Source organism: Paraburkholderia sp. BCC1886 (assembly GCF_900996245.1).
GTDB lineage: Bacteria > Pseudomonadota > Gammaproteobacteria > Burkholderiales > Burkholderiaceae > Paraburkholderia.
In genome coordinates this window covers 57,672-170,292 of record NZ_CAAJGK010000040.1, presented here as the reverse complement: position 1 = coordinate 170,292, position 112,621 = coordinate 57,672, and the positions used below count along the sequence as shown (strand labels likewise).

Genomic DNA, 112,621 nt, shown 5'->3' with positions numbered 1-112,621 from the left:
TATGCGAACACAGCGACAACCGGTCCGGGCGCTCGACAAGCTCGATCACAAGATCCTGCGGCTACTTCAGGAGGACGGCCGGATGGCGATGAAGGACCTCGCCGAGCAGGTCGGGTTATCGGTGACGCCCTGCATCGAGCGGGTCAAACGGATGGAGCGCGACGGTGTCATCACCGGCTATCACGCGCGGGTCAATCCGGCCGAGCTGGGTGCGGCGCTGCTGGTGTTCGTGGAGATCACGCTCGATCACAAGAACGGCAATATGTTCGACCAGTTTCGCCGGGAGGTGCAGAAGATTCCCGAGGTCCTGGAATGCCATCTCGTGTCAGGCGACTTCGACTATTTGATCAAGGCGCGCATCGGCGAGATGGCCGACTATCGCAAGCTGCTCGGCGACATCCTGCTGCAATTGCCCGGCGCGGTGCAGTCGAAGAGCTATGTGGTGATGGAGGAGATCAAGGAGACGCTGACTATCGCGGTCGGCGAGCCGTAACGGTCTCGACAAACGGCGTAAACACTGTATATTTGTACAGGTTTTTACGCCGTTTTGTATGCCACCTCCGTGACCGACTCCGACCTCTCTTCCGCTCAGGAATTTCCGATTGCTCCGCCCGCGCCTCGCAAGGGGCGCGGCGCGGTCACCAACTTGCAAGGTCGTTACGAGGTCGATCAGCGGGAAGTCGTCGACGACGGCTGGCAATCCTCGTCGGATGCGCCGGGCGACGAACCTCCCGCGCTACGAACGCAGATTTTCGAGGAGCGCGCAAAGAGCATCCTGACACGCAACGCGTCGCCGGATATTCCGTTCAGCGTGTCGCTCAATCCCTATCGCGGCTGCGAACACGGTTGTATCTACTGCTTCGCTCGCCCCACGCATAGTTATCTCGGTCTGTCGCCGGGGCTGGATTTCGAAAGCCGTATCTACGCAAAGATCAACGCGCCTGAATTGCTCGAGCGGGAACTGGCGAAGAAATCCTACGAGCCCGAACCCATCGCGCTGGGCGTCAACACCGACGCGTGGCAGCCCGCGGAGCGGGAATTGCGACTGACACGACGGGTCGTGGAGGTGCTGAGCGAGCATCACCATCCGTTCGCAGCCATCACCAAGTCCTCGCTGATCGAGCGGGATATCGACCTGCTCGCGCCCATGGCGGCGCGCGGTCAGTTCATGGCGGCCATCACCATCACCACGCTGGACGCCGACATCGCCCGCACGCTCGAACCGCGCGCGGCCACGCCGTCGCGTCGGTTGCGCACCATTCGCACGTTGAGCGAAGCCGGCATTCCGGTCGGCGTCAGCATCGCGCCGGTCATCCCATTCGTCACCGAGCAGGATCTGGAGCGCGTGCTCGAGGCCTGCGCCGAGGCGGGCGCGACCAACGCCAGCTATATCGTGCTGAGATTGCCGTGGGAAGTCGCGCCGCTCTTCAAAGGCTGGCTCGCGGCGCATTTTCCCGATCGTGCCGATCGGGTCATGGCGCGTGTGCGCGATATGCGGGGCGGCAAGGACTACGACGCCAACTTCTCCAGCCGGATGAAGGGCGAGGGCTTGTGGGCGGATTTGCTCAAGCAGCGCTTCTACAATGCCGTACGCCGTCTGGGAATGAACCGGCGCGATCGCGGCATTCTGGATATGTCGCACTTTCGCCGGGTAGAACTGGGGCCGGTGCAGGTCGGGCGCACGGGGCGGGACGATCCGCAACTGGATCTTTTCTAGCGCCTGCGACCTGCAGGCCTCGCCATCGGGTTTATTGCGACAACGCTTTGGCCGCTTCGACCTGACTTTCGAAGTAAGTCTGGAATGAGATCGCGAGGCCCGTCATCAGCAGGAAAGCGCCGATCAGCAGCGAAAAGATCACGATGAAGATCACCGTCCAGCCCGAGCGGCTTTTGCGCGGGGTGTCACGGTTGAATTGCGCGTCCCATTTTTCATCCGGACGCAGCCCGTAGACGATTGCGGCGAGAAAGGCGGCCAGGAGCGAAATGCCCCCAGCGAACGCCAGCGCCCAGCCGGGCATCGACGCGCGTTCGGTCGCCACCACCAGCAAGACGCCCGGAATGCCGATCAGCGTGGCGAGCAGATGCGCCCAGCCATAAATGTCGCGCTTGCCATACAGATAGAAACGATGCGCGCCGAGGCTACCGAAGAAAAAAGCGAGCGCTGCGGTCAGGGTCTTCGACCGGAAACGTCCGGAGTGTGAGGAGTCCGGGGAATGCGGCAGATTCGGAACGGAAGTGGACATGTAGACGGTGCGGGTAGCCGGCGGTCGAAAGGAGCGGTGCGCCAATCGGCGCGGAACGACGCGCATTCTACGCCCGGCCGGGACGACGTGACCACGGCATGTGGCCGGGGGCAGGGCGCTCATGCGGGCGGCATGCGGCTACGACGCGTTATGGCGCCTTGTAGGTGACACGGTAGATGGCGCCGGCGTAGTCGTCGCTGATCAGCAGCGAACCGTCGGGCAGCGGCAGCACGTCGGCGGGGCGGCCCCAGACCTTGTCGCCGGGTTGGAGCCAGCCTTCGGCAAAGACTTCCTGATGGGCGTTGCTGTCGTTCGGCGCGGTTGTCACCCGTACTACGCGATAGCCGACTTTCTTGCTGCGATTCCACGAGCCGTGTTCGGCGATAAAAATGCTGTCGCGATACGCCGACGGGAACATGTCGCCGCGATAAAAGCGCATGCCGAGCGCGGCGACGTGCGCGCCGAGTTGCACCACCGGCGGCGTGAAGGCACTGCACGGGTGACCTTTGCCGAATTCCGGGTCGGGCGTGTCCCCGCCGTGGCAGTAGGGGAAGCCGAAATCCATGCCGGCGCGCGGCGCGTGGTTGAGCTTGTCGCTCGGCACGTCGTCGCCCAACAGATCCCGACCGTTGTCGGTGAACCACAGCTCGTGCGTACCCGGCTGCCACGCGAAGCCGACCGAATTGCGCACACCGCGCGCGACGACTTCGTAGTGGCTGCCGTCCGGGTCCATCCGTCCGATCAGTCCGTACCGATCACGGTCTTTCAGGCAGATGTTGCACGGCGCGCCTTGCGGCACGTACAGCTTGCCGTCCGGTCCTAATGCGATGAATTTCCAGCCGTGGGCGTCTTCGGTGGGTAACGTGTCGATCACCACGGCCGGCCGGGGTGGATCGTTCAGATGGGTATCGATCGCGTCGAAGCGCACGATTTTCGACACGGCCGAGACGTACAGCGCGCCGTCATGCCAGGCCACGCCTGCCGGCGTTTCGAGGCCCGCGGCGATCACGTGCCGGGCGCTCACGCGGCCATCGCGCAATTCGAGCGCATAGATGTGGCCGTCGAGACTGCCTATATAGAGCACGCCTTTCGGCGAAATCGACATGGCGCGTGCGCTCGGTACGTCGTCCGAAAGCACTTCGATGTGAAAGCCGGGCGGTAATTTGATGCGCTCCACCGGCAGTGCGGCAAAAATTGGCAGGCTGGAGCTTGTCAGCGTCAGCATGACTATCGCTTGAAGAAGCCGATTGCGACGCCCCCGGATCGAGTCGTGCAAGGTTGCGAGGCCAGCGCGGATGGACAACGCCAGGGCAGGCAGCAGCGGGACTTTCATGTGCGCTCCGTCAGGAGATCCGGGCGTCCGGACACGGCCGGAAGGCCGCGCCTGGACGGTCAGTGGGGACCGGATGCTGAGTTTATCCCGGTAAGTGTTTGTTATGGCGTTGCTTTCCCGCTATAATCGCGTGTTTCAGTCGTTCCGAACCCCGGTTTTCAAGGATTCTAGTATGGTCATCATCCGCTTGGCTCGTGGCGGCTCCAAGAAGCGCCCGTTCTACAACATCGTCGCAACCGATTCGCGTAACCGTCGTGACGGCCGCTTTATCGAACGCGTTGGCTTTTACAACCCGGTCGCTACCAAAGGTGAAGCACTGCGTATCGCTGCAGACCGCCTGACGTACTGGCAAGGCGTTGGCGCACAATTGTCGCCGACCGTTGCACGTCTCGTGAAAGAAGCGCAGAAGGCTCAACCGGCTGCTTAACCAGGCAACCGCGATAGGCAACCGCGACGCAGCCGCAAGGCAATTGCGAACCAAGCGCGTGCAGCCAATCGTCGAAGTTGGCAGTGAGGGTTTTTCATGTCTGAACGTGATTCCGGCAATTCAGGTCGCGTGAAGGCAGCCGCCCCACGCACGAAGTCGTCTGTCCAGGCGCCGTTCGGAGCATTCGTCCGCAAGCCGGTCGAACGTGCCGAACCCAAGGTGAAAGTCGAAGTGGCTGGCCAATCCCGATCCGGTCTGGACGCCGCAGAAATGCGTGCGGAGACGGCGGAAAGCTGGCCATCCGACGCGGTAGAAGTCGGTGCGGTCGTCGACGCTTACGGCCTCAAAGGCTGGGTCAAGGTGGCGGCGCATGCCGACGCCGGACACGGCGGCGACGCACTGCTGAGCGCTAAGCGCTGGTGGTTGCTCAAAGGCCACGAGCGCAAGTCGGCGCCGTCATTGCAGGCAAAAACGCATAGCGACAGTGTGGTCGCCCAACTGGGCGGCGTCACCGACCGCGACGTTGCGCTGGCACTGCGCGGTACCCGCATCTATATCAGCCGCAGCGAATTCCCGGCTCTCGAGGCCGACGAGTTCTACTGGGTCGACCTGCTCGGCCTGGACGTGGTGAACCTTGCCGGAGTCAACCTCGGCAAGGTGGCGGACATGATCGACAACGGTGCGCACTCGGTGTTGCGTATCGAATATCCGGATACCGACCAAAACGGTAAGCCGGTCACCGGCGAGCGTTTGATCCCGTTCGTCGGCGTCTTCGTCAAAACGGTGGACCAGGCGGGCAAGCAGATTACCGTCGACTGGGAAGCCGACTATTAAAATTTTTCGCTGACTGGAGAGAGCGATGCAGTTCGATGTCGTCACGCTCTTTCCGGACATGTTTCGCGCGCTGACCGACTGGGGTATCACCAGCCGGGCGGCGAAGCAGGCGCGTTATGGTTTGCGTACGTGGAATCCGCGCGATTTCACGACCGACAGCTACCGTACGATCGACGATCGCCCCTACGGCGGCGGCCCCGGCATGGTCATGCTGGCCAAACCGCTGGAAGAAGCGATCGGCGCGGCGAAGGCAGCGCAGGTGGAGCAGGGTATTGGCGCACCGCGCGTCGTCATGATGTCGCCGCAAGGCGCCACGCTGAATCACGAGCGGGTCATGCAGTTCGCGGCGCAGCCCGGTCTCATCCTGCTGTGCGGTCGCTACGAAGCGATCGACCAACGTCTGCTCGACCGGGTCGTCGACGAAGAAGTGAGTCTCGGCGACTTCGTGTTGTCCGGCGGCGAGTTACCGGCCATGGCGTTGATGGATGCCGTCGTGCGTCAGTTGCCAGGCGTGCTGAACGATTCGCAGTCGGCGGTGCAGGACAGCTTCGTCGACGTGCTGCTCGATTGCCCGCACTACACGCGGCCGGAAGAATACGACGGCGTGCGCGTACCCGATGTCCTGCTCGGCGGTCATCATGCGGAAATCGAAGCCTGGCGTCGGCGTGAAGCGCTGCGCAACACGTGGAACAAACGGCCCGATCTGATCGTGAAGGCCAGAAAGAACAAGATGTTGAGCCGTGCCGACGAGGCATGGCTTGCAAGTCTCGCGAAGGAAGAGTCGAAGGCGTAAAGCCGGGGTCTTTCCAGCGGACACCAGGCGGCGTCGCCCATGCGTGGACGGCGCCAGATGTGAACCCATCCTCTATCGGGGCCGTAGCCGAGTGTTTTCACGAGGCAGGTACGAACGCCGACAAGATGGATTTAGGAGTCAGTCATGAATCTGATTGCAAAACTCGAGCAGGAAGAAATCGCGCGCGCCCTCGGCGAGAAGACTATCCCCGAATTCGCCCCCGGCGACACGGTGATCGTCAGCGTGAATGTGGTTGAAGGTACGCGTAAGCGTGTTCAGGCTTACGAAGGCGTGGTCATCGCCAAGCGTAATCGTGGTCTGAATTCGTCGTTCATCGTCCGCAAGATTTCGTCGGGCGAAGGCGTCGAGCGTACGTTCCAGACGTACTCGCCGCTGTTGGCAAGCATCGTCGTGAAGCGTCGTGGCGATGTGCGTCGTGCAAAGCTGTACTACCTGCGCGACCGTTCGGGCAAGTCGGCCCGGATCAAGGAAAAGCTGGTCGCGAAGAAAGATCGCGCCGCTGTCGAAGCGTAAATGCTGTAAGAAAAAGCACCCCTCGCGGGTGCTTTTTTGTTTGCCAGGTCAAAATAGCGGCTTATCCCTATCCGCCTATTCGAGAGACCCGTTGATCCGCCTCGCATTTGAGCCTGAATCTTTGCCTGTCGAAGCGACAGGTGCCGATCTGCCGCCGGTGGCCGAAGGGCGTCTTACGCCCGAGGGTCTGCGTGCACGCTTCGAGCAACATCTGGACTGGACGCTCGAGCCGATTATCGAAACACCCTGGCGCGACACGCATGCCGACCCGCGCGTGGCCGCGGTACTGGTGCCGCTGGTCGTCCGCGACAACGGCCTCGCCGTACTGCTGACGCAGCGCGCCGATCATCTGAACGATCATGCCGGCCAGGTGAGTTTCCCGGGCGGCCGTCACGAACCCTTCGACACCGACGCCACCGCGACGGCGCTGCGCGAAGCGCAGGAAGAGGTAGGCCTCGACCCGACCCGCGTCGAAATTCTCGGCGCATTACCCGACTACCTGACAGGCACCGGCTTCCGTGTCACGCCGGTGGTCGGCCTCGTGCATCCGCCGTTCACGTTGAAAGCGGATGCTTTCGAAGTGGCCGAAGTCTTCGAGGTTCCGCTCGCGTTTCTGATGAACCCCGCGCATCACGAAGAGCGTGTGTTCCGTCATGAAGGCGGCGAGCGTCGTTTTTTCGCGATGCCGTATCCGCGGGACGGTCACCCGGGCAGCGCCGGCGAGCCCGGCGGTCACTACTTCATCTGGGGCGCGACGGCCGCCATGCTGCGCAACTTCTATCGTTTCCTGCGGGCATGAGCGCCGTTGGCCGTTGCAATCGTAGGGTGTTTGTCAGCGGCGCTGCTCAGTCGCATCCGACCCTGTGCTATCGTTCTGACTCACACGTAAAAACTCAAAAAGCACGGCGCATCGCATGACCTTTTTCTCCGTATTGCTGGCTCTGATCATCGAACAGGTACGCGCGCTCGCGCTGAATAATCCTGTTGCAGCGTTGCTTCAATACCATGCGGAGTCCGCAGCGCACGGCTTCGACGCCGGCAAGTCGAGGCATGGCGTGCTCGCCTGGCTCGTCGTAGTCCTGCCGTGGACGCTAGCCGTCGCACTCGTTTATTACGTGCTGTATCACATTCACTTTGCGCTGGCGTTTCTCTGGAACGTCGCGGTCCTGTACTTCACGCTGGGCTTCCGCCAGTTCAGCCATTACTTCACCGACATCCACCTCGCGTTGAACAACGACGACGTGCCGCGCGCCCGCGAAATTCTCAACGAGTGGACCGGGCTCGATACCGTCGACATGCCCGTCAGCGAGATCGTGCGGCACACGCTCATTCACGCCGTGGTGGCATCGCATCGCCATGTGTTCGGCGTGTTCTTCTGGTTCCTGATTCCGGTCGGTCCGGCCGGCGCCGTGTTGTATCGCATCGCCGAATATCTGGCGCGCGCGTGGGTGCGCCCGGCGGACGATCGCACGGTGGCGTTTTCGAATTTCGCGCAGCAGGCTTTCTTCGTGATCGACTGGATTCCGGCGCGGCTCACGTCGCTCGGCTTCGCCATCGTCGGTAACTTCGAGGACGCGATTTATTCATGGCGCAATCATGCGCGTCAGTGGCCGGATACCAACGACGGCGTGTTGCTCGCTGCAGGCAGCGGTGCGTTGGGCGCGCGGCTGAGCGGCCCGCTCGCGGAGCCGTCGAGTCTCGACGCGCTCGCCACCGGTGACGGCGGTCCGATGCAGGTGGGCGACGACTGCACGCCGCGCACGTTGCAATCGGCTGTGGGCCTCGTGTGGCGCGCCGTGGTGTTGTGGATGATCCTGCTGTTGATGCTGACCATCGCGGTGTGGCTCGCTTAAAGCCACTCGAGGTTAGCGGGATAAAAAACCGGGTGAGCCAACCCGGTTTTTTTTATGCCTCAAGCGAACGGATCGCGCGCCGTCCCACACTGCCAGCACACGGTGAATTGCGCCTCCAGCGTCTCGCTGCAAGACTGGCAGTGCCACGAAGGCGAGCCCGCTGCCGGCCCTTGCGCGGCGGCATCGAGTAGACGACGCGCGAGCGCCTCGTCGCGATCGTCGACGAGCCACAACTCCGGTGCGCATTGGTCGGCCGGAATATCGCCGAGCGCGCCGTTCAGATACCGGTTGTGCAACTCGCAGGCGATCCCTGCCGTGGCCAGCAGATTGATCCAGTGCTGTCCGATGATCAGATTCGGCGCGCGCATCAGTTTCATCGTGATCCCGGCGCGTCAGCGCACGATCTGGCTGGCTTCGTGGACGAGTTGCGCATACAGCGCGTGCCGTTCGCGCCGGATGCGGCCATCGGCGACCGCTTCCAGAATCGCGCAGCCCGGCTCGTGCAGATGATGGCAGTTATAGAACCGGCAGTTCGCCAGCAGTGGCCGGAATTCAGGGAACGCGCGTTCCAGCCGTCCTTCGGTCAGATGATGCAGACCGAACTCCTGAAAGCCCGGCGAATCGATCAGTGCGCCGTCGATGCCGCCGCTGCCTTCGGCCCCGTCACGCAGTGGGTAAAGCCGCGTGAAGGTGGTGGTGTGCCGCCCGCTGTTCAGCGCCGTCGAGATTTCGCGCGTGGCGACTTCGGCATCGGGAATCAGCAGATTTACCAAAGTCGATTTGCCCATCCCGGACTGGCCGAGCAGCAAGGTCGAATGACCGCGCAGATGGTCGATCAACGTTGCACGCGCGATGTCCGGCTGGGTCTTGATCGACACTTCCACGACCGTATAGCCGAGCGCGCGATAACGCTCGAGCCGCGCCCGCGCGCCCGCCAGTTCCGCGACCACGTCGGTCTTGTTCAGCACGACCAGCGGCTTGAGTTCGTTCGCTTCGGCGGCGACCAGCGCGCGACCGAGCAGGTCTTCGCTGAAATGCGGTTCGGTGGCGAGCACGATCAGCAACTGGTCGAGATTCGCCGCGAAGAGTTTCGACTTGTACTGATCCGATCGATACAGCAGGTTGCGCCGCTCGCCGATCTCGACGATCACGCCCTGATCGGCGGAGGTCGGTTCGTAGAGCACGCGATCGCCCACCGCCACCTCGCTGCGCTTGCCGCGCGGGAAACACTGCAGCATCGGGCTGCCGTCTTCCGGCGCGACCAGGTAGTGACGGCCATGGGCGGCGATGACGAGGCCACCGACGCGGGTGGTCGACGGCGCGCGCGGCGCTTTCGGGGAGCGGCCGCTCATGCGTGCCGCAGCAGACGGTCGATCCGCTGCGACGCCGGCGGATGCGAGTAGTAGAACGCGGTGTAGAGCGGGTCGGGCGTCAGGGTCGACGCATTGTCTTCGTACAGTTTGACCAGCGCGTTGACGAGATCCTGCGCATCGGTTTGCGTCGCGGCGAAGGCGTCGGCCTCGAACTCGTGCTTGCGCGAGCTCAGGCTGCCGAGCGGCGTGACGAAGAACATGAACACCGGGACGGCGAGGAAGAACAGCACCAACGCGAGACCGCTATTGCCGCCGATCAGCGACGGCCGCACGCCCAGTCCTTCGTAGAACCAGACGCACTGCGTGAGCCAGCCGAGTAGCCCGAGCATGACGAGGCTGATTGCGAACGTGACCAGCATCCGCTTGATGACGTGACGCCGCTTGAAGTGACCGAGTTCGTGCGCGAGCACGGCTTCGATTTCGTTGCCCGACAGGCGCGCGAGCAGCGTGTCGAAGAACACGATGCGCTTGGCCGCGCCGAAGCCGGTGAAGTACGCATTGCCATGCGCCGAACGGCGGCTGCCGTCCATCACGAAGAGGCCTTTGGCGGCGAAACCGCAGCGTTGCATCAAGGCTTCGATGCGGCTTTTGAGCGCCTCGTCCTTGAGCGGCTCGAACTTGTTGAAAAGCGGCGCGATGAACGACGGATACAGCACCAGCACCAGCATCTGGAACGCGACCCACACGACCCACGTCCACAGCCACCACAGGCTGCCGGCCTGATTCATCAGCCATAGCACGACGAACAGCAGCGGCAGCCCGAATGCCGCGCCGAGCAGCGTGCCCTTGAGACGGTCCAGGAAGAAAATGCCTTTGCTCATGCGGTTGAAGCCGAAGCGCTGTTCGACCACGAACTGACGGTAGTAGTCGAACGGCAGATCGATTACGCCGTTGATCGCCAGCACGGCGGCAACCAGCACGATCTGGCCGACGTAGCCGCGACCGAGCCAGTCGGAGATAGACAGATCCAGCCACTGCACGCCGCCGAGCAACGTGAGCCCGATCAGCACGGCTGCGCCGACGACGATTTCGATCATGGTGAGACGGGTGCGCTCGACGGTGTAGTCGGCGGCGCGCTGGTGCGCGGTGAGCGCGATGGTGTTGGAGAATTGACTCGGCACCTGCTCGCGATGGCGGGCCACGAAGCGGATTTGCCGCGACGCGAGCCAGAGTTTGGTGCCGACCATCGCCACGACGGCGACGATGAACAGAACGGTGAAGGTCAGGGTAGGCATCCGGGGATTCCGTGGTAACTATGCGAGAATTATATGTTTCTTCCCGCTTTGCAGCGGGGCGTGCTTAATCAGCGCCAACTCATACTCGACCAATCTTCATGACTGATATCCTCGCCTCCACCGACTCGTCGCCGCTCGTGCGCAGCGACATGAATCTCGTCTGGCTCGACATGGAAATGACCGGGCTCGAACCGGACACCGACCGCATCATCGAAATCGCGGTGGTGGTGACCAATTCGACGCTCGACCGGCTGGTCGAGGGACCGGTGCTCGCGATTCATCAGAGCGACGAGACGCTCGCCAAAATGGATCAGTGGAATCAGAACACGCATGGCCGTTCGGGGTTGATCGATCGGGTGAAGGCGTCGACGGTGAGCGAGGCCGACGCCACCGAACAGATTCATGAGTTTCTCGCGCAATACGTGCCGCCGGGCAAGTCGCCGATGTGCGGCAATTCGATCTGCCAGGACCGCCGCTTCATGGCGCGCTGGATGCCGGACCTGGAGCGCTTCTTCCATTACCGCAACCTCGACGTCAGCACGCTGAAGGAATTGTGCCGCCGCTGGCAGCCGGCCATCTATAAGGGTTTCCAGAAGCGCGCGATGCACACGGCGCTCGCCGACATTCACGAGTCGATCGACGAACTCAAGTACTACCGTGAGCACTTCCTGATCCCGGGCGTGCCGGACGCGCCGGACGAAGCTGCCGCGCAATAAAGCCCACGAAGCAGCCGCGCCGGTTCAATCCGGCCGGGGCGCGCGTACGGCGTTCTTCGGCCGGAACGCCTTCACGACCTCGGCGTTCGTCTCCATATAAGGGCCGCCGATCAGGTCGATGCAGTACGGCACCGCGGCGAAAATACCCGGCACTTTCACGGCGCCGCTTTCGCTATCACGCAAACCTTCCAGCGTTTCGCGAATCGACTTGGGCTGACCCGGCAAATTGACGATCAGCGCCGCATGCTGCGCAGTTTCCCGGATCACCGCGACCTGGCGCGACAGAATCGCGGTCGGTACGAAATTCAGGCTGATCTGCCGCATCTGTTCGCCGAAACCGGGCATCTCTCTGGTCGCCGCCGCGAGGGTCGCTTCGGGCGTGACGTCGCGGCGCGACGGGCCGGTGCCGCCGGTTGTCAGCACCAGGTCGCAGCCGATGTCGTCCACCAGTTCGATCAGCGTTGCCGAGATGGTCGGCGCGTCGTCCTGAATCAGGCGCGTGACCGTCTGGAACGGCGAGGTCAGCGCACTGCCCAGCCACTCCTGCAACGCCGGGATGCCCTTGTCTTCGTACACGCCGGTCGACGCGCGGTCGCTAATGGACACGATACCGATGACGATTTCGTCTGCATGACGACGCTCGGGCTTTGGCATGGGCCTAGTCGTCGCGCTCGTCATCGTCGTCGAGCGCCGGGTCGGCGTCGGTTTCGCTATCGGCGGACGGACCGTCCGCGTTCTTGATCCACTGGAACAGTTCGCGGAAGTAGCGCGGCGGCTTGCTCTGCTGCGCTTCCTTGCGTGCATTGCGGATGAGTGTGCGTCCTTGCTGCGGGTCGGCATTCGGATGCTGACGGATGAATTCGGTCAGCGCGACGTCGTCGGCGAGCAGCTTTTCGCGGGTGCGCTCGATCCAGTGCAGCTTGGCCGTTTCCGCCTTGTTGACGCCGTTATACGTGTCGAGCGCGGTGCGCAGTGCGGCGGTTTCCTCGTCGAGCAGCGAGCGCATGACGCGGCCCACGTATTGCACCTGGCGGCGCTTGCCTTCGTGGTCGGTGATGCGGCGCGCTTCGCGCACGGCGTCGTCGAGCTTCTCGGGCATCGGCATGCGCTTGAGCGCGTCCTTGGGCAGCGCGATCAGCGCCGATCCCAGTTCCTGCAACTCGTGCATGTCGCGTTTGAGTTGGGACTTGCTGGGACGGTCGTAACCGTTCTCGTCGACTTCCGGCTCGGCGGTTTCGATGGGTTGAATGCGGGTTTTGCGTGTCATGGCGATATTGTAACGTGCCGCGCCGGCACAGCCCCGTGCGCGCCCGCCGTGCAGGTGAATGCCAGGTACGGCTGCGCTTACCTTGTTATGATCGCGGGATGCTTAACGACGCCCATGCAAGCGTAACGACGTGACATGGGCGAACACACAGGGCCGCTCGGCCCCGAACAGGACGGCAACCACAATGGCAGCAGACATGGACGTCAAGCAGCGCTTTTTTCCGCATACCCAGGATGAGCTGAAGGAAATCGCCTCCGACATCCTTCGTCACGCAAAGTCGCTCGGCGGCACCGATGCGGCCACCGAGATTTCCGAAGGCGACGGCCTGTCGGTCTCCGTGCGGCGCGGCGAAGTCGAAACGATCGAACACAACCGCGACAAGATGGTCGGCGTGACGGTGTTCATCGGCAATAAACGCGGCAATGCGAGCACCTCGGACTTTTCATCGCAGGCGCTCAAGGATACGGTGGCCGCCGCCTACAACATCGCGCGCTTCACGGCCGAAGACGACTGTGCGGGACTCGCCGAAGCCGAGTTGCTCGAGACCGCGCCGCGCGATCTCGACCTTTATCACCCGTGGAATCTGTCCGCGGACGAAGCCGTCGAAATCGCCCGTCGTGCGGAAGATGCTGCATTCGCGACGGATCCGCAGATCAAGAATTCGGAAGGCGCCAGCGTCTCGGCGCAACACTCGCAATTCGTGCTGGCCACCTCACGCGGTTTCCTCGGCGGCTATCCGTTCTCGCGGCACTACGTGGCCTGCGCGCCGATTGCCGGCAGCGGCCGCAACATGCAGCGCGACGACTGGTACACCTCCACCCGCAACGCCGCCGATCTTGCCGATCCCGAAGCCGTCGGCCGTTATGCCGCGCAGCGCGCGCTGTCGCGCATCGGTGCGCGCGGTCTCGATACGCGCAAGGTGCCGGTGCTGTTCGAAGCGCCGCTCGCCGCGGGTATCCTCGGTGCGTTCGTGCAGGCGACGAGCGGCGGCGCGCTGTATCGCAAGACGTCGTTTCTGGTCGACAGCCTGGGCAAGCCGGTGTTCGCGCCGCACATTCAGGTGGTCGAAGACCCGCACGTCGCGCGTGCAATGGGCAGCGCACCGTTCGACGAAGAGGGCGTGCGCACGCAGAAGCGGTCGGTGGTCAAGGACGGTGTCGTGGAAGGCTATTTCCTGTCGACCTATTCGGCGCGCAAGCTTGGCATGAAGACGACGGGCAATGCGGGCGGCTCGCACAACCTGTCGTTCCGCAGCTCACTGACGCGGCCGGAAGACGACTTCGAAGCAATGCTCAAGAAGCTCGGCACGGGCCTGTTGCTGACCGAGCTGATGGGGCAGGGCGTGAACTACGTGACGGGCGATTATTCGCGTGGCGCGTCCGGTTTCTGGGTCGAGAACGGCAAGATCCAGTACCCCGTCGAGGAAATCACGGTGGCGAGCACGCTGCAGGAAATGTTCCGGCATATCGTCGCGGTCGGCGCGGATACGCTCACGCGCGGAACGAGGGAAACCGGCTCGGTGTTGATCGAACGAATGACGATCGCCGGGCAGTAGGACTGAACGCCGAACGTGAATCCGGCGGCAAAGAAAACGCCACGCATGTTAATGCGTGGCGTTTTTCATTTGAGCTGGCGAGAACGGTGGGTTCAGGCGAGCTCACGTGCCCTTGCGCCGGTACGTCACGAACGCGTAGTCGAAGTCGTTCGGTGCATCCGCACGGTGCGTTTCATGCGCGATCTCTTCCCATTCCTGTTCGTCGAGTTCGGGGAAGGTGGCGTCGCCGGCGAAGTCCGCCGAAATTTCGGTGACGATCAGCTTGTCCGCTTGCCGCAAGCCTTCCGCATACAGCTGCGCACCGCCGATCAGAAACGCTTCGGGCGCCTGGTCCTGCGCCGCGAGTTCGAGGGCATCCGCGAGATTGGTGGCCGCGTCGCAACCCTGAAAGCGGCGCGTGGCGTCCCGTGTCACGACGATGTTGCGGCGCCCCGGCAGCGGCCGGCCGATCGATTCATGCGTCTTGCGCCCCATGATGATGGGCGCGCCCATGGTCGTGCGTTTGAAAAACGCGAGGTCTTCGGGAAGTCGCCAGGGCAACTGGTTGTCGCGGCCGATCACGCCGTTGTTGGCGCGAGCGACGATCAGGGTAAGCGTCGTCATCGAATGGAAGGGAGTACGTAACCTGAAGGATTCTACCTGAGGCGCCTCGCCGTCCCGGCGCACGGAATCCGCTCGCAGGGAGCGGGCGCGAGGCGTCACGCAGGCCGCCTAGTGCAATCGGGTCGGCTTCGCTGCGTGGCTCGCTAGATGACCTTGCGCCGCCCGCGTGTTGTCGACCGGAACCGGCCGCGGCGCGGGTGGCGCGATTTCGTCCCACAGAGTGACGTGCGAATCGCCTTCGGCGCTCGTGCTGGAACTTGTCTTCATGGCCATTCCGGAGGGGGCGGCACGCGTCGGCGACGCCGTGCGGTCCTCCGTCAAAATAGGATTCAGAAATGCACCATCGTTCGGAATGCCGTGTCTGCCGGTCGTCAAAGGTGTGATCGAAACTGGCCCCGGGAAGTCTCCGGTTGCTGAAACCGGCTGCGCGCGAACTTCGCCCGCCAGCAGGTGCAGCAGCACTGCGCCACCCAGCGCGGCGCGCCGCGCGAGTGTTTTTAAATCGGTTCTTAAACCTTGTCGCATATTTTGTCTCCGTTTGGTGAGACATATAGCGAAACACGTGCCATTGCTTGCAATCCATTGCTGAGCCGCAATGCGACGCGTAAATGCCGCGGGTTACTCGCGTAATTCGGACAAAAGTGTTTCAACGTTGAAACGATTGGCAGGAAATACCTGTAAATTGTTAATTCGAACGGTATGAAGTACCTTTTTCCTGCTTAATCCAATAGACTTCGTACGTTAAATCATTGGTCGGCTGAATAACCCCGGTTCCAGCAGCGGAGGTCCGCCCAACGGGCACTTGCGGATTAAATTCGCATAATTGTTTTCCGCGCGGCGCGTGTATAGTAAGCTCTCGAAAAAGAAGTTCATCTTAAAAAAGTCCGATAACGGGCTGTCTTAAACACACACGCCGCTTTCTTGGGGATCAGCTGTCCGCACGGAATGGAATGGCCGTTCGGTTTTTGCTTTTGCGAATCCCGGACGAGTCAGCGTGTCTGAACGTGGTTCAGGTACGTGCATCATCCTTAACGTTCGTTGACGAGAGGATCTGAAGAATGGAACCCGCAACGCGGCAACTGATTTACGTTTCGCGCGACCCTAGCGCGGAATTGAACACCCGTTTCAACCAGCGCGGCTGGCAGGTCGAAGTCGTTGGATCGGCGCGCGATGTGCGCCGGGCCGTTCGCGCCGGTGCGGCAGCGGGCGGACTGCTCGATCTGTCCAGCAATTTCCAGCCGCACGAAATTGCGGCTTTCGAGTCCTGCCTGACCTTGCCGAACGTCGGCTGGGTCGCGGCGACGATGCCCGGCCAGTTGCAGGACGTGGCCTTGCGCCGGCTCGTGCGCGACTACTGCTTCGACTACGTCACGGTGCCCTACTCAGGCGACCGTATCGTCGATTCCGTCGGTCACGCTTACGGCATGGTGTCTCTCGGCGAACCGGCTTCGAACGACGCATCGCAAGGTGCAGAAGGCGAGATGGTCGGCTCGTGCGATGCGATGCTTGCGCTGTTCCGCTCCATCCGCAAAGTGGCCATGACTGACGCGCCGGTGTTTATCTCCGGCGAATCGGGCACTGGCAAGGAATTGACCGCGGTGGCGATTCACGAACGCTCGGCGCGCCGCAATGCGCCGTTCGTGCCGATCAACTGCGGTGCGATTCCGCCGCATCTGTTGCAATCCGAACTGTTCGGCTACGAGCGCGGCGCGTTTACCGGCGCCAATCAGCGCAAGATCGGCCGCGTGGAAGCCGCCAATGGCGGCACGCTGTTCCTCGACGAAATCGGCGATCTGCCGCTCGAAAGCCAGGCAAGCCTGCTGCGCTTCCTGCAGGAACGCAAAGTCGAACGGCTGGGCGGTCACGGTGCGATCGACGTCGACGTGCGCATCATCTCCGCCACGCACGTGGATATGACGGCGGCGATGATCGAAGGGCGGTTTCGCTCGGACCTGTATCACCGTTTGTGCGTGCTGCAGATCGACGAACCTCCGCTGCGCGCGCGCGGCAAGGACATCGAACTGCTCGCGCGGCACATGCTGGAGCGCTTCAAGAAAGACGCGAGTCGCCGGCTGCGGGGTTTCGCGCCGGACGCGATCGCCGCGCTGCACAACTACGGCTGGCCGGGCAATGTGCGCGAACTGATCAACCGGGTGCGGCGCGCCATCGTAATGTCGGAAGGGCGGGCCATCACGGCGCGCGACCTGGAACTCGGCGAGTATGTCGAGATCGTGCCGGTGTCGCTTGCGCAGGCGCGTGAAGCCGCCGAGCGGCAGGCCATCGAACTGGCTCTGCTGCGCCATCGCGGACGGCTCGGCGATGCGGCCCAGGAACTCGGCATCTCGCGGGTCACCCTGTATCGCCTGCTGTGTTCGCACGGTATGCGTCACATGGAAACCGAACCACTGAGCAACGCGTCGCACGGCGGCGAATTGCCGGCTTCAGTGCCGCATCTTTGAGAGGAGCCGAAGGACCGTTGCAGATGAACCGTAGTTAAACGTTTGACGTGCCTCGCGGGTCTCGCGGGCCGTTATAACGCTTCTGTTTTCTCGCCTTGCAATCATCCCTATCGCTGCTTTAACGACTACGCGCGCTCGGCTCGTAGTGGTTCGGTCTGTCGCGTCGATTTTTCAACGCTGCGCGGCTCGATCGGACGGCAGCGGGCCGCGCTTGCTAAAATCGGGTTTTTCGCCAATTTCCGTGGCGCACGCCCGAGTCCGGCAAGCGTCCCGTCGAAGGAACCCGCATGAAACAATACCTCGACCTCGTCCGCACGATTCTCGACACCGGTACGTGGCAGGAGAACCGCACGGGCATCCGTACCATCAGCTTGCCCGGCGCGATGTTGCGCTTCGACCTCCAGCAGGGCTTTCCGGCGGTCACCACGAAAAAGCTGGCGTTCAAGTCGGCGGTCGGCGAACTGGTGGGTTTTCTGCGCGCGTCGCGCAGTGCCGCGGATTTTCGCGATCTCGGCTGCAAGGTGTGGGACGCGAACGCCAATCAGAATCCGCAATGGCTGGCTAATCCGTACCGCGAAGGCCCCGACGATCTCGGCGATGTGTACGGCGTGCAGTGGCGTCAGTGGCCGGCCTACAAGGTGCTGGATGCAAGCGCCGCTGCGCAGTTGACCGACGCACAGGAGCGCGGCTTCCAGGTCGTGACCGAGTTCGACGAGCAGGGCAGCCGCAAGGTGCTGCTTTACAAGGCGATCGACCAGTTGCGTCAGTGTCTGGACACGATCATGCAGAACCCGGCCGACCGGCGGATTCTGTTTCATGCGTGGAACCCGGCGGTGCTGGATCAGATCGCGTTGCCGGCGTGTCATCTGCTGTATCAGTTCCTGCCGAATGTTGCGCGCAAGGAAATTTCGCTGTGTCTTTATATCCGCAGCAACGACGTGGGTCTCGGCACGCCGTTCAATCTGACGGAAGGCGCGGCGCTGCTGCATCTGGTGGGCCGGCTGACCGGTTACACGCCGCGCTGGTTCACCTATTTCATCGGTGACGCGCATATCTACGAAAATCAGCTCGACATGCTGCAGCAGCAGTTGACGCGCGAACCGTACGAGAGCCCCGCATTCGCTATCTCGGACCGCGTGCCGGACTATGCGAAGACCGGCGTGTACGAGCCCGAATGGCTCGAGAAAATCGAGCCGTCGGATTTCTCGCTGGTCGGCTACCGGCATCATGAGCCGTTGACGGCGCCAATGGCGGTGTGAAACCCTTTGCCGGCTGCAGATTCGAAAAAAGCCCCTGCGATGTAAATCGCGGGGGCTTTTTCCATCTGCGCCAGTGAGGCTGGTAGCGGTCGGTAACCCGGTGTCAGCTTCTGTGGTGATCGTCGTGATTCCCACCGCCGCCACCACCGCCGCCGGGATGTTGCTCGGCGCGCTGCGGTTGCTGTTGCTGTTGCTGCGGATGCGGTTGCTGCTGCGCCTGCTGCGGATGAAATTCCTGCCGAGGCTGCTGCTGCGCCTGCTGCGGATGAAATTCCTGCCGAGGCTGTTGCTGACGGACAGGCTCCTGACGCGGCTCCTGCCGCGTTTCCTGCCGCGGCTGCTGAATCTGCTGCGGATGAAACTCCTGACGCGTCTGCTCCTGCGCCTGACCTTGTGCAAAACGCGGTGCCTGCGCACCTGCCGGACGCTCGCCTTGCGGACGAAACTCCGCTTGCCGCGCCTGTTGCACCGTCGCCGGATTCTCCGCCGGATGCGGGGCGGCCTGCTGAGGTCTGCCGCCGTTGGCTTGAGGTTCCGGGCGAGCCGTCTCACCCGCTCTTGTCTGTTCCCGCAGGTTCTGCTGGGCTTGCGCACCCTGCTGCGCCATCGGCGTATGCGGCTGGCCCCAAACCGGCTCGCGACGAGCTTCCGCGCCGGCTTGCTGTGGCATCCCACGTTGCTGCTGCGCGAAACCATTCTGTCCGCCGACGTTGGCCTGCGGAGGACGCGGCACGCCATTACCTGAGCGCTGCGCCTCAGCTGGCTGCGCCCGCACGTTAGCCATCTGCGGCGGCATGCCCGGACGCGCCGCCGGCGCACCGCCCATCCCTTCACCCGGCCGCTGCCCCGCCTGCATTCCGCCGGGCGCGCCTTGCCCACCCGGCGCCCCCGGCGCCGCCCCAGGCATCCGTCCCGCCTGATGCGACTGCACGACACGTACGTTCTGCATCGACGGAACGCCCATGCCAGCCGTCATATGCGCCGGCACGGAAGTGCGCACGATCGGCTGACCCGCGCCGGGCACGCGCCCGCCGCTTTGTGCAAAACGCTGCGCGAGACTGTCGTGATAAGCGGCCGGCAGCGTGGGACTACGCGTCGCCATCACCGGACGCGCCATTGCGCCCGCGCCAGGCCGGAAATTGGCATTGCGCAGTCCCGGCCCGAAGCTCTCCCGCACCGGCGCAATGCCCGGCGCTCCAGGATTGATGCGCGCGTTGCGCCATTGCTGCGGATCGACCCGCTGCGCGAAGCGGCCGACCGGCTGACCGTGCACGAAAGCCGTCGCCGGCACGGCCGTCAAGCCGCCCGGCGCGCGATAGTTGATGTAGGTGTTGTGGATATTCGTGACATTCACGTTCGTCACGTTGCGGTTGTACTCGTTGACGCGCTGGTAATAGCGCGGGCTCCAGTGATCGCGATCGCCCCAATGCGGATGCCACGCTTCGCCCGGACCGAGCGGGAACCACGCCACGCCCGCCGCGATCGCGCCGCCTATCGCCAGATTCACCCCCCAGTCCGCGCCGCCGCCGTCGTTGCCGACGAAGGCGACCAGCGCCGGCGCATACACCGGCGGCGCGTCCTCGACGACCGGCCCCGGCACCCAGGCCCAGGCGTCGTCGACATAGGCCCAGCGTCCGTAGTGGTAAGGGGCGAAGCCCCACGGCGCGTCGTCGACCCAGGTCCAGCCCCATGGCGCCTGCCAGACCCAGTGGCCGTCGTGATAAGGCGCCCAGCCCGCCGGCGTCGCACGCGGCACCCACACCTCGCCGTACTGCGGACTGCTGCGCCACGTGCCGTTAGCGTCCAGATCCTGATAGCCGGGAATATCGCGCGACACATAGCGCGCCGACACCGAGCGGTCCTCCGCGGCATCGCGGCTCATCGCCCACTGGTCGAACGCGTCGAGGCCGGGCGCGCCGTTGTTCGCGCTCTGCTGCAAATTCGTGCCCGCAAAGCGGATCTGCTGACCCGCCGCCACCGGCACCTGACCGTTCTCGCCGTACACCGTCGCGCTGCCGCTGCGCACGGTGACGGTGGTGCTGCTGCCGTCCGGCGCGACGTCGACCCGGTAGTCGCCGGGACCGTTCAGGCCGAGCGCGAGATTCGGCGTATCGATTTCGTACGACGTGCCCGGCGGCAGTTCCCGCACGCGTGCCGACAGGCTGCCCTGCACGACCTTCAGTTGCGCGCTGTCGTCGTCGAGCGCCAGCAGGTCGAGGCTGGTCGATTCGCCCAGACGCACGGCGGTCGAGCCGATGTGCAGTTCCGAGCGCGCATTGCGGTCGTTCCACAACTGATCGCCGGTCGTGAGCGGACGGTTGATCTGCGCATAGGACCAGTCGGTCGCGCCGGCCGGTTCGGTGGTCACCGTGCCCGCCGTGTAGTTCAGCCGCGCGACGCGGCCCGGCGGATCGGTGTCCGGATTCTGGGCAGACGCTGCCTGCTGCGCCGGATCGACGGTCTGCGCGGTGGTCTGGGCAAATGCGGCTTGAGCGGCTAACAGAAAAGTCGCTGCGGCGATCAGCGTGTAACGCAGCGTGCGATGAGCGGAATAGGGGATGGTGGCCAGTGGTCTCATGATCGTTCTCCAGCGGAGACGGCACCTGCCGTATCCGTGGATCACTGTACCTGCGGCGTTTGTTTCAAGGCCCGCACTTTTGTAAGGCCCTGGCATCAGCGTGTAACAAAAGGTCTCGATGACGCGGCGGTCGGCGGCGGACCGCGCGAATCCAAAGGTCAGCCTGCGAGAAACGCGTCGAAGTGACGATGCCCAGCCGGCGTGATGCGTAGAATCCGCGGCCGCGCGGTGCGTTCGACCCAGCCCTGTGCGGACCACGACGACAGCAGCGCCGCGCCGAGTGCGCCGCCCAGATGCGGGCGGCGTTCGCTCCAGTCGGGACAGGTGCAGGCGAAGCGGCGCCGGCGGCTTTTCTCGGCCGACAACTCGATGCCCCAGTCGGCGAGGCGTGCCGCCCCAGCGGGCGTCGCCTCCAGCGACGTGCCGTGCAGCGTCAGCAGGCCGCTCCCGACCAGCCGTTCGAACACACGCACCGACAGTTCGCCGGCCATATGGTCGTAACAGGTACGCGCGTAACGCATGTCCGACGGCACCGTGCGCACGGGCCGCGGCGTCGGCCGCTGCGGCGCGGTGGCTTGCGCGACGTTGGCGAGCGCTTCGATCGACGCTGCGATTTCCGGCGAGGCAATGCGGAAATAGCGATGCCGTCCGCGCACCTCGGCCGCCAGCAGGCCGCCGTCGGTCAGGCGCGCGAGATGGGCGCTGGCCGCCGAGGGCGAGAGTCCCGCGATCATCGTGAGTTCGCCGGCGGGTCGCGCGCTGCCGTCCATCAGCGACCAGAGCATCGCGGCGCGCCCCGGGTCGGCGAGCAGGGCGCCGATGCGGCTCAAACCGGGGAAGTGCTGCGGTTCGTCTGTCGGGTGGGTGGTCATGGAGGTCTCCGGTGAGCGGGGGCGGTGTTGGCGGCGGCGCGCTGTCGTATCGACTTTAAACGCTCGCGGCACGCGACGTTTCAGTCTGGCGTGAACAATCGAATCCCCGCGCATCGCTCCCGCTGCCCCGGTCGCCACCTTGCGCTCCAGCGTAGCGCAAGGTGGCCAGGCTAGAATCCAGGTCTGTCTTCGTGGGAAATCGCAGTCATGAAAACGTTTCTGGCCGTCGCGGCGGCGGTTTTGCTGTTCAGTGCGTGCGCGCAAGGCGGCGCGGGTTCGTCGGGCGGGGCGGGGACGGGCAGCATCTCGATGTACGGCACCCTCGACGAAGGCATTACCTTCCATAAATAAGCGTCATAAGCAAACGCCGGACAGAGCGCGACTTGGCCATATTGCACTCGTATAATCGCCACCTTTGCCCCACATGCGATTGACCGGAGTCAACATGAGCACCCAACCCGTTGCGCCGCTGGACCGTTCGGAAACCACTTTCCGCTTTCTCGCCGAGCCGATTTCCGTCAATTTCGGCGGCAAGGTGCACGGCGGCGCCCTGATGAAATGGATCGACGAAACGGCCTACGCGTGCGCGGCCGTGTGGTCGGGGCGCTATTGCGTGACGGTCAGCGTGGGCAATATCCGCTTTCGCCGGCCGATTCTGGTCGGCAATCTGGTCGAATTGCGCGCCCGCGTGGTGGCGACCGGCCGGACCAGCATGCATATTCACGTGTCCGTGCAGGCGGGCGATCCGAAGGGCGGCGAGTTGCTGCAAACCACCGACTGCCTGGTCGTGATGGTCGCGGTCAACGAGAACGGTCGTCCCGTGCCGGTGCCGGCGTTCGTGCCCGAGACGGACGAGCAGAGGCGGCTGGCCAAATACGCGCTGGACGTGAAAGAAGCGCTCGACGCGATCGTCGAGCTGAAACCGGAAGAAGTGGCGCAGGGCAAAGTCTGATTGCCCGAAGAGCGGCGCCTTCGCGCCGCTCTTCAAAACCGTCGGTCAGGCCGCTGAATTCCCCACCATATCTTTCGGCTTGACCCACTCGTCGAACTGCTGCTCGGTGACGAAGCCGAGCTTCAACGCCGACGCCTTCAGCGTGGTGCCTTCCTTGTGCGCCTGTTTCGCGATCTTGGCGGCCTTGTCGTAGCCGATATGCGGATTGAGCGCCGTCACCAGCATCAGCGATTCGTTGAGCAGCGTTTCGATCCGGTCGTGATTCGGTTCGATACCGACCGCGCAGTTGTCGTTGAAACTGGTCGCGCCGTCGGCCAGCAGACGGATGGATTGCAGCACGTTGTGCGCGATCATCGGCCGGAACACGTTCAATTCGAAGTTGCCGCTCGCGCCGCCGATATTCACGGCGACGTCGTTGCCGAACACCTGCGCGCACAGCATGGTCAGTGCTTCGGATTGAGTCGGATTGACCTTGCCAGGCATGATCGAGCTACCCGGTTCGTTCTCCGGAATCGACAGTTCGCCGAGGCCGCAGCGCGGGCCGCTGGCGAGCCAGCGAACGTCGTTGGCAATCTTGTTCAGGCTTGCCGCGACCGTCTTCAACGCGCCGTGCGCGAACACCAGCGCATCGGCTGCGGCCATCACTTCGAATTTGTTCGGCGCCGACACGAACGGCACGCCCGTCAGTTTGGCGATGGCTGCCGCGACCTGATCCGCGAACTTCGGATGCGCGTTCAGACCCGTGCCGACCGCGGTGCCGCCCTGCGCCAGTTCGTACAGATGAGGTAGCGCGGATTCGACGTGGCGCAGCCCATGATCCAGTTGCGCGACATAACCCGAGAACTCCTGGCCGAGCGTGAGCGGCGTCGCATCCTGCAGATGCGTCCGGCCGATCTTGACGATGCCCGCAAACGCTTTGGCTTTCGCGTCGAGCGTCGCGCGCAGCGTCTTCAGCGCCGGCAGCAGATGCTTGACGATCGCGTCGGCGGCGGCCACGTGCATCGCGGTCGGGAACACGTCGTTGGACGACTGGCCGCGATTCACGTCGTCGTTCGGATGCACCTTGCGCGCTTCGCCGCGCTCGCCGCCGAGCAGCTCGCTCGCGCGATTGGCGATCACCTCGTTGAGGTTCATGTTGGTCTGCGTGCCGGAGCCGGTCTGCCAGACCGCGAGCGGAAACTCGTCGGGATGGTGGCCGGCGATGATTTCGTCGGCCGCTGCGATGATTGCCTTCGCCTTGCTCTCGTCGAGCACGCCGAGGCCGTGATTCACTTCGGCGGCGGCGCGCTTGATGATGGCCAGTGCGTTGATCAGTTCCGGCGACTGCTTCTCGCTGGAGATGCGGAAATTCTGCAGCGAGCGCTGCGTCTGCGCGCCCCACAGGCGGGCGTTCGGCACTTCGATTTCACCGAAGGTATCGCGTTCCAACCGTACGTCGTCAGCCATGTTCCACTCCACTCAAAGTTGTGCGTTGACAGGTAGCAAGGAGAATAGACCCGTCAGCGCGTTGCGGTAAAAACCCGCTTGCGGATCGAAGATATAGGTGCGGCGCCGGCCGTTCTCGACATCGCTCCAGACGAGCGGCGAGAGCGGCGCGCCGACCGAGCGCAAATAGGCGATCTGACGGTCGTCCGCCAGCGTGACCTGGTAGCTGACCTCGGGCGTGACGCCACGATCGAACATCTGCGCGACCTGACCGGCGAGTACCGGACTGTGAATGACCAGCGCCAGTTCGGTGTTCAGATTGGCCGAGCGTGGGTCGAGGTTCATCGAGCCGATCACCAGAATGCTGCGGTCGATCACATAGGTTTTCGCATGCAGGCTGGAGCGCGACTGCGAGCCGGCGATGCCCGCGCGCGGCGTTTCCTGAGTCGGCTTGAACTCGTAGAGCTCGACGCCTTGTCGTAGCAGCGGCACGCGAAACGGACTGTAGCCTGCCTGCACCGCGACGGCGTCGGTTGCGGCGAGCGAGTTGGTGAGAATCGCGACGCGCACGCCGCGCTTCGTCAGCACGCCGACGGCCTGCACACCTGCTTCGTGCGGCACGAAGTAGGGCGACACGACGAGGAAATCCTTCTGCGCATCGCGCATCAGTTCGCCGAGCCGATGCATCGGCGGACTCACGTAGTCGGGCGACGGGGCCGCGATTTTTTCCGGCAGGTCCGCGTGAAACTCCGCGCTGGCCCACGTCAGGCCAAGCTGATCGCTCGTGATCTGCGCGGCGAGCGGCGTCGCGTTCAGTGGTTTGGCGTTGTACGGATCGGCGTTGGTGCGCCAGTGCTGACGCAAGTCGTCGCGGGTCTGGTCGAGCACCTTCGCGTCGAACTTCTGCTTGTTCAGCACGCTCAGCGGATACGACATGCTGCTGTTCCAGTAGTCGTCGAAACTCGCGGACACGTCGGCGGTAATCGGGCCCGCGGCCAGCACGTCGAGGTCGCGGAACTGCAGCGTTTCGCTCGCGCTGAAATACTCGTCGCCGAGATTGCGGCCGCCGACGATCGCCAGCTGGTTGTCCGCGATCATCGCCTTGTTATGCATGCGGCGCGTGAAGTGGCCGATCTGCGTGAAGACATTCGTCGTGCGCTCGAACACGCCTTCCTGTGCGCTGCCGAACGGATTGAACACGCGAATCTCGATGTTCTCGTGCGAGTTCAGGCCCGCCATGATCTGATCGATGTCCTTGAAGTTCAGATCGTCGACCAGCATGCGTACGTGCACGCCATGGTCGGCCGCATACAGCGCGGCGCCGAGCAGCAGCTTGCCGGTCGTGTCCTCGTTGGCGATGTAGTACTGCATGTCGAGCGTTTTCGTCGCGGCGCGCGCGAGCGCAATGCGCATCTGCAACGCGTCGGTGCCGCTCGAAAGCACGCGGAAACCGGACTGATCGGGATGGGCCCCTTCGAGCGGCGCGAGTGCGGTATGGAGTGGACTAGATGCGGTCGCCGGCAACGCGTGCGTGATGTGGCGATCGAATGCGGTGGCAGGCGGTTTGCTCGCGCAGGCGGTCAAACATGCCGCCGCGCAGCACAACAGGAAAAAAAACCTCGTTGTGCTGAACGCGCCCGGACTTCGCCGGGCGCCTTGATTCTGATATCGATACCCCGGCACGCCTGTTCTCCCCTTTATGCAGCTTTCGTGGCAGCGGCGCGGCCAGTTTGCCCGGCTCGCACGGCTGAGAAACGCATTCTAAGGGGATTTGGACGGCAGGGTTTTCCTGTTTTACATGGCTGGTCAGCGGTAGGCGAGCCGCTGGCCGTGGCCTAGCCGCGTCGCTTCGCGGCGAGCGACGGCTCGCTCTCCGCATGCGTCGAGCCCTTCGCCGGACGTCCGGCCCAGTAGCCGGCCAGCAGCGATCCGGAGAGGTTGTGCCACACCGAGAACAGCGCGCCGGGCAATGCCGCGATCGGCGTGAAATACAGCTTGCCGAGCGTGGCCGCGAGGCCGGAGTTCTGCATGCCCACTTCGATGGCGAGCGTGCGGCATACGGCTTCGTCGAAGCCGAGCAGACGTCCGCCCCAGTAGCCGCCCAGCAGACCGATACCGTTGTGCAGCACCACGCCCAGCATCACCACGAGGCCGACCGACGCAATGCTCTTCTGCGTGCCGCCCACCACTGCGCCGATGATCAGCAGGATCGCGACCATCGAGATGAGCGGCAGAATCCATTCGATCTTCCGCACGAACCTGCCGAACAGATGGTTGATGACCAGCCCGACCACGATGGGCAGCGCGACGATCTGCAGGATGCTCATCAGCATGCCGTGCACGTCGACGGCAATCGACGCATCCACGTAAAGACGCGTGAGCAGCGGCGTCGCGAAGACGCCGACCAGCGTCGAGAGCGCGCTGATGGTCACCGACAACGCGACGTCGCCGCGCGCCAGATAGATCATCACGTTCGACGCCGTGCCGCTCGCGACGCTGCCGACCAGCACCATGCCGGCGGTCAGATCCGGCGGCATGCGCAGCGCCTTCGCGATGACCCACGCGGCGAGCGGCATCACCAGGTAATGCAGCACGATGCCGGCGACCACCGGCGCGGGCCGCGTGAAGACGCGCTGGAAATCCGCCACGGAAAGCGTGACGCCCATCGACAGCATGATGATGGTCAGCAACGTGGTGACGTGCGGCGAAACGCCGGCGAACGTAGCAGGCGAGAAATAAGCCGCGATCGAAACGAGCACGGCCCAAAGCGGAAACAGACGGGTGACGCGGGCAAGCATGACGGTTGGTCCTTGATTATGTTTATAGCGAGTAGCGACGGGCAACAAGCAAGGCCGGCGCGCAAAGGTAGCTGCCGGGTCCGGCCTGCGAATCAGGGCAGGTGCCGCGCGGAAACGGAAAACCCGGCGAACCGGGCGAACCCGGCAGCTGATCAGCGCTCGGGCGGCGCGGGCCTTCGTGAGGCGCGCGCACGATGTCTGCCAGGCCACGCGGATGAGCGCGGCCCGGACAAAGCGCGCATTTTACCCGCTGCGGCGATGTCAGCTGGCGGGCGTGCCGCCCGCCGCGTCGCTCGCGGCGAGGCCCGGCCGCAGGCTCAGTTTGTGAAAGCGCAGCGTCATCAGCACGGCGACGCTGGTGAGACCCGCCGCGAGTCCCCACCACAAACCGCGCGCGCCGAGCCCGAAGTGAAACGCGAGCAGGTAGCCGGTCGGAAAACCGATGACCCAGTAGCCGAAGGTGGCGACGATCATCGGCACGCGCGTGTCTTTCAGGCCGCGCAGACAGCCGGAGCCGACCGTCTGCATCCCGTCGACGATCTGGAAAATCGCCGCCACGCCGAGCAGCGAACTCGCCAGCGCGACGGTCGCCGCATTGGCCGGATCGTCGAGATGCAGATACAGGCCGACGATCCACTGCGGCGCGGCAACCAGCACGATGCCCGATAGCGCCATGAAGCCGACGCCCAGCGCCAGCGCAACGAAGCCCGCATGACGCGCGGCGAGCGGCTGGCCGGCGCCCGCCCAGAAGCTCACGCGGACATTGCCCGCCTGGCCGATGGCGAGCGGCACCATGAACGACACCGACGCGACGTTCAGCGCGATCTGGTGCGCCGCCAGTTGCGATTCGCCGAGCAGCCCGACCATCAGGCCGGTCGCGAGAAAGAGCGTCGATTCGACGCCGTAGGTGATCATCACCGGCCAGCCGATGCTGAACAGCTCGCTCATCAGCGGCACGTTCGGCCGGGTGGCGACTACGAAATGGCGGAAGCGCGGCCGCAGGTGCAGCAGGGCCATCAGCACGAGCGTGCCGAGCCAGACGGTGATCGACGTCGCGGCGGCCGAACCGAGAAAGCCGAGCCGCGGCAGTCCGTGAGCCCCGTGAATCAGCCCGTAGTTGAGAAAGCCGTTCACCACCACGCTGATCAGCGACACCCATAACAGGCGCTTCGCCGCGCCGATCGCAGGCAGGAACGCGCGCAGCAGACCGACGCCGATCATGCTGCCCGGCGCGCCCCAGCGCAGCACGGCTGCGTAATCGCCGACGTTGTGCGCGAGCAGCGCCGGTTCGCCCACGGCCAGCAGGATGGGCGTCGCAAACGAGAGCAGGCAGAACGCCGGCACCGACAGCAGCACGGCGAGCAGCAAACCGGTCCAGTAGATGTGCGGCACGAGCCCGTCGTTGCGGGCGCCGCGCGCGTGCGACACGCTCACGCTGACGGAAGTCAGCACGCCTTGCAGCAGCGTGACCACGACGAAGAACAGATTCGCGCCGAGGCCGCCCGCAGCCAGCGCGTCCGGCCCGAGCGAGCCGAGCAGGATGGTGTCGGTGACGCCCATGGCCATCTGCGAGAGTTGCGCGATGGCGAGCGGGGTCGCAAGCCTGGCCGTGTCGGCGGCGTGGCGGCCGAAGGTGGGCGGTGGAACGACGGCACGCGTGAAGCGGGATTGAGTCATCGAGCGAAGTTCGGCGGATGCCGGATGGCCGAAGCAGGTTGGAAGCGGCGCTCAAACCCAGCGGCGGTAAGGGCCGCGGCGTAAGAAGCAATACACGGCGGCGGCAAGTTCAAGCCTCGTGGACCGCGATGCGCGTATCGCCCAGCAGCACCACTTGTCCCGCGCGGATTTTGCAGGTTTTACGCGTTTCGACCAAGCCGTCGACGGTCACGGCGCCGTCGGCAACCATCGTTTTGGCTTGCCCACCGCTGTCCGCGAGGCCCGTTATCTTCAGGAGATTGTGCAGTTCGACATAGTCGCCGGTCAGTGTGAAATCGAGATTGGGCATGGCGTTTGCACCTTCAGACAAAGGGTTCGCATCATAAGCCAGAAGCTTGCCCCGAGATGGAAATCGCGTGAACCCCTGACCCGAAGCGACTTCTGCAAGCAGGTGTTATGCAGTTGTCAGAAAGTGAAACGTTGCGTAACACTGGTCGTCGTATCGCAACTTCACTCGTAAAGTTCGGGTCAGTAGCAAAACATGCTGATTTTAGCTTGAAGACCGGGCGAGGCGCGCCGACCTACGATGCACCGCGCCGGAGATGACGCCCGTGTCACGACAACTTTAGGAGGATTCGTCATGACCCAGATTCGTACGCTGTTGATCGGTACCGCCCTGACCGCCTTTGCCGCGACCGCTGCCGTCGCGCAAACCGCCCAGCCGCAGGCTCAGGACACGACGTCTGTTGCGCCCGCCGCGCAGGGCGTCCAGCCCGTCACGCCGCCGCCGATGCGCCTGACGGCATCGGGTTCGACCGATCCGCTGGTGCAGAAGCGCGACGCCAACGCGCAGGCCAATGCCGATTACAAGGCATCGAAGAAGGCATCGCAAGCCGCGCTGAAGGATCAGCAGAAGGCCGCCAAGGCGCAATACAAGGAGCAGGTGCGCGACGCCAAGATCAACAAGAAGGCGGACAAGCAGACCGCCAACAACGAAATGAAGATGAACATGCAGGGTCAGACGTCCGACATGCAGCCGGGCGTGGATACCAAGCAATAAGGAGGCGCGATGAATCTCGACAAACCGATGAAACCGCGGCTTTACGCGGCATTGATCGCCGCGTGTCTGTCGACTGGCGCGTTCGCGCAGGCTAGCGACCCCGCAGCGGCTGCGCCTGCTCCGGCGACACATGCGGACAAGAAGGCGGCCAAAGCGCAGACCAAGGCCGATAAAAAGGCTTCGGTCGCGCAGGCCAAGGCCGACAAGAAGAAGACCGACGCGCAAGCCGACGCCGACAAGGCTGGCGCCGACGCCAATCTGAAGAACGCGAAGGATCAGTAGGACGGCAGGGCGGTTCGATGCCCAGACAGCCCGGAGCGCCTCGTGCGCGCCGGGCTGTTTTTTTAACTGTTGGTTTGCTCCCTCGTTCGTTGGAAATAAGGGTCGCTTGTCTCGCGCGGTTGTATGGATATACAGTATGCGTCGCCGTCCCGATCCCCTTTTTGACGCAGACCCACTGTGACTTCCGTCGCCGAATCTCCGCCGCCGTTCGATACCGCAGCCTGGCTGGCCAAACTCAACGAGGCGCAACGCGAAGCCGTCGAACACGGCGCCGATACGCCCGACGCTCCGCCCGGCGCGCTGCTGGTCATCGCGGGCGCCGGCTCCGGCAAGACCAACACGCTGGCGCATCGCGTAGCGAACCTGCTGTTGAAGGGTGCCGATCCGCGCCGCATCCTGCTGCTGACTTTCTCCCGGCGCGCCGCGCTCGAAATGACGCGACGCGTGACGCGCATCGCGAGCCACGCGCTCGGCACCAAAGCGGCGCTCGCGCAAGGACTCACCTGGTCCGGCACTTTCCACAGCGTCGGCGCGCGGCTGCTACGCGAATATGCCGACGCCATCGACCTCGCGCCGGCCTTCACGATCAACGACCGCGAAGATTCCGCGGATCTGATGAATCTGGTGCGTCACGAACTCGGTCTGTCGGCGAAGGAGCGGCGCTTCCCGACCAAAAACACGTGCTTCGCCATTTACTCGCGCGTCGTGAACACCAGCGGCTCGCTCGCTCACGTGCTCGAACACGCGTTCCCGTGGTGCGCCGAATGGGAGCCGGACTTGCGCCGGCTGTTCGCCGCGTACGTCGAGGCCAAGCAGAAGCAGAGCGTGCTCGACTACGACGACCTGCTGCTCTACTGGTCGCACATGGCCGCCGAGCCGTCCATCGCGGCCGATCTGTCGGCGCGCTTCGATCACGTGCTGGTCGACGAGTATCAGGACACCAACCGCTTGCAGGCGTCTATCCTGCTCGCGCTGAAACCCGACGGGCGCGGCCTGACCGTGGTCGGCGACGACGCGCAGTCCATCTATTCGTTTCGCGGCGCCACGGTGCGCAATATTCTCGACTTTCCCGCCCACTTCGACCCGCCAGCGCGGCAGATCACGCTCGAGCGCAATTACCGTTCGACTGCGCCGATACTGGCGGCGTCGAACGCGGTCATCGAACTGGCCAGCGAGCGCTACACGAAGAACCTGTGGACCGATACGGCGTCGGCGCAGCGGCCGCGGCTGGTCAGCGTGGCCGACGAAGCCGACCAGGCGCGCTATATCGTCGAGCAGGTGCTGGAGGCGCGCGAGCAGGGCATGACGTTGAAGTCCCAAGCCGTGCTGTTTCGCGCCGCGCATCACAGCGCCGCGCTCGAGATCGAACTCACGCGTCGCAATATCCCGTTCGTGAAGTTCGGCGGACTGAAGTTTCTCGACTCCGTGCACGTGAAAGACCTGCTGGCCGTGCTGCGCTGGGCGGAGAATCCGCGCGATCGCGTGGCCGGGTTTCGCGTCGTGCAACTGCTGCCGGGCGTCGGGCCGGCCACCGCGGCGAAGCTGCTGGACGACATCGTCGCGCGGGCCGGTGGGGGCAATCCGGCCGATACCGCCGGCGGCGCGCTGGCCGCGTTCGCACCGCCCGCGCGCGCACGGGAAGACTGGCATCCGTTCGTCGAGCTGATGTCGAGCGTGTACGGACGGCAAACGCCGTGGCCCGCCGAGTTCGAACAGGTGCGGCGCTGGTACGAGCCGCATCTGGAGCGCAATCACGAAGACGCGGCTATCCGCCATGGCGACGTGATGCAGATGGAGAGCATCGCGGCCACTTATGCGTCGCGCGAGCGCTTCCTGACCGAACTCACGCTCGATCCGCCCGACGCGACCAGCGACGAATCCGGCGTGCCGCTCATGGACGAGGACTATCTGATTCTCTCGACCATCCATTCGGCGAAAGGGCAGGAGTGGCGCAACGTGTTCGTGCTGAACGGCGTGGACGGCTGCATTCCGTCCGATCTCGGTACCGGCAGCGAAGCGGAGATCGACGAAGAGCGGCGGCTGCTTTACGTCGCTATGACGCGGGCGAAGGAGGATCTGCATATCGTCGTGCCGCAGCGCTTCTACGTGCACAACCAGACGCATATGGGCGACCGTCACGTGTGGGCGTCGCGCACGCGCTTCATCCCCGCGCACCTGCTGCCGTTGTTCGATGCCTATGCGTGGCCGCGAGTGCCGGTGCCAAGCGCGCCTACCGCGGCGGGACTGGCCGCGGCGGCGCGCGCGAAAGTCGAGATCGGCGCGAAACTCAGGAAGATGTGGGATTGACGGGCGGCGGATGTGCCCGTGCGCGCCCGCGTGTCCTCAACGCGACTGCCGCTGCTGCGGTTGGGTCGGCCGTGGCGGCACGAAGAAATTGCGCAGCCAGCCGGCCAGACGCGAGAACACGTCGTACGGCTCTTCGACGAAAATCTCCGGCTTGAGCAGGCGCAGATACTCCATGATCTGCTGCGCTTCCTGCTTCTGGAACGAGCCGTGTGAAATGCCCAGCCGCAACAACCCGCGCAACTCGCCGAGCTTCTCGCGCGCGGTGCTGCCTACGCTCGTTTCGCACGCGACCTTGGCTTCGTACACGCGTTGGCGCAGCGATTCCACGAGACGCCACGCCGGCGTCTGCATGATTTCCTCCAGCGCCTGAATGTCCTGCGCCGCACTTTTGATCTGCGCCGCCAGCGGGTCGACCAGCGCCGCGTCGCCCTCGGCTTCCTTGACGATGGCCGCCGCCCAGTCCTGACAATGCTTGGCTAGCTCTTCCGGGGTCCATTCCGAGCGCGCCGCAAAGCCGAAGCCGAATTCGCCCGCCTGCCGCATCAGGATCGCGACCACGTCGGGAAACTCCTTGTCCAGCGTGCGTTTGGCCCATGCATACTGGCCTCCCTGCAACATCCGCTGAACCGCGTGTTCGGTCAGCGGGACCATGTTGTCGAGCAGCTTGGCGCGCAAAAAATCCTCGAAAGACGGCGTCGCGAACTGTGGGTCGAGCTTCAGCGAGACCCGCAGAAAAGCGTCGAAATCCTTGCGCAGCGTCGTGATGGTCTCGTCTTTGAGCGTGAGGGTGATCTGACCCATTGTGTTATCCCGTTTGTTCCTGCTTGTTCCTGCTTGTTCCTGCCTGGTCCCGCTGCGCCGCCGGCTGACGTGGTCCGCGGGCATCCGTCCCGGCCGGATGCGATGTGGTCATCGGCGCGCTCGATGCTTGCCCGTGGCCGCGCGCACGGGACGAATCCCGATGAGCGGACCTCGACTGCATATCGGCGGATTGTCAGGAAACTTTAAGGGTGCGACGCGAGGGCGCGCTCTACCGGCGCCCCGGTCGTCATCGGGGCATCACGCCTTGCCAGACGAAAAACACGCTGAGTCCGACCGCGATGGTCAGCAGCGGGCGGCGCGTCAGCGCACTCACCGCGATCGCCGCGAGCGCGCCGACCAGTTGCGGATTGCGCCACGTCAGTTCGGCCTCGACACCGTGCGGCGACACCGCCATCGGCACGATGATCGCCGTCAGCACGGTGACGGGCACGAAGCCGAGCGCGGTTCGCACGAGCGGCGGGAAGGCGAGCCGGTCGCCGAGCACGAACACGGCAGCACGGATCACCCAGGTGATGAGCGCCATCCCGAGAATCAGAACGACGTAATTCATCGCGAGGCCCTCGGCAGGTCATGGCGGTCTGGGCGGCCAACGGCTCGGGTTTCGCCCGGCTCGCGCCGGTTTTTACGCGGACCCAGCCGCGAGGTGGACAGCAGCACACCAACGGCGACACCGGCGAACACGGCGCCCAGGAGGCCGAGTTTGTACGGCCACGCCTGCCAGAAAAACGCCAGCGTGCCGGCCGTGGCCGCGGCGGCGATATAGCGCAGCGCGACCAGTTGCGGGACGACGATCGCGATGAAGGTCGCGACCATCGCAAAGTCGAGCCCGAGCGATTGCAGTCCGGGGAAGGCCGCGCCGAACAGCAGACCGGCGACGGTCCAGAGCTGCCAGTTCAGGTACATCGCGAGGCCTGCGCCGAAGAAGTAATGCGGGCCGACCGTGCCCGGCTCGCGGTGCCGGTAATGCTCCCAGGCGACGGCGAAGACTTCGTCGGTGAGCAGCGCGCCGAGCGCCCAGCGCCAGCGGGCCGACAGATGGGCGACATGCGGCGCGAGCGTCGCGCTGTACAGCACGTGACGCAGATTCACGACCAGCGTGGTGGCCCAGACCACGGCATAGCCGGCGTGTCCGGCGATCAGGCCGATCGCGATGAACTGCGCGGAGCCCGCGAACACGACGAGCGACATCAACTGGCCATGCCATGCGTGCAACGGGCCGGACGCGACGAGCGTGCCGAAGATGACGCCGAAAGGCGCGGCGCCGACCATCATCGGGATGATGTCGCGCGCGCCGGCGGCGAGTTCCTGCAGGTGGCCCACGCGTGACGGCGGGCTCGGGTTGGGATGGGTCAATCTTGCCTCCTGGATTGGGCAAGCTTAGCGACCGGCCGCCTGGGTGGCTTGTACGTTCTTGCTCTGCGCTTGGTGCATCACTGCTCGATGCGCCGTTTTTCGCCTGAAGTGAAGAGCGGTTATTTCAGGTGCGTTGCCATTGTCCCGGCGGCACGCCGAACATGCGCCGGAAATGCCGCGTGAAATGGCTTTGATCCGTGAAGCCACTGGCCGCCGCTACTTCCGTCACCGACACGCCGGCACGCAGCGGCGCAAGGGCGCGCTGCAAACGCATCTGATTGCGCCACGCGTGCGGCGGCAGTCCGGTCGACTGGGCGAACAGGCGCGCCGCGTGAAACGGCGAGAGCGCCGCCGCGCCGGCCATTTCGGCGAGCGTGACGGGGGCGGCGAGGTCATCCGCGAGACGTGACTTCATGCGTGCGACGCGGGTGTCGTCGGCGCCGTGGCCGGTGGCCCGTGGCTGGCTTTGCGCATGGCGGACCAGCAGCGTGGACAGCGCGTCGAGCATCGCGGCTTCGGCGGCGAGCGGGTCGTCGCCCGATTCCAGCCGGCGGTGCGCGATCGCGAGGCGCGTCGCGAGGTCCGCGTCGCGAATCACACCGGGTGCGAACCATGGCAGCGTTTGCGGCTTTCCGGCGATCTCGTCGGCGAGCGCATGGAGGAACGGCACCGGCGCATACATCACGCGATACCGCCAGCCGCCTTCGACGGCTTTCGATCCCGTATGCAGTTCGCCGGGATTGATGACGGGCACGCTGCCGGCTTCCGCGACATGATCCTCGCCGCGATAGCGATAGGACTCGGCGCCCGCGACGATCACCGGAATGGTGTACGCGTCGTGCCAGTGCGGCGTGAACGCGTGGTTCCGGTACTCGGCCGTGAGCAGGTCGCCACCGGGCAAGAGCGGCGTGCGCCAGTAGCGGGCGGAATCCCGGAAGCGTTGCTCGGGCGCGGTCATTTCACGGGGATCGTCGTACCGGCCGGCACCGGTACGGCGCTGACGCTGTTTTTCGCGCTGCCGCTGACCACCCGGTCGCTATAGCTCATGTACACGAGCGTGTTGCGTTTGGCGTCGACCACTCGAACCACGTGCAGCGATTTGAAGATCAGCGACATGCTGACGGAGAAGACGTCGGATTGCTGCTTGACCGGCCCGCTGAAGTGGAGTGCGCCGACCTGACGGCAGGCGATGGACGCCTCGGTGGGATCTTCGGCGATGCCGAGCGTCCCCTTGACGCCGCCGGTGCGCGCCCGCGATACGTAGCAGGTCACGCCTTGAACCAGCGGATCGTCGTAAGCCTCGACGACCACGCGATCCGATCCGGTGAGGTGAAAGTTGGTATTGACGCTACCGACTTCTTCGCTGTGAGCGAGCGGCGTCAGCAGGGCGGTAGTGGCGATCAGCGCTGCCAGACGCAACGGGACGGGCAATGAAATGAGTGTCATGGGCGAGGCCGAAAAAATGAACGCTGCGTACGGCACGCGAGGTGCCGGGAAGTCGTCATGGTATATCGGCGTGCCTGCCTGAATGCGGGTACGTGCTGACGCAATGACAAACATCGGCAACTCTTCGCAACGATTGCCGCTGGATACACCCAAATACGCCCAAAAACAAAAAGGCCCGCACGAATGCGGGCCTTTCAAATTTTTGGCTCCTCGACCTGGGCTCGAACCAGGGACCTACGGATTAACAGTCCGGCGCTCTACCGACTGAGCTATCGAGGAACAGCAGTACAACTTGATCTACATAAAAAAGCCCGTCTTGGTTAACGGGCTTTTGCAATTCTTGGCTCCTCGACCTGGGCTCGAACCAGGGACCTACGGATTAACAGTCCGGCGCTCTACCGACTGAGCTATCGAGGAACAGAACAACAAACAGCAGAGAAGCGAAATTGTAGGAGCAGCTTTACCGCCTGTCAATACCTTGCGCTCATCTCGATGAAATCGCCGATGCAGCACGCGATGAGGGGAGCAACAGGTTGGTCAGTTCAACGGGCGAGCAGGTCGAGCTTTTCCTTCACGTCCTTGAACTCGTCGGCTTCGGGCAGCGGAGCTTTGGTCTTGGTGATGCTCGGCCAGCTCTTCGCGAGATCGGCATTCAGCTCGATGAAGTTCTGCTGGTCGCCCGGCACGTCTTCTTCGGCATAGATGGCGTTCACCGGGCATTCCGCCACGCACACGGCGCAGTCGATGCACTCATCGGGGTCGATCGCGAGGAAGTTGGGACCTTCGCGAAAGCAGTCCACCGGGCACACATCGACACAGTCGGTATAGCGGCACTTGATGCAGCTTTCGGTCACAACGTGAGTCATTCAGGCAGCTCCTGCATGCGGTATCTGGGGGGCGCAAAACGCCAAAAGCGCTATTGTAGCGTAACGTCAAGAGGCAGATGTAGCGCGGGGACACGCTGTTTATACGTTTTCGTGATTAGTTTATGGGGGCCTGCGGGAAGCATGGCGGACACTTCCCGACGCCCGGCGCTGCCCACCCGCGCGTTAAATGCGGACGCATTCGGGTAACATGCGTGAGGCCGGCATGCACTGGGCCTGCCGCGCGCGCATGGGTGAGTCGGGCCTCGTCGAGGCCTTCCGTTTTTCCTGCAGTCCAGTTCGCGCCATCATGATTATTACTTCGCTGCTCGACACCGATCTGTACAAGTTCACGATGATGCAAGTGGTGTTGCATCACTTCCCCGCGGCCAACGTGGAGTACCGTTTTCGCTGCCGCACGCCGAATGTCGATCTCGTGCCGTATATCGCGGAGATTCGCGAAGAGGTCCGCAAGCTCTGCGAGTTGCGTTTCACCGACGACGAACTCGACTACCTGCGGCGCATGCGCTTCATCAAGGGCGACTTCATCGAGTTTCTCGCGCTGTTCCATCTGAGCGAAAAATACATTTCGATCGAGCCTTCGCCGAAGGGGAATGGCGAAATCGACATCGAGATCAAGGGTCCGTGGCTGCACACGATCCTGTTCGAAATCCCGATGCTCGCGATCGTCAACGAGGTCTACTTCCGCAATACCCAGCAGCAGCCCGACTACAGCGAAGGGCGTGGCCGTCTGGTCGAGAAAATCCAGTTGCTGGGCGCGCGTCCCGAATTCGCCGACTGCAAGATTGCCGACTACGGCACCCGCCGCCGCTTCTCCAAGCAATGGCACGAGGAAGTGATCCTCACGCTCAAGGAAGGTCTGGGCGAACAGTTCGCCGGCACCAGCAATGTGTTCTACGCGATGAAGCACGCGCTCACGCCGCTCGGCACGATGGCGCATGAATACCTGCAGGCTTGCCAGGCGCTCGGTCCGCGACTGCGCGACTCGCAGATTTTCGGCTTCGAAATGTGGGCGAAGGAATACCGCGGCGATCTGGGTATTGCGCTCTCCGACGTGTACGGCATGGAAGCGTTCTTGCGCGACTTCGACATGTACTTCTGCAAGCTGTTCGACGGGGCGCGCCACGACTCGGGCGATCCGTTCGACTGGGGCGAGCGTCTGCTCAAACACTACGAAGCGAACCGCTGCGACCCGCGCACGAAGATTCTCGTGTTCTCCGACGCGCTCGACATTCCCAAGGTGCTGCAACTGTACGAACGCTTCCGCGGGCGCTGCAAGCTGGCCTTCGGCGTGGGCACCAATCTGACCAACGACCTCGGTTATAACCCGCTGCAGATCGTTATCAAGATGGTTCGCTGCAATGGTCAGCCGGTCGCGAAACTGTCGGACTCGCCGGGCAAGAACATGTGCGAGGACAAGGCCTACCTCGCGTATTTGCGACAGGTGTTCGGCATTGCGCAGCCCGAGGAAGAAGTCGCGAAGTAGCTATTGTCGGCCGTGCCGGATGCGCGTGCCATTAGCCGTTCGGCCAGCTATTTTGCGAGTGGGGCCGCCGGTATAATTCACGCCCTGGTGCCAGTGAATGCAGCAGGTTGCATACGCGGTGCGCCCGTATTCGCACACGCTCCCACGGCCGTCGACAAGAGGACTTCGCTCATGGATACATCGCTTGCCCGCCGCAACATCCTCGCGCGCATTCGCGCGGCGCAGGGCCGCGAGCCCGAGCCGTCCAATGCCGAACGCGAAGCCGCTGCCGACTATCTGGCGCGTCATCCGCAAGGTCCGCGTCCCGATATGCCGGCCGATCTGATCACACGCTTCATCGAAGAAGCACAGAAGATGGCCACCACGGTCGAGTCGGTGCAGACACTCGACGAGGTGCCCGCGGCCGCTCAGCGTTATCTCACCGCGCACGCGTTGCCGCTTGCCGCCATCGCGTGGCAAACGCTGCAGGACCTGCCATGGAAACAAGCCGGACTCAGCGTCGAATTCCGCAAGCCGCAGGAGGGCGACGTAGTCGGTCTCACCGGCTGCTTCTGCGCGACTGCGGAGACCGGCTCGCTGGTGTTGTTGTCCGGTCCGCAAACCTATGCGTCGGCCGGTTTGCTGCCGGAAACGCACATCGCAATCGTGCCCGCCTCGCGCATCGTCAGCGGACATGAAGAAGCGTTCGCGCTGATCCGCAGCGAGCGCGGCGAGCTTCCGCGCGCGGTCAATTTCGTCTCCGGGCCGTCGCGCACCGGCGATATCGAGCAAACCATCGTGCTGGGCGCACATGGGCCTTACCGGGTGCATGTGATCGTCGTACATGGTGCTTGAGCGGAGCGGGTGCATGCGGGCCGGACTTCGTGGTAACTATCGCGAAGGCACGGTCGCGCGGCGGGCCGCACAAACCCAACACACCAGGCCGGCGACCGTCATGCCCGCCATCGTCGTCGCGTTGTTGCTGCTGGGCTGGTCTTGCGGAGCCTCTGCGGCGACGCTCGACGGTGCGGCATTGTCCGCCCTCTGGGGTTTGCCGTTTGCCGGCATGCTGCTGTCCATCGCGATCGGTCCGCTCGTCGCCCCAACGTTCTGGCATCACCATTTCGGCAAGATCGCGGGGGGCTGGGCGCTGGTCTTTCTGCTGCCGTTCGCGCTGACCTTCGGCGCCGGCATCGCCTTCGGCTCGCTCATGCACGCGGTCTTCGAAGAGTACATCCCGTTCATCGTATTGCTGGCCGCGCTCTATACCGTCGCCGGCGGCATTTGTGTGCGCGGCAATCTGCATGGCACGCCCCGTCTGAATACCGCGATACTCGCGCTCGGCACCGTGCTGGCCAGCATCATGGGCACGACGGGCGCGGCCATGCTGCTAATCCGGCCATTGCTGCGCGCCAACGACAACCGCAAGCACGTCGTGCACATCGTCGTGTTCTTCATCTTTCTCGTGGCGAATGCGGGCGGCTCGCTGTCGCCGCTCGGCGATCCGCCGCTCTTCCTCGGCTTCCTGCAGGGCGTCGATTTCTTCTGGACGACCCGTCATCTTGCGTTGCCGATGCTGTTCGTCTGCGTCGTGCTGCTGCTCGGTTTTTACGCGCTCGATACCTACTATTTTCAACGGCGCGAAGAATCACGTCCTCGCGAAGCGGATCCGACACCCGACTCGTCTTCGTTCGGTATCGACGGCAAGCGCAACTTCGTGCTGCTCGCCGCGATCATTGCATTAGTGCTGATGAGCGGTTTGTGGAAACCGGGCGTGAGCTTCGACGTGTTCGGCACCCACGTGGCCTTGCAAAATGCCGTGCGCGACGTCGCGCTACTCGCAGTCACGCTCATCTCGCTCGCCATCACACCGCGCGCTGCGCGCGCGGGCAACGACTTCAACTGGGCGCCGATCGAAGAAGTCGCGAAACTGTTCGCCGGCATTTTCATCACCATCGCGCCGGTCATCACCATTTTGCGTGCGGGCGAGGCGGGCGCGTTCGCAGGGCTCGTCCATCTGGTCAATCAACCGTCGGGGCAACCGCACGACGCGATGTACTTCTGGGCCACGGGTCTGCTCTCTTCGGTTCTCGACAACGCGCCGACCTACCTGGTGTTTTTCAATCTGGCCGGCGGCGATGCCAACACGCTCATGACCACCGGCGCGACTACGCTCGCGGCCATCTCGGCCGGCGCGGTCTTCATGGGCGCGAACAGCTATATCGGTAATGCGCCGAACTTCATGGTGAAAGCGATCGCGGAATCGCGCGGCGTTCGCATGCCAGGTTTCTTTGCGTATCTGGGCTGGTCCGGTGCGGTGTTGTTACCGCTGTTTCTCGTTACCGGCTGGCTCTTCTTTTAATGCACAGGCGCCGCCGGGGACGCTCAGGAACCTCGCGCGCCATCCGGAGAATTGCAATGCAGAAGATCCTCGTCGCCCGTCCGATCTTTCCCGATGTGATCGAACGGCTCCAGCAGTATTTCGACGTCGAGTGGCATCAGGGCGATGTGTTGTCCGCCGACGAACTCACGCGCCGGCTCGCCGATAAAGACGGCGCGCTGACCGCCGGCGACCCGGTCGGCGCGGCTACTCTTGCCGCGGCACCGCGACTGCGCGCGGTCGCGAACATGGCGGTGGGCTACAACAATTTCGACATGGCCGCGTTCAATGCGGCCAACGTGCTCGGCACCAACACTCCCGACGTGCTGAACGAGACGACCGCCGACTTCGGCTGGGCGCTGATGATGGCGGCGGCCCGCCGGATCGCCGAATCGGAACACTGGCTGCGCGCGGGCAAGTGGCAGAAGTGGAGCTTCGACGGTTTTCTCGGCGGTGACCTCTATGGCTCGACGCTCGGCGTGATTGGCATGGGGCGGATCGGTCAGGCACTGGCCCGCCGCGCGAAAGGCTTCAACATGCACGTCGTTTATCACAACCGTTCGCAGGTTGCGGCCGACATCGAAGCGGAATTGAACGCCGAATACGTGTCCAAGCAGGACCTGCTGCGCCGCGCCGATCACGTGGTGCTCGTGCTGCCGTACACGAAGGAAAATCATCACACGATCGGCGCGGCCGAACTCGCGCTGATGAAACCTACCGCGACGCTCACCAACATCGCGCGCGGCGGCATCGTCGACGACGCTGCGCTGGTCGAGGCGTTGCGCGCCGGACAGATCGCCGCGGCCGGTCTCGACGTGTTCGAAGGCGAGCCGGACCTGAATCCTGCGTTGCTGACGGTGCCCAATGTCGTGCTGACGCCGCATATTGCCAGCGCGACCGAAGCCACGCGGCGCGCAATGGCGAATCTCGCCGCCGACAATCTGATCGCCGCGCTCGGCGAGGGTCCGCGCGCCGGCCGGCCGCCGAATCCGATCAACCCGGAAGTCATCGGCCGGGCGCGTTCATGACGCTGATTCTGGTCGCGGCCGTGGCGGTGCTCGCGGTCGCGCTGGTCATCGCTCTGGCCTTGCTCATGCGCAGCCACGGTCGCGCCGACCAAGGCGCGCAGTTCGACCTGCTCGGCGAGCGCATGGACGCCGCGAGCGACGCGCAGTCGCACGCGTACGAGCGGCTCGAACGGCAGTTGCGCAACGACATCGGCGAAACGGCGCGCGTGTCGCGGGTCGAGCAGAGCAGCGGCTTTGCGCACTTCCAGCAGACGCTGGCGGCGCAATTCGGCAGCATGGCGACGGTGCAGGGCGGCAAGATCGACGGCTTTGCGCAGCAACTCGACTCGGTGCGGCACAGCCTGCAGCAGCAGGCGCAACAGGCGCGCGACGAACAGGGCCGCACGCTCAAGCAGTTCGGCGACACGCTCAGCCTGCAACTGGGCCATCTCACCGAGGCTAACGACCGCCGCTTCGCCGAGGTGCGCGCGACCATCGAGCAGCGTCTGAAAGATATCGAGGCGAACAACTCGATGCGTCTCGAAGAAATGCGCCGCACGGTCGACGAAAAGCTGCACGCTACGCTCGAGCAGCGGCTCGGTGAATCGTTCAAGCTGGTGTCCGACCGGCTGGAGCAGGTCCATCGCGGTCTGGGCGAAATGCAGACGCTGGCGGCGGGCGTCGGCGATTTGAAGAAAGTGCTGACCAACGTCAAGACGCGCGGCACGTGGGGCGAGGTTCAGCTCGAAGCGTTGCTGGAGCAATTGCTGACGGCCGACCAGTACGCGAAGAACGTAGCGACCGTGCCGAAGAGCGGCGAGCGGGTCGAGTTCGCGATCAAACTGCCCGGGCGCGCGGAGCCGGGCAGCGCCGGGACGCCGGTGTGGTTGCCGATCGACGCCAAGTTTCCGCGTGAGGATTACGAGCGTCTGATCGAGGCCCAGGAGCGAGCCGATCCGGTGGCGGTCGAGGAGGCATCGCGTGCGCTGGAAGCGCGAATTCGCGCGGAGGCGCGCAGCATCGCCGAGAAGTACGTGGCGCCGCCGCACACTACCGACTTCGCGCTGCTGTTCCTGCCGACCGAAGGCCTGTACGCCGAGGTGCTGCGTCGGCCGGGCCTGACCGATATGCTGCAGCGCGACTACCGCGTGACCATTGCCGGGCCGACCACGTTGACCGCGTTGCTCAACAGTTTGCAGATGGGGTTCCGTACGCTCGCCATCGAAAGACGGTCGAGCGAAGTGTGGCAGGTGCTCGGCGCGGTGAAGACGGAGTTCGGCAAATTCGGCGATGTGCTGGCGCGGACCAAAGCCCAGCTGGAAACCGTCACGCGGTCGATCGAAGCGGCGGAAACGCGCACCCGTGTGATGAACCGAAAGCTGCGCGACGTCGAAGCGTTGCCGGGCGACGCGGCTAGCGGGTTGCTGGGCGACGGGCTATCCGGCGACGGGCTATCCGTCGATCCGGACGAGTCTTAACGCGCCGCCGCTGCGGGTTTTTATCGGCCGACGGCGGTCTGAACGCCGGCCGCCAGTTCTTCGAGTGCCGGGCCCGTCAGCCGTACTACGCGCCAGTCCGGCAACACGGTCGCGCCGAGTTTCTCGTAGAAGTCGATGGCCGGCTGGTTCCAGTCCAGCACGGTCCACTCGAAGCGTCCGCACTGACGCTCCACCGCGAGGGCCGCGAGATGGCGCAGCAACGCCCGGCCGAGTCCGCCGCCGCGCTGGCCTGGTTGCACGTAGACGTCTTCCAGATACAGGCCGCGCTTGCCGAGGAAGCTCGAATAGTTGTGGAAGAACAGCGCATAGCCGACCACGCGCGTGTTGTCTTCGGCCACCAGGGCTTCGATAGAAGGGCGCGCGCCAAATAGCGCGTCCTTCAGACCGTCTTCGGTGGCGACGAACAGATGCGTTAGTTTCTCGAATTCCGCCAGTTCGTACATGAGCGCGAAGATGGCGCCGGCGTCCGCCGGCGTGGCTGCCCGAATGGTCGCTGTGGTCTCGCTCATCAGGCTTCTTCCGGCGCGTCGGTCAATTGAATCTCGATGCCGCCGAAGCGCGACGCGACCCAGTTATAAGCGTGGCAGGCAATCCACAGCAGGATGAAACCGAGAATCGCGTTCAGCAGCAACGCGCTGAACACCGTGCTGAGTTCGACCGAGCCGTAGCGGATGAACGCGACCAGTACGCCCAGCAGCACGATCGGCACCGAAAACGTCAGGTACACGAGGATCAGTGCTTTGGCTGTCTGTCCGGGTGCAATGAACGAAATCTGTTTTTTCATGTAAGTCAAACCCGTGTGTCGTAGTGGTAATGGGTACAGCAACTCGCAAGGTGTCGACCCGGAGCGGCGGGCTGCAGGCCGGCTCCCTCAGATCAGATGAGACCGTTGAACAGCATGACCGACACGCAGTCTCCTTCGGCAATCTCGCCTTCGTCGTGCCCGAGCACGATAAAGCAATTGGCTTCGCTCATCGAACTGAGCACACCGGAACTCTGCGATCCGGTCGGCGTGACGTGCCATTGTCCGCGTGCATCCTGCTGGGCGACGCCGCGCTGGAATTCCGTGCGGCCAACGCGCTTGCGGATGACCTGACGGCTGACGGCATGCAGCAACGGCGGCGGCGGCACGTCGGCGCCGGACATGAGGAGCAGCGCCTCGCGCACGATCTGGTAGAACGTCACCATCACCGCCACGGGATTGCCAGGCAAGCCGAAGAATAGCGCGGGCAGCCCGAGACCCGGCCGTTCGCCGGACCAGATACGGCCGAACGCGAGCGGCCGGCCGGGACGCATGGCCAGACTCCAGAACGCGACGTCGCCGAAGGTCTGCAGCAACTGGCGGGTCAGGTCTGCTTCGCCGACCGACACGCCGCCGGAAGTCAACACCACGTCGGCGCTGGCCGCAGCGCCTCGCAAGGCGGCTTCGAGCGCGGCCGGTTCGTCGCGCACCACACCGAGGTCGAGCGTATCGATGTTCAGGCGCCGCAGCATCGCGAACAGCGTGTAGCGGTTGCTGTCGTACACACAGCCTGGATCGAGCGCATCGCCGAGCGAGCGCAGTTCGTCGCCGGTCGAGAAGAATGCGACGCGCAGACGCCGCCGCACATTGATTTCGCCAATACCGAGGGAGGCCAGCAAGCCCAGGTCGGATGCCCGCATGATCCGGCCGGCGCGCAACGCGGCCTGGCCGCGCGCGAGGTCTTCGCCGGCGCGGCGCCGGTTCGCGCCGGGCTCTACGGCGTCCGCCGCGAAGCGGATGGAAAGCGTGTCGCCGCCTTGTTCGACCCGTTCCTGAGGGACGACCGTATCGCATTCATGCGGCATCGAGGCGCCGGTCATCACGCGCACGCATTGCGTGGCATCGACGTGGCCGGCGAACGGATGCCCGGCGAGCGCCCGGCCGGCGATGCGCAATTCCAGTGTGCCGGCGGCTGCGGCGAGCGCCGCGCTGCTGAACGCGTAGCCGTCCATGGCGGAGTTGTCGTGCGAGGGGACGTCGATGGGCGAGACGATGTCCGTTGCCAGCACGCGATCGAGCGCGTCGCGCAATGGCACCCGCTCGACGGCCGTGACCGGCGTCGCCCATTGACGGACGATCGCCTGGGCGGCCGGGACAGGCAGCGCGTGAGGATCGTACTGTGCGACGCAGCGGGAAAATTCGTTGAGCGTGGTCATGAGGGCTGGACGTCGCGGCCGGCGGCGGGAGCGGCAGTTGCCGTGCGGCCGGAGCGGATTTCAACCGGGGCCTCGGTCATGCTCGAGGTCGGCGAGTTCTTGTAGCGAGTTGGCATTGTAAAACGCGCGCTCGTCGGTAAAGACGACTTCCACGGTCGTGTGGCGCGCGTACCACGCGCGAACTCTGCGCTCACCCGCGTCCAGAAAGGCCGACAGGTCGTCGGCGAGACCAATGCGCACGAGCGCGAAGACAGGGTGCAGGGAACGTTGGCCGTGTGCATCGACGGTGACCGCCGTGGCGATGTCCGCGTTGCTTGCCTGCAGCGCTTCGGCGAGGCGGCTCGCAAGGTCGGCGGGCAGGCCCGGTGTGTCACAGGGGGCGCTTAGCAGATATGGGGTGGCGGCGGCGCGCAGGCCGGTCAGCAAGCCGGCCAGTGGACCGGGGTAGTCGGGCAGCGTGTCGGCCACCACGTTCGCGCCGAACGGGGCGCCGAGTTCGGCGTAAATGTCGGCATGGCGATTCGCGCTGATCAGCAGGGCGCCGACTTGCGGCGCAAGACGCTTGAGCACGTGGCCGGCAAGCGGCTCGCCGTGCAGGGTTTGCAGACCTTTGTCGACGCCGCCCATCCGCGTGCCGCGCCCGCCCGCAAGTAACAGGCCGGTGATGTGTTCGCGGGCAGGAGAAACGAGGTTCAAAACGAGGTTCATGACGCGGCAGCGATGAGGACGGCCGCTCAGCCGCCGATGTAGGACATTTCCACACGCCGGCCGTCCAGCGTGCGCGATTCGGCAGTGGCGCTGCCACGCAACTGCGAATAGCGGTCGCTGCGCCCTTGCCAGATTTCGGCGACGGCGGTGCCGAGTTCGGCGTCGCTCGCGCCGCCACGCACGAGCGCGCGCAGGTCATGGCCCCCGGACGCAAACAGGCAAAGATACAGCTTGCCTTCGGTCGACAGACGCGCCCGCGTACAACTCGCGCAAAACGCGCGCGTGACGCTGGATATCACGCCTATTTCACCGCTGCCATCCACGTAACCCCAGCGCTGCGCGGTTTCGGCCGCACTGTGCGGGTCGAGCGGCACCAGCGGAAACTGCTCGGCAATCCGCGTGACGACGTCGGCCGACGGCAGCACTTCGGCCATGTTCCAGCCGTTCGACGTGCCGACATCCATGTATTCGATGAAGCGCAGCACCGCGCCCGAGCCTTTGAAGTGGCGCGCCATCGGCAGGATTTCGCCGTCGTTCGTGCCGTGTTTGACCACCATGTTGACTTTGACCGGCGCCAGTCCGGCCGCTTGTGCCGCGGCAATGCCGTCGAGCACGTCGGCAACGGCGAAATCCGCGTCGTTCATGCGGCGAAACAGCGGTTCGTTCAGTGCGTCGAGGCTGACGGTGACGCGGGTGAGGCCGGCGTCCTTGAGGCTGCGGGCCTTGCGTGCGAGCAGCGAACCGTTGGTGGTGAGGGTGAGGTCGAGCGGCTGGCCCGCCGGGGTCGTGAGGCGCGCGAGGCGCTCGATCAGGACTTCCAGATTCTTGCGCAGCAACGGCTCGCCGCCGGTCAGCCGGATTTTTTCCACGCCATGCGCGACGAAGAGTCGCGCCAGCCTTTCGATTTCCTCGAAGCTCAGCAACGCGCTGTGCGGCAGGAACGCGTAGTCCTTGTCGAACACGGCGCGCGGCATGCAGTAGACGCAGCGGAAGTTGCAACGATCCGTCACCGAGATGCGCAAGTCGCGCAGCGGACGCGCCAGCGTGTCGTGCAGCACGCCGCTGGGCATCTGCGCGGGGCCGGAGATGACCGGTATCGCGCTGAAATCGGTAACGGGAATGACGCGTCGGGACATGAAAGGCTTGGTTGAGGGACGGCGGGGAAAAACCACGGTTCATTCTATCGGAAATGCGTTGCCGGACTGATAGGCGGCCGGCTAGCTTCGGCATAGCGCGCTCGTGCGGTTGCTGACTCGACACGCAAGAAGCAGGCAAGAAGCAGCAAAAAGCAGGCAAAAAGCGCGCAAGAAAAAAGCCCGCCGGTTAGGGCGGGCTTTTTTCAGATGACCGGGCGGCCTGTTTCGCCAGGTTGCCCGGCTGTTTCTCAGCTCGTTTTCTGGCTTATTTGCCGGTTTCGACCTGCTGCATCGGTGCGCTGTCCTGCGGCGGCAAGGGCTTGCGCTCGCGCACGACACGGGCCGGTTTGGCGGCTTGCGCAGCGCTTTCCTGAGCGGCGCGCAACTTGTCGGCGTCGGTGTTCACCCAGACGAGACCGGCTTGTTCCAGCACCGGTTTCAGGGTTTCCGCCGACACGGCGGGCGTACGCGTCGCCTGCGGTGCTGCGACGACGGGCGCCGGTTGCACGGCTGCGGGTGCAGCTTCCGGCGCGGCCACGGGGGCCACCGTAGGCGCGACGGACGTCACGACCGGTTGCGGTTCGACGATGTCAGCCTGCGGTGCCGTCTCGACAGCGGGCGCTTCTGCCACGATGGCGGGCGCTGCTGTTTCGACCGGCGCCGGAGCAGCCTCAGCTTCGACGACCGGTGCATGGAACGGCTCGGCCGGAGCCGGAGCCTGAGCCTGAGTTGCCGGTGCAGTTTCGGCAGCCGGTTCGACCAGCGAAACCGTTTCGCTGGCGGACGGTGCGGCTTGCGCGGCTTCCACCGGTTGAGCGGCGGCTTGCACGACCGGTTCGGCCACGCTTGCTGGCTGCTCGACTTCGACCACCGGTTCCAGCGCTTCCGATTTCGCCGCCTTTTCGACAGCCAGGGCCGGCGTTTCAGTGGCAGCGTGCAGTTCGGTGACGACTGCCGTGGGCGTCGCGACCGCTGCAACGACCACTTCCACCGGCTTCACATGCTGCTCTTCGGCGACGGCGACGGCCGGCTCGACCGGCTGATGCGTACGCACCGGCGCTTCGTCTGCCGCGTTGCTGCTGTCGTTGCTACCGTCGTTATTACCTTCGCCTTCCGCGACATCCGCTGCCAGGTTGCCGTTAACGTCCTCTTCACGCTCACGACGGCCGCCACGACGACCGCGACGACGACGGCGGCGCTCTTCGCCTTCGCGCGCCACGGCTTCCTGATCGAGCGGCACGCCGTTTTCATCCAGCGTGGGCTGGTTGATCGCCAGTTCTTCGGCGGTTTGCGCGTCGGCTTGCAGCAGGGCATCGGTTGCTTCGGCTTGCGGCTTGCGGCGCTCGCCGCCGCGCTCGCCGCCGCGCTCGCCACGGTCGGTACGTTCGCCACGCTCACGGCGTTCGCCGCGTTCCTGACGATCGCCACGCGCAGCGCCATCGACCGCATCCGTGCGCTCGTTGCCACGATTTTCGCGTGCTTCTCGCGGCTCACGGCCTTCACGCGGTTCGCGGACTTCACGGGCCTCGCGCGGTTCACGCGGTTCCCGATTGCCACGCGGCTCGCGTGCTTCACGTCCCTCACGCGGTTCGCGCGGTTCGCGTGCCTCGCGACCTTCGCGACCCTCACGGGCTTCGCGCGGTTCACGACCCTCACGCGGTTCGCGTTCCTCGCGACGCTGCGACGGCTGCTGGGCTTGACCCTGACCTTGGCCTTGACCCTGACGGCCGCCGTTCGCGCCTTCGCCGCGTCCTGCTGCATCGCGGCCACCTGCGCCGCTACCGTTACGGCGGTTGCGATTACGGTCGCCGCCGCGCTCGCCAGTGCGTTCGCCGGTGCGCTCACCGCGCTCCGTGCGCTCGCCGCGTTGCGGACGGGCCTGCTTGTCGGCGGGAGCCGGTGCGACCGGAGCCGGTGCAGCCGGCTGCACGCCGAACAGATTCTTCAACCAGCCGATAAAGCCGCCGGCCGCCGGCGTGACCGGGGTCGGAGCGGGCGTTGCGACCGGACGAACCGGCGCGCTCGGCGCTGGCTTCTCGGGCGTGATGCCCTTGACCGCGGCTTCCTGCTTCGGCTTCACTTCTTCGGTGCGCTTGCTGTAGCCGGTTTCGGATTCCAGTTCGCGAGCGGCTTCTTCGGCCATCTTCCACGAAGCACGCGGGTCGTCGAGACGCGCGTCGTCGTGACGCAGACGTTCGAGCTTGTAATGCGGCGTGTCGAGGTGCTTGTTCGGGATCAGAACGACATTGACCTTGAAACGCGACTCGATCTTGTTGATTTCGGCGCGCTTTTCGTTCAACAGGAAGGCGGTCACTTCGACCGGCACCTGGCAATGGATGGCCGCGGTGTTTTCCTTCATCGCTTCTTCCTGAATGATCCGCAGCACTTGCAGCGCGGACGATTCGGTATCGCGAATATGGCCCGTGCCGTTACAGCGCGGGCAGGTCACGTGGCTGCCTTCCGACAGGGCCGGACGCAGACGCTGACGCGACAGTTCCATCAGGCCGAAGCGCGAAATCTTGCCCATCTGGACGCGCGCGCGGTCGTGCTTGAGCGCGTCTTTCAGGCGCTGCTCGACTTCGCGCTGGCTCTTGGCCGATTCCATGTCGATGAAGTCGATCACGATCAGGCCGCCCAGGTCGCGCAGGCGCAACTGGCGGGCGACTTCGTCGGCGGCTTCGAGGTTGGTGCGGGCCGCCGTTTCCTCGATGTCCGCGCCCTTGGTGGCACGCGCCGAGTTCACGTCGATCGCGACCAGCGCTTCCGTGTGGTCGATCACGATGGCGCCGCCCGAAGGCAGCGGCACGGTGCGCGAGTACGCGGTTTCGATCTGATGCTCGATCTGGAAGCGCGAGAACAGCGGCACGTCGTCGTGATACCGCTTCACCTTGCTGACATTGTCCGGCATCACGATATCCATGAAGGCGCGCGCCTGGTCATGGATTTCGTTGGTGTCGATCAGAATTTCGCCGATATCCGGCTGGAAATAATCGCGGATTGCGCGAATGACGAGGCTCGATTCCAGATAGATCAGCATCGGCTGACCACTCGAACCGCTTTGCGACGCAGCCTCGATGGCGCGCCACAGTTGCATCAGATAGTTCAGGTCCCACTGCAGCTCTTCGGCGGAACGGCCAATGCCGGCCGTGCGCGCGATGATGCTCATGCCTTCCGGCAATTGCAGTTGCGCCATGGTTTCGCGCAGTTCCTGACGGTCGTCGCCTTCGATCCGGCGCGACACGCCGCCGCCGCGCGGGTTGTTCGGCATCAGCACCAGATAGCGGCCGGCCAGCGAGATGAACGTGGTCAGGGCCGCGCCCTTGTTGCCGCGCTCTTCTTTTTCGACCTGGACGATCAGTTCCTGACCTTCGCGCAGGGCGTCCTGGATGCGCGCGGAGCGCATGTCGACGCCGTCGCGGAAGTACTGGCGGGCGACTTCCTTGAATGGAAGGAAGCCGTGGCGGTCTTCGCCGTAATTGACGAAACACGCTTCGAGCGACGGCTCGATGCGCGTGATGATGCCTTTGTAAATATTGCCTTTGCGCTGTTCGCGACCGGCGGTTTCGATGTCGATATCGATGAGTTTTTGCCCATCGACGATGGCGACGCGCAGTTCTTCCTGCTGCGTCGCATTAAACAACATGCGTTTCATTGAACGGCTCCAGAGCGGCTTAGCCTGACCTCAGCTGCGCGGTTGTCAGTCGCGAGAGCGAAGAGGGCAGCGGCATGCCGCGCCTTATTGTGTTTTCACAAGTACGCTGGAGCGGGAAACATTGGCGGGAGAATTGCCTGGGAGGGCCCGGCCCCGTCGAAAAAGGGCGCGGTGCCGCAGGGCACATGCGAACACGGCTTCAAATAACGACCCGACACGCCGCGGGTTCTGCCAGCAGACCTGAAACAGCCTCTCTTCCACTCGCGCCGGTGCGCCGACTGGGCGCGTGACCGGAGGGGTCGGAGGCTGCGGTCGTGCCGCAACGGGAAGTTCGCGCAGGCGGCGCGTCTTTTCTCGCTGGGGGTGTCTCGCCTCATTTTGACGTCGCCATGTCTTGTACTTTCTACAAGACGCCTCGGGCGCACGCCGTATTTTCGCCACCTGCAGCTTCGAACCAATAAGGCATCAGAACGCCCACACCGAAGCTGAAAGTTAAATTCTTTTTGACCAAAATTCCGTTACCGTCGAAGCCGACCCTGACCGAACGCGCCTATGGGCGCCGCCCCTGCCGGGCACTGACCTCGTGCGTACAACTTGTTGCATCTCATTTTAAGGGTGAGCAACCAGACCCCGGCGCAAGTAAAATAACGGTTTATCGCTTGCACCTGCGCAATCTGCCCGAAAATCGGTACTTCGCCGGTCACTGCGCCGGCCGCCGCAGACTGCTGGGCAAATTATATTCAGAATGAAAGAGTTAGGCAAAATATCCCAGAAATCGGTCGCAAGCGACCAGGTCTCGATGATCGAGATCGACGACAGTGCGGCCGGCCAGCGCATTGATAACTTCCTGTTGCGCGTCTGTAAAGGCGTCCCCAAAAGTCATATTTATCGCATCCTGCGCAGCGGCGAAGTGCGCGTCAACAAGGGCCGGATCGACGCGCAGTACCGGCTGGAGCTCGGCGACGTGGTCCGGGTGCCGCCCATCCGCGTCGCTCAGCCGGACGAATCCGTGGCGCACGTCCCCGTGCCGGGCGCCGAATTCAGAATCATTTTCGAAGACGAGCACATGCTCGTCATCGACAAACCGGCCGGTGTGGCCGTGCACGGCGGCAGCGGCGTCGCCTTCGGCGTGATCGAGCAGATGCGCGCCGCGCGGCCGCAAGCCAAATTTCTCGAACTGGTGCATCGGCTGGACCGCGAGACGTCCGGCATCCTGATGCTGGCGAAGAAGCGCTCGGCGCTGGTCAACCTTCACGACCAGATTCGCGAGAACAAAATGGATAAGCGCTACTATGCGTGCGGTCACGGCGAATGGGCGAGCGACTGGGGCCGTCGCCGCGCAGTCAAGGAGCCGCTGCATAAATATCTGACTGCCGACGGCGAGCGCCGCGTGCGGGTGCAGGCGGACGGCGTGGCGTCGCATACGGTTTTCAATCTGATCGACAAGTGGCCGGAGTATGCGCTGGTCGAGGCCGAGCTGAAGACCGGCCGTACGCATCAGATCCGCGTTCATTTGCAGCATCTGGAACTGCCGATCGTCGGCGACGCCAAATATGGCGACTTCGCGCTGAACAAGGCGCTGGCCCGCGCCAACGCGAAACCGGGCATCAAGCGCATGTTCCTGCATGCTTACCGGCTGAAGCTCGCGCACCCGGCCACCGGCGCGCCGCTGCAGTTCGAAGCGCCGCTGCCTGCCGAATGCCGCGCTTTCGTCGCGCAGCTCAACGAATTACGAAATGGGTCACACCCGGAGACGACAACGCATGGCTAGAGAGCAATTTGACCTGATCGTCTTCGATTGGGACGGCACCTTGATGGATTCGACCGCCCACATCACGCGGAGCATTCAGGCCGCCTGCCGCGATCTTGGCTTGCCCGTGCCGGCCGACGAGGCCGCGAGCTATGTGATCGGCCTCGGCCTGCGCGACGCGCTGCAAATCGCCGCGCCCACGCTCGACCCGTCCGACTATCCGCGGCTCGCCGAGCGCTATCGTTTCCACTATCTGGGTAAAGATCAGATGACGGAGCTGTTCGTCGGCGTGCGCGAAATGCTGCGGGATTTGCGCGATCAGGGCTATCTGCTCGCCGTTGCGACCGGCAAGAGCCGTGTGGGCTTGAACCGCGCGCTCGATCAGTCGCGGCTCACCAGCCTGTTCGACGGTACGCGTTGTGCCGACGAGACTTTTTCGAAACCGCATCCCGCCATGCTTCATGAACTGACGCGGGAACTGGGCCAGGACCCGGCGCGCACGGTGATGGTCGGCGATACGACGCACGATCTGCAAATGGCCATCAACGCGGGCGTGGCGGGTATTGGCGTGACTTATGGTGCGCATCCGGCAGGCTCGTTGACGGCGCTTTCCCCGAAATTCGTCGCGTCGAGCGTCGGCGCGTTGTCCAACTGGCTGCGGGAAAACGCATGAGTGCGGGAATTAGCGATTTGCCGGCCGACGCGGTTCGCGTCTGCGCGTCGTCCGATCTGGCCGATCGCGGCGCGGGCGTCCGTCACGCAGCGAAGCTCGGCGGCGGCGACGTCGTGGTGTTTTTCGTTCGCTATGACGGCCGGGCCTACGGCTATCTGAACCGCTGCGCGCACGTCCCGATGGAACTGGATTGGGCCGAAGGGCAATTTTTCGAGTCGTCGGGCCTTTATCTGATGTGCGCAACCCACGGGGCGATTTATGCGCCCGACACCGGCAAATGCGTGGGTGGTCCATGCAGAGGCGGCAAATTGCGGCCGGTGCAGGTCGACGAGCGTGACACACCGGACGGCCGTGCGGTGTTCTGGTTGCCGGACGGCGACTTGCGTCCGGCAACCGTCTGATTTTTTTTCTCTCTTCTCTTTAAAGCGAATGCCCGACAACTTGACTCCCGAGCCGAAGGAACCGTCCTTGACGGGTCGCCCGCGTACGCCAGCCGATGAACCCGGCTGGGAACGCGCCGCGCTCGAGCGCATTGCGCTCGCTGCCATCACCGAACAGCGCGCGGCGCGGCGCTGGAAGATTTTCTTCCGGTTCGTGTTCCTGATCGTGCTGCTGGTGGCCATCTGGGGCGCGGTGGATTTCTCCGGCGACAAAGTGGCCGCAACCGGCCGGCATACGGCCATGGTGTCGCTCGACGGCGAAATATCGGCAGATACCAATGCGAACGCTGAAGATATCGACGCCGCGCTGCAAAGCGCTTTCGAAGATTCGGGTACGGCCGGGGTGATCCTGCGTTGCAACAGCCCGGGCGGCAGTCCGGTTCAGGCTGGCATCATCTACAACGAAATTCGGCGATTGCGCGCTAAGTACCCGTCTATTCCGTTGTACGTCGTGGTTGGCGATATGTGTGCCTCCGGTGGGTACTATGCCGCCGCCGCGGCCGACAAGATTTATGTCGACAAGGCGAGCATCGTCGGATCGATTGGCGTGCTGATGGACAGCTTCGGATTCACCGGGCTGATGGACAAGCTCGGCATTCAGCGTCGTCTGCACACATCGGGTGAGAACAAGGGCTTCTTCGATCCGTTCTCGCCAGAAACGCCGAAGATGGACGAACATGCGCAGGAAATGCTGGACGAAATTCACGCGCAGTTCACCGACGCGGTTCGCCAGGGGCGCGGCAAGCGTCTGCACGAGACGCCGGATATGTTCTCCGGACTGTTCTGGACGGGTCAGAAGAGCGTCGAGCTCGGTCTCGCCGACGGTCTGGGCGACGCCGATTACGTGGCGCGCGACCTGTTCAAGGCGCCGGACATCGTCGATTACACGGTGAAAGAGAGCATTACCGACCGGGTTGCGCGCAAGTTCGGCGCGGCCGTCGGCAACGGCGCGGTCCACGCGATGGCTCTGGGCGGCAAAATGACGTTGCGCTAAGCAGGCCTCGAATGAAAAGCCCCGCGCGACCATGGCAGGTCGCGCGGGGCTTTTTTATGACCGCAGGCGCGGAAGCCGGATTCAAACTGCCAGAATCAAAAAGATAGCCGGCCGCTTGTGCAAATCGATGGCCGGCTTTTTTTTCCAGTCGGCTACCGTGCGGCTGGCGATGGTTTCCGTCTCCAGCGTCAGATCGACCGCTACGCAAACCAGCGTGGACGGCGCGCAGCTCGCCAGCAAAGTATCGAGCAGCGCGCGGTTGCGGTAGGGCGTCTCGATAAAAATCTGCGTCTGTTTGCCCTTGCGCGACTGCTGCTCCAGATCGCGCAGGCGCTTCGCCCGCTCCGTGGCGTCGACAGGCAGATAACCATGGAACGCGAAACTCTGCCCGTTCAGTCCCGACGCCATCAGCGCCAGCAAGATCGAGCTGGGCCCGACGAACGGCACCACCTTCACGCCGCGTTCATGCGCGCGGCGCACCAGCAGTGCGCCCGGATCGGCGACCGCCGGACAGCCGGCCTCGGACACGAGGCCCGCGTCTGTGCCGGCCAGCAGCGGCGCGAGCAGCTTGTCGATTTCGCCAGCCGGCGTGTTCACGTTGAGTTCGCGGATCTCTATTTCCTGGATCGGCCGTTCGGTGCCGACCTTCTTGAGAAATGCGCGAGTCGTTTTGGCGTTTTCGCCGATGTAATAGTGCAGGGTGGCCGCCCGCGCGCGCACGGGCGCAGGCAGCACGGCGTCGAGCGCGTCGGCGTCGCCTTCGCCCAAGGTGTTCGGAATCAGATACAGCGTGCCGCTCATAGCGCCCCCAGTAGCGGGTATTCGACTGCCAGCAGCATGCGTGACAGGGCAATCAGTGGCAGGCCGACGAGCGCCGTCGGGTCGTCGGAATGAATCGCCTCGAGCAGCACAATGCCTAGACCTTCCGATTTCGCGCTGCCGGCGACATCGTAGGGCGTCTCGGCCAGAAGGTAGGCGTCCAGCGCGGCGTCCGGCAGATCGCGGAAATGCACGCGGGTAACGACATCGGCCGTCTGTGCGCGATTCGAGCGGCTATCGAACAGGCACAGCGCACTATGAAACAGCACTTCGCGGCCGCGCATTGCCTGCAGTTGCGCCAGCGCCCTGGCGTGCGTGCCCGGTTTGCCGATCTGCAAGCCGTCATAAGTGGCGACCTGATCGGAGCCGATCACGAGCGCGCTTTCATCGTCGTCCAGTTTGCCTGCCACGGCGCGCGCTTTTGCCTCGGCGAGCCTCAAGGCGGTCGCTTCGGGCGTTTCGCTGTCGAGCGGCGTTTCGTCGATAGCGGGCACGACGACATCGAACGGAATCCGCAGGCGTTCGAGCAACTCGCGGCGATACGGTGAACTCGACGCCAGAATCAGGCGTGGCGGGCGATTGGGGGAATCTGACATGGGTAACTAGCAGCTAGGAAGGCGGGGCGTACGGCGCTGCGCGAGTACGGGCTTAAGTGTTTGACTCGAAAAGACAAAACGGATATGATCTCGGGCTTTTCATCGGTACGCCATTGCGCGGGCACGCTGCACCTTGCTCCCAAGCTCTGGCCTTGCGATTTACCCCCGGCGAAATCCTTGCCGACGCAGGAGCGCACATGACTCAACATCCTGGCAACCCTGCTGGTCTGTCCGACCCGCATCAGATCGATCTGTTCGAATTTGCGCGGAGTGGGCGTCAGGCCGCGGGTGTCGTGCGCGTCTCGCAACTGCCGCGCATGTTAAACGAAGTCCCGGCGGAAGCGCCAGAGCACGACAGTCCGTTCACCTGGCAAGCCGAAGGTTCGACTCAGCCGGAATTGCAGGACGACGGCACCGAGGGTCCCCAACCCTATTTGCGGATGGCGATTCACGGCGCGGCGTGGCTCGAATGTCAGCGGTGCCTGACGCCGTATTCACAGGCGTTCAACGTCGATTCCATTTACCGGATCGTCAACACCGAGGCGGAAGCCGAAGAGTTTCCGCTCGACGAGGATGAAGTCGAGGTGATCGTAGGCTCGCGCCAGTTCGATCTCATCGACTTGATCGAAGAAGAGTTGCTGCTTGCCTTGCCGCTCGTGCCCAAACACGAGGTCTGCCCCGAAGTGCACGAGAGTCTGGTTTCTGGTGTGGCGGGTGAGGAAGGCGAGGACGACGGGTCCGTGGCGGATGAAGCCGGCGAGGGTGCGGAACCCGAGCGGCCCAATCCGTTTGCGGCGCTCGAAAGTCTCAAGCGCGGTGAGCCGGGCGACAAGAAGCACTGAACAGTTGCATTGGAGCGCGATGCGGGCGCGTTGGCCATTCGGCCAGTGGCGGAGACCGGATCGGGCTGTGTTAGAATTCGGAAAATTTTTAGGAGTAAGTCATGGCAGTTCAGCAAAACAAGAAGTCGCCGTCCAAGCGCGGCATGCACCGTTCGCACGATTTCCTGACGACGGCGCCGCTGGCCGTCGAGCCGAGCACGGGTGAAGTGCATCTGCGTCACCACGTTAGCCCGAACGGCTACTATCGCGGTAAGAAAGTTATCAAGACGAAGAACGACTAATCGTTCCACAGCGGTGCGCCCCATGGCGTTTCGCGTAGCGATCGGCTCGCTTGATATTTTCCCGGCTCGGCAAAAGGCGGCATTCAACTGCCGCTTTTTTGTGTCGATCGCAGTCAGCGTGTTTAGCGCTTACCGCGATCCCATGCGGGGCGCCTGACATTCGTCGCACTCCATGACCGTAAAGCTCACGATAGATTGCATGGGAGGCGACCACGGCCCGTCCGTGACCGTTCCCGCTGCTGTCAACTTCGTTCGTTCGCATCCCGACGCGGCGTTGCTGCTCGTCGGCATTGAAAGTGCGATTCATGCGCAGCTCAAAAAACTGAAGGCTCAGGATCTGTCGTCCCTGACCGTCGTTGCCGCTTCCGAAATCGTCGCCATGGACGATTCGGTCGAAGTGGCGCTGCGCAAGAAAAAAGATTCCTCCATGCGCGTCGCGCTGAACCGCGTCAAGGAAGGCGAGGCGCAAGCCTGCATTTCCGCCGGCAACACCGGCGCGCTGATGGCGGTCTCCCGCTACGTGCTCAAAACGCTGTCCGGCATCGAACGTCCGGCCATCGCGTCCGCACTGCCCAATCCCAAGGGCTACACGATGATGCTCGACCTGGGCGCCAACGTCGACTGTGAACCGCAGCATCTGATGCAGTTCGCCGAGATGGGCCACGCGCTCGTGTCGGCGCTGGAAGGCCGCGAGCGGCCGACCATCGGGCTGCTCAACATCGGCGAAGAAGTCATCAAGGGCAACGACACCATCAAACGCGCCGGCGAACTGCTGCGCGCGAGCACGCTCAATTTTCACGGCAACGTGGAAGGCAACGACATCTATAAAGGCACGGTCGACGTCATCGTTTGCGATGGCTTTGTTGGCAATGTCGCGCTGAAGACGTCGGAAGGTCTCGCGCAGATGCTCTCCAACATGATCAAGGAAGAGTTCGGCCGGTCGTGGCTCACCAAGGTCATGGCGGTGCTCGCGTTGCCGGTGCTGATGCGTTTGAAAAAGCGTGTCGATCATCGGCAATACAACGGTGCGGCCCTGCTCGGGCTGCGCGGGCTGGTGATCAAGAGCCACGGTTCGGCCGATGCCTACGGGTTTGAATGGGCCATCAAACGCGGGTATGATGCCGTCAAAAACGGCGTGCTGGAACGTCTTGCGCGAGCAATGGAAGAGAACGCGTTCTCTCTCGAACAGGCTGCGCGCGAGGCAGGCGGTGCCGGGCAGGCAAGCCCGCTCGCAGGTCAGCCCGCCGAGCCCTACGCTGCGCAATCCTCGAAGGCATAATGGCTCAATCCTCAATTTATTCCCGCGTGCTGGGCACCGGCAGTTATCTGCCGCCCGGCCGTGTCACGAATCAGGAACTGGCTGAACGTCTGGCCAGTCAGGGCGTCGAGACCAGCGACGAGTGGATCGTTGCCCGCACGGGCATCCATGCGCGCCACTTCGCCGCGCCGGACGTGACCACCAGCGACCTCGCGCTAATTGCCTCGCAACGCGCGATCGAGGCGGCCGGTATCGATCCGCAGTCCATCGACCTGATCATCGTCGCCACCTCCACGCCCGACTTCGTGTTTCCGAGCACGGCGTGTCTGTTGCAGAACAAGCTGGGTATCAAGAACAACGGCGCGGCGTTCGACGTGCAGGCCGTCTGTTCCGGCTTCGCCTACGCCGTCGCCACCGCGGACAGCTTCATTCGCAGCGGTCAGCATCGTACGGCGCTCGTCATCGGCGCGGAAACGTTCTCGCGCATTCTCGACTTCAAGGACCGCACCACCTGCGTGCTGTTCGGCGACGGCGCCGGCGCGGTCATCCTGCAGGCGTCCGAAGAACCCGGCGTGCTCGCGAGCGCACTGCACGCCGACGGCAGCCATTCGAACATTCTCTGTACGCCGGGCAACGTGAACGGCGGTGTGATCGAAGGCAGCGCGTTCCTGCACATGGACGGGCAAGCGGTGTTCAAGCTCGCCGTCAACGTGCTCGAAAAGGTCGCGGTCGAGGCGCTCGCCAAGGCCAATCTGACGGCCGACCAGATCGACTGGCTGATCCCGCATCAGGCCAATATCCGCATCATGCAAAGCACCTGCCGCAAGCTCGGCTTGCCGCCGGAACGCATGGTCGTCACAGTGGGCGAGCACGGCAATACGTCGGCTGCGTCCATTCCGCTCGCCTTCGACGTCGCCGTGCGCGACGGCCGCATCAAGCGCGGCCAGCGCGTGCTGATCGAAGGCGTGGGCGGCGGTTTCACATGGGGCGCGTCGGTCATCCGCTTCTGATTGCGGCGACCTTATGGCGCGCACGGTTCACGGCGCGCGCCTACGCTTGAGCGCGCTCGTCCGGATCGAGTGCGCTTCCCATCTATGAATGACAACATCGCTTTTTGGGAACGATATGAAATTTGCGTTCGTTTTTCCTGGGCAGGGTTCGCAGACGGTTGGCATGCTCAACGTATTCGCCGATCACGCGGTCGTGCGTGAGACCGTTCAGGAAGCCTCCGATGCGCTCAATCAGGATCTCGGCAAGCTGATCGCCGAAGGTCCCGCCGAAGATCTCAACCTCACCACCAATACCCAACCGGTCATGCTGACGGCGGCCTACGCGATCTATCGCGCGTGGCAGCAGGCAGGCGGCCCGGCCCCGGCGATCGTCGCCGGCCACAGCCTCGGCGAGTACACCGCGCTCGTCGCGGCGGGCGCCCTGGCGTTCCGCGATGCGGTGCCGCTGGTGCGCTTTCGTGCGCAAGCCATGCAGACGGCCGTGCCGGTCGGCGAAGGCGCGATGGCCGCCATCCTCGGTCTCGACGACGACGCGGTGCGCGCCGTGTGCGCGGAAGCGTCGGTGGCGGGTGTCGTGGAAGCGGTGAATTTCAACGCGCCGTCGCAAGTCGTGATCGCCGGGCACAAGGCCGCGGTCGAGAAGGCCTGCGAGGTCGCGAAGGCGAAGGGCGCGAAACGCGCGTTGCCGTTGCCGGTGTCGGCGCCGTTCCATTCGTCGCTGCTCAAGCCCGCGTCGGATCAGCTGCGCGAGTATCTCGCGAGCGTCAACGTGAACGTGCCGTCCATCCCCGTGATCAACAACGTCGACGTCGCCGTGGTCAACGAACCGGCCGCGATCAAGGACGCGCTGGTGCGTCAGGCCGCGGGCGCGGTCCGTTGGGTCGAAAGCGTTCAGACGATCGCCGCGCAAGGCGTCACGCACGTCGTCGAATGCGGCCCCGGCAAGGTGCTTGCGGGCTTGACCAAGCGGATCGACGGCAATCTGGTGGGCGCTTCGGTATTCGACCCGGCGTCGCTCGACGAAACGCTCAAGCTGGTGACGGCGGGCTGAGTGCGCCTCGAGCGCGATACTAATCGGCCCGGCAAAGGCTACCAGGACTGACAGATGGAAAAGACTCTCGACAAACAGATCGCCATCGTGACGGGCGCGTCGCGCGGTATCGGCCGCGCGATCGCGATCGAACTGGCGCGCCAAGGCGCGACGGTCATCGGCACGGCGACCACCGAAAGCGGCGCGGCCGCGATCACCGAAGCGTTCGGCGCAGCTGGCTTCACCGGCCGCGGCGCGGTGCTCGACGTCAACGACGCGGCCGCAGCGGAAGCGCTGATCGACGGCACGGTCAAAGAATTCGGCGCGCTGCACGTGCTGGTGAACAACGCGGGCATCACGCAGGACCAGCTCGCCATGCGCATGAAAGACGACGACTGGGACGCGGTGATCGACACCAACCTCAAGTCCGTCTTCCGTCTGTCGCGCGCGGTGCTGCGCCCGATGATGAAAGCGCGCGGCGGCCGCATCATCAATATCACGTCGGTGGTCGGCTCGACGGGCAACCCGGGGCAGATCAACTACGCGGCTGCGAAAGCGGGCGTGGCAGGTATGACGCGTGCGCTGGCTCGCGAGATCGGCAGCCGCGGCATCACGGTGAATTGCGTGGCGCCGGGGTTCATCGACACCGACATGACCCGAACCTTGCCGGAAGAGCAGCAAACCGCGTTGAAAACGCAGATTCCGCTCGGCCGTCTCGGTAGTCCCGACGACATCGCTCATGCGGTGGTGTTTCTCGCGTCGCCGCAAGCGGGCTATATCACCGGTACGACTTTGCATGTGAACGGCGGAATGTACATGTAGTAACCAAATTCGGTTACTATCCGCGCCTTGATGCGTTTGCAAAAGCGTAAGGCGCATGCCTTGACAGCCACCCGATGCGCCGCTTTTTTGCCGGGTCAAACCTGATAAAATGCGCGCACCTGTATTTTTGAACTTCTTTTCCCTTTGGAGGGGTAATGGACAATATCGAACAGCGCGTCAAGAAGATCGTCGCAGAACAACTGGGCGTTGCAGAAGCTGAAATCAAGAACGAAGCTTCGTTCGTCAACGACCTCGGCGCCGACTCGCTCGACACCGTTGAACTCGTGATGGCCCTCGAAGACGAATTCGGCATGGAAATTCCGGATGAAGAAGCCGAGAAGATCACGACGGTTCAGCAAGCGATCGATTACGCCCGCGCTAACGTCAAGGCCTAAGGTCATTCGCGCCTGCCTGGCTGCGGTGGCGGCGGTGGTCTTCAACGACGCCCGGTCGTGCCGGCTCTCGGAGCCAGCAGGACATGCGATTTTTTCGCGCCATCGTGGTAGGGAAGTCAGCGATGCTGGCAGCGCAACTTTTCGCGCTCTTACCGAGTATCGGGAAAACGCCGGGCCGCCCCACGTTTTCCAGTCCCGCTGGGGCGATCTGGTGCGCAGCACCGGGTGTAGGGGCGCCTAACAGCCACAGGGCACACAGGGCAGATTCCTGTGGTCGCTGTGGCTTTTGCTTTTGTCATCTATGAAAAAGGGGTTACCGTGAGCCGCCGTCGTGTTGTTGTTACAGGCCTGGGGCTGATTTCGCCTGTTGGCAATAATGTTGCCGACGGCTGGGCCAATCTGGTCGCCGGCAAGTCGGGTATTGCCAATATCACGAAGTTCGATGCGTCGAACTTTTCGACTCGTTTCGCCGGCGAGGTGAAGGGCTTCAATATCGAGGACTACATCCCCGGTAAAGAGGCGCGCCATATGGATACGTTCATCCACTACGGCGTGGCTGCAGGCATCCAGGCGATGCAGGACAGCGGCCTCGAAGTCACCGACGAGAATTCGGAGCGTATCGGTGTAGTGGTGGGTTCGGGCATCGGCGGTCTGCCGATGATCGAGGTCACGCAAACCGAACTGCTGAACCGCGGCCCACGCCGTATTTCGCCGTTCTTCGTGCCGGCGTCGATCATCAACATGATCTCGGGCCATCTGTCGATCAAGTTCGGCATCAAAGGCCCGAATCTCGCAATCGTGACGGCCTGTACGACGGGTCTGCACTGCATCGGCGAGGCGTCGCGTCTGATCGAGTACGGCGACGCGGACGTGATGATCGCCGGCGGTTCGGAGTCCACCGTGTCGCCGCTCGGCGTCGGCGGGTTTGCCGCGGCGCGCGCGCTGTCGCAACGCAACGACGACCCGGCGACCGCCAGCCGTCCGTGGGATAAGGACCGCGACGGTTTCGTGCTGGGTGAGGGCGCCGGCGTCATGATCCTCGAAGAGTACGAACACGCGAAAGCCCGCGGCGCGAAGATTTACGCCGAAGTCGGCGGCTATGGGATGAGCGGCGACGCGTATCACATGACCGCACCGCTGGAAGACGGCGACGGCGCACGCCGCTGCATGCTGGCCGCGATGAAGAACGCCGGTGTGAACCCCGATCAGGTGAATTACCTGAACGCGCACGGCACGTCGACACCGCTCGGCGATCTCGCGGAAACCACCGGCATCAAGCGCGCGTTCGGCGATCACGCCAAAGACATGGTCGTGAATTCGACCAAGTCGATGACGGGTCACCTGCTGGGCGGCGCGGGCGGGCTGGAATCGGTGTTCACGGTGCTCGCCTTGCATCATCAGGTGTCGCCGCCGACGATCAACATCTTCAATCAGGATCCGGCCTGCGATCTCGATTACTGCGCGAACACGGCGCGGGAAATGAAGATCGACGTCGCGCTGAAGAACTCGTTCGGGTTCGGCGGCACGAACGGCACGCTGGTTTTCAAGCGCGCCTGACCGCTTGACGTTTCAGTCGACGCCGCCGGGTCATCCGGCGGTTTCCCCCGCTCCGGTTTTCTCCGACGGAACGCCGCAACGAATCCCGTTGCGGCGTTCCGTCGCGCTTCGTTTTGCGCTGGCGTTTTTGATCCTGACTGCCGCGTGGGCTCTGTTCACCTGCTGCGCGGCTCATCTGGGCGCAAGGCAGGCAGTACCGTTGACGCTCGCGGGTGTCGCGGTGCTGCTTATCTCTGCGGCCCGCTACGAAAGCGCGGCGCCCGTCGAGTTGAAGATCGGCGCCGAGGGCGTGTCCATCTGGGATAGTGATGGCCGCTTGCAGGCACATGGCGCGATTGCGGGCTGTTCGCAGTGGAGCGGCCGTCTTCTGATCCTTGCGCTAACCCAAAGCCCGGGTCGCACGCGCACCCTCGTGCTGGCTGCCGACGCATTGCCCGCCGAAGCGTTCCGCAGGCTGGCCGTGCAAGGCCGACGGGCCTCCGGCGCCTGACTGTAACGACTGTAACCGCTGTTACCTGAGTAACGTCCCAAATTGATAGGGACGCTACAATGGTCCCCCGCCATGCGCCCCTATAGTTAACGGATTTATCAGGTGAGTGAAAAAGAAATTGATCAGGTGCTGGTCGAGCGCGTCCAGAAGGGCGACAAGGCCGCTTTCGAGCTTCTGGTCTCCAAATACCACCGCAAGATTCTCCGGCTGATCTCGCGTCTCGTCAGGGACCCCGCCGAAGTGGAAGACGTCGCTCAGGATGCTTTTATCAAGGCTTATCGGGCGTTGCCGCAATTTCGCGGCGAATCGGCGTTTTATACGTGGTTGTACCGGATTGCGGTCAACACCGCGAAGAACTACCTTGCGACCCAGGGGCGGCGCGCACCCACTTCGACCGAAGCAGATGCTGAAGAAGCTGAAACTTTCTCGGACGCCGACCAACTAAGGGATATCAACACGCCTGAGTCGATGTTGATGAGCAAGCAGATCGCCGAGACGGTCAATGCTGCGATGGCGGTTTTACCGGAAGAGTTGCGCACCGCCATTACTCTTCGTGAAATTGAAGGTTTGAGTTACGAGGAAATCGCTGAGATGATGGGCTGCCCAATCGGCACGGTCAGATCACGAATTTTCCGCGCTCGCGAAGCCATTGCGGCAAAATTGCGTCCGTTGCTTGACACACCCGAAGGCAAGCGCTGGTAAACCACCAGCCGGCCAGTTGGGGCACGGGTGCAATATCTGGATTAGTGGTGTCACTACGGGGTATTCGTAAGATGGGGAGCATCATGGGGTCGGTCTCGGTGCAGTCGCAACACACTCAACAATCGCAAGCCAGCTCGCGCGGCGAGCGTCTTTCCGCTTTCGTCGACGGTGAACTGTTCGGCGAAGAGCATCTGAATCTCAACACGTTTTTTTCCGGGCTGGACGATGAGAGCCGTGCATCCTGGTCCAGTTATCACCTGATCGGCGACGCGCTGCGTTCCGACGATCTCGCGATCAGCCCCGCAGCCAGTAGCGCCTTCCTCAGCGGTTTCACCGCGCGTCTGGACGCCGAGCCGCATCTGCTGGCGCCCGCGGCCGTGCCGGCTGCACGTCGCCTGCTGGGTTTGCGCAAGCGTGTCGTGCCGGCCTTTGCGGTGGCAGCGGCTGCGGCCACGCTCACCTGGATCGTCGTCCCTCAGCTACAAGGCGTGCCGGGTATGCCACAGGTCGCATCGGTCCAGTCGCATGGCGATTCCCTGCAGCGCGTGGCCATGGCTTCGATGCCGGCCGCGTCGGTCCAGCCGGTCGCGCAAGACGCCAATATCATCCGCGACGCCAGTCTCGACCAGTATCTGGAAGCTCATCAGCAATTCGCGCAACAGCCGGTCATGCCGGGTTCCATGCCGCTGATTCGCGCTGCCGCCGTCTCTACGCAAGGCCAATAGTTTGATGCAGACTCCGCGGTTGAATATAACGACTATCTGGGGGCGGCTGCCGGCATTCCTGTTCTGCGCAGCCGTATTGTTGTCCGCAACACCGCGGGTTTTTGCACAAACAGACGATCCGCTCGTGGCCCGTCGCACGGCTGCGGATCTGCTCGATCGCATCCATCAGGCTGCCCAGCAGCAGAATTACGAGGGTGCGTTCGTTTATCAGCGCGGCAATTTCGTGCAGACGTCGCGTATCTCCCATTACGCGACCCGTTCGGACGGCGAGTTCGAGCAACTCGAAAGTCTCGACGGCAAGCCGCGCAAAATGCTTCGTCATAACGACGACCTCTACACGTTCGTGCCGGAGCGGCATCTGTGCGTGGTCGAGAAGCGGCAGAACAAAGACTCGTTCCCGGCCTTGCTGGCAGTCAGCGGCGAGCAGGTGCTGTCGGTCTACGAGCCGAAGCTGCTCGGCAACGACCGCGTGGCGGGTGTCGACAGTCAGGTCATCGAACTCGATCCGAAAGACGCGTACCGTTACGCTTACAAACTGTGGGCGGACAAGAAGACCGGCCTGCTGCTGCGAGCCCAGACGCTCGACGCCAGCGGCCAGGTGCTCGAACAGTTGTCGTTTTCGCAAGTCAGCATCGGCGTGCCGGGCGACAAGGCTGCGATTGCCAATGGCATCCGCAATCTGACGGGCTGGACCGTCGTTCGCCCGCCCGTCGAGCCGGTCGACATGGCCGCGCAGGGCTGGCAGATCACGCCGACCGTGCCGGGCTTCCGCAAGATTCGCGAGTTGCGCCGGCCAATGGCCGCACGCGATGCGGGTCAGCCCACCATTCCGGTCGACCAGGCGGTATTCTCCGATGGCCTCGCGGCCATTTCCGTGTTCGTCGAACCCGTCGAGAACAATACGCGCAAGGAAGGCGCCGGCAGCAGCGGCGCAACGCACGTGCTGGTCAAGCGGCGCGGCGACTTCTGGATTACTGTGCTGGGAGAAGTGCCCCAGGACACACTGCAGCAGTTTCTGTCTGCCATAGAATACAAAGCGCCCAAGTAATCCCCCCGACTCCTGAATCCCTCGGCTTGCTACGATATGACGACTTTCTCGGTACGCAAATTCCTCGCGGCCGCGGTAGTAGCGGCGTGTTTGCCGCTCGTACCGCATACGGCATCGGCGGCCCCGGCCGCCAATCTGCCCGACTTCACCGACCTGGTCGACAAGGTCGGCCCGGCAGTCGTCAACATTCGCACGACTACGCGCGTTTCGAATAGCGGTGCTCGCGGAGGCTTGCCGCCCGGCATGGACGACGGGGATATGTCGGAGTTTTTCCGGCGTTTCTTCGGTATTCCGTTGCCGCAGTCGCCGCAATCCCCGGGTTCGCCGCACGGCGGCGACAACGGCGATAACAGCGGCAGCGGCAGCGGAGGCAGCAGTCCGGACTCGCCGGACAACAGCGATTCGGAAACCAGCAGCGGGGTGGGCTCGGGCTTCATCCTGTCCGCGGACGGCTACGTGATGACCAACGCGCACGTGGTCGACGACGCCGACACCATCTACGTCACGCTCACCGACAAGCGCGAGTTCAAGGCCAAACTGGTCGGCGTGGACGACCGCACCGACGTGGCCGTGGTCAAGATCAGCGCGGCGAACCTGCCCATCATCACCATCGGCGATTCGAACAAGGTGCGGGTCGGCGAATGGGTGGTCGCGATCGGCTCGCCGTTCGGTCTCGAGAATACGGTCACGGCCGGCATCGTCAGCGCCAAGGGGCGCGACACGGGTGACTACCTGCCGTTCATCCAGACCGACGTGGCGGTCAATCCCGGCAATTCGGGCGGTCCGCTCATCAACATGCAAGGCGAAGTGATCGGCATCAATTCGCAGATCTATAGCCGGACTGGCGGCTTCATGGGCATTTCGTTCGCGATCCCGATCGACGAAGCGATGCGCGTGGCCGATCAGTTGAAGAGCACGGGTAAAGTCACGCGTGGTCGCATTGCCGTTGCAATCGGCGAAGTAACCAAAGACGTGGCCGACTCGCTCGGCTTGCCGAAAGCGCAAGGGGCGCTGGTCAGCAGCGTCGAGCTAGGCGGTCCGGCGGACAAGGCCGGTGTGCAGCCGGGCGACATCATCCTCAAGTTCAACGGCCATTCCGTCGATACCGCGACAGACCTGCCGCGTATGGTCGGCGACACCAAGCCGGGCACGAAGTCGACCATCACGATCTGGCGCAAGGGTCAGACGCGCGACCTGCCGGTTACGATCGCCGAGATGCAACCGGACAAGGCCGCGAAGACCGATCAGAAGAAGCCGCAGCCGCCTAAGCAGCGCGCTACGAACGTGCTCGGTCTGGCCGTCAGCGATATCTCCGCCGACCAGATGAAAGCGCTGAAACTCCACAACGGCGTGCAGATCGACGCCGCAGATGGACCGGCCGCTCGCGTGGGCTTGCAGAAGGGCGATATCGTGCTGCGCGTGGGCGACACCGACATCACGAGCGCGAAGCAGTTCGACGAACTGACTTCGCACCTCGATCCGCAAAAGATGGTGGCGCTGCTCGTGCGTCGCGGCGAGAACACCCAGTTCGTGCCGGTGCGGCCGCGCGGCGGCAGCGCGAAGTAGTCCGTGGACAATCGCATGGCGGCGCCGCTCACGCTCTACGGGCGCGCGTGGTGCCACCTGTGCGACGACATGCGCGCCGCGCTCGAGCCGTTGCTGGCCGAGTTCGGCGTCCAGGTCGACATCGTCGATATCGACGCCGATCCGCAACTGGAAGCTCGCTATAACGATTGGGTGCCGGTTCTGGTCTGCGATGGCGTCGAACTGTGCCACTATCACCTCGACGCGGCCGGGGTCCGTGCCGCACTCATGGCGCGGTCGGCTGCGCCACTTTGAGGCCGCAAGCCGCGGACCAATACGCCGCGCGCGACACCGCCTCGGACACCGCCTCACTCACCGTTTCACGCTTCTCCCGAGCCGTCTTTTCCGTCCCGACCTCGCAAGATGCGCCGGGCGACAGCCTTTTCGGCTAAAATAGTCAGGTTTTTCACCTACTTACAAGGCGTGCTCCGCTATTGTCCGAGCGCGCCTTTTTTGCTTGATCGGCACTGAATGGATCATATTCGTAACTTCTCGATCATCGCGCACATCGACCATGGCAAGTCGACGCTCGCCGATCGCATCATCCAGATTTGCGGCGGCCTGTCCGACCGCGAGATGGAATCTCAAGTGCTCGATTCGATGGATCTCGAACGCGAGCGCGGCATCACCATCAAGGCACAAACCGCCGCACTGACGTACAAGGCCCGTGACGGGCAAATCTACAACCTGAACATGATCGACACGCCGGGCCACGTCGACTTCTCATACGAAGTCAGCCGCTCGCTGTCCGCGTGCGAAGGCGCGCTGCTGGTGGTCGACGCAAGTCAGGGCGTGGAAGCGCAAACCGTGGCCAACTGCTACACGGCCATCGAGCTCGGGGTCGACGTGATTCCGGTGCTCAACAAGATCGACCTGCCGGCGGCAAACCCGGAAAACGCGATCACCGAAATCGAAGACGTCATCGGCATCGACGCGACCGACGCCACGCATTGCAGCGCCAAAACCGGCCTGGGCGTGGAAGACGTGCTGGAAGCGCTGATCGCCAAAGTGCCGCCGCCCAAGGGCGACCCGGCCGCGCCGTTGCAGGCGCTGATCATCGACTCGTGGTTCGACAACTACGTCGGCGTGGTCATGCTGGTGCGTATCGTCAACGGCACGCTGCGTCCGAAAGAAAAAATTCGCATGATGGCGACCGACGCGCAGTATCCGGTCGAACATATCGGCGTGTTCACGCCGAAGTCGAAGAATCTCGAATCGCTGTCGGCCGGGCAGGTGGGTTTCATCATCGCCGGCATCAAGGAACTGGCTGCGGCGAAAGTGGGCGACACGGTCACGCACGTGAATCGTGCGGCCGCCGAGCCGCTGCCGGGTTTCAAGGAAGTGAAGCCGCAGGTGTTCGCCGGTCTCTATCCGGTCGAAGCCAACCAGTACGACGCGTTGCGCGACTCGCTCGAAAAACTCAAGCTGAACGACGCGTCGCTGCAGTACGAACCGGAAGTGTCGCAAGCGCTCGGCTTCGGTTTCCGCTGCGGCTTCCTGGGTTTGTTGCACATGGAAATCGTGCAGGAACGTCTCGAGCGCGAGTTCGACATGGACCTGATCACCACGGCGCCGACCGTGGTGTACGAAGTGCTGCAACGCGACGGCACCATCATCATGGTCGAGAATCCGGCCAAGATGCCCGAGCCGTCGAAGATCGAGGAAGTGCGCGAGCCGATCGTCACCGTGAATCTGTACATGCCGCAGGACTACGTCGGTGCGGTCATCACGCTGTGTACGCAAAAGCGCGGCGTGCAGATCAACATGCAGTATCACGGCCGTCAGGTGCAACTCACCTACGAAATTCCAATGGGCGAAGTGGTGCTCGATTTCTTCGACCGGCTGAAGTCGCTGTCGCGCGGTTATGCGTCGATGGACTACGAGTTCAAGGAATATCGCGCGGCCGATGTCGTGAAGGTCGACATGCTGATCAACGGCGACAAGGTCGACGCACTGTCGGTCATCGTGCACCGTTCGCAAAGCCAGTATCGTGGTCGCGAAGTGGCGGCCAAAATGCGCGAACTGATTCCGCGGCAAATGTACGACGTGGCCATCCAGGCGACCATCGGTGCGAACATCATCGCGCGCGAGAACATTAAAGCGTTGCGTAAGAACGTGCTGGCAAAATGCTACGGCGGCGACATTAGCCGGAAAAAGAAACTGCTCGAAAAGCAGAAGGCAGGCAAGAAGCGGATGAAGCAGGTGGGATCGGTCGAGATTCCGCAGGAAGCTTTCCTCGCCATTTTGCGTGTCGAAGACAAATAAGACGAACAACGGAACGTTATGAATTTTGCGCTGATTCTTTTTGTGCTCGTCATTTTGACGGGCGTCGCGTGGGTGGCTGACAAACTGGTTTTCCTGCCGCAACGGCGTCGCGCCGCTGAGGCCGCGGTCGCCGAATTCGACCGCCAGCAGGTCCGCGTCGGCGAGCGTTTCGCCGACGAAAACGCGGCACAAACGCGTGCGCGTCTGCGTGACGACAAGCTGCGTCAGCCGTGGTGGCTCGAATATTCGGCCAGCTTTTTTCCGGTCATTCTGGTGGTGTTCGTGGTGCGCTCGTTCATCGTCGAGCCGTTCAAGATTCCGTCGGGTTCGATGGTGCCGACGCTGCTGGTCGGCGACTTCATCCTCGTGAATAAATTCGACTACGGCATCCGTTTGCCGATCGTCAATACGAAGGTCACGCAAGGCCGTCCGCTGCAACGCGGCGACGTCGTGGTGTTCCGCTATCCGAAAGACGAATCGGTCGACTACATCAAGCGCGTAATCGGCTTGCCGGGCGACACGGTCGCTTATCAGGACAAGCAGTTGACGATCAACGGCAAGCCAGTCGCCGAAACGCCGCTGCCCGACTATCTCGATGAAGAGCGTCTCGGCTACGCGAAGCAGTTCGAAGAAGATCTGGACGGACGCAAGAACGCGATTCTGAACAATCCTGCGGTGCCGCCGTTCATCGTGGGCGCGGAAGATTATCCGTACCGCGACAACTGCACGTACAACGCGCGCGGCGTGATCTGCAAGGTGCCTCCGGGCAATTACTTCATGATGGGCGATAACCGCGACAACAGCGCGGACAGTCGTTACTGGGGCTTCGCGCCGGATCAGAACATCGTCGGTCGCGCGTTCTTTATCTGGATGAACTTCAGCAGCCTGAAACGCATCGGCCTGTTCCACTAGGTTCGCGTGCTTTGCACGATGCGCGAGCCGGTCGCCGACCCGCACGCGCATCGTAGGCAACGTCTTGCCACGCCACTTCAAGAACCTGCGGTAACCGCGCATTACCACGCTTTTTTCGCTGTCCGCCCGGCCTTTCCGTCGGGGCGGGCGCCCGCGTTATACTCTGCCCATGCCCTTATCTCCGTTGGAAAGCCGTCTGCGCTACGAATTTCGCAATGCGGAATTGCTGCGCCAGGCTTTAACACACCGCAGTCACAGTTCCACGCATAACGAACGGCTCGAGTTCCTCGGCGACTCCGTCCTGAATTGCGCGGTGGCTGCGCTTTTGTTCCAGCGGTTCGGCAAACTGGACGAGGGCGATCTGTCCCGCGTCCGCGCCAATCTGGTCAAGCAGCAGTCACTGTACGAAATCGCCCAGGCGCTGAATATCTCCGAAGGTCTGCGGCTGGGCGAAGGCGAGTTGCGCAGCGGCGGCTTCCGCCGTCCGTCGATCCTCGCCGACACGCTCGAAGCGGTGCTGGGCGCAATATTCCTCGACGGCGGATTCGACGCCGCCCAGACGGTCGTCAAACGGCTCTACGTGCCGATTCTCGATCACATCGACCCGCGCACCTTGGGCAAAGACGCCAAGACGCTGCTGCAGGAATATCTGCAAGGTCACAAGATCGCGCTGCCCACCTACACCGTCGTGGCCACCCATGGTGCGGCGCACAATCAGCAGTTCGAAGTCGAATGCACGGTGCCCAAGCTGGACGTGAAAGTCGCCGGTTCTGGCGCGAGCCGGCGCGCAGCCGAGCAGGCCGCGGCTAAAAAGGCGCTTGATGAAGTAATGGCGGCGGCTCCCGCGGTCGTCTCCAAATCCAAGCGCTCGAAGGGCGCACGGGCAGCGAAAGCGGAGCCGGAAATCGTCCCCGGCGTGACCGGCGTTCAGGCGGCGCTCGATTTGCGCAGTCCGGATCGCAAGGAACGCGGAGCGGGGCGCGGCGAACCCCGGCTGGTGCCTGCGGCCGCGCCCGAAGGCTCCCCAGCTGAGCGTCCGACGCTCACCGCCACGCCCGCGCCGTTGGCTGTCATCCGTGCCGCGCACGTCGAGTACAGCCAGGAGAAAGGCGAAAAGGGCGAGAAAGTCGAGAAAGCCGACCGCGCGGAAAAGCACGACAAACCCGCCGCTCCGGCAAATGGCGTAGCGCCCGAGCGCTCATCGCCGGAGGCCGCGCCCGAGATCGTGGAAGCCAGACAGGATTCCACCGCCCGCCAGGCCGACAAGCCGCGCCATCGCGAAGCGGCCCACGCGACAGCGCCCGCGCCGGCTGTGCCGGCTGCCACCGAACACGAACCCGGCGTTGCCGACGCGGTGCAAACCCGCGTCGCCGATGCGGGCCATTGATTGCGCTCGGCGCGCCCATCGCGCGCGCCGATCCGAACCGGCCGTAACCCGAATATGAACACTCCCACTCCCCCCGGTTTTCGCTGCGGCATGGTCGCCATCGTCGGCCGTCCGAACGTCGGCAAATCCACGCTGATGAACGCGCTGGTCGGCCAGAAAGTCAGCATCACGTCGCGCAAGGCGCAGACCACGCGCCACCGTATTACCGGCATCCACACGCTCGACGATGCGCAGTACATTTTCGTCGACACCCCCGGCTTCCAGACCAAGCACAGCGGCGCGCTGAACCGCTCGCTGAATCGCGCGGTCACGTCGACGCTGACGTCGGTGGACGCAATCCTGTTCGTGATCGAAGCCGGCCGTTTCGGCCCGGACGACCAGAAAGTGCTGGACCTGATTCCGCCGAAAGTGCCCACGCTGCTGATCGCCAACAAGCTCGATCGCGTGGGCGATAAAGATACGTTGTTCCCCTTCATGCAGCAGATCAGCGCGCTGCGCGAGTTCAGCGAGATCGTGCCGCTCACCGCCAAGCATCCCGACGACGTCAAGCGTCTGATGGCCACGGTCAAGCCGTTCCTGCCGGAAGGCGCGCCCATTTACGGCGAAGACGACCTGACCGATCGTAGCGAGCGTTTTCTGGCCGCCGAAATCCTGCGCGAAAAAGTGTTCCGCTGGACCGGCGACGAGTTGCCGTACACCAGCACCGTGCTGATCGACAAGTTCGAGACGGAAGGGCGCTTGCGGCGTATTTTCGCGACCATCATGGTGGATCGCGACACGCACAAGGCGATGATCATCGGCCAGAAGGGCGCCAAGCTGAAGCAGATCAGCACCGAGGCGCGGCTCGACATGGAAAAGCTGTTCGACGGGCCGGTGTACCTGGAAACCTTCATCAAGGTGAAGAGCGGTTGGGCCGACAACGAAGCCGGACTTCGCGCGTATGGGTACGAATGACGCGTGGATGACGCTGAATTCCGCCGCCGACCCGGACGACTCGGAGCCGGCCGCACCCGCACGCGAACCGGCCAGAAAAGCCGCTCGCAGCAGCAAAAAGTCCTCCAGTAAAAGCACGCAGGACAGCGCAGACGGCGAACCGCGTAAAGCGGCGTCTACCAGTGCCCCGCGTGCCCCGCGAGCCCCGCGCGCGTCCCGCTCGTCCGCCTCCGAATACCGGATCGCGGAACAACCCGCCTTCGTGCTGCACAGCTACCCGTACCGCGAGACCAGTCTGATTATCGACGTGCTGTCGCGCGATCACGGCCGTCTCGCGCTCGTCGCGAAGGGCGCGAAGCGTCCGCACTCCGCGTTGCGCGGCGTGCTGCAGACATTCCAGCCGCTCGCGCTGTCGTGGTCGGGCAAATCCGAAGTGCGCACATTGACCGGCGCCGAATGGGTCGGCGGCATGTTGCCGCTCGCCGGCGACGCGTTGCTCTGCGGTTTCTACGTGAACGAACTGCTGGTCAAGTTCTGCGCGCGCGAAGACCCGCATCCGCAACTCTTTCACCACTACGTCGTGACGATGACGCGGCTGGCGCACGACGAGCCGCCGGTGCAGGTGTTGCGCTCGTTCGAGCGCGTGCTGCTGCGCGAAACCGGCTATGCGATGGCGCTCAATCGCACCGTCGCGCGTCAAACCGTGCGGGCCGACGGCCGCTATGTATTCGATCCGGAGCGCGGCGTGCGCGAGGCGTCGGACGAGCTGCCCGCGCAATGGCCGATTGTGTCCGGACAAACCTTGCTGGATATGGAGCAGGACGATTACCATCGTGCGCAAACTATCGCGCAGAGCAAAACCCTGATGCGTTTCCTGCTGAACACTTACCTTGCCGGCACGCCGCTCGCGACGCGCCAGATCCTGATCGACTTGCAGAGCTTATGAGCTTCTTTCTTACGTCGCCGACTGTGATTGACCTGGGCGTGAATATCGATCACGTCGCCACGCTGCGCAACGCGCGCGGCACGTCCTATCCCGATCCGATCCGCGCGGCGCTGCTGGCCGAGGAAGCCGGCGCCGACGTCATCACTTTGCACTTGCGCGAAGACCGCCGCCACATCGTCGACGCCGACGTGCGCACGCTGCGCCCCTTGCTGAAAACGCGCATGAATCTCGAATGCGCGGTGACCCAGGAGATGCTCGACATCGCCTGCGAAGTGCAGCCGCACGACGTGTGTCTGGTGCCGGAAAAGCGCCAGGAACTGACCACCGAAGGCGGCCTCGACGTCGCCGGACAATTCGAAGCAGTACGCGCGGCGTGCCGGCAACTGGCCGACGCGAAATCGCGTGTGTCGCTGTTCATCGATCCGGACGAAACGCAGATTCGCGCCGCGCACGAAGCCGGCGCACCGGTGGTCGAACTGCACACCGGCCGTTACGCCGAAGCGCACGACCCCGCCGAACAGCAACGCGAATTCGAACGCGTAGTGCGCGCCGTCGAGTTCGGCGCGACGCTCGGCATCAAGGTGAATGCGGGCCATGGCCTGCACTACACGAACGTGCAGCAGATCGCGGCGATCGACGGCATCGTCGAGTTGAACATCGGTCACGCGATCGTCGCGCATGCGATCTTCGCGGGCTGGGAAAACGCCGTGCGCGAGATGAAGGCGATCATGGTCGCCGCGCGTCTCGGCGCGCGCGCCTGAGCGGGCGGCCGCGGCCATGACGATCTACGGGATCGGTACGGACATCGTGCAAGTGAGCCGTGTGGCGGCGGTCATGACGCGCACCAACGGCCGCTTCGCCGAGAAAGTGCTCGGCCCCGACGAACTGCGCATTTACCACGCCCGCACGGCGCGGTCGGCGGCACGCGGGCTCGCATTTCTGGCCACGCGTTTCTCGGCGAAGGAAGCGTTTTCAAAAGCGATCGGCATGGGCATGCACTGGCCGATGACATGGCGCGCGCTGCAAACACTCAACAAGCCAAGTGGCGAGCCGATGGTGGTGGCCTCCGGCGAACTGGCCGAGTGGCTCGACGCGCGCGGTATCACGGCGCGTGTGACGATCAGCGACGAGCGCGATTATGCGGTGTCGTTCGTGATCGCCGAGACGTCGCAGCAGGGATCGCAACCGGGGTTGCCACCGACGTCGTCAGTCACCGAGCCGGATTCCACGCCTTGAACGAACGGGCGACGCGCCGTCTCCGGCGTTCAGCCGCTTCTTTTCTCCCAGCTTTCTCCCCCAGACATTCGATGAAAATCCTTCCCGGACCGGTGATGCTCGACGTGGTCGGCACGACGCTGAACGACGACGACAAACGCCGCCTCGCCCACCCGATGACCGGCGGTGTAATTCTGTTCGCGCGCCACTACGAGAGCCGCGCGCAACTGGTCGCGCTCACTGCGGCGATCCGCGCGATCCGTGAGGATCTGCTGATTGCCGTCGATCACGAAGGCGGCCGCGTGCAGCGCTTTCGCACCGACGGTTTCACCGTACTGCCGGCGATGGGCAAACTCGGCGCGCTATGGGATAGCGACGTGATGCACGCCACCAAGGTGACGACCGCGGTCGGCTACATCCTCGCCGCGGAGTTGCGCGCTTGCGGTATCGACATGAGCTTTACGCCGGTGCTCGACCTGAACTACGGGCAGTCGCAAGTCATCGGCGATCGCTCGTTTCACCGCGATCCGCGTGTCGTGGCGATGCTCGCGAAGAGCCTGAATCACGGTCTCGCGCTCGCCGGTATGAGCAATTGCGGCAAGCACTTCCCGGGGCACGGTTTCGCGCACGCGGATTCGCACGTCGCCATGCCGGTCGACGATCGTCCGCTCGACGCGATTCTGCGCGACGATATTGCGCCTTATGACTGGCTCGGCGTCGCGCTCGATGCCGTGCTGCCCGCGCACGTGGTTTATCCACAGGTGGATGCGAAGCCGGCGGGTTTTTCGCGCGTCTGGCTGCAGGAGATTCTGCGCCAGCAGTTGCGCTTCGAAGGCGCGATTTTCAGCGACGATCTGTCGATGGAAGCGGCCCGGCAAGGCGGCACGCTCACCGAGGGCGCAAGCGCCGCCTTGCACGCAGGCTGCGACATGGTGCTGATCTGCAATCAGCCGGAGCAGGCGGAGAAAGTGCTGGATGAGCTGCGCTTCACGCCGTCGAAGGAATCGCGGCGACGTCTGAAGCGCATGCGTCCGCGCGGCAAGGCGCTGACGTGGAGCAAGCTGGTTGCGCAACCGCGCTATCTGCAGGCTCAGGCGCTATTGCGCAGCGCGTTTGCCTGAGACCGGCGCGCTGCGCTGAATCAGGCGCTCGCGCGCGAAAAAAAACGGCACCTCGTTTCGAAGGTGCCGTTTTCGTTTTGGCCGGCAGAAGCCCGCCTGCCGCGCCCATCAGTTCAAGCGCATCCGCTGCAGTTTGTTGTAGAGCGTCTTCGGGCTGATACCCAGCAGCGATGCCGCGCGATGCCGGGTGCCGCCGACCGCATCGAGTGTCGCGCGAATCAGCATTTCCTCGACGTCGGCGAGCGGCGTGCCGACGGTCACCTGCACCCGGCTGCCGTTCAGATCGCGTCCGTTCGCCGAGCCCGCCTCATCGGCGCGCAGCGATTCGACCACGTCGCCCGATGCATGGTAAGCGCGCCGCACGCGGTCTTCGAGTTCACGCACGTTGCCCGGCCATTCGTAGGCGAGGCATTCACGCAGGAAGTTGGGACCGACCTGCTTGGCCCCTTCCGGGGCGCCGTGAGTGAGCGCTTCGTGATTCAACTCGTCGACGATCGACTGCGCGAGCAGCGCGGGATCGTCGCCACGCTCGCGCAACGGCGGCAGCGTGACCGCGGCTGCTTCGAGGCGCAGGGCGAGGTCTTCGTGCAGGCTGCCGTCGGCGACTGCGGCGCGCGGCGACTTGCGTGTCGATGCGATCAGGCGGAAGTCGGTGACCACCTGGTTCGTGCCGCCGACCCGCATGAAGGTTTGCGAGTCGAGTGCGCGCAACAGCGCTTCCTGCTGCGCACGTGGCAGTTCCGCGATCTCGTCGATGAACAGCGTGCCGCCGCTTGCCTGTTCGAAGAGACCGGGCTCGCGCTGGTCCGCACCGCTGAACGCTCCGCGTTCATGGCCGAACAGAATGCTGTCGAGCGAACGATGCGCGGCGAGGCTCGCGGCCGTGCGGCAGTCGAACGTGATGAACGGACCTTTGCGGCGCCGGCTCATGTCGTGCAGGGTGCGCGCGGCGACCTGCTTGCCGGTGCCGGCTTCGCCGGAAATCAGCACGGCGGCTTCCGTCGGCGCAATATGTTCGATCGTGTCGTAGACGTGCTGGATGGCGCCGCTGCGGCCGACCATCGAGCCGAAACGGCCGAGTTGACGCAGCGACGCGCGCAGCGTCTGCACTTCTTCGGTCAGTTCGTACGGACGCGGAATGCGCGCGAGCAGGCTGCGCAGGCGGGGAATGTTCACCGGCTTGAGCAGATAGTCCCAGATGCCATGCCGCAGGCCTTCGATCGCGCTCTCGACCGTCGCGTTACCGGTCATCACGATCACGGGCAAGGCGCCGCCAGGCGGATGCGCGGGCAGATGCTGGAGCACGTCGAGCCCACTGCCATCCGGAAGATTCAGGTCGACCAGCACGACGTCGGGAATGAAGCGCGTGAGCGCAGCGCGGGCTTCGGCGATCGTGGTCGCCGTATCGACGGAAAAACCGTCCGCGGCGAGGATGGCGGACAGACCTGACAAGCTATTCGGATCGTCTTCAACAATCAGGGCGTGTGGCATGGCGAGTGCATTTTTTAAATGGATTGGACTACCCGATGGACCGCTCTACCTACCCCGCACGACCCTTTCCGCTCAATGCCTGGGCGAGCGGGGGAGAATCGTCTACGGTAGTCCGGTCCTTTTTGTTTACTTCGAGACGCGGCGCCGGCATACCCTCGGCGCTGCGTCTGTACATCCTTCACTCGACGGCTCAAGAATCCCGGTTGCTGTCGAAAAAGCGGCGTACTTCGACCTCCGCCTGTTCGCGCGTTTTGCCGTAGCGTTCCTGAATCAATCCGGCCAGTTTGTCCGCACGGCCTTCGGCTTTGGTCAATTCGTCGTCCGTCAGTTCGCCCCATGCCGTTTTTGCCCGGCCAAGCATCTGTTTCCACTTACCTTCCGCGATGTCGTTATTCATTTCGCATCTCCGCTAGTGAAGAAATAAAGCCGCCTTACTTTCGTCGGCTGATTTCCTTACCATAAGCATGGAGTGTGCCAAGGATATTTGTATCAACTTATCAAGGGTTTGGGCGAAGTGCGGCGGGAGCGCCGGGCGCAGGGCTGGAAATTTGGATAACCACGCCGGTAAAGTTTTCCTCAACCATACACGGCGCGACAAAAAAGAAAAAGCGCCCGGAGAGGGCGCTTCGTTTTTTGCCATTTGTTTTCGCGGCGCCGGCATTGCACCGGCGCTGCGATTCAGGCAAGCAGTGCGCCTCAGGCGCGGCTGCGGTACTCGTGGGTACGCGTGTCGATTTCGATCTTGTCGCCGATGCCGCAGAAAAGCGGCACTTGCAATTCGAAGCCGGTTTGCAGCTTGGCGGTCTTCAGAACCTTGCCCGACGACGTATCGCCCTTGACAGCCGGTTCCGTATAGATGATTTCGCGAACCAGCGTGGTCGGCAGTTCGACGGAGATGGCTTTCTCGTTGTAGAACACGACTTCGCAAGCCATGCCGTCTTCGAGGTAATGGAGCGCGTCGCCCATCATTTCGCCTTCGACTTCGAACTGGTTGTAGTCGGCGTCCATGAACACGTACATCGGGTCGGCGAAGTACGAGTAGGTGACTTCCTTGCGTTCCAGCACCACGACGTCGAACTTGTCGTCGGCCTTGTAGACGTTTTCCATGCCTGCGCCGGTCAGCAGGTTCTTGAACTTCATCTTGACGACGGCGGAGTTGCGACCCGATTTGTTGTATTCGGCCTTTTGCACAACCATTGCGTCAGCGCCGATCATCACGACGTTGCCGGTGCGGAGTTCCTGAGCGGTCTTCATAAAACTGTCCTGTACGAAATAAGTAGCTTCAACTTTTTGTGCTCAACGGCATACGGCGCAAGCGGCTTCGCGGCCCTCGACGGACCTCATGGCGCTTCATTGCCTTTGCTCGCCGGCGCCTGCTTTCGACCCGGAGGTTTAATTCCCGGGTTTTACCCCTGGGTTTTACCCCTGGGTTTTACCCTGAAGGGCGGAGTCACGAGTGGCGCCGAATCACAGCTTGCGCTCCCGGGCTTGCGCGCCGACGCCTGCCGGAGCAGGTGAAGTCGTGTCATGCATCTTGCGATGCGGGGAGTGACTGACGGGATCAACCGGTTGTAACGGTTAGGGAGTCGGCCAGGTTCGCTGATATGGTTCGGGCCGCGCTTGCGTCGTCGGCCGTTGGATAACCGCTTATTTTAGCTGACTTTTTGCGAACGAGGCCAGATTTCCAGCGAGGTCGCCGACGTGGGCCAGTTCGGCCGCCCATTCGACCGCGCGGGTTTGCAAGGCCTCGCGATGGCGCTGGAACTCCGCCCAATCCGGCTGGCCGACACCGTTCCACGCGTGCCAGAAGCGGGCGAGCGCGTCGTTTGCCGCGGCGGGCAGCGTGCTGCCGTAGTGCGCCAGCGCGGCGTCGAGTTTCGGCAGATGCGCGTCGTCGGCTTGCGGATAGATGTGCCAGACGAACGGTTTCGCCGCCCATTGCGCGCGCACGAACGAGTCTTCGCCGCGCACGAAATTGACGTCGCTGGCCCACAACAGCGCGTCGTAGCCGGATTGTTCGGTGAACGCGAGCGAGTGCGCAGTGAGGTTGCCGCGTTCCGCGCATGCGCCGGCCGCGAACGACGGCAGGTCGAAGAAGCGCGCGAGCGCGCCCGAAATACGGCCTTCGGGCGCCAGCAGAACGATCGGGTCGGCGCTGTCGCGCCACTGTTCGAGCAGGCTGTCGACGGCGGGGTTTTCATAAGCGAACAGCGAGACGACCGTGGCCGTTGCCGGTGGTGCCGGGCGGCCGGTGGCCTGCAGCCACCACGTTTCGCGTGCGCTGGGCGAATCGTCGAAAGCCGCGTGATCGGCGTCCAGTTGCTGCTCCTTGAGCACGCCGCCGGTGCCCGGTCCGAGTCCGGGGAAAAAGAACGTCTTGGTCAACGCGAAACGCGGATGCGGCGACGGCCGCAAGTGGAAATCGGCGACCCAGTCTTCGGCGCTCAGATACTCGAGATTGAGCCAGACCGGCGCGCGTTCGCGCTGCGCCATCGCCGCGACGTAGATGGGTGGCAGTTCACAGCCGAATGCTTCGATTACCACGTCCGCCACTTCGATGGTGTCGCCCGCGTGGGTCGGCGCATGCCAGTGTTCGACGACGATGCCCTCGACCGTCTGGCGGGCGCGATCCAGTTCCAGCGACGGGCACAGTTTCTGGAACGCGTGCAGATCGTCGACGAACACACGTACTTGCCAGTCATGTTCGCCCGCGAGTTGACGCGCGAGGCGCCAGCACACGCCGATGTCGCCGAAGTTGTCGATGACCGCGCAGAAAATATCGCAGGCGATAGGGGACGAAAGCGGGGACGAAAGCGGGGACGAAAGCGGGGACGAAAGCGGGGACGAAAGCGGGGACGAAAGCGCGGCAGAAAGCGGCGTGGCAGGTTCGGCAGCGGGGCTGGCGTCGGACATGATGGCCTGGGTCGCGAGTGGGAACGGCCGGTCGAGCCGCATGCGAGGCTCGAATCCGCGTGGAATGTTCTAAACTGGCGATTCTAAAGCACTCGTTCGCGAGCCGTGCGGTCGACACGACCCCGTGCAGACCCACCGCATCACGCGCAAAACGAGGCTTCGCGAGACTCTCCCACTCGACCTGTCTGCATGACCGAACCCGAAGCCACCGACGTCTTCGAGCCCAAAAAGGTGCTCGCCCAATTGCCGCACTTGCCAGGCGTCTATCGCTATTACGACACGCAGGGCGCGGTGCTCTACGTGGGCAAGGCGCGCGATCTGAGAAAGCGCGTGTCGAGCTACTTCACGAAGACGTTGTTGTCGCCCCGCATCGCGATGATGGTGACGCGCATCGCGCGCATCGAGACGACCGTGACCCGTTCCGAAGCCGAAGCGCTGCTGCTCGAAAACAATCTGATCAAGGCGCTCACGCCGCGCTACAACATCCTGTTTCGCGACGACAAGTCGTATCCGTATCTGAAGCTGACCGGCCACGAGTTTCCGCGCATGGCGTATTACCGTGGCTCGGTGGATCGGAAGAACCAGTACTTCGGGCCGTTCCCGAGCGCGTGGGCCGTGCGCGAGAGCATCCAGATCCTGCAGCGCGTGTTCCAGTTGCGCACCTGCGAAGACTCCGTATTCAACAATCGCACGCGGCCCTGCCTGCTGCATCAGATCGGTCGCTGCACGGCGCCGTGCGTCGGCAACATCGACGCGGAAGACTATGCGCACGACGTCGCCAATGCATCGCGCTTTTTGCTCGGCCGTCAGGGTGAAGTGATGAGTGAACTCGAGCAGAAAATGCATGCGTTTGCGAGCGAACTGAAATTCGAGCAGGCCGCGGCGGTGCGTAATCAGATGAGTTCGCTGTCGACGGTGCTGCATCAGCAGGCGATCGAAGTGGGCAGTGACAGCGACGTCGATATTCTCGCGGTCGTCGCGCTGGGCGGGCGAGTGTGCGTGAATCTCGCGATGGTGCGCGGCGGCCGGCATCTCGGCGATAAGGCGTATTTTCCCGCGCACGTGGAGAGCGCACTGACGGTCGACGAAGGCGGCCTGGAAGAGGGCTCAGCGGCATTGGTCGATGTGCTGGCGAGCGACGCCGACGAAGCGGTCGAGGCCGAAGCCGTCGAGGTGCTCGATGCCGCGCAGGCTCTGCCAATAGATGAGCAAGAGGCGCAGGCAGATGAAGATGCCGATGCAGCAGATGATGAAGCCACCCCCAGACCCCGCAAAGGACGCGCGGGCGGCGGCATCGAAGCCGAGGTGCTGGAGGCGTTCATCGCGCAACACTATCTCGGCAACCGTGTGCCTCCCGTGCTGGTGGTGAGCCACGCGCCCACGACGCGCGAACTCGTCGACGTGCTGATCGAACAGGCCGGCCACAAGGTCACGGTCTTGCGTCAACCTCAAGGACAACGCCGCGCCTGGCTCGCGATGGCCGAGCAGAATGCGCGGCTCGCGCTCGCTCGCCTGCTGTCGGAGCAGGGCTCGCAGCAGGCCCGCACGCGTGCGCTGACCGACACGCTCGGCATGGAGTGCGACGATCTCGCGCACTTGAGGATCGAGTGTTTCGACATCAGCCACACGATGGGCGAAGCAACGCAGGCGTCGTGCGTGGTGTATCACCATCACAAGATGCAGTCGTCGGAATATCGTCGCTACAACATTACCGGCATCACACCGGGCGACGACTACGCGGCCATGCGTCAGGTGCTGACGCGTCGCTACGAAAAAATGGTCGCGCAAGCCGCGGCGAATGCCGAGGATGCCGCCGCGGAGTCGCCCGGCGAGGCGTCGCCCGGCGAGGCGTCGCCCGGCGAGGCGTCGCCCGGCGAGACCACGGCGGATTCCGTGCTCGCATCGGATGCGGCCGGTCCGGCGGCGGCCGGCGGCGGTCTCCTGCCGACTATCGTGTTGATCGACGGCGGCAAGGGGCAGGTGGAAATTGCGCGCCAGGTGTTCACGGAGCTGGGCCTCGATACCGGCATGCTGGTCGGCGTGGCCAAAGGCGAAGGGCGCAAGGTCGGCCTCGAGACGCTGATCTTCGCCGACGGCCGTACGCCGCTCGAACTCGGCAAGGAAAGCGCGGCGCTGATGCTGGTCGCGCAGATCCGCGACGAAGCGCACCGTTTCGCGATTACCGGTATGCGCGCGAAACGCGCCAAAACGCGACAGACTTCGCGTCTCGAAGAACTCGAAGGGGTGGGCGCGAAGCGGCGTCAGCGTTTGCTGGCACGCTTTGGCGGATTGCGCGGCGTGGTGGCCGCGAGTGTCGAAGATCTCGCGAGTGTCGAAGGCATATCGCAAGCTTTGGCCGAGCAGATCTACCGGCAATTGCATTGATTCACGCGCGTGCGCAGGCCGCTGGCCGACGAGGCGGCGGCCGCGTTGCTTGTGGCAGGCCTTGTGACACGGCACAATTGCATCTCCCTTGTCAGACGCAGCGCATCCCCCATGCCGTTTAATTTTCCGATTTTCCTGACTTGGCTGCGGATCGTTCTGATTCCGCTCGTCGTCGGCGTGTTCTATTTGCCCGACATGATGATGAGCCCCGCGCACCGCAATCTCGCCGCCGCAACGGTGTTCATTCTGGCGGCGCTCACCGACTGGTTCGACGGCTTTCTCGCGCGCAAGTGGAATCAGACCTCGGCATTCGGCGCGTTCCTCGATCCGGTCGCCGACAAGCTCATGGTCACCGCGGCATTGCTGGTGCTCGTGCAACTCGCGCGCATCGACTCGGGTATTGCGCTCGTCATCGTCGGTCGCGAGATCGCGATCTCGGCACTGCGCGAATGGATGGCGCAGATCGGTGCGTCGAAGAGCGTCGCGGTCAATTCGCTCGGCAAGTTCAAGACGGTGTGCCAGATGGTCGCGATTCCAATGCTGCTGTTCTATGGCCCATTGCGTTTCGGCGGTGCGTTCGTCATCGATACGCGGGTGTGGGGACTGTGGCTCATCTACCTGGCGGCGTTCCTGACAATCTGGTCGATGCTCTACTACATGAAGCTCGCCTGGCCACAAATTCGCGAGCGGGGCGGCGCGGTTTGAGGGTGGGTTCGGGCTCGGATTTGGGTCCAATCATGGGAGCGCGAAGAGTCGAATATTTTCTATTCGGCTCATTCGCAAAAGGGGTTGACACGTTTCAGTCGTTTCTCCATAATCTCGTTTCTCCGATGCACGCAGTTCAGCGCTTCGGTAGTAGTTAGAAGGTAATACCGGTAGTTGGCGGTAAACAAGCAGTAAAGCAAGCAGTAAAAGAATCACAACGCGGGAGTAGCTCAGTTGGTAGAGCGCAACCTTGCCAAGGTTGAGGTCGCGAGTTCGAGCCTCGTCTCCCGCTCCAGATTTTTGAAGCAGCGCGTTGTTGGTAGTGGTAATCGACGTAAAAGGCAAGGCGTTGTGAAGTAGCACAATGCGGGAGTAGCTCAGTTGGTAGAGCGCAACCTTGCCAAGGTTGAGGTCGCGAGTTCGAGCCTCGTCTCCCGCTCCATACATAAGGGGAAGCAACGCTTCCCTTTTTGTTTGGTGGGTCGGTCGCGCAGTCATGTTTCTAGTGTCGTGCGATTAGACAGCCAGACAAAATCTGTGAATCTGCAGCTAGATTCCAGTCCGCTTGCGGCGCGATAGCAAAGCGGTTATGCAGCGGCCTGCAAAGCCGTTTAGGCCGGTTCGACTCCGGCTCGCGCCTCCAGTAGTTGATGTCAGAAAAAGCCCCGATTCGTCGGGGCTTTTTCTTTTCACGCGTCGATGCGCGTCACCTCATCCGAATCTCAGAACGCAATCGCCGACTTCACCGTTTGCAACGCCGCGTTGTTCAGGAAGAAGTAGCTGTCTTGCGCAGTCCCACCGCCGAGCGGTACGAGTTGCAGTGTCGTGCCGTCCTTGATCAGATAGCCCGCCTGAATGCCCGCGCTGCCCTGAAAATACACACGGTACGAAGGGGTCGCACTCGCGAGCGGCAACGTGGCCACCCATGCGCGCGCACCGCCTAGCGTGACGATCTGCCCATCGGTGATCTGATAGGTCTTTGCATCGGCTGTGCTTGCGTAGGGGAAGAAGCTCTCCAGCGTGGACGCCGTCGTCGAGCACGGCGTGGGATTGGTGCCCGTCGTAACGGGTGCGACGCAATCGCCGACATAGACCTCGTCGCCCTGCGCATGACGCACGATCTTGACGTAAGCCGCGCCGCTTTGCCAACGGGTCTGCGCGTTGTATAGCGGCTGACCGTTGATCGAATTCGTCAGCAGGCCGAGTGCGCTATCGGCAAACAACTCGGTCGGCGATGCCGATATCGGGCCGGACAAGGACACCACGTCGTAGCCGGTGCCGATCAGCGTACGCATGATCGTCTTGCCGTCGGTGGCCAGATAATCTTCCTGCACGTTATCGCCCGAGTAGCTGACCTGAGCATGTTCAGGAACGGATCCACTGTAAATCGTCCCGTTGACCAGCATGCGCGGCGGAATAATCGTCGGCACCGCCAGCGATTTCGAGACATTCGAGGTCGTAACCGTCAGCGTTTGGGTACCGATAGAAGGGCTTTGCGGAATGCTGGAGTCGGTCGCATAGAAGTAACTGCTGGAACTTACGCCCAGCGTTCCATTAGATGAAGAACTGAGAGTCAGCCCGCCCGACAAATAATGCAGACCGCCGTTCAACGCGAGCGCGGCGCTTTCGTAACTCTTCTGTATTGCACTCAGATTGGCGCTCGTGGCCGGCGACGGACTACCCGACGATCCGCCTCCACCACAACCGGCTAGCAACAGCGCAGCGCCCATAGCCGCCATGCCATCGCGATTTACTAATCGCTTTTTATTCTCTTTCATTTATATGTCCCGTCTTTCGATATTATTTAGAGTCTTTATGCCGGCATATTAGTGATTTTGCCGAGTATCTACGATATCGCACGATGTCTCAACTATCCATCTAAATTGATTCTGATAATCGGTAATTAATCGGCCGCGCCGGTATGAATTAAAATTCGCGAAAGTCCTGTCGCAATGGCGCCAGACGCGAAACGAGCGTCATCATTAAAAATCGCGGTGCGATGGTTTTATTGCGAGAATAGCGGGCAGGGCAGTGCCCGCCACTTCGAGGCCGCATGTATTTTCAACTTCCCGGTACGCGAGTCCGTCTGCTTGGCTCGATGCATCTGTTTCCCGCGACGTTCCGCCGGACGCCGCCCTGGGTCGCGCAAGCTTATGAGTGGGCGGAGACGCTGGTCTTCGAATCCGATCCGCCCACGATCCTGCCGTTCCTGAAAGCGCCGTCGTCAGCGGCGTCCACCGCGGGCCAGCTCAGGGCGCATGTTCCGCCCGAAGCCTGGCAGCGTCTCCAGACCGCATGGCCGGGCGAAGGACCGCTGGCGCCGCTCGACGATCTGCGGCCGTGGGCCGCGCTGGTGATCGCGCCCACGCTGTTTCAGCAAGTCGTCGAAGGGGTCGAGCCGCGCATGCTGCGTGCGGCCATGACCGAAGGCAAGCCCTACGAGTATCTCGAGACCGCCGAGGATGTCGCCGCGACGCTGGACCCCATTCCCATGGAAGCGCTCGGCGCCGCGCTGTGCGCATTGATGGCCGATCTCGACGAGCCGCAGCGCACGCTCGAGCAGATGCATGCCGCATGGCTGGAAGGCAATGTACAGAAGGTGTACGGCATCGCCGCGCTGTCGCCCATGTTCAATCTGGGCGAGATTCGCCGTGCGGTGCTCGACGCGCGCAATCGCGCCTGGGCGCAGCGTTTGAAGGCGCGCTTTATAGACGCAACCGCAGCCACCTGCAAAACCACGCACGGCCGCCCGCCGCGCACGCTGATCGTGGTCGGCGCCTTACATCTCTGTGGTCCGGGCAATCTGCTGGCGTGCCTGGGCGAGCCGGTCGAGCCCGTCTCAACCGCTACCTAGCGCAACCACAACCGACCCGAACCCGTCGATGCGCGAGCGCATCCGCTCAACCCGCGGCCGGAAATGCCGCTATACACTATGAAGCCTTCGCCTCTGGCTACCCGATTGGCTCCTGGATATACGACATGCAAGCTCCACTGAAGCCCGACAACGAAAGCGCACGTCTCGAATCGCTGCGTGCGCTGCAAATTCTCGATACCTCGGCGGAAGAACGTTTCGACCGGCTGACCCGCCTCGCAAGAAGACTGTTTGGCGTGCCGATTGCACTGGTGAGCCTCGTCGACGAGAACCGGCAGTGGTTCAAGTCGTGCATCGGTCTGTCGGCCAGCGAAACGTCGCGCGACGTGTCGTTCTGCGCGCACGCGATTCTCGGCGACGAAATCCTGATGGTGCCCGACACGCTGGCCGACGAGCGCTTTCACGATAATCCGCTCGTCACCGACAGTCCGAACATCCGCTTCTATGCAGGCTGTCCGCTGACGGTCGGCCGCGGCAACAAGCTGGGCACGCTGTGTCTGATCGACGTGAAGCCGCGCGATCTCGACGACGAAGAGCGCGAGCTGCTGCGCGATCTCGCGCGCATGGCCGAGCAGGAACTCGCGGCGGTGCAACTCGCGACGCTCGACGATCTGACGATGCTGTCGAACCGCCGCGGCTTCGAGGCGCTGTCGCAACATGCGCTGAGCGTTTGCAAGCGCATGAACAAGCCGGCCTCGCTGCTGTTTTTCGATCTCAACGATTTCAAGCAGATCAACGACACGCTCGGTCATGCGGAAGGCGACGTCGCGCTCAGGAATTTCGCCGATGTCCTGCGCCATGCGCTGCGTGAAAGCGACGTGATCGGGCGGATCGGCGGCGACGAGTTCGTCGCGTTGCTGACGGATTCGGATAGCCACGAGACCGACGAAGTCACGCAGCGCCTCACGCGCGCACTCGATGCGCGCAATACCGAAGCCGAGCGCGGTTATCAGATCCGCTATAGCGTCGGGCAGATTCAATACGATCCGGCGCGGCACGTGTCGATTGCCGAATTGCTGGCCGCCGCCGATGCGGCGATGTATAGCCACAAGCAGGCCTCGAAAGCGCGCGCCGCACAGAGCCGGTGAGCGTCGCGGCCCTCGCACGCGGCGCGCGCTGCACGGCATAATCGCGCATCGCCGCAGCGGCACGCGCGCCTCGCGCCTTAATTCAGAAACCCGTCATGACCGAACTGCAATCTTCCTCAGCCTCGCAGCTGTCCCAACTCGAATGGCGCTGGAAGCCGTTCACCGATCTCACGAACGTCGAGGTCTATGCGCTGCTCGCCGCGCGTAGTGCAGTATTCGTGGTCGAGCAGAATTGCGTGTACGGCGATATCGACGGGCTCGATTTCGAAGCCTGGCACCTGAGCGCGTACGGTCCCGCCGATCAGTGTCCGCCGCTCGCGGGTTATCTTCGCGTGCTGCTGCCCGATGCCGCCGACGCCGATATTCGAATCGGCCGGGTGCTGACGACCGCTGAATTTCGCGGCATCGGTCTCGGCAATGCGATGCTCGAACGCGCGCTCGTGCATATTCGCTCGCAGTGGCCGGGCACGCCGATCCGTCTGCACGCGCAGGCGCATTTGCAAGGTTTTTACGGAGCGTTCGGCTTCGCACCGGTCTCGGAGATTCACGACGAAGACGGTATTCCGCACGTGTGGATGCGCTCGCTCTGAGCGCGTCACGCCATGCGACGACGCGTGATCCGCTACGCGACCAGCGCCGCTTTCGTGCGCCGCTCGCGCCTCTCGTCGAGCAGGCGTCCGCGCGCCGATAGCCGCATCCAGTGACGCAGGGCGACGAGCGCGCCGATCACGCTCATCATCGAACCCGGAATCCACAGCAGCAGGCCGCCGATCTGCTGATCGCGCATCGGGCTCAGCCAGGTAAAGGCGCGGCCGCAGATCGAGTAGATCGGATACAACTCGTGCGGCGTGAAGAAGATGAACGCGCCCAGCATGATCTGCGGCGGAATCGCGGCAATCACTACCAGCACCCGTTTGCCCGGCGACAGACGGGCCGGCGGCGCGGGCCGCGGATCGAGAATCAGCCACCAGAACAGCAAGCCGTCTATCACCATGCTCCAGTTCATCACGCGATAGAGGCGCCAGTCGAGCATCGCGACGAAATGAACCGGCGAGGTCAGCCAGAAATAGATCAGCCCGACGAACAGCACGACGGCGACCACCGGATGCATCACCACGTCCAGCAGCTTGCGCACGAACGCCGTCTGGAGCGCGGGCCGCACGAAGCGCTGCCGCCAGCCGAATGGAATACCGGCGCGCACCGCGGCGCCCGGGTAGGACAACGCAATGAAGAACGGCCCGAGGTGATGCAACACCAGATGCTGCGCGCGATGCATGAAGAACTCGTGCTCGAAGAAATAATCGAGCCGCGTATGCAGCGCGACATAGAGCGCGGTCAACCCGAACCAGAACGACAGCCGCCGTGCGAGCGACACCTTCGCCTTGCGCGCGCCGCGGACGAATAGAATCGCCGGCACCAGCAGGGCGATGACGACGGTCGGCGAAAACTCCCAGGGGTCGAGCCAGTAGAGCAGTGTCATCGGCAGATTCATCGCGGCGGCCGGGCAGTGATAAGACCTGGCCTTACTTCGCCTGAGCCTGAGCCGGCGACTTCACGACAAACGGCGTATCGAGCGTTTCGCCGTCGGAGAACTTCAGCGTCAGATGCACGGTGTCGCCGGGCGCGATCTTGTGCTTCGCGTCTTCCAGCATGACGTGATAGCCGCCCGGCGCAATCGCCACCTGGCCGTGTGCGGGCACCGTCAGCTTGTCGACCATCACCATCTTCTGCGTCGAGCCGTTCGAGACGGTCTGATGCAGCATGGCGTCGCCGTAATCGTTGCTCGAGATATCGACGAGGTCGATCGGTTTATCGCCCGCGTTCACCAGCGTCGCATAGCCGCCGGCGGGCAGGTTGTTCGGCAACCAGCGCACCCACGCGTCCTTGACGCTGATTGCCTGGGCGCCCGCGGCCTGCGCGGCCGTGGCGAATCCGAGGGAGAGGGCGAGCGTGCAGCTCAGTGCGGCGAATGTTTTGATCTTGATCGACATAGGTTTCTTTGCGGAAAGTTAGCCAGAAAATCAGTGAGAAAAAACTCAGGAACGGTCATCGATGATACGGCGCAAGTCCAGTGCGATCGCATCGGGCGTGTCGTGATCGGTGGCGAGCAGGCGCGCATGGCCTTCGCGGTCGAACACGTAAACGGCGGAACTGTGGGTGACTTCGTAGTCGCCTTTGGCGTCGCGCTTCTCCATCTGATACGCGACGCGGTAACGCTTGGCGAGCGATTCGATCTGCCAGTCCGTGCCGGTGAGTCCTTCGGCATGCCGTGCGTCGAAAGCGCCGACGTAATCGTGTAAAGCCTGCGGCGTGTCGCGCGCCGGATCGACGGTGATGAACAGGATGCGCACCTTCTGCGCGTCGGGGCCGAGCTTGCCGAGCACCTGCATCAGCCGGGCCATCGTTTCGGGACACACGTCCGGGCAGTGCGTATAGCCGAAGTACACGAGCGAGGTGCGGCCCTTGAACGAATCGCCGTTGACCGGGCGGCCGTCGTCGCCGGTCAGCGTGAAGTCGAGGTTTGGCAGATGGCCGCTCACGTCGGTCAGATGCCATGGATCGGCATGCGGCGCACAGCCGCCGAGTGCGGCCAATGCCGCCGCGACGGCGAACCCCTTCGCGAGCGTCGGCGGTGCGAGTCCGCGACGGCTCGTCGACTTGCGCACGGCTCCAGGGCGGTGAGGTGAGATGATCGGGAACCAAGCAGGCATCAATGACTCGATTGAAAGGCGCGGCGCGAGGCAACCCGGCGCATTTCGTATGATTTCGTGTGAGGTTGTCTCCGTGGCAGCGACTGTAGCGCAAAATTCTGGCAGGCGTCGCGCATCGCCCGTCAGGGCGAACTTCGCGAGGCAATTTGACGCACCAAGCCGAAAGCTCGCCGAAGTCGCCATGTAGGCTCGTTGAATATAAACGGCGGACGCGGCGACGCGACAAGCCCGTCGCTTTTGTTCATCACCTTACTGTCTCGAAACTTTGACGGATGCGCGGTAAGATGCGCACACTTTTCCGGCCCTCGTAGGCTGAAAGGCAAAACCAACCGATGCAAGCACTTCCGGCAGTTCTGTCTCCCAGCGAGACGGCATTTTTCTTCGACTTCGACGGCACGCTCGTCGAACTCGCTTCCACGCCGGACGGCGTCATCGTGCAACCGCGCGTCATCACCGTGCTGAATGCGCTGCGCAATCTCACCAATGGTGCGGTCGCGGTGGTCTCCGGTCGCGGCATCGACAGCATCGACGGGTTTCTCGGCATGCCCGATCTGCCGATCGCCGGTCTGCATGGCGCCGAGCGGCGCGATTCGAATGGCGACACGCAGCGCATCGGTTTTCACGACGAGCGTTTGCTGCGCATGGAGCGCGTGCTCGCCGAGGTCGTCAATTCACACCCGGGCATGCTGCTCGAAATCAAAGGCGCCGCGCTCGCGCTGCACTTTCGCAACGCGCCGGATCGCGAAACCGTGGCGCGCGAGGCGACCGAAAAGCTGGTCGCCGATTACGCGGATGCCTACGTGCTGCAGCCGGGCAAGATGGTCTACGAAATCAAGCCGAAGAACGTCGACAAGGGTCGCGCGATGCGCGCGTTCCTCGACGAGCCGCCGTTCGTGGGCCGCCAGCCGGTGTTCGCCGGCGACGATCTGACCGACGAGAAAGGCTTCGCGGTCGTCAACGAGCGCGGCGGCTGGTCGATCAAGGTCGGTGCGGGCGACACCACCGCGCGCTCGCACGTCGAGTCGGTGAGCGCGCTGCTCGACTGGCTGGAAGCGATCGTTGCGGCGACGCGCGCAGCCTGATGGTCATCTTGCCGCGTCGTCTGTTTCAACTCATTCATCGCATTGGGAAGCGCGCTTCATGAGTCGACTGATCATCGTTTCGAACCGGGTCGCGCCGATCTCGGAGGGCGGACCGGCAGCGGGGGGCCTCGCCGTCGGTGTGTACGACGCGCTGAAAGAAACCGGTGGCATGTGGTTCGGCTGGAGCGGCGACGTGCTGAGTTCGGGGCAGCCGCAGATCGAGGTCGAAGAGCGCGGCCCGGTCACCTTCGCGACCATCGCCCTGATGCGGCGCGATTACGACCAGTACTACCGTGGCTTTTCGAACGCGACGCTGTGGCCGGCGTTCCACTATCGCGCCGATCTGCTGCAATACGACCGGCACGATTTCGAAGGCTACTGGCGCGTCAATGCGTGGCTCGCGCAGCAACTCGTGCCGCTGCTGCGCGACGACGATGTGATCTGGGTGCACGACTATCACCTGATTCCGTTTGCGCAGGCTTTGCGCGCGGCCGGCGTGAAAAACCGGATCGGCTTCTTCCTGCATATTCCGTTTCCCGCCTCGCAGGTGCTGCTCGCGGTGCCCCCGCATCGCGAACTCGTCGAAGCGTTGTGCTCGTTCGATCTGCTCGGCTTTCAGACTGCGCCGGATTTGCGGGCGTTTTGCGATTACATCGTCAACGAGGCGAATGGGACGGCGGAGCCGAGCGCCGCTGACACCGCTGCGCCGCTGACGATTCAGGCATTCGGGCGCACGCTGCGCGCGTCGGCTTATCCGATCGGCGTGTATCCGGATGAAATCGCCGAGCTGGCCAAAGCCGGCGAGCGCGGCAAGCCGGTGCGCACGATGAAGGCCACGCTGCATTCGCGCAAGCTGATCATGAGCGTGGACCGGCTGGATTATTCGAAAGGACTGGTCGAGCGTTTCCGCGCATTCGAACGGCTGCTCGAACACGTCACCGCGCAGCGCAACAAGGTGTCGTTCCTGCAGATCGCGCCGCCGACGCGCGCCGATCTGAATACTTATCAGGACATCCGTCTGCAACTCGAAGGCGAGTCGGGCCGCATCAACGGCCGGTTTGCCGAGCTGGACTGGACGCCGATTCTCTACATTCACAAGCAGTACGAGCGCTCGGTGCTGGCCGCGCTGTTTCGCACCGCGCACGTGGGCTATGTCACGCCGCTGCGCGACGGGATGAACCTTGTCGCGAAGGAGTACGTGTCCGCTCAGAATCCCGACGATCCGGGCGTGCTGGTGTTGTCGCGCTTCGCGGGCGCCGCGCAGGAACTCGACGGGGCGTTGATCGTCAATCCGGTGGATATCGACGGCATGGCCGAGGCGCTGGCGAAGGCACTCGACATGCCGCTCGCCGATCGCCAGGCGCGCCATCGCGACATGATGGCCCAGTTGCGCGAGAACAATGTGTCGGTGTGGCGCGATAACTTCATGCGCGATTTGCAGGGCGTGACCGGTGCGAAGGCCACGAAAAGCGGGAAGGCGCGCAGCGTGGCGGTGAAGAAGGGCGAGCGGGAGAAGTTGGCGGCGGATTAGACTTTCCGCTTCTTCGTTGATGAAAAAAAGCCGCTTTTCGAAGCGGCTTTTTCGTCTTGCGAACCCGCCCCGGGCTGGCCGGGCTTTGGTTAAACCACGTGCTGTTCGTCGACCTTCTTGCCGCCGATATGCAGCGTCGTGCCTTTGCCATGCTGTTTTGTGAGCAGGTCGCGATACAGGCCCGGGCGCTGACGCAGCACATCCGGCGTGCCGTCGTCGATGACCTTGCCCTGGCTCATCACGATGATCCGGTCGAAGTTGGCGAGCGTCGACAACCGGTGCGCAATAGCGATGACGGTGCGGCCGACCATCAGGCGGTCGAGCGCGATCTGGATGGCTTCTTCCGACGCGCTGTCGAGCGCCGAAGTGGCTTCGTCGAGCAGCAGGATGGGCGCGTTCTTCAGGATCGCGCGGGCGATCGCGATGCGTTGCCGCTGACCGCCCGACAGCTTCACGCCGCGGTCGCCGACGATGGTGTCGAAACCTTCCGGCATCGCTTCGATGAAGTCGGTACAGCGCGCTTCACGCGCCGCGGCAATCACTTCGTCGCGCGTTGCTTCGGGACGCCCGTAAGCGATGTTCTCGTACACGGTGCGATGGAACAGCGAAATGTCCTGCGGCACCAGCGCGATGGCGTGCCGCAGACTGTCCTGGGTGATCAGCGCGATGTCCTGGCCGTCGATCTTGATGGCGCCGCCCTGCGTCTCATAGAAGCGCTGCAGGAGAGCCAGCACGGTCGACTTGCCCGCGCCCGACTTGCCGATCAGGCCGACGCGTTGGCCCGGTTCGATATTCAGATCGAAGTGATCGAGAATCGGCCGGCGGCGCGGGTAGGCGAACGTGACCGACTCGAAATGGACCCGGCCGCCTTGCGGCACCAGTTCGGTGGCGTCGTCGCGATCGGGCATGCCGTGCGGTTCGAGCAGCGTGCGCACTGCTTCGGCGAGCCGCGCCACGTGCTGCGTCACGTCCACCAGCGCCACGGCGAGGTCGCGCGTGCCGTGCAGAATCGTGAAGCCGAGCGAGCTGACCAGCACGATGTCACCCGACGTTGCCTTGCCCTGATCCCACAGCATCAGCGCCCAGCCGAGCAGGCCGGCGGACAGCAGCGCGGTGATGACCGCATGCAGCAGCCGTAGCTTTTCCAGATACAGCAGACTTTGCTCGCGCGCATCCATTTCCGCCTTGACGGTCGCGCCGAACCGCTGCTGCTCGCGAAATGTCATGCCGAACGCGCGCACGAGGCCCATGTTGCTAATGACGTCGACCAGTTCGCCATCCACCGAAGCCGCCTTGGTGGCGAAGTGATGGTGTCGCGCGGAGCCGCGTCCGGCGAGCTTGTACAGCACGACCGAGAGAATTGCCGAACATAGCATCAGGCCGCCGGCCATTAGCGGATTCACCGCGATGATCATGACGATCGCACCCAACACGGCAATGCAGGGCGGCAGGACGTTCCAGGCGGTGGTGTTTTCGGCGGTGTAGACGGCGTTGGAGGTGGCCGTGATGCGACTGGCCAGCATGCCGGGCTGCTTTTCGGAGTAGTAGGTCGGCGAGTGTCCGCTCAGATAGCCGAACAGGTCGCGCCGCAAATCGCCGGTCACGGCGACGAAGGTATGCGCGGCGACCCAGCCGCCGACCCGCCATAGCAGGTTGTCCGCGGCGATCAGGCCCACCAGGATGGCGAATGCGCCCCACAGCGGACCGGGATGATGCCGGCCGCCGCCGAGCACGTCGATCAGATGCTTGATCGCGTATTGCGAAGCGAGCGCACAGCCCACGGCCGCGAACACGCTGCACAACACGATCGCGTGGGCGAGCGGGTGGCGGCGGATAAAGCGGAAGAGAAACGCCAGTGGCCGGTGCGCGTAGCTAGCGAGCTTGGCGTCCTGGGCGTTGCGCTGGGCGATGGTTAAGTGTTCCAAATTGAGCGTGATGTCGGATGGGTTTCGGGTTGTGCATGCAAAGCGCGGGCCACCCATGAAGACGGAGGTCGCTGCAAGGTCGTTGCTCCGCATTGTAAACATGCAAAAGCGATTGCGCCCCCTCTATACGGGCGCTGGCGCGACTGATTTCGCGATGGAACTCCGCGACGCACTGTCGCGAGACCCACTATTCGGGCCGCGGCTTGGGCTGGCCTGCGAATAATTATGGATATAATTACAAATTGCATTCAGTGCCGCGCGACTGCAGTGCGGCATTTCTTCGACGGTTGCCGGCAAAGTTGTCGCAACCGTTCGGTCGCTACGCTGAACCGCCCGTGTCCCAAGCCAGTTGCCACTCTAGAACTGTCTTAATAAACAAGGGTTTGTAAAGTGTTTCTCGCTTGTAACAACGTAAAGTCTTTGAAATGTTGTGGTGCAGCGAGGATGCCGGCACTGATAATGCATGCTTTCCGAGGCCCGCGGATTTTTCTGACAGTTTGTCAACGTAGCGTCAAGGCGTGCGTTTAATGACCCATGCCCTGACAGTGCAATTGTCTGAAGTACCGGTTCGGGCTCATCCCCCAAGGCGATCCATCGCAGGATTTCTCGAAAGAATCAGGCCCGCGCCGGTTTCCGGTCCGACTGCCCTGGCGAGCAAGCGAGTCGCTTTTACCAAACGCTGTATCTTTGCCTGATTTATTACGAGGAGTTCTTCATTATGCGAATCGCTCAAATCGCTCCCCTGCACGAGGCGGTTCCTCCCAAGCTGTATGGCGGGACGGAACGCGTGGTGTCCTATCTGACGGAAGCGCTTGTCGAACAGGGCCACGACGTCACGCTTTTTGCGAGCGGCGATTCGCAAACGTCGGCGAAACTCGAAGCGTTCTGGCCGCAGGCGTTGCGCCTCGACCCGACCATTCGCGACGTGATGGCGCCGCACATGCTTCTTCTCGAAGAAGTGCGCCGTCGCGCGGACGAGTTCGACGTGCTGCATTTCCACATCGACTACTACCCGTTTTCGCTGTTCGCCCGTCAGCCGGTGCCGTTCCTGACCACGATGCACGGTCGTCTCGACCTGCCGGAACTGCAACCCATCTTCAATACGTTCAGCGACGTACCGGTGGTGTCGATTTCCGACAATCAGCGCATTCCGCTACAACAGGCCAACTGGCTGCAAACGGTTTATCACGGTCTGCCGGAAAACCTGCTCACGCCGATCAAGGACGTCGAACCGGGCTATCTCGCGTTCCTCGGCCGTATCTCGCCGGAAAAGCGTCTCGACACAGCCATCCGCATCGCCCAGCAGTCGGGCATGAAGATCAAGGTCGCCGCCAAGCTGGACAAAGCCGACCGCGCTTACTACGAAGAAGTCATCAAGCCGCTCATGGCGCTGCCGCACGTCGAGTACATCGGCGAAATCAGCGAATCGGAAAAGACCGAGTTCCTCGGCAATGCGCATGCTTTGCTGTTCCCGATCGACTGGCCGGAGCCCTTCGGTCTGGTGATGATCGAAGCCATGGCTTGCGGTACGCCGGTCATCGCGTTCAATCGCGGTTCGGTGCCGGAAGTGATCGAAAACGGCGTGTCGGGTTTTGTCGTGGAGGACGAAATCAGCGCAGTGGCCGCCGTGAAGCGCCTTCATACACTGCCGCGCGCCAAGGTGCGTGAAGCGTTCGAATCGCGCTTCTCGTCGAAGGTGATGGCGCAGAACTACGTCGCCACGTACGAAGCGCTGCTGCGTCAGAAGCAACGCACCGTGCTGCGCGAAGTCAACGCCAACTGAGAAGGCCACGGCGGTCGACCCTGACCGTCCGTCACTGCCCCGACAACGCCCCGCGCGCTCACGCCCGCGGGGCGTTGTTGCATGCGCGCCGCGTTTTTCCCAATCAACTGCTGAAAGTGAGGCTTTGGACACGGTGAGCGTGAGTCGGGCTTCGTAATATCCCTATAATGGCCGTGCCGCGGATTGGACTGCGGCGCCCGCCGACGACAGGAGGATGCCTTGGCGAGAACGAAAGAGACGCGTGCGAACGCGGCGCCAGGCGCCGGAACGATTTTCGCGTTGCGCGCCATCGGTCTCGTGCTTCTGGCTCGCTGGCTGTTTTCCATGTCGCAGATGGACCTCGGCGCCTCGCTGTCCGCCATGGTGTCGTCGCCGTGGGCCTGCATCAACCTCGTCTTTCTCTTCCTGCTGATCTTCCTGCCGGGCGCGCGCGCGCTCGCCGAGCGGCCGTTTCATCCGCTGCCGCAGTGGTTGCGGCAGGCGTTGCGGCTCTTCGCCTTGCTGGGTTTCCTGTTCGCGGTGTGGTCGATCGGCGCGTTTGCGGCGAGCGCCGGTTGGCGTCGTGCGGGCCAGGCAGTGGCCGCGACGAATGGCTGGCTGCTGGCGGCACCCGCTCTGTATGCGGCGGTCATGTGGATCTGCCGGCCGCGCGCGCTGTGGCGCACTAATATCGCCGCACGGCGCTTTGCAGTGGGCCGCTACGCGGTGGCGCTCGATCCGGCTACGCGCACGGTCGTCGTCTGGGCGGAGCGTCGCAAGGTCGGTCAGTACGATGCGCGCGAACTGTCGGTGCGTTGGGCGATTGCCCAGCCGCCCACGCCGGTGGCGACGCCCACGGTGGCTTTCGCAGCCACCGTCGGCGATCCGGATACGACCCATGCCCATGCTGCATCGGCTGGAGCGGCCCCGCTGGCGCACGGACTTTTCAGCCGTCGTCCGAAAATCGAATTGCTGTGGGATTCGCCGGCAGCCGCGGGCCACAACCGGCACACCGTGTTTCGCACGGCGCTGAGCACTGAAGGTGACCGGGTCGCCGCACGCGCGCTCGACACTTCCTTGCAGCAAATCTGACTACGCCGTTCCAAAGCCCGATCGGCCTGACTGGTTTATCCTGCACAGCTTGTGCAGCTGACCCCAGGAGTCGCCATGCTCGTTCGCTGGTTGCTTGCCGCTCTTCATCTGCTGGCTTATGGTTTTGCGCTCGCGTCGATTCTCCGGCGCACCTGGGCGTTGCGCCGCGCGAGCGTGCCCGCCGCGTTGCGATCGGTATTTCGCGCCGATACCGGCTGGGGGATTGCCGCACTGGTGCTGATCGTCACCGGCCTCATGAGGGCTTTCGGCGGTTACGAAAAAGGCGCCGACTACTATCTGCACGAGCCGCTCTTTCACGCGAAGATGACCTTGCTGGTGGTGATCCTCGTGCTCGAAGTGCCGTCCATGCTCGCGCTATTGCGCTGGCGCGCAGCCATGCGAAAAGGCGAAGCGCCCGATTTGCGAAAAGCGCGCAGTTACGCGCGCCTCAGCGTGATTCAGACGGTCTTGCTGGTCCTCATGGTGTTCGCCGCGACCGGCATGGCGCGCGGCATCGGTCTACCGGCCGGCGTGGTCTAGCCCGCGCTCAATCGCGGTCGCCAGCGTTTCCCTCGGCGAACTCCGTTTCGCCCAGCCCCTTGATCAACTCCAGCGCCTGCCGTTCGAACAGGCGCCGGTACAGGCCGTTCTCGAGACGGATCAGCGTTTCGTGGCTGCCCTGTTCGACTACGCGACCCTTGTCCAGTACCAGCAGCCGGTCGAGCGCGCGCACGGTCGACAGACGATGCGCGACTACCAGCGTCGTGCGTCCCTGCATCAGCCGCACCATCGCCTGCTGGATCAGCACCTCGCTTTCGCTGTCGAGACTCGAGGTGGCTTCGTCGAGGATCAGGATCGGCGCGTCCGCGAGGAACGCGCGCGCAATCGCCACGCGTTGACGCTCGCCGCCCGACAGCTTCACGCCGCGCTCGCCGACCAGCGTGTCGTAACCCTGCGGCAACGTCGCGATGAAATCGTGGGCGCTCGCGAGCCGCGCGGCGCGTTCGATGTCGGCGCGGCTCGCACCCGGTTTGGCATACGCGATGTTCTCCGCGAGCGAGCGATGAAACAGCACCGGCTCCTGCTGCACGATGGCGATCTGACTGCGCAACGACGCTTGCCGAACCCCGGCGATATCCTGCCCGTCGATCGTGATGCGGCCTTTCGACAGATCGTAAAGACGCTGGATCAGCTTGATGAACGTGGTCTTGCCCGAGCCGGAGTGGCCGACCAGCCCGACGCGTTCGCCCGGCGCGATCCGCATGGAGAAGTCGTCGTAGAGCGGCGTCGCATGCGTACCGTAGTGGAAGGTGACGTGCTCGAAACGGATCTCGCCCGCGCCGATCCGGATCGGACCGGCGCCGGGCCGGTCTTCGATGCCGAGCGGCTGACGCTCGAGCGCCACCAGTTCTTCCATGTCGTTGACCGAGCGCTGCAGATTGCGGATGTGCATGCCGACGTCGCGCAAATAGCCTTGCAGCATGAAGAACATCGTCAGTGCAAACGTGATGTCGCCGACGCTCGCTTCGCCGCGCATCCACAGCAGCAGCGCGACGCCGAGTATCGCCGCCTGGATGGCGACCAGCATGCCGCCCTGAACGCCGCCGTTGAGCGTGCCGCGCACCCATGTGCGGCGGGTGCGCTGGCGCCACTTGCCGATGACCCGCCCGAGCAGCGCTTCTTCGCGATCTTCGGCACCGAACGCCTTGACGACGGCGTTGCAACTGACGGCATCGGCGAGCGCGCCGCCCATGCGGGTGTCCCACGCGTTGGCCAGACGCGCGGAAGGCGCGACATAGCCGAGCGAGAGGGTGACGGTAACCGCGATATACAACAGCGAGCCCACGCCGACGACCGCGCCCATCATCGGCCAACGCCAGCCGAGCAGGCCGGTCGCGCCGGCCAGCATGACGAGTGACGGCAACAGCGCGATCAGCAGCGTGTCGTTGAGCAGATCGAGCGCCCACATGCCGCGGGTGATTTTGCGCACGGTCGAACCGGCGAAGCTGTTCGCGTGCCAGTCGGTCGAAAACCGCTGCACGCGATGGAACGCGTTGGCGGCGATCTCGCTCATCATCTTCAGTGTCAACCGGATGATGTTGAAGTACACGCCTTGCCGCAGCAGTGTTGCGCCGAGACCGAGCACGGTCAGCACGGCGAACGTCGTGATGGCCGAATGCCAGGCGCGCGCGTCGCTAGCCGGGCCGGACGCAATTGCGTCGACCAGACGGCCGGCGAACATCGGCGTGAGCACGTCGGCCAATGCGGAAAGCAGCGCGAGCGCGGCGATCGCGCCGATGCGTCCGGGTTGCCGGGTCCAGTGCTGGAAGGTGAAGCCGAGGACGTCCTTGAAAGCCTGTCCGCGAAAGTCGAGTTTTTTTCTGGTCATCAGTCATGACCCGGCAACGCTTGCGCGCACCGGGTTTCCAGTCGGAAGCGAAAGGATGAGGCTGTCGGCGCGGCGCTGAACGGCGCTGGCCAGAGACGATGAATCGGGTCGAAGAGCGGGGGCTATCAGGATGCAAACATCAGAATGCAAACATCAGGATGCAATGAGCGGCCCCAGATGCGGCGCAAGACCGCGCCAAGTAGAAAAGGGCTTATGCATTGCTGCATAAGCCCTTTAATCTTCGGTGATCGACACACCAAAATTCTGGTGGGTAGTACTGGGATCGAACCAGTGACCCCTGCCGTGTGAAGGCAGTGCTCTACCGCTGAGCTAACCACCCGAAGAGAGCCGAATTATGTCAGGGATTTTTCGGCCCGTCCAGCATTTTTTAAGCGCTTTGCTCATCCGCGAAGGGTGCCGGTTCGAGCCGCCAGACGCTCGTCCCCTTGACCGCTTTATCGAGTCCGTCGAGCAGAGATTGATGGGCCGCCAGCTCGGTTTCGTCGGCGGCGATGACGATCAGATTCAGCGAGTCGATCGCCACGCGCGGTGTCTTCGAATCGGCGCCGCCGTGCGAATCGCCCAGCATGTCGATGACGAGGCTTTCCTGGCCGCGCGTCATCGCCAGATACACCTCGGCGAGCAGTTCCGAGTCGAGCAGCGCGCCGTGCAGCGTACGGTGCGCATTGCTCACGCCGAAGCGATCGCACAGTGCGTCGAGCGAATTGCGCTTGCCGGGGAACATCTGTTTCGCGCGTGCGAGCGTGTCGATGATCTCGCCGCAATACGTGCTGACCGGCGGCAAGCCGAGCAGCGCGAATTCCGCGTCGAGAAAGCCGATGTCGAACGGCGCGTTGTGGATGATCAGTTCCGCGTCCTGAATGAAATCGCGGAACTGGTCGGCGATCTCGGCGAATTTCGGCTTGTCGCGCAGGAAATCGGTCGTCAAACCGTGAACCGCCAGCGCGCCAGGGTCGCTGTCGCGTTCCGGGTTGATGTAGAAGTGCAGGTTATTGCCCGTCAACCGGCGATTCACCATTTCGACGCAACCGAGTTCGAGAATCCGGTCGCCGGTGCGCGCGTTCAGGCCGGTGGTTTCGGTATCGAGGATGAGTTGACGCATGTCGGTTTAGCCTGCTTGAAGAATTGCTGGGAGAGAAAATGGCGCACCCTCGGGTGCCGCAAAACGCGACGCTTTATGAGTCGGTGAGCGACGCGACGCCGCGATTGGCTAATTGATCCGCGCGTTCGTTTTCCGGATGGCCATTGTGGCCACGTACCCAGCGCCATTCGAGTTCGTGCTGGGCGACGAGCGCATCGAGCCGTTTCCACAAGTCGGCGTTCTTCACCGGCTGCTTCGCGGCGGTGATCCAGCCTTTCTTCTTCCAGCCGTGAATCCACTCGCTGATGCCTTTCTGCACGTACTGCGAGTCGGTGTGCACGACGGCCTTGCACGGGCGCTTCAACGCTTCGAGCGCGGCGATCACGCCCATCAGTTCCATGCGGTTATTGGTCGTGTTGGCTTCGCCGCCGAACAGTTCTTTTTCCTGGTCGCCGAAGCGCAACAGCGCGCCCCAGCCGCCGGGGCCCGGGTTGCCCTTGCAGGCGCCGTCGGTGTAAATGTCGATGAGATCGGAAGTCATTGAGTAGGGTTGCGTGTGTTCGGGGTGGCGGCAGGCGCGAGGCCTGCGGCAAGGACGGGTTTCTTCACCTTCAGCGGACCGACGAGGCGCATGCCGGGCACGCGCTTGATGGCCTTGATCATGTAGGTGGCGCCGAAAATCGGCCACCAGCGGTCGCCGGCGGCTTCCATGAAACCGTAGCGCGCGAGCCATTGATCGCTGTCGAGCGGCGGACGATAGCAGCCGAAGCGTCCGCGTTCAAGGTCGAAACCCAGCAGCTTGATCCAGTCTTTGAGCCGCGTGAAGGCGATCAGGTCGACGGCCGCCGGCACGAACGGGCGCCCGGTCATTTTGCCGACCGACTGGCGCGCGCCCCACAGCGACAACGAGTTGAAGCCGAGAATGATGAGCTGGCCTTCGGGCATCAGCACGCGTTCGGCTTCGCGCAGCAAACGGTGCGGGTCGCTCGTGAATTCGAGCGTGTGCGGCATGACGATCAGGTCGACGCTTTGCGCTTCGAACGGCAGGTCGAGCAGATCGCACCACACCGCGCTGCGGCCGGCGGGCGAGGGCAGGCCAGGAATAGAGATAGCAGAGGCGGAGCGCGGCGGCGTTGCTCCGTTCAGCCGCCCGTTCGACCCCGAACCATGAGCCGTGTGCCCGAGGCCGCGCGGAAAACTGTACGGCGCGCTCGCGCCGCTCGCCGCGTCGAGCACGAGTCCGCGGCAAGGCATGCGATTTTCGCGCAGCGCGTCGAGTTGCGGCAGGCCGAGCTGCAACGCGTGATAGCCGAACACGTCGGACACCACACGGTCGAGCTGGGTCTGCTCCCATTCGAGCACGTAGCGGCCAGGCGGGGAATCGGTCCACGCGGGCCAGTCTATAATCGCTCGGTCAGTCATATCTGAGAATGCGTCGCCTATGAATGCGCTCGAGTACGTACCGGTCCCGGCGTTTGAAGACAATTACATCTGGGTCGTTTCCGATGGCCACCATGCGGTGGTCGTCGATCCGGGTGAGGCCGCCCCCGTACGCGCCTATCTGGCGAAACGCGGGTGGCGGCTGAGCGCTATTTTACTCACGCACCATCATCAAGACCACGTCGGTGGGGTGGCCGATCTGCTGAACGGCCAGGCGGTCCCCGTGTTCGGCCCCGCCCACGAGGCGATCGAGCATCTCACGCAACGTCTCGAAAACGGCGACAAAGTCACGATCGCCGAACCCGCGCTCGAATTCAGCGTGCTCGACGTGCCGGGTCACACGAGCGGCCACATCGCCTATTTCCAGGCGGCCGATCCGGCCGGTACGCCTCACGTGTTTTGCGGCGATACGTTATTTGCCTGCGGCTGCGGCCGGCTGTTCGAAGGCACGCCCACGCAGATGCTCGCGTCGCTCGATGCGCTCGCCGCGTTGCCGGGCTCGACCGAAGTGCATTGCGCCCACGAGTACACGCTGTCGAACATCAAATTCGCGCTCGCCTGCGAACCGCACAACGCCGCCTTGCAAACCTGGAGCGACGAGGCGACGGCCCTGCGCGCCCGGCACGTACCGACCTTGCCCACCACGATCGCCCACGAACGCGCGGTGAATCCGTTCCTGCGCGTCGACGTGCCGTCGATTCAAACCGCTCTCGCCGAGCAGTTGCACGAAAAAGTGCCGGATCGTCTGGCCGCCTTCACGTTGATGCGGGAGTGGAAAAACCGCTTTCGCTAATTCGATCGGCATTGGCGCATAGCTCAGGCAAAAAATCGGAAAAATTCGCCAAGCCTAAGATTTGTTTAGATTTTTTCGCAAATTTCTGATTGACGTAAACGTTCTCGTTTCGTAAGATCGCCTGCAAATTCCAGCCCTTGTGGAAGCCGAGACGTTCATGCGATTTATCCTCAGTGCGTTGCTGGTCCTGACACTCGCCGCTTGCGCGAGCTCGGGACCGGCGACGAATAGCGCCGCCAATTCCTCCAATCCCGCCACCCAGCAAGCCGTAGCCGACGCCCTTCGCAAAACCGCCACCGCCCGCGAAACCATCAACGTCGATCAAGGTTCCGTCCAGCAGCTCACCAGCGCCGACGCCGACCTGTGGGGCCGGATTCGTCGCGGCTTCCAGATGCCGGACCTGCAAACCGACCTCGTCGACATGCAGGTCAACTGGTACGCGCAGCGTCCGGACTACGTGCAGCGCATGACCGAGCGCTCGCAGAAGTACCTCTATCACATCGTCGAAGAGCTCGAAGCGCGACACATGCCGACCGAGCTCGCGCTGCTGCCGTTCATCGAATCCGCGTATAGCCCGCAGGCGTTGTCGGTGGCCAAGGCGGCCGGCATGTGGCAGTTCATGCCCGGCACGGGCCGTACGTATAACCTCAAGCAGAACATGTGGCAGGACGAACGCCGCGACGTGCTGGCGTCCACCAGCGCCGCGCTCGACTACCTGTCGCGTCTGCATGACATGTTCGGCGACTGGCAACTGGCGCTGGCCGCGTACAACTGGGGCGAAGGCAACGTACAGCGCGCGATCGCCCGCAACGAAGCGGCCGGTCTGCCCACCGACTACCTGAGCCTGCGCATGCCGAACGAGACGCGCAACTACGTGCCGAAGCTGCAGGCGGTCAAAAACATCGTGATGAATCCGCAAATGTACGGGCTCACGCTGCCGACTATTCCGAATCACCCGTATTTCGTGACCGTCACCACCTCGCACGACATCGACGTGGACATGGCGGCGAAACTCTCCAACCTGTCCGCCGACGAGTTCCGCTCGTTAAATCCGTCGTTCAGAAAGCCGGTGATTCTCGGCGCCACGCAGCCGCAAATCCTGCTTCCGTTCGACAACGCCAGCGCGTTCGAACGCAATCTGAAAACGTATAGCGGTTCGCTGTCTTCGTGGACCACCTACACGGTCACCGAGCGCGCGGCGCCTGCCGCGATCGCGCAAAAAATCGGCGTCGACGCCGACACGCTGATGGAAGTGAACAAGATTCCGGTCGGCATGCGCCTCAAACCGGGCTCGACGATCGTGGTGCCGCGCGGGTCGGACGACGACGAGGACATCAGCGCCGACGTCGCCGAGAGCGCCGTGCTGGCCATGGAACCGGACGTTCCCGACACGCGCAAGATGTTGATCCGCGTGCGCCGCAACCAGTCGCTGGCGGCGGTGGCGGTGCGTTATGGCGTCTCGGTGGGGCAGTTGAAGGCTTGGAACCGTACGCGTCGCGATCAGGTTTCGCGCGGTCAGGTCGTCGTACTGCACGTGCCGGTCGGCAAGGTCATGCCGAGCGAGCCGGGCCCGGAGCGTATCGCCACCGACGTGCAGGAAGGCGGCGTTCAGCGAATCGGCACGCGGGTTGCCGAGCCGCGTGGCGAGTCGCGTTACGACCGCAAGAAGGGACGCTCGCCGGTCGTGAAGGTGTCCGATCCGGTTGGAAAGGGCGGCAAGCCGTCGGCAGCGGTAGCTTCCACCGCCACCAAGGGCAAGGTGGCGAAAGTCTCGGCGGCCGCTCCGGCCGCCAGGCCGAAAGCCGTCGCCGTGAGTCACTCGAAGACCGTGACGAAGACGAAGAAGACCAAATAAAGTCGCAGGCTTGTCTCTCCGGCTCCGAACGCCGTCACCGTGGTGACGGCGTTTTACATTCCACCTGTCAAAACGAGCAAAGCGGACGCAATTCATTTATCGTTCGTGCTCCGGCCGGAATCGGCCGTTTCCTCCAGAGCTTATGTCGTCGACCCAACTGCGCGTGTTTCTCCTGTTTGCCGCCGGTTACTTCGTCTCGTATCTGTTTCGCGGCGTCAATCTCGGTTTCGCTCCGTTCATTACCCATGACCTGGGCTTGTCGGCCGCCGATCTGGGCGTATTGACCAGTTTGTATTTTCTCGGCTTTGCTGGTGCGCAGATTCCGGCGGGCGTGCTGCTCGATCATTTCGGCGCGCGCCGCGCGACGTCGGTCACCTTGCTGTTCGCCGCCGTGGGAATCTGCGTATTCGGCTCCGCTCATAGCCTCGGCACGATGATGGTGGGGCGCCTGCTGATCGGCGTCGGCGTGTCGCTGTGTCTCGGCGCCGCGTTCAAGGCGCTGGCGCAGCACTTCGAAGCGGCCCGTCTGCCGCTGATGAACGGCCTCGTCATGGCCATCGGCGGCTTTGGCGGCGTGGTGGTCGGCTCGCCGTTGACGTGGGTGCTGACGTTCGCCAACTGGCGAACCGTCTGCGTCGGGCTGGGCATCCTCACGGTCGTCGTGGCGCTCGCGCAATGGACACTCGTGCCCGAAGCCGGACAGACCCATCGACAGGCGAGTATCGGCGAGCAGTTCAAGGGCACGCTGGATATTCTGCGCAGCGCGGCGTTCTGGAAAATCGCGTCGTTCCCGGTCGTTACACAAGGCGTGTTCTACGCGATGCAGTCGTTGTGGGTCGGCGCCTGGTTGCGCGACGTGCAGGGCTTCGCGACACCGCAAGCCGCCGCGCTGGTGTCCGTGCTCGGCTTTGCGATGATGGCCGGCTGCGTCGTGTTCGGCGGGGCGGCGCGGACGCTGGAACGGCGCGGCATCTCGTTGCGCGGGTTCTGCGGGATCGGCGGGGCGCTCTATGTCGTGACGCAACTGCTGATCATGTTCAACGCGCCGCTGCCGGCGGCACTCCTGTGGGCGGCCTACGGCATGTTCGGCGGCTCGGGCATTCTGAGCTACGCCGTGATGGCCCGCCGCTTTCCGGCGCAGATGATCGGCCGCGTGAACACGACGCTCACGCTGCTGATCTTTCTGCTGATTTTCGGTTTTCAGATTGGCGTGGGCGCCGTGTTGTCGCATTGGCCGTCGAGCGCCGGGCATTACCCGGCCGCTGCGCATCTGACTGCTTGGGGCGTGCTGGTCGCGCTGCAGATTTTCAGCGGGATCTGGTACGTGATGCCCGGCCGCGCGCTCGTTCAGGCCGCGCAAACGCACGCGGAACAGGAGGCGTGAGGGCTTCCTGACGCCGATCCCCGGACGCAGGCGTTTTTACCGTCGCTATCCCGAATGGCGGACGAAAAATTTTCCTCGGCCGCTACGTCAGGCCCGCCCAGCAAGACTTCGAGCGACACGAAGGTAGGCGCGCCCAGCGCTTCACGCCATCTCGGATTTGGCGGGCAAGGTGGTTTCACGCTATAATTTCAAGGTTTGAGCTTATCAACCCGCACCCTAGCGCCTACCTCTCCCATACCGTTCATCCGCCGCGCGCCATTGGCGTAGCAAGAAGGCCCACAGCGGGCCGGGACCTGGCCCGCACCGGCCGCTCCTAGCCGATCCGTCCATCCGTTGGACCAATCGCGCCACTTGCAACGTTACCGGCAGCACGCGAGCGAGTCTGCGCGCGCATCACGATGCGTTTCGCTGCGGCTCGCAGTCGGATAGACAGGTCGGCAACAGGGTGTTCCCCAAGGAGTCTCCCGTGTTGCCGTCATTTTCTCCCGCTCTGCTCGCGCTCGCCGACGGCACGGTCTTTCGTGGTTACTCGATCGGCGCCCCTGGGCATACGATCGGCGAAGTCGTGTTCAACACCGCTATCACCGGCTATCAGGAAATCCTGACCGACCCGAGCTACGCACGCCAGATCGTGACCCTCACGTATCCGCACATCGGTAACGTCGGTGTGAACGCCGAAGACGTCGAAGCTACGAAAGTCCATGCCGCCGGTCTGATCATTCGCGATCTGCCGGTTCTCGCGTCGAATTTCCGCATGGAGCGCACGCTCCCGCAATACCTGAAGGACGAAGGCGTCGTGGCCATCGCCGGTCTCGACACCCGCAAGCTCACGCGCCTGCTGCGCGACAAGGGCGCGCAGAACGGCGCGATCCTTGCCGGTTCGGACGACGAAGCGAAAGCCATCGAACTCGCGCGCTCGTTCCCGGGCCTCTCGGGCATGGACCTCGCGAAAGTCGTGTCGACGAAGGAAAGCTACGAATGGAGCCAGACCGAATGGCGTCTGGGTAGCGGCTACGGCACGCAGAACGCGCCTAAGTATCGTGTGGTCGCGTTCGACTACGGCGTGAAGTACAACATCCTGCGCATGCTCGCCGAGCGCGGCTGCCAGGTCACCGTGCTGCCGGCGGAAGCCTCCGCGGCCGATGCGCTGGCGCTCAATCCCGACGGCGTGTTCCTGTCGAACGGCCCGGGCGACCCGGAACCGTGCGACTACGCAATTCGCGCGGCCAGCGAGTTGATCGAGCGCGGCATTCCGACGTTCGGCATCTGTCTCGGTCATCAGATCATGGGTCTCGCGCTCGGCGCGAAGACGCTCAAGATGAAGACCGGTCACCATGGCGCCAATCACCCGGTGAAGGACCTCGACGACGGTCGCGTGATCATCACGTCGCAGAACCACGGGTTCGCGGTCGACGCCGCTACGCTGCCGGCCAATGCGAAGGTGACGCACGTGTCGCTGTTCGACGGCACGCTGCAGGGCTTCGCGCTGACCGACAAGCCGGCGTTCTGCTTCCAGGGCCACCCGGAAGCGTCGCCCGGTCCGCACGACATCGCCTATCTGTTCGACCGCTTTACCGGTTTGATGGACGCGAAGAAAGCCGGTAAAACCGCGGCGGCCTGAGGCTGGCCGCGAAGTGCGCCGCTCGTCACAGCGCGGGCGGCACAACGGCTGGCTCAAGTGATTCAAGCCAGTCGCGCGCGGTTCACGAAGCACAGGGCGCAGCGGCGCCCGCGCATCGAACTGCGTCAAACAGAGCGCGCGCAACGTAGAAGCGACGCGCGCCGACGCAAAGAATTCAGGAATACATTAGCGAGAGCGTTATGCCCAAGCGGACAGATATCAAAAGCATCCTCATCATCGGCGCGGGTCCGATCATCATCGGCCAGGCGTGCGAGTTCGATTACTCGGGCGCGCAGGCCTGCAAGGCGTTGCGTGAGGAAGGCTACAAGGTCATTCTCGTCAACAGCAATCCGGCGACGATCATGACCGACCCGAATACGGCCGACGTGACCTACATCGAGCCGATCACGTGGGAAGTGGTCGAACGCATCATCGCCAAGGAGCGCCCCGACGCGATCCTGCCGACGATGGGCGGCCAGACCGCGCTGAATTGCGCGCTCGACCTGCACGCGCACGGCGTGCTCGAGAAGTACAAGGTCGAACTGATCGGCGCTTCGCCGGAAGCCATCGACAAGGCGGAAGACCGCCAGAAGTTCAAGGACGCGATGACCAGAATCGGTCTCGGTTCGGCCAAGTCGGGCACCGCGCATTCCATGGAAGAAGCGCTGCAGGTGCAGGCGCAGATCGCGGTGGAAACCGGCAGCGGCGGTTATCCGGTCGTGATCCGTCCGTCGTTCACGCTCGGCGGTTCGGGCGGCGGTATTGCGTATAACCGTGACGAATTCGAAGAGATCTGCAAGCGCGGTCTCGATCTGTCGCCCACGCGCGAGTTGCTAATCGAAGAGTCGCTGCTGGGCTGGAAAGAGTACGAGATGGAAGTGGTCCGCGACAAGCAGGACAACTGCATCATCGTCTGCTCGATCGAAAACCTGGACCCGATGGGTATCCACACGGGTGACTCCATCACCGTCGCGCCGGCGCAGACGTTGACCGACAAGGAATATCAGATCCTGCGTAACGCGTCGCTGGCCGTGCTGCGCGAAATCGGCGTGGACACCGGCGGATCGAACGTGCAGTTCTCGATCAATCCGAAAGACGGCCGGATGATCGTGATCGAAATGAACCCGCGCGTCTCGCGTTCGTCGGCATTGGCGTCGAAGGCGACCGGTTTCCCGATCGCCAAGGTCGCGGCCAAGCTGGCGTGCGGCTACACGCTCGACGAGTTGAAGAACGAAATCACCGGCGGCCAGACGCCGGCTTCGTTCGAACCGACTATCGACTACGTCGTCACCAAGATTCCGCGCTTTGCGTTCGAGAAGTTCCGCGAAGCCGATTCGCGCCTCACCACGCAGATGAAGTCGGTCGGCGAAGTGATGGCCATCGGCCGCACGTTCCAGGAGTCGTTCCAGAAAGCGCTGCGCGGGCTGGAAGTCGGCGTCGACGGGCTGGACGAAAAGACCGATAACCGCGACGAGATCATCCGCGAGATCGGCGAAGCCGGTCCGGATCGCATCTGGTACGTGGGCGACGCGTTCCGCATCGGCATGAGCGCGGAAGAAATTTTCGAAGAGACGGCGATCGACCCGTGGTTCCTCGCGCAGATCGAACAGATCATCCAGAAGGAAAAGGCCTTGAGCGGCCGCACGCTTGCGAGCCTGTCGAAAGACGAACTCAAATACGTGAAGCAGAGCGGCTTCTCCGATCGCCGCCTCGCGAAGCTGCTGGGCGCGACGCCGGCCGAAGTGCGCGCGCGTCGTATCGAGCTGAACGTGCGTCCGGTGTACAAGCGCGTCGACACGTGCGCGGCCGAGTTCGCCACGAAAACCGCCTACATGTACTCGACCTACGAGGAAGAGTGCGAAGCGAACCCGACCAATAACAAGAAGATCATGGTGCTGGGCGGCGGCCCGAACCGGATCGGTCAGGGTATCGAATTCGACTATTGCTGCGTGCACGCCGCGCTCGCGATGCGCGAAGACGGCTACGAAACGATCATGGTCAACTGCAACCCCGAAACCGTTTCGACCGACTACGACACGTCCGACCGTCTGTACTTCGAGTCGCTCACGCTCGAAGACGTGCTCGAAATCGTCGACAAGGAAAAGCCGGTCGGCGTGATCGTCCAGTACGGCGGTCAGACGCCGTTGAAGCTCGCGCTCGATCTCGAAGCGAACGGTGTGCCGATCGTCGGCACGTCGCCGGACATGATCGACGCCGCCGAAGACCGCGAGCGTTTCCAGAAGCTGCTGCAAGACCTGGGCTTGCGTCAGCCGCCGAACCGCACCGCTCGCGCCGAAGACGAAGCGCTCAAGCTCGCCGACGAAATCGGCTATCCGCTGGTGGTGCGTCCGTCGTACGTGCTGGGCGGCCGCGCGATGGAAATCGTGCATGAGCCGCGCGACCTCGAGCGCTACATGCGCGAAGCCGTGAAGGTGTCGCACGATTCTCCTGTGCTGCTCGACCGCTTCCTGAACGACGCGATCGAATGCGACGTGGATTGCATCTCCGATGGCGAGGCGGTGTTCATTGGCGGCGTGATGGAGCACATTGAACAGGCGGGCGTGCACTCGGGCGACTCGGCTTGCTCGCTGCCGCCGTATTCGCTGTCGAAAGAAACGATTGCCGAACTCAAGCGTCAAACCGGCGCGATGGCGAAGGCGTTGAACGTGATCGGCCTGATGAACGTGCAGTTCGCGATCCAGCAAGTGCCGCAGGCCGATGGTTCGAAAGAAGACGTCATCTACGTGCTGGAAGTGAATCCGCGTGCTTCGCGTACGGTTCCCTACGTGTCGAAGGCGACGAGCCTGCCGCTCGCCAAGATCGCCGCGCGCGCGATGGTCGGGCAGAAGCTGGTCGACCAGGGCGTGACGAAGGAAATCGATCCGCCGTACTTCAGCGTGAAGGAAGCCGTGTTCCCGTTCGTGAAGTTCCCGGCGGTCGACCCGGTGCTCGGACCGGAAATGCGCTCGACCGGTGAGGTGATGGGCGTAGGTCAAACCTTCGGCGAAGCACTGTTCAAGTCGCAACTCGCCGCGGGTTCGCGTCTGCCGGAATCGGGCACGGTGCTGTTGACCGTGATGGATGCCGACAAGCCGAAGGCCGTCGAAGTCGCGCGCATGTTGCACGAACTCGGTTACCCGATCGTTGCAACGAAGGGTACGGCCGCTGCGATCGAAGCCGCGGGCGTGCCGGTCAAAGTGGTCAACAAGGTGAAGGACGGTCGTCCGCACATCGTCGATATGATCAAGAACGGCGAGATCGCACTGGTATTTACCACCGTCGACGAAACGCGTGCAGCGATTGCCGATTCGCGTTCTATCCGCATGAGCGCGCAGGCGAACAAGGTCACGTACTACACGACCATGTCGGGTGCGCGGGCCGCGGTAGAAGGTTTGCGCTATTTAAAGAACCTCGAAGTCTATGATTTACAAGGCCTGCACGCTCGCCTAAACTAAGGCTTCGACTACCTGTCCAAGATGTAAGTGCCGCGGTTAAGCGGCGTTTCGCAGGTGCTGTGACCCGGGTATTTTCCGGGGCGTCAGTGTCCGTGAAATGCGCTTAACCGCGGTGATTTTTTTTACGGCTGTTTTTTGCATAGAGTTGTTTATGAGCACTGTTCCATTGACTAAGCGCGGCGCGGAAATGTTGCGCGATGAATTGCAGCGCCTGAAATCGGTCGAGCGTCCCTCGGTGATCAATTCGATCGCAGAAGCACGTGCCCAGGGCGATCTGTCGGAAAAC

At 63.5% G+C, this 112,621-nt stretch carries 107 protein-coding genes and 6 tRNA genes (1 of these 113 running past the window's edge); 67 read left to right on the top strand and 46 right to left on the bottom strand.

What is annotated here, in order from left to right; genetic code table 11:
* The first annotated feature begins 1 nt into the window (after position 1).
* Both FQ746_RS09850 and FQ746_RS09845 read left to right on the top strand, forming a co-directional pair.
* Complete coding sequence (locus tag FQ746_RS09850) at positions 2–493, top strand: Lrp/AsnC ligand binding domain-containing protein (protein WP_144108901.1); 492 nt, start codon at positions 2–4, stop codon at positions 491–493.
* A gap of 69 nt (positions 494–562) precedes the next feature.
* Positions 563–1,717, top strand: coding sequence for a PA0069 family radical SAM protein (locus tag FQ746_RS09845; RefSeq protein ID WP_144108899.1), 1,155 nt, complete (start codon positions 563–565; stop codon positions 1,715–1,717).
* Between the two features lie 31 nt (positions 1,718–1,748).
* Here FQ746_RS09845 and FQ746_RS09840 read toward each other — a convergent pair whose 3' ends face one another.
* Positions 1,749–2,243, bottom strand: coding sequence for a TM2 domain-containing protein (locus FQ746_RS09840; protein WP_144108897.1), 495 nt, complete (start codon positions 2,241–2,243; stop codon positions 1,749–1,751).
* Between the two features lie 148 nt (positions 2,244–2,391).
* Positions 2,392–3,468: a PQQ-dependent sugar dehydrogenase gene (locus FQ746_RS09835; protein ID WP_260853967.1), complete on the bottom strand. Its 1,077-nt coding sequence runs from the start codon at positions 3,466–3,468 to the stop codon at positions 2,392–2,394.
* A 280-nt stretch (positions 3,469–3,748) separates the two neighbouring features.
* On the opposite strand from FQ746_RS09835, the gene rpsP reads away from it, so the two are divergent.
* From rpsP to FQ746_RS09805, 6 genes are all read left to right on the top strand, one after another.
* Positions 3,749–4,003, top strand: a complete 255-nt coding sequence (gene rpsP / locus FQ746_RS09830) for a 30S ribosomal protein S16 (RefSeq protein ID WP_144108929.1) — start codon at positions 3,749–3,751, stop codon at positions 4,001–4,003.
* Positions 4,004–4,099: 96 nt separating this feature from the next.
* The gene (gene rimM, locus FQ746_RS09825; RefSeq protein WP_144108893.1) at positions 4,100–4,837 is read left to right on the top strand and encodes a ribosome maturation factor RimM; all 738 of its coding nucleotides are present in this window, start codon (positions 4,100–4,102) and stop codon (positions 4,835–4,837) included.
* A 25-nt stretch (positions 4,838–4,862) separates the two neighbouring features.
* On the top strand, positions 4,863–5,630 hold the full coding sequence (gene trmD, locus FQ746_RS09820; protein ID WP_144108891.1) for a tRNA (guanosine(37)-N1)-methyltransferase TrmD: 768 nt from the start codon (positions 4,863–4,865) through the stop codon (positions 5,628–5,630).
* A gap of 144 nt (positions 5,631–5,774) precedes the next feature.
* On the top strand, positions 5,775–6,164 hold the full coding sequence (gene rplS, locus FQ746_RS09815) for a 50S ribosomal protein L19 (protein ID WP_144108889.1): 390 nt from the start codon (positions 5,775–5,777) through the stop codon (positions 6,162–6,164).
* Positions 6,165–6,255: 91 nt separating this feature from the next.
* Positions 6,256–6,963, top strand: a complete 708-nt coding sequence (locus FQ746_RS09810; protein ID WP_144108887.1) for a CoA pyrophosphatase — start codon at positions 6,256–6,258, stop codon at positions 6,961–6,963.
* Positions 6,964–7,078: 115 nt separating this feature from the next.
* Positions 7,079–8,017, top strand: coding sequence for a CobD/CbiB family protein (locus tag FQ746_RS09805; RefSeq protein ID WP_144108885.1), 939 nt, complete (start codon positions 7,079–7,081; stop codon positions 8,015–8,017).
* Between the two features lie 59 nt (positions 8,018–8,076).
* Here the strand turns inward: FQ746_RS09805 and FQ746_RS09800 are convergent, their stop codons facing one another.
* The 3 genes from FQ746_RS09800 to FQ746_RS09790 are packed head-to-tail and all read right to left on the bottom strand — an operon-like array spanning position 8,077 to position 10,625.
* Entirely contained in the window at positions 8,077–8,394 is a 318-nt protein-coding gene (locus FQ746_RS09800; protein WP_144108883.1) for a DUF2007 domain-containing protein, read from the bottom strand.
* 15 nt (positions 8,395–8,409) lie between these two features.
* Positions 8,410–9,369 carry a ribosome small subunit-dependent GTPase A gene (gene rsgA / locus FQ746_RS09795; protein ID WP_144108881.1) on the bottom strand — a complete coding sequence of 320 codons (960 nt, stop codon included), beginning with the start codon at positions 9,367–9,369 and terminating at the stop codon, positions 8,410–8,412.
* Entirely contained in the window at positions 9,366–10,625 is a 1,260-nt protein-coding gene (locus FQ746_RS09790) for a M48 family metallopeptidase (RefSeq protein WP_144108879.1), read from the bottom strand. Before FQ746_RS09790 ends, rsgA begins: the two co-directional genes overlap by 4 nt.
* Positions 10,626–10,723: 98 nt before the next feature.
* Here FQ746_RS09790 and orn point away from each other — a divergent pair, with 98 nt between their 5' ends.
* The gene (gene orn, locus FQ746_RS09785; protein ID WP_144108877.1) at positions 10,724–11,341 is read left to right on the top strand and encodes an oligoribonuclease; all 618 of its coding nucleotides are present in this window, start codon (positions 10,724–10,726) and stop codon (positions 11,339–11,341) included.
* Between the two features lie 24 nt (positions 11,342–11,365).
* On the opposite strand, the gene mog is transcribed toward orn, so the two are convergent.
* A complete protein-coding gene (mog, locus tag FQ746_RS09780) occupies positions 11,366–11,995 on the bottom strand; it encodes a molybdopterin adenylyltransferase (RefSeq protein ID WP_409932393.1) in 630 nt (209 codons plus the stop codon).
* A 4-nt stretch (positions 11,996–11,999) separates the two neighbouring features.
* The gene (gene yjgA / locus FQ746_RS09775; protein WP_144108873.1) at positions 12,000–12,608 is read right to left on the bottom strand and encodes a ribosome biogenesis factor YjgA; all 609 of its coding nucleotides are present in this window, start codon (positions 12,606–12,608) and stop codon (positions 12,000–12,002) included.
* A 184-nt stretch (positions 12,609–12,792) separates the two neighbouring features.
* On the opposite strand from yjgA, the gene pmbA reads away from it, so the two are divergent.
* Complete coding sequence (pmbA, locus tag FQ746_RS09770; RefSeq protein ID WP_144108871.1) at positions 12,793–14,163, top strand: metalloprotease PmbA; 1,371 nt, start codon at positions 12,793–12,795, stop codon at positions 14,161–14,163.
* 102 nt (positions 14,164–14,265) lie between these two features.
* Here the strand turns inward: pmbA and FQ746_RS09765 are convergent, their stop codons facing one another.
* The gene (locus FQ746_RS09765) at positions 14,266–14,766 is read right to left on the bottom strand and encodes a dihydrofolate reductase (RefSeq protein ID WP_144108868.1); all 501 of its coding nucleotides are present in this window, start codon (positions 14,764–14,766) and stop codon (positions 14,266–14,268) included.
* A gap of 108 nt (positions 14,767–14,874) precedes the next feature.
* On the bottom strand, positions 14,875–15,033 hold the full coding sequence (locus tag FQ746_RS34750; protein ID WP_186310681.1) for a hypothetical protein: 159 nt from the start codon (positions 15,031–15,033) through the stop codon (positions 14,875–14,877).
* A gap of 791 nt (positions 15,034–15,824) precedes the next feature.
* Here FQ746_RS34750 and FQ746_RS09760 point away from each other — a divergent pair.
* Together FQ746_RS09760 and FQ746_RS09755 are read left to right on the top strand one after the other, a co-directional pair.
* On the top strand, positions 15,825–17,225 hold the full coding sequence (locus FQ746_RS09760; RefSeq protein ID WP_144108866.1) for a sigma-54 dependent transcriptional regulator: 1,401 nt from the start codon (positions 15,825–15,827) through the stop codon (positions 17,223–17,225).
* 287 nt (positions 17,226–17,512) lie between these two features.
* Positions 17,513–18,484, top strand: a complete 972-nt coding sequence (locus FQ746_RS09755) for a thymidylate synthase (protein WP_144108864.1) — start codon at positions 17,513–17,515, stop codon at positions 18,482–18,484.
* Positions 18,485–18,587: 103 nt separating this feature from the next.
* Here FQ746_RS09755 and FQ746_RS09750 read toward each other — a convergent pair whose 3' ends face one another.
* The gene (locus FQ746_RS09750; protein WP_144108862.1) at positions 18,588–21,062 is read right to left on the bottom strand and encodes a DUF6600 domain-containing protein; all 2,475 of its coding nucleotides are present in this window, start codon (positions 21,060–21,062) and stop codon (positions 18,588–18,590) included.
* Between the two features lie 158 nt (positions 21,063–21,220).
* Positions 21,221–21,934, bottom strand: a complete 714-nt coding sequence (locus FQ746_RS09745; RefSeq protein WP_144108860.1) for an ArsR/SmtB family transcription factor — start codon at positions 21,932–21,934, stop codon at positions 21,221–21,223.
* Between the two features lie 207 nt (positions 21,935–22,141).
* Between FQ746_RS09745 and FQ746_RS34745 the strand changes: the two genes are divergently transcribed.
* Both FQ746_RS34745 and FQ746_RS09740 read left to right on the top strand, forming a co-directional pair.
* Entirely contained in the window at positions 22,142–22,285 is a 144-nt protein-coding gene (locus FQ746_RS34745; RefSeq protein ID WP_186310680.1) for a hypothetical protein, read from the top strand.
* A 94-nt stretch (positions 22,286–22,379) separates the two neighbouring features.
* On the top strand, positions 22,380–22,886 hold the full coding sequence (locus FQ746_RS09740) for an acyl-CoA thioesterase (RefSeq protein WP_144108858.1): 507 nt from the start codon (positions 22,380–22,382) through the stop codon (positions 22,884–22,886).
* A gap of 45 nt (positions 22,887–22,931) precedes the next feature.
* Here FQ746_RS09740 and fumC read toward each other — a convergent pair whose 3' ends face one another.
* The 5 genes from fumC to FQ746_RS09715 form a co-directional block, all read right to left on the bottom strand.
* Positions 22,932–24,332, bottom strand: coding sequence for a class II fumarate hydratase (gene fumC, locus FQ746_RS09735; protein ID WP_144108856.1), 1,401 nt, complete (start codon positions 24,330–24,332; stop codon positions 22,932–22,934).
* Between the two features lie 12 nt (positions 24,333–24,344).
* Positions 24,345–25,994, bottom strand: coding sequence for a phospholipase D family protein (locus FQ746_RS09730; RefSeq protein WP_144108854.1), 1,650 nt, complete (start codon positions 25,992–25,994; stop codon positions 24,345–24,347).
* A 152-nt stretch (positions 25,995–26,146) separates the two neighbouring features.
* Complete coding sequence (locus tag FQ746_RS09725) at positions 26,147–27,109, bottom strand: bile acid:sodium symporter family protein (protein WP_144108852.1); 963 nt, start codon at positions 27,107–27,109, stop codon at positions 26,147–26,149.
* 261 nt (positions 27,110–27,370) lie between these two features.
* Positions 27,371–28,786: an MATE family efflux transporter gene (locus FQ746_RS09720; protein ID WP_144108850.1), complete on the bottom strand. Its 1,416-nt coding sequence runs from the start codon at positions 28,784–28,786 to the stop codon at positions 27,371–27,373.
* A 109-nt stretch (positions 28,787–28,895) separates the two neighbouring features.
* Positions 28,896–29,114: an RNA-binding S4 domain-containing protein gene (locus FQ746_RS09715; RefSeq protein ID WP_144108848.1), complete on the bottom strand. Its 219-nt coding sequence runs from the start codon at positions 29,112–29,114 to the stop codon at positions 28,896–28,898.
* A 291-nt stretch (positions 29,115–29,405) separates the two neighbouring features.
* On the opposite strand from FQ746_RS09715, the gene FQ746_RS09710 reads away from it, so the two are divergent.
* The 3 genes from FQ746_RS09710 (at position 29,406) to FQ746_RS09700 (ending at position 32,414) form a co-directional block, all read left to right on the top strand.
* Entirely contained in the window at positions 29,406–29,825 is a 420-nt protein-coding gene (locus tag FQ746_RS09710) for a hypothetical protein (protein WP_144108846.1), read from the top strand.
* Between the two features lie 9 nt (positions 29,826–29,834).
* The gene (locus tag FQ746_RS09705; protein WP_144108844.1) at positions 29,835–30,107 is read left to right on the top strand and encodes a hypothetical protein; all 273 of its coding nucleotides are present in this window, start codon (positions 29,835–29,837) and stop codon (positions 30,105–30,107) included.
* 177 nt (positions 30,108–30,284) lie between these two features.
* Complete coding sequence (locus FQ746_RS09700) at positions 30,285–32,414, top strand: ATP-dependent helicase (protein ID WP_144108842.1); 2,130 nt, start codon at positions 30,285–30,287, stop codon at positions 32,412–32,414.
* 36 nt (positions 32,415–32,450) lie between these two features.
* On the opposite strand, the gene FQ746_RS09695 is transcribed toward FQ746_RS09700, so the two are convergent.
* The 8 genes from FQ746_RS09695 to fdxA form a co-directional block, all read right to left on the bottom strand.
* On the bottom strand, positions 32,451–33,215 hold the full coding sequence (locus tag FQ746_RS09695; RefSeq protein WP_144108840.1) for a DUF4088 family protein: 765 nt from the start codon (positions 33,213–33,215) through the stop codon (positions 32,451–32,453).
* 247 nt (positions 33,216–33,462) lie between these two features.
* Entirely contained in the window at positions 33,463–33,786 is a 324-nt protein-coding gene (locus FQ746_RS09690) for an AzlD domain-containing protein (protein ID WP_144108838.1), read from the bottom strand.
* The gene (locus FQ746_RS09685) at positions 33,783–34,508 is read right to left on the bottom strand and encodes an AzlC family ABC transporter permease (RefSeq protein WP_260853966.1); all 726 of its coding nucleotides are present in this window, start codon (positions 34,506–34,508) and stop codon (positions 33,783–33,785) included. Before FQ746_RS09685 ends, FQ746_RS09690 begins: the two co-directional genes overlap by 4 nt.
* 205 nt (positions 34,509–34,713) lie before the next feature.
* Complete coding sequence (locus tag FQ746_RS09680; protein WP_144108836.1) at positions 34,714–35,547, bottom strand: helix-turn-helix transcriptional regulator; 834 nt, start codon at positions 35,545–35,547, stop codon at positions 34,714–34,716.
* A complete protein-coding gene (locus FQ746_RS09675) occupies positions 35,544–36,035 on the bottom strand; it encodes a CreA family protein (RefSeq protein WP_260853963.1) in 492 nt (163 codons plus the stop codon). Before FQ746_RS09675 ends, FQ746_RS09680 begins: the two co-directional genes overlap by 4 nt.
* Positions 36,036–36,238: 203 nt before the next feature.
* Positions 36,239–36,314 (bottom strand) — tRNA-Asn (locus tag FQ746_RS09670).
* A gap of 62 nt (positions 36,315–36,376) precedes the next feature.
* Positions 36,377–36,452 (bottom strand) — tRNA-Asn (locus tag FQ746_RS09665).
* Positions 36,453–36,577: 125 nt separating this feature from the next.
* A complete protein-coding gene (gene fdxA, locus FQ746_RS09660; RefSeq protein WP_144108834.1) occupies positions 36,578–36,901 on the bottom strand; it encodes a ferredoxin FdxA in 324 nt (107 codons plus the stop codon).
* 307 nt (positions 36,902–37,208) lie between these two features.
* Here fdxA and pncB point away from each other — a divergent pair, with 307 nt between their 5' ends.
* The 5 genes from pncB (at position 37,209) to FQ746_RS09630 (ending at position 43,249) form a co-directional block, all read left to right on the top strand.
* On the top strand, positions 37,209–38,405 hold the full coding sequence (gene pncB / locus FQ746_RS09650; protein WP_144108832.1) for a nicotinate phosphoribosyltransferase: 1,197 nt from the start codon (positions 37,209–37,211) through the stop codon (positions 38,403–38,405).
* A 171-nt stretch (positions 38,406–38,576) separates the two neighbouring features.
* On the top strand, positions 38,577–39,239 hold the full coding sequence (locus FQ746_RS09645) for a lactate utilization protein C (protein ID WP_144108830.1): 663 nt from the start codon (positions 38,577–38,579) through the stop codon (positions 39,237–39,239).
* A 100-nt stretch (positions 39,240–39,339) separates the two neighbouring features.
* Positions 39,340–40,746, top strand: a complete 1,407-nt coding sequence (locus FQ746_RS09640; RefSeq protein ID WP_144108925.1) for a sodium:proton antiporter — start codon at positions 39,340–39,342, stop codon at positions 40,744–40,746.
* A gap of 56 nt (positions 40,747–40,802) precedes the next feature.
* Positions 40,803–41,792 carry a 2-hydroxyacid dehydrogenase gene (locus FQ746_RS09635; RefSeq protein WP_144108828.1) on the top strand — a complete coding sequence of 330 codons (990 nt, stop codon included), beginning with the start codon at positions 40,803–40,805 and terminating at the stop codon, positions 41,790–41,792.
* Positions 41,789–43,249, top strand: a complete 1,461-nt coding sequence (locus tag FQ746_RS09630) for a DNA recombination protein RmuC (protein WP_144108826.1) — start codon at positions 41,789–41,791, stop codon at positions 43,247–43,249. Before FQ746_RS09635 ends, FQ746_RS09630 begins: the two co-directional genes overlap by 4 nt.
* A 20-nt stretch (positions 43,250–43,269) precedes the next feature.
* On the opposite strand, the gene FQ746_RS09625 is transcribed toward FQ746_RS09630, so the two are convergent.
* From FQ746_RS09625 to FQ746_RS09600, 6 genes are all read right to left on the bottom strand, one after another.
* Positions 43,270–43,779 (bottom strand): GNAT family N-acetyltransferase, encoded by a 510-nt coding sequence (locus FQ746_RS09625; protein WP_144108824.1) that lies wholly within the window; start codon positions 43,777–43,779, stop codon positions 43,270–43,272.
* Positions 43,779–44,054, bottom strand: a complete 276-nt coding sequence (locus FQ746_RS09620) for a hypothetical protein (protein WP_054036190.1) — start codon at positions 44,052–44,054, stop codon at positions 43,779–43,781. The genes FQ746_RS09625 and FQ746_RS09620 overlap by 1 nt, the downstream gene beginning before the upstream one ends.
* 92 nt (positions 44,055–44,146) lie before the next feature.
* Entirely contained in the window at positions 44,147–45,448 is a 1,302-nt protein-coding gene (gene glp / locus FQ746_RS09615; RefSeq protein ID WP_144108822.1) for a gephyrin-like molybdotransferase Glp, read from the bottom strand.
* A gap of 60 nt (positions 45,449–45,508) precedes the next feature.
* Positions 45,509–46,156: a molybdenum cofactor guanylyltransferase MobA gene (gene mobA / locus FQ746_RS09610; protein WP_144108820.1), complete on the bottom strand. Its 648-nt coding sequence runs from the start codon at positions 46,154–46,156 to the stop codon at positions 45,509–45,511.
* Between the two features lie 26 nt (positions 46,157–46,182).
* Positions 46,183–47,292, bottom strand: a complete 1,110-nt coding sequence (gene moaA, locus FQ746_RS09605; protein WP_144108818.1) for a GTP 3',8-cyclase MoaA — start codon at positions 47,290–47,292, stop codon at positions 46,183–46,185.
* Positions 47,293–47,557: 265 nt separating this feature from the next.
* On the bottom strand, positions 47,558–50,944 hold the full coding sequence (locus FQ746_RS09600; RefSeq protein ID WP_144108816.1) for an Rne/Rng family ribonuclease: 3,387 nt from the start codon (positions 50,942–50,944) through the stop codon (positions 47,558–47,560).
* Positions 50,945–51,689: 745 nt separating this feature from the next.
* Here FQ746_RS09600 and FQ746_RS09595 point away from each other — a divergent pair.
* Genes FQ746_RS09595 through FQ746_RS09580 form a run of 4 tightly spaced genes read left to right on the top strand, consistent with a single transcriptional unit; the run spans position 51,690 to position 54,801 of the window.
* Positions 51,690–52,715 (top strand): RluA family pseudouridine synthase, encoded by a 1,026-nt coding sequence (locus FQ746_RS09595; RefSeq protein ID WP_144108814.1) that lies wholly within the window; start codon positions 51,690–51,692, stop codon positions 52,713–52,715.
* Positions 52,708–53,367: an HAD-IA family hydrolase gene (locus tag FQ746_RS09590; protein ID WP_144108812.1), complete on the top strand. Its 660-nt coding sequence runs from the start codon at positions 52,708–52,710 to the stop codon at positions 53,365–53,367. The genes FQ746_RS09595 and FQ746_RS09590 overlap by 8 nt, the downstream gene beginning before the upstream one ends.
* The gene (locus FQ746_RS09585; protein ID WP_409932392.1) at positions 53,364–53,768 is read left to right on the top strand and encodes a Rieske (2Fe-2S) protein; all 405 of its coding nucleotides are present in this window, start codon (positions 53,364–53,366) and stop codon (positions 53,766–53,768) included. The genes FQ746_RS09590 and FQ746_RS09585 overlap by 4 nt, the downstream gene beginning before the upstream one ends.
* Positions 53,769–53,796: 28 nt before the next feature.
* Positions 53,797–54,801, top strand: coding sequence for a S49 family peptidase (locus tag FQ746_RS09580; protein ID WP_144108810.1), 1,005 nt, complete (start codon positions 53,797–53,799; stop codon positions 54,799–54,801).
* Between the two features lie 81 nt (positions 54,802–54,882).
* Here FQ746_RS09580 and FQ746_RS09575 read toward each other — a convergent pair whose 3' ends face one another.
* Both FQ746_RS09575 and FQ746_RS09570 read right to left on the bottom strand, forming a co-directional pair.
* On the bottom strand, positions 54,883–55,602 hold the full coding sequence (locus tag FQ746_RS09575; RefSeq protein WP_144108808.1) for an SAM-dependent methyltransferase: 720 nt from the start codon (positions 55,600–55,602) through the stop codon (positions 54,883–54,885).
* Positions 55,599–56,216 carry a Maf-like protein gene (locus FQ746_RS09570; RefSeq protein WP_144108806.1) on the bottom strand — a complete coding sequence of 206 codons (618 nt, stop codon included), beginning with the start codon at positions 56,214–56,216 and terminating at the stop codon, positions 55,599–55,601. Before FQ746_RS09570 ends, FQ746_RS09575 begins: the two co-directional genes overlap by 4 nt.
* Before the next feature lie 197 nt (positions 56,217–56,413).
* On the opposite strand from FQ746_RS09570, the gene FQ746_RS09565 reads away from it, so the two are divergent.
* The 22 genes from FQ746_RS09565 (at position 56,414) to nagZ (ending at position 76,739) form a co-directional block, all read left to right on the top strand.
* Positions 56,414–57,058 (top strand): DUF177 domain-containing protein, encoded by a 645-nt coding sequence (locus tag FQ746_RS09565; RefSeq protein WP_144108804.1) that lies wholly within the window; start codon positions 56,414–56,416, stop codon positions 57,056–57,058.
* A 101-nt stretch (positions 57,059–57,159) separates the two neighbouring features.
* Positions 57,160–57,339 carry a 50S ribosomal protein L32 gene (gene rpmF / locus FQ746_RS09560; RefSeq protein WP_035501683.1) on the top strand — a complete coding sequence of 60 codons (180 nt, stop codon included), beginning with the start codon at positions 57,160–57,162 and terminating at the stop codon, positions 57,337–57,339.
* 172 nt (positions 57,340–57,511) lie between these two features.
* The gene (plsX, locus tag FQ746_RS09555; protein WP_144108802.1) at positions 57,512–58,618 is read left to right on the top strand and encodes a phosphate acyltransferase PlsX; all 1,107 of its coding nucleotides are present in this window, start codon (positions 57,512–57,514) and stop codon (positions 58,616–58,618) included.
* Positions 58,618–59,607 carry a beta-ketoacyl-ACP synthase III gene (locus tag FQ746_RS09550; RefSeq protein ID WP_144108800.1) on the top strand — a complete coding sequence of 330 codons (990 nt, stop codon included), beginning with the start codon at positions 58,618–58,620 and terminating at the stop codon, positions 59,605–59,607. Before plsX ends, FQ746_RS09550 begins: the two co-directional genes overlap by 1 nt.
* A gap of 115 nt (positions 59,608–59,722) precedes the next feature.
* Positions 59,723–60,658 (top strand): ACP S-malonyltransferase, encoded by a 936-nt coding sequence (gene fabD, locus FQ746_RS09545; protein ID WP_144108798.1) that lies wholly within the window; start codon positions 59,723–59,725, stop codon positions 60,656–60,658.
* Between the two features lie 54 nt (positions 60,659–60,712).
* On the top strand, positions 60,713–61,459 hold the full coding sequence (fabG, locus tag FQ746_RS09540; RefSeq protein WP_144108796.1) for a 3-oxoacyl-ACP reductase FabG: 747 nt from the start codon (positions 60,713–60,715) through the stop codon (positions 61,457–61,459).
* A gap of 155 nt (positions 61,460–61,614) precedes the next feature.
* Positions 61,615–61,854 (top strand): acyl carrier protein, encoded by a 240-nt coding sequence (acpP, locus tag FQ746_RS09535; RefSeq protein ID WP_004197638.1) that lies wholly within the window; start codon positions 61,615–61,617, stop codon positions 61,852–61,854.
* A gap of 318 nt (positions 61,855–62,172) precedes the next feature.
* On the top strand, positions 62,173–63,411 hold the full coding sequence (gene fabF, locus FQ746_RS09530; RefSeq protein WP_144108794.1) for a beta-ketoacyl-ACP synthase II: 1,239 nt from the start codon (positions 62,173–62,175) through the stop codon (positions 63,409–63,411).
* An 88-nt stretch (positions 63,412–63,499) separates the two neighbouring features.
* Complete coding sequence (locus FQ746_RS09525) at positions 63,500–63,901, top strand: protein YgfX (RefSeq protein ID WP_144108792.1); 402 nt, start codon at positions 63,500–63,502, stop codon at positions 63,899–63,901.
* Positions 63,902–64,003: 102 nt separating this feature from the next.
* Complete coding sequence (rpoE, locus tag FQ746_RS09520; protein WP_006051939.1) at positions 64,004–64,603, top strand: RNA polymerase sigma factor RpoE; 600 nt, start codon at positions 64,004–64,006, stop codon at positions 64,601–64,603.
* A gap of 83 nt (positions 64,604–64,686) precedes the next feature.
* Positions 64,687–65,328, top strand: coding sequence for a sigma-E factor negative regulatory protein (locus tag FQ746_RS09515; RefSeq protein ID WP_144108790.1), 642 nt, complete (start codon positions 64,687–64,689; stop codon positions 65,326–65,328).
* A gap of 4 nt (positions 65,329–65,332) precedes the next feature.
* Positions 65,333–66,376 (top strand): MucB/RseB C-terminal domain-containing protein, encoded by a 1,044-nt coding sequence (locus FQ746_RS09510; RefSeq protein ID WP_144108788.1) that lies wholly within the window; start codon positions 65,333–65,335, stop codon positions 66,374–66,376.
* Between the two features lie 36 nt (positions 66,377–66,412).
* Complete coding sequence (locus tag FQ746_RS09505; protein WP_144108786.1) at positions 66,413–67,942, top strand: DegQ family serine endoprotease; 1,530 nt, start codon at positions 66,413–66,415, stop codon at positions 67,940–67,942.
* Positions 67,943–67,957: 15 nt separating this feature from the next.
* Positions 67,958–68,215, top strand: coding sequence for a glutaredoxin family protein (locus FQ746_RS09500; RefSeq protein ID WP_144108921.1), 258 nt, complete (start codon positions 67,958–67,960; stop codon positions 68,213–68,215).
* 216 nt (positions 68,216–68,431) lie between these two features.
* A complete protein-coding gene (gene lepA / locus FQ746_RS09495) occupies positions 68,432–70,225 on the top strand; it encodes a translation elongation factor 4 (protein WP_144108784.1) in 1,794 nt (597 codons plus the stop codon).
* Between the two features lie 18 nt (positions 70,226–70,243).
* Entirely contained in the window at positions 70,244–71,137 is an 894-nt protein-coding gene (lepB, locus tag FQ746_RS09490; RefSeq protein WP_144108782.1) for a signal peptidase I, read from the top strand.
* Between the two features lie 169 nt (positions 71,138–71,306).
* On the top strand, positions 71,307–72,524 hold the full coding sequence (rnc, locus tag FQ746_RS09485) for a ribonuclease III (RefSeq protein ID WP_144108780.1): 1,218 nt from the start codon (positions 71,307–71,309) through the stop codon (positions 72,522–72,524).
* Positions 72,525–72,578: 54 nt separating this feature from the next.
* Complete coding sequence (gene era, locus FQ746_RS09480; RefSeq protein ID WP_144108778.1) at positions 72,579–73,478, top strand: GTPase Era; 900 nt, start codon at positions 72,579–72,581, stop codon at positions 73,476–73,478.
* Positions 73,465–74,403, top strand: coding sequence for a DNA repair protein RecO (recO, locus tag FQ746_RS09475; RefSeq protein WP_144108776.1), 939 nt, complete (start codon positions 73,465–73,467; stop codon positions 74,401–74,403). Before era ends, recO begins: the two co-directional genes overlap by 14 nt.
* Positions 74,400–75,164: a pyridoxine 5'-phosphate synthase gene (gene pdxJ, locus FQ746_RS09470; RefSeq protein WP_144108774.1), complete on the top strand. Its 765-nt coding sequence runs from the start codon at positions 74,400–74,402 to the stop codon at positions 75,162–75,164. Before recO ends, pdxJ begins: the two co-directional genes overlap by 4 nt.
* 16 nt (positions 75,165–75,180) lie before the next feature.
* Complete coding sequence (gene acpS / locus FQ746_RS09465; RefSeq protein WP_144108772.1) at positions 75,181–75,639, top strand: holo-ACP synthase; 459 nt, start codon at positions 75,181–75,183, stop codon at positions 75,637–75,639.
* Between the two features lie 71 nt (positions 75,640–75,710).
* Positions 75,711–76,739, top strand: coding sequence for a beta-N-acetylhexosaminidase (gene nagZ, locus FQ746_RS09460; RefSeq protein WP_144108770.1), 1,029 nt, complete (start codon positions 75,711–75,713; stop codon positions 76,737–76,739).
* Positions 76,740–76,847: 108 nt separating this feature from the next.
* Here the strand turns inward: nagZ and FQ746_RS09455 are convergent, their stop codons facing one another.
* The 4 genes from FQ746_RS09455 to earP form a co-directional block, all read right to left on the bottom strand.
* Positions 76,848–78,230 (bottom strand): sigma-54-dependent transcriptional regulator, encoded by a 1,383-nt coding sequence (locus tag FQ746_RS09455; RefSeq protein WP_144108768.1) that lies wholly within the window; start codon positions 78,228–78,230, stop codon positions 76,848–76,850.
* 190 nt (positions 78,231–78,420) lie between these two features.
* Positions 78,421–78,627, bottom strand: a complete 207-nt coding sequence (locus FQ746_RS09450; RefSeq protein ID WP_144108766.1) for a CsbD family protein — start codon at positions 78,625–78,627, stop codon at positions 78,421–78,423.
* 299 nt (positions 78,628–78,926) lie between these two features.
* Positions 78,927–79,484, bottom strand: a complete 558-nt coding sequence (efp, locus tag FQ746_RS09445; protein WP_144108764.1) for an elongation factor P — start codon at positions 79,482–79,484, stop codon at positions 78,927–78,929.
* A 393-nt stretch (positions 79,485–79,877) separates the two neighbouring features.
* Positions 79,878–81,143 carry an elongation factor P maturation arginine rhamnosyltransferase EarP gene (gene earP / locus FQ746_RS09440; protein ID WP_144108919.1) on the bottom strand — a complete coding sequence of 422 codons (1,266 nt, stop codon included), beginning with the start codon at positions 81,141–81,143 and terminating at the stop codon, positions 79,878–79,880.
* Positions 81,144–81,332: 189 nt separating this feature from the next.
* Here earP and uvrC point away from each other — a divergent pair, with 189 nt between their 5' ends.
* The 5 genes from uvrC to FQ746_RS09415 all read left to right on the top strand — a co-directional run bounded on the left by uvrC (position 81,333) and on the right by FQ746_RS09415 (position 84,876).
* Entirely contained in the window at positions 81,333–83,528 is a 2,196-nt protein-coding gene (gene uvrC / locus FQ746_RS09435) for an excinuclease ABC subunit UvrC (protein WP_144108762.1), read from the top strand.
* A 111-nt stretch (positions 83,529–83,639) separates the two neighbouring features.
* Positions 83,640–84,233 (top strand): CDP-diacylglycerol--glycerol-3-phosphate 3-phosphatidyltransferase, encoded by a 594-nt coding sequence (gene pgsA, locus FQ746_RS09430; protein ID WP_144108760.1) that lies wholly within the window; start codon positions 83,640–83,642, stop codon positions 84,231–84,233.
* 219 nt (positions 84,234–84,452) lie between these two features.
* Positions 84,453–84,528 (top strand) — tRNA-Gly (locus tag FQ746_RS09425).
* A gap of 71 nt (positions 84,529–84,599) precedes the next feature.
* A tRNA-Gly gene (locus FQ746_RS09420) sits at positions 84,600–84,675 on the top strand.
* 127 nt (positions 84,676–84,802) lie between these two features.
* Positions 84,803–84,876: transfer RNA gene (locus FQ746_RS09415), tRNA-Cys, on the top strand.
* A gap of 79 nt (positions 84,877–84,955) precedes the next feature.
* Here the strand turns inward: FQ746_RS09415 and FQ746_RS09410 are convergent.
* The gene (locus FQ746_RS09410; protein WP_260853959.1) at positions 84,956–85,972 is read right to left on the bottom strand and encodes a hypothetical protein; all 1,017 of its coding nucleotides are present in this window, start codon (positions 85,970–85,972) and stop codon (positions 84,956–84,958) included.
* A gap of 314 nt (positions 85,973–86,286) precedes the next feature.
* Between FQ746_RS09410 and FQ746_RS09405 the strand changes: the two genes are divergently transcribed.
* From FQ746_RS09405 to FQ746_RS09395, 3 genes are all read left to right on the top strand, one after another.
* Positions 86,287–87,087 carry a TraB/GumN family protein gene (locus FQ746_RS09405; protein ID WP_144108756.1) on the top strand — a complete coding sequence of 267 codons (801 nt, stop codon included), beginning with the start codon at positions 86,287–86,289 and terminating at the stop codon, positions 87,085–87,087.
* Between the two features lie 125 nt (positions 87,088–87,212).
* Entirely contained in the window at positions 87,213–88,193 is a 981-nt protein-coding gene (locus tag FQ746_RS09400) for a sensor domain-containing diguanylate cyclase (protein WP_144108754.1), read from the top strand.
* Between the two features lie 95 nt (positions 88,194–88,288).
* Entirely contained in the window at positions 88,289–88,783 is a 495-nt protein-coding gene (locus tag FQ746_RS09395) for a GNAT family N-acetyltransferase (protein ID WP_144108752.1), read from the top strand.
* A 32-nt stretch (positions 88,784–88,815) separates the two neighbouring features.
* Here FQ746_RS09395 and FQ746_RS09390 read toward each other — a convergent pair whose 3' ends face one another.
* From FQ746_RS09390 to FQ746_RS09380, 3 genes are read right to left on the bottom strand one after another with little or no spacing between them, the layout of a single operon-like run.
* Positions 88,816–89,673: a cytochrome c oxidase assembly protein gene (locus FQ746_RS09390; protein ID WP_144108750.1), complete on the bottom strand. Its 858-nt coding sequence runs from the start codon at positions 89,671–89,673 to the stop codon at positions 88,816–88,818.
* A 43-nt stretch (positions 89,674–89,716) separates the two neighbouring features.
* Positions 89,717–90,184: a copper chaperone PCu(A)C gene (locus tag FQ746_RS09385; RefSeq protein WP_144108748.1), complete on the bottom strand. Its 468-nt coding sequence runs from the start codon at positions 90,182–90,184 to the stop codon at positions 89,717–89,719.
* Positions 90,185–90,229: 45 nt separating this feature from the next.
* Positions 90,230–90,904, bottom strand: coding sequence for an SCO family protein (locus tag FQ746_RS09380; RefSeq protein ID WP_409932390.1), 675 nt, complete (start codon positions 90,902–90,904; stop codon positions 90,230–90,232).
* 332 nt (positions 90,905–91,236) lie between these two features.
* Here FQ746_RS09380 and otsB point away from each other — a divergent pair, with 332 nt between their 5' ends.
* Together otsB and otsA are read left to right on the top strand one after the other, a co-directional pair.
* On the top strand, positions 91,237–91,986 hold the full coding sequence (gene otsB / locus FQ746_RS09375) for a trehalose-phosphatase (RefSeq protein WP_144108747.1): 750 nt from the start codon (positions 91,237–91,239) through the stop codon (positions 91,984–91,986).
* 58 nt (positions 91,987–92,044) lie between these two features.
* Positions 92,045–93,517: an alpha,alpha-trehalose-phosphate synthase (UDP-forming) gene (otsA, locus tag FQ746_RS09370; RefSeq protein ID WP_144108745.1), complete on the top strand. Its 1,473-nt coding sequence runs from the start codon at positions 92,045–92,047 to the stop codon at positions 93,515–93,517.
* Positions 93,518–93,606: 89 nt separating this feature from the next.
* Here otsA and FQ746_RS09365 read toward each other — a convergent pair whose 3' ends face one another.
* Complete coding sequence (locus FQ746_RS09365) at positions 93,607–95,499, bottom strand: ABC transporter ATP-binding protein (protein WP_260853965.1); 1,893 nt, start codon at positions 95,497–95,499, stop codon at positions 93,607–93,609.
* Positions 95,500–96,160: 661 nt separating this feature from the next.
* Between FQ746_RS09365 and FQ746_RS09360 the strand changes: the two genes are divergently transcribed.
* The 3 genes from FQ746_RS09360 (at position 96,161) to FQ746_RS09350 (ending at position 98,836) form a co-directional block, all read left to right on the top strand.
* Entirely contained in the window at positions 96,161–97,225 is a 1,065-nt protein-coding gene (locus FQ746_RS09360; RefSeq protein WP_144108741.1) for a glycosyltransferase family 4 protein, read from the top strand.
* 219 nt (positions 97,226–97,444) lie between these two features.
* On the top strand, positions 97,445–98,296 hold the full coding sequence (locus FQ746_RS09355) for a hypothetical protein (RefSeq protein ID WP_144108739.1): 852 nt from the start codon (positions 97,445–97,447) through the stop codon (positions 98,294–98,296).
* A 75-nt stretch (positions 98,297–98,371) separates the two neighbouring features.
* The gene (locus FQ746_RS09350) at positions 98,372–98,836 is read left to right on the top strand and encodes a DUF2214 family protein (protein ID WP_144108737.1); all 465 of its coding nucleotides are present in this window, start codon (positions 98,372–98,374) and stop codon (positions 98,834–98,836) included.
* Between the two features lie 7 nt (positions 98,837–98,843).
* On the opposite strand, the gene FQ746_RS09345 is transcribed toward FQ746_RS09350, so the two are convergent.
* The 5 genes from FQ746_RS09345 to FQ746_RS09325 all read right to left on the bottom strand — a co-directional run bounded on the left by FQ746_RS09345 (position 98,844) and on the right by FQ746_RS09325 (position 103,209).
* The gene (locus FQ746_RS09345; RefSeq protein ID WP_144108735.1) at positions 98,844–100,685 is read right to left on the bottom strand and encodes an ABC transporter ATP-binding protein; all 1,842 of its coding nucleotides are present in this window, start codon (positions 100,683–100,685) and stop codon (positions 98,844–98,846) included.
* 265 nt (positions 100,686–100,950) lie between these two features.
* A tRNA-Val gene (locus FQ746_RS09340) sits at positions 100,951–101,025 on the bottom strand.
* Positions 101,026–101,073: 48 nt separating this feature from the next.
* The gene (gene dnaQ, locus FQ746_RS09335; protein ID WP_144108733.1) at positions 101,074–101,808 is read right to left on the bottom strand and encodes a DNA polymerase III subunit epsilon; all 735 of its coding nucleotides are present in this window, start codon (positions 101,806–101,808) and stop codon (positions 101,074–101,076) included.
* Positions 101,809–101,881: 73 nt separating this feature from the next.
* Positions 101,882–102,328, bottom strand: coding sequence for a ribonuclease HI (gene rnhA, locus FQ746_RS09330; RefSeq protein ID WP_144108731.1), 447 nt, complete (start codon positions 102,326–102,328; stop codon positions 101,882–101,884).
* Entirely contained in the window at positions 102,325–103,209 is an 885-nt protein-coding gene (locus FQ746_RS09325) for a class I SAM-dependent methyltransferase (RefSeq protein WP_144108729.1), read from the bottom strand. The genes rnhA and FQ746_RS09325 overlap by 4 nt, the downstream gene beginning before the upstream one ends.
* Positions 103,210–103,228: 19 nt before the next feature.
* Here FQ746_RS09325 and gloB point away from each other — a divergent pair, with 19 nt between their 5' ends.
* The 6 genes from gloB to greA form a co-directional block, all read left to right on the top strand.
* Complete coding sequence (gloB, locus tag FQ746_RS09320) at positions 103,229–104,020, top strand: hydroxyacylglutathione hydrolase (RefSeq protein ID WP_144108727.1); 792 nt, start codon at positions 103,229–103,231, stop codon at positions 104,018–104,020.
* A gap of 157 nt (positions 104,021–104,177) precedes the next feature.
* A complete protein-coding gene (locus FQ746_RS09315; protein WP_260853957.1) occupies positions 104,178–105,875 on the top strand; it encodes a transglycosylase SLT domain-containing protein in 1,698 nt (565 codons plus the stop codon).
* A gap of 142 nt (positions 105,876–106,017) precedes the next feature.
* Complete coding sequence (locus FQ746_RS09310; RefSeq protein WP_144108725.1) at positions 106,018–107,259, top strand: MFS transporter; 1,242 nt, start codon at positions 106,018–106,020, stop codon at positions 107,257–107,259.
* A gap of 466 nt (positions 107,260–107,725) precedes the next feature.
* Entirely contained in the window at positions 107,726–108,880 is a 1,155-nt protein-coding gene (gene carA, locus FQ746_RS09305; RefSeq protein WP_144108723.1) for a glutamine-hydrolyzing carbamoyl-phosphate synthase small subunit, read from the top strand.
* A gap of 200 nt (positions 108,881–109,080) precedes the next feature.
* Complete coding sequence (carB, locus tag FQ746_RS09300) at positions 109,081–112,335, top strand: carbamoyl-phosphate synthase large subunit (RefSeq protein WP_144108721.1); 3,255 nt, start codon at positions 109,081–109,083, stop codon at positions 112,333–112,335.
* A gap of 151 nt (positions 112,336–112,486) precedes the next feature.
* A protein-coding gene (gene greA / locus FQ746_RS09295; protein WP_054036257.1) for a transcription elongation factor GreA crosses the window boundary here: on the top strand, positions 112,487–112,621 show its start. It continues 342 nt past the right edge of the window; the window shows 135 of its 477 coding nt (coding positions 1–135); its start codon is at positions 112,487–112,489; its stop codon lies off the right edge, out of view.

Bases quoted from the DNA above. Each gene is read 5' to 3' on its own strand.
- FQ746_RS09850 (WP_144108901.1), top strand. From the start codon at position 2: ATGCGAACACAGCGACAACCGGTCCGGGCGCTCGACAAGCTCGATCAC.
- FQ746_RS09840 (WP_144108897.1), bottom strand. From the start codon at position 2,243: ATGTCCACTTCCGTTCCGAATCTGCCGCATTCCCCGGACTCCTCACAC.
- FQ746_RS09835 (WP_260853967.1), bottom strand. From the start codon at position 3,468: ATGCTGACGCTGACAAGCTCCAGCCTGCCAATTTTTGCCGCACTGCCG.
- rpsP (WP_144108929.1), top strand. From the start codon at position 3,749: ATGGTCATCATCCGCTTGGCTCGTGGCGGCTCCAAGAAGCGCCCGTTC.
- rimM (WP_144108893.1), top strand. From the start codon at position 4,100: ATGTCTGAACGTGATTCCGGCAATTCAGGTCGCGTGAAGGCAGCCGCC.
- trmD (WP_144108891.1), top strand. From the start codon at position 4,863: ATGCAGTTCGATGTCGTCACGCTCTTTCCGGACATGTTTCGCGCGCTG.
- rplS (WP_144108889.1), top strand. From the start codon at position 5,775: ATGAATCTGATTGCAAAACTCGAGCAGGAAGAAATCGCGCGCGCCCTC.
- FQ746_RS09805 (WP_144108885.1), top strand. From the start codon at position 7,079: ATGACCTTTTTCTCCGTATTGCTGGCTCTGATCATCGAACAGGTACGC.
- FQ746_RS09800 (WP_144108883.1), bottom strand. From the start codon at position 8,394: ATGAAACTGATGCGCGCGCCGAATCTGATCATCGGACAGCACTGGATC.
- rsgA (WP_144108881.1), bottom strand. From the start codon at position 9,369: ATGAGCGGCCGCTCCCCGAAAGCGCCGCGCGCGCCGTCGACCACCCGC.
- FQ746_RS09790 (WP_144108879.1), bottom strand. From the start codon at position 10,625: ATGCCTACCCTGACCTTCACCGTTCTGTTCATCGTCGCCGTCGTGGCG.
- orn (WP_144108877.1), top strand. From the start codon at position 10,724: ATGACTGATATCCTCGCCTCCACCGACTCGTCGCCGCTCGTGCGCAGC.
- mog (WP_409932393.1), bottom strand. From the start codon at position 11,995: ATGCCAAAGCCCGAGCGTCGTCATGCAGACGAAATCGTCATCGGTATC.
- yjgA (WP_144108873.1), bottom strand. From the start codon at position 12,608: ATGACACGCAAAACCCGCATTCAACCCATCGAAACCGCCGAGCCGGAA.
- pmbA (WP_144108871.1), top strand. From the start codon at position 12,793: ATGGCAGCAGACATGGACGTCAAGCAGCGCTTTTTTCCGCATACCCAG.
- FQ746_RS09765 (WP_144108868.1), bottom strand. From the start codon at position 14,766: ATGACGACGCTTACCCTGATCGTCGCTCGCGCCAACAACGGCGTGATC.
- FQ746_RS34750 (WP_186310681.1), bottom strand. From the start codon at position 15,033: ATGAAGACAAGTTCCAGCACGAGCGCCGAAGGCGATTCGCACGTCACT.
- FQ746_RS09760 (WP_144108866.1), top strand. From the start codon at position 15,825: ATGGAACCCGCAACGCGGCAACTGATTTACGTTTCGCGCGACCCTAGC.
- FQ746_RS09755 (WP_144108864.1), top strand. From the start codon at position 17,513: ATGAAACAATACCTCGACCTCGTCCGCACGATTCTCGACACCGGTACG.
- FQ746_RS09750 (WP_144108862.1), bottom strand. From the start codon at position 21,062: ATGAGACCACTGGCCACCATCCCCTATTCCGCTCATCGCACGCTGCGT.
- FQ746_RS09745 (WP_144108860.1), bottom strand. From the start codon at position 21,934: ATGACCACCCACCCGACAGACGAACCGCAGCACTTCCCCGGTTTGAGC.
- FQ746_RS34745 (WP_186310680.1), top strand. From the start codon at position 22,142: ATGAAAACGTTTCTGGCCGTCGCGGCGGCGGTTTTGCTGTTCAGTGCG.
- FQ746_RS09740 (WP_144108858.1), top strand. From the start codon at position 22,380: ATGAGCACCCAACCCGTTGCGCCGCTGGACCGTTCGGAAACCACTTTC.
- fumC (WP_144108856.1), bottom strand. From the start codon at position 24,332: ATGGCTGACGACGTACGGTTGGAACGCGATACCTTCGGTGAAATCGAA.
- FQ746_RS09725 (WP_144108852.1), bottom strand. From the start codon at position 27,109: ATGCTTGCCCGCGTCACCCGTCTGTTTCCGCTTTGGGCCGTGCTCGTT.
- FQ746_RS09720 (WP_144108850.1), bottom strand. From the start codon at position 28,786: ATGACTCAATCCCGCTTCACGCGTGCCGTCGTTCCACCGCCCACCTTC.
- FQ746_RS09715 (WP_144108848.1), bottom strand. From the start codon at position 29,114: ATGCCCAATCTCGATTTCACACTGACCGGCGACTATGTCGAACTGCAC.
- FQ746_RS09710 (WP_144108846.1), top strand. From the start codon at position 29,406: ATGACCCAGATTCGTACGCTGTTGATCGGTACCGCCCTGACCGCCTTT.
- FQ746_RS09705 (WP_144108844.1), top strand. From the start codon at position 29,835: ATGAATCTCGACAAACCGATGAAACCGCGGCTTTACGCGGCATTGATC.
- FQ746_RS09695 (WP_144108840.1), bottom strand. From the start codon at position 33,215: ATGGGTCAGATCACCCTCACGCTCAAAGACGAGACCATCACGACGCTG.
- FQ746_RS09690 (WP_144108838.1), bottom strand. From the start codon at position 33,786: ATGAATTACGTCGTTCTGATTCTCGGGATGGCGCTCATCACCTGGGTG.
- FQ746_RS09685 (WP_260853966.1), bottom strand. From the start codon at position 34,508: ATGATGGTCGGCGCCGCGCCTTTCGGCGTCATCTTCGGCACGCTCGTC.
- FQ746_RS09680 (WP_144108836.1), bottom strand. From the start codon at position 35,547: ATGACCGCGCCCGAGCAACGCTTCCGGGATTCCGCCCGCTACTGGCGC.
- FQ746_RS09675 (WP_260853963.1), bottom strand. From the start codon at position 36,035: ATGACACTCATTTCATTGCCCGTCCCGTTGCGTCTGGCAGCGCTGATC.
- fdxA (WP_144108834.1), bottom strand. From the start codon at position 36,901: ATGACTCACGTTGTGACCGAAAGCTGCATCAAGTGCCGCTATACCGAC.
- pncB (WP_144108832.1), top strand. From the start codon at position 37,209: ATGATTATTACTTCGCTGCTCGACACCGATCTGTACAAGTTCACGATG.
- FQ746_RS09645 (WP_144108830.1), top strand. From the start codon at position 38,577: ATGGATACATCGCTTGCCCGCCGCAACATCCTCGCGCGCATTCGCGCG.
- FQ746_RS09640 (WP_144108925.1), top strand. From the start codon at position 39,340: ATGCCCGCCATCGTCGTCGCGTTGTTGCTGCTGGGCTGGTCTTGCGGA.
- FQ746_RS09635 (WP_144108828.1), top strand. From the start codon at position 40,803: ATGCAGAAGATCCTCGTCGCCCGTCCGATCTTTCCCGATGTGATCGAA.
- FQ746_RS09630 (WP_144108826.1), top strand. From the start codon at position 41,789: ATGACGCTGATTCTGGTCGCGGCCGTGGCGGTGCTCGCGGTCGCGCTG.
- FQ746_RS09625 (WP_144108824.1), bottom strand. From the start codon at position 43,779: ATGAGCGAGACCACAGCGACCATTCGGGCAGCCACGCCGGCGGACGCC.
- FQ746_RS09620 (WP_054036190.1), bottom strand. From the start codon at position 44,054: ATGAAAAAACAGATTTCGTTCATTGCACCCGGACAGACAGCCAAAGCA.
- glp (WP_144108822.1), bottom strand. From the start codon at position 45,448: ATGACCACGCTCAACGAATTTTCCCGCTGCGTCGCACAGTACGATCCT.
- mobA (WP_144108820.1), bottom strand. From the start codon at position 46,156: ATGAACCTCGTTTTGAACCTCGTTTCTCCTGCCCGCGAACACATCACC.
- moaA (WP_144108818.1), bottom strand. From the start codon at position 47,292: ATGTCCCGACGCGTCATTCCCGTTACCGATTTCAGCGCGATACCGGTC.
- FQ746_RS09600 (WP_144108816.1), bottom strand. From the start codon at position 50,944: ATGAAACGCATGTTGTTTAATGCGACGCAGCAGGAAGAACTGCGCGTC.
- FQ746_RS09595 (WP_144108814.1), top strand. From the start codon at position 51,690: ATGAAAGAGTTAGGCAAAATATCCCAGAAATCGGTCGCAAGCGACCAG.
- FQ746_RS09590 (WP_144108812.1), top strand. From the start codon at position 52,708: ATGGCTAGAGAGCAATTTGACCTGATCGTCTTCGATTGGGACGGCACC.
- FQ746_RS09585 (WP_409932392.1), top strand. From the start codon at position 53,364: ATGAGTGCGGGAATTAGCGATTTGCCGGCCGACGCGGTTCGCGTCTGC.
- FQ746_RS09580 (WP_144108810.1), top strand. From the start codon at position 53,797: ATGCCCGACAACTTGACTCCCGAGCCGAAGGAACCGTCCTTGACGGGT.
- FQ746_RS09575 (WP_144108808.1), bottom strand. From the start codon at position 55,602: ATGAGCGGCACGCTGTATCTGATTCCGAACACCTTGGGCGAAGGCGAC.
- FQ746_RS09570 (WP_144108806.1), bottom strand. From the start codon at position 56,216: ATGTCAGATTCCCCCAATCGCCCGCCACGCCTGATTCTGGCGTCGAGT.
- FQ746_RS09565 (WP_144108804.1), top strand. From the start codon at position 56,414: ATGACTCAACATCCTGGCAACCCTGCTGGTCTGTCCGACCCGCATCAG.
- rpmF (WP_035501683.1), top strand. From the start codon at position 57,160: ATGGCAGTTCAGCAAAACAAGAAGTCGCCGTCCAAGCGCGGCATGCAC.
- plsX (WP_144108802.1), top strand. From the start codon at position 57,512: ATGACCGTAAAGCTCACGATAGATTGCATGGGAGGCGACCACGGCCCG.
- FQ746_RS09550 (WP_144108800.1), top strand. From the start codon at position 58,618: ATGGCTCAATCCTCAATTTATTCCCGCGTGCTGGGCACCGGCAGTTAT.
- fabD (WP_144108798.1), top strand. From the start codon at position 59,723: ATGAAATTTGCGTTCGTTTTTCCTGGGCAGGGTTCGCAGACGGTTGGC.
- fabG (WP_144108796.1), top strand. From the start codon at position 60,713: ATGGAAAAGACTCTCGACAAACAGATCGCCATCGTGACGGGCGCGTCG.
- acpP (WP_004197638.1), top strand. From the start codon at position 61,615: ATGGACAATATCGAACAGCGCGTCAAGAAGATCGTCGCAGAACAACTG.
- FQ746_RS09515 (WP_144108790.1), top strand. From the start codon at position 64,687: ATGGGGTCGGTCTCGGTGCAGTCGCAACACACTCAACAATCGCAAGCC.
- FQ746_RS09510 (WP_144108788.1), top strand. From the start codon at position 65,333: ATGCAGACTCCGCGGTTGAATATAACGACTATCTGGGGGCGGCTGCCG.
- FQ746_RS09505 (WP_144108786.1), top strand. From the start codon at position 66,413: ATGACGACTTTCTCGGTACGCAAATTCCTCGCGGCCGCGGTAGTAGCG.
- FQ746_RS09500 (WP_144108921.1), top strand. From the start codon at position 67,958: ATGGCGGCGCCGCTCACGCTCTACGGGCGCGCGTGGTGCCACCTGTGC.
- lepA (WP_144108784.1), top strand. From the start codon at position 68,432: ATGGATCATATTCGTAACTTCTCGATCATCGCGCACATCGACCATGGC.
- lepB (WP_144108782.1), top strand. From the start codon at position 70,244: ATGAATTTTGCGCTGATTCTTTTTGTGCTCGTCATTTTGACGGGCGTC.
- rnc (WP_144108780.1), top strand. From the start codon at position 71,307: ATGCCCTTATCTCCGTTGGAAAGCCGTCTGCGCTACGAATTTCGCAAT.
- era (WP_144108778.1), top strand. From the start codon at position 72,579: ATGAACACTCCCACTCCCCCCGGTTTTCGCTGCGGCATGGTCGCCATC.
- recO (WP_144108776.1), top strand. From the start codon at position 73,465: ATGGGTACGAATGACGCGTGGATGACGCTGAATTCCGCCGCCGACCCG.
- pdxJ (WP_144108774.1), top strand. From the start codon at position 74,400: ATGAGCTTCTTTCTTACGTCGCCGACTGTGATTGACCTGGGCGTGAAT.
- acpS (WP_144108772.1), top strand. From the start codon at position 75,181: ATGACGATCTACGGGATCGGTACGGACATCGTGCAAGTGAGCCGTGTG.
- nagZ (WP_144108770.1), top strand. From the start codon at position 75,711: ATGAAAATCCTTCCCGGACCGGTGATGCTCGACGTGGTCGGCACGACG.
- FQ746_RS09455 (WP_144108768.1), bottom strand. From the start codon at position 78,230: ATGCCACACGCCCTGATTGTTGAAGACGATCCGAATAGCTTGTCAGGT.
- FQ746_RS09450 (WP_144108766.1), bottom strand. From the start codon at position 78,627: ATGAATAACGACATCGCGGAAGGTAAGTGGAAACAGATGCTTGGCCGG.
- efp (WP_144108764.1), bottom strand. From the start codon at position 79,484: ATGAAGACCGCTCAGGAACTCCGCACCGGCAACGTCGTGATGATCGGC.
- earP (WP_144108919.1), bottom strand. From the start codon at position 81,143: ATGTCCGACGCCAGCCCCGCTGCCGAACCTGCCACGCCGCTTTCTGCC.
- uvrC (WP_144108762.1), top strand. From the start codon at position 81,333: ATGACCGAACCCGAAGCCACCGACGTCTTCGAGCCCAAAAAGGTGCTC.
- pgsA (WP_144108760.1), top strand. From the start codon at position 83,640: ATGCCGTTTAATTTTCCGATTTTCCTGACTTGGCTGCGGATCGTTCTG.
- FQ746_RS09410 (WP_260853959.1), bottom strand. From the start codon at position 85,972: ATGGCGGCTATGGGCGCTGCGCTGTTGCTAGCCGGTTGTGGTGGAGGC.
- FQ746_RS09405 (WP_144108756.1), top strand. From the start codon at position 86,287: ATGTATTTTCAACTTCCCGGTACGCGAGTCCGTCTGCTTGGCTCGATG.
- FQ746_RS09400 (WP_144108754.1), top strand. From the start codon at position 87,213: ATGCAAGCTCCACTGAAGCCCGACAACGAAAGCGCACGTCTCGAATCG.
- FQ746_RS09395 (WP_144108752.1), top strand. From the start codon at position 88,289: ATGACCGAACTGCAATCTTCCTCAGCCTCGCAGCTGTCCCAACTCGAA.
- FQ746_RS09390 (WP_144108750.1), bottom strand. From the start codon at position 89,673: ATGACACTGCTCTACTGGCTCGACCCCTGGGAGTTTTCGCCGACCGTC.
- FQ746_RS09385 (WP_144108748.1), bottom strand. From the start codon at position 90,184: ATGTCGATCAAGATCAAAACATTCGCCGCACTGAGCTGCACGCTCGCC.
- FQ746_RS09380 (WP_409932390.1), bottom strand. From the start codon at position 90,904: ATGCCTGCTTGGTTCCCGATCATCTCACCTCACCGCCCTGGAGCCGTG.
- otsB (WP_144108747.1), top strand. From the start codon at position 91,237: ATGCAAGCACTTCCGGCAGTTCTGTCTCCCAGCGAGACGGCATTTTTC.
- otsA (WP_144108745.1), top strand. From the start codon at position 92,045: ATGAGTCGACTGATCATCGTTTCGAACCGGGTCGCGCCGATCTCGGAG.
- FQ746_RS09365 (WP_260853965.1), bottom strand. From the start codon at position 95,499: ATGGGTGGCCCGCGCTTTGCATGCACAACCCGAAACCCATCCGACATC.
- FQ746_RS09360 (WP_144108741.1), top strand. From the start codon at position 96,161: ATGCGAATCGCTCAAATCGCTCCCCTGCACGAGGCGGTTCCTCCCAAG.
- FQ746_RS09350 (WP_144108737.1), top strand. From the start codon at position 98,372: ATGCTCGTTCGCTGGTTGCTTGCCGCTCTTCATCTGCTGGCTTATGGT.
- FQ746_RS09345 (WP_144108735.1), bottom strand. From the start codon at position 100,685: ATGACCAGAAAAAAACTCGACTTTCGCGGACAGGCTTTCAAGGACGTC.
- dnaQ (WP_144108733.1), bottom strand. From the start codon at position 101,808: ATGCGTCAACTCATCCTCGATACCGAAACCACCGGCCTGAACGCGCGC.
- rnhA (WP_144108731.1), bottom strand. From the start codon at position 102,328: ATGACTTCCGATCTCATCGACATTTACACCGACGGCGCCTGCAAGGGC.
- FQ746_RS09325 (WP_144108729.1), bottom strand. From the start codon at position 103,209: ATGACTGACCGAGCGATTATAGACTGGCCCGCGTGGACCGATTCCCCG.
- gloB (WP_144108727.1), top strand. From the start codon at position 103,229: ATGAATGCGCTCGAGTACGTACCGGTCCCGGCGTTTGAAGACAATTAC.
- FQ746_RS09315 (WP_260853957.1), top strand. From the start codon at position 104,178: ATGCGATTTATCCTCAGTGCGTTGCTGGTCCTGACACTCGCCGCTTGC.
- FQ746_RS09310 (WP_144108725.1), top strand. From the start codon at position 106,018: ATGTCGTCGACCCAACTGCGCGTGTTTCTCCTGTTTGCCGCCGGTTAC.
- carB (WP_144108721.1), top strand. From the start codon at position 109,081: ATGCCCAAGCGGACAGATATCAAAAGCATCCTCATCATCGGCGCGGGT.